Genomic DNA, 115,343 nt, shown 5'->3' with positions numbered 1-115,343 from the left:
GCTGCCAGCAACGCTGACAGAATATCGCCCGCTCCGTCAAACAGTTCCTGATCAATGTGCGGTACAGCGATGGCTGTATGCAGCTCGCCTTTATGGGCGCACTCATACGCAAGATACTCATACATGACATTGTTGCGGAATCCTTCCCGTAATAACCAATCACGTATTTCCTGTCGCGCAGGCTCCAGCCGTTCCACGACGTGAATCCGTCCCCAACCGTGTACCTGTGAGGCTAACTTATATAACTGCTCATTGGCCTGCTCCGAAATATTACGGATAGCTACAGCCGCATATAGCGTGAATTCATCATGTTTTGCTAGCGTTAAAATAAGCTCGTGGTGCTGCTCTGTCTCCAGCAATCCCAGCAATGCAATGCCGAACTTCACTACATTGCGATGTGCTCCGTGTTCAGCCAGCCAACGCGCCTCCTCATACAATCGATCCGGCTGAATTGCTGGATGCTCACGCACCGCATCTAGCAGCGGATCTATCAGGCTGAGCGCATTTTCCTCCATCAAGCGTATATACGTCTCACGTCTTGTCTTCATCCCTGGCTTACGGCATTGTCTGGACAACAACTGCGCCAAATCCTTAACTTTTTCAGCCTCTCCATCTCCGCCAGCGCCATGATGCCCAAACGCTCCATCCAGCCCTCCTGCCACCCAACGCATCGTGTGACCTGCCCAGTATTCTTCATCATCTGGCAATTGATCATCCACAAGCCTGCCCTGAGAGTCCAATCCCTGCTTAATCGTTTCATAAATCGATAGCTTACCTACCCATGGATATAACACTTCATTTTTGAATCGTCCAAACATGTTGCATCACCCTTCTGTTATGTATTGCTCTTTACTTAACGTGCTACCTTATATCCTTATAATCCTTTATTTTGGAAGTCATGAACATGGCGAAAGTATTACAAAGATGAATAAATTACCTTTTTCCTGCCTTCCTTCCCTGTTAGAATAAAGGGATACTTATTTTCGGAGAACGGCTACAGAAACGGGGAATGCATCATGGCGAGAGAGAGTTTTGATAAAGAAATTCAATTCCTGCGTATGCTCACACTAACAAGCGGCGCTTATAATCGACAGCAATTTGCAGACAGACTTGGCATTTCGGTACATACCTTTGATAAAACGATCCGGCGCCTCAAGGAAATCGTCCAATCCGTACAACAGCAGCTGCCTGCGGAACAGGGACATGATTTTAATGAGATGCTGCGCTTTAATTATTACGAATCCGCTGATCCATTGCTGTTATTCCTGTTTCGGGCCAAATCGCTCAAGGAATCAGAAAGTGTCCGCTTATCCCTTCTGCTGACAGCGCTACAGTCACAGTCTATGACTACCATGGAACTGTTGGATGCTTGCTGCAATGGTCTGCCTTCCGACAGTTCACTGCCAGATGAGAAAACAATTCGTTCTGATCTGAAATATCTGGTCGAAGTCGGCGTGGTTCGTAAGGAGCCTGGCGGCAGGCCCTATCGCTATGCTGTCCGCAACGATCTGGTGACAGAACTGACGGACGAGGAATTACTGGATCTATATGATTTTGTGGACATTATGGCCAACACCCAGCTCCCCTCTGTGCAGGGATATCTGTTACGAGATCATCTTAAAAAAGCCATGCGCCGTCAGCTCGGAGATCGGGAGATAGCAGAGCCTTTTTTATATAAATACCATTATTATTCGCGCATTCTGGACGAAGCCCATATTCATCCACTGCTGCATGCCATTCGGCAACGCCGCTGTGTAACTTTTTTATATTTTTCGGCATCCAAACGAAGCATGTACGGGTCACAGAACACAAACCCACTCTTTGAAAAAGAGACTGAAGGCTGTGAACATACCATTCTGCCCCTGCAAGTCATCTATGATCATCAATATGGACGTTGGTATGTGCTTGGTCATGTGGGCGGCAAAGGAATCATGAAGTTTCGGATGGAGGGTATGACCCAATTGGTGGAGGGCAAGCCTGTTCCAGAGCAGCTTTATGCCGACCTGTTAGCCGTGTTGGAAGAAAAAATGCGGTATAGCTGGCTTGTTGATACGGGTCGTCCCGTGAAGGTGCGGGTACGTTTTTTTAATCCCGAAGGGGCGAAGCGCAACTTTATTCGGGAACGTGTGCTGTCACAGGGACAATGGGGTACGATTACGGAGGAAGAAAGTGAATCCTTTATCTATGAAATCACAGTGAATGGAATCACTGAGATTAAACCGTGGATTCGCAGCTTCGGATCAAGTTGTGAGGTATTGGAGCCCCAGCGGCTGCGTAAGGAATTCAGACAGGAATGGAAGGAGCTGCAAGCCTATTATGAGCCTGTTCGAGAAAATATTTAACTATCAGATCGTCTCACGGCTGGATGAATCGGGTGCTTTTGCTACCACCTCGCAGGAAAGAGTCTGGCTTAAGTCTATGCTTGCAGACTCGGCAGCAACAGAGGCTTTTACCCCGTCTACACTTGATAAGCTTCGGCAATTACTTGCAGACGACGAACCTCTGGAGGCCGATGGCAGCCTACGCGAAAAGGCAGGGGTTCCTACTGCTTCGGTTTATCATCCACTCCTGCGTGAATTGCGTTCCATTCTGCGAACCCGTTCTGGCATTTGTATGACCTATAAACTGCGCAACGGTCGCCTGCATGAGCGAATGTGCGGATTCCCCTATAAGCTGGAGTTTTCCATGGTCAAAAAAGAATGGAGTCTACTCTGGTATAATCGCCGACACCGCGCATTTATGTCCACAAAACTGTCCAATATCGTAACCGTTACGGAGGAAGAGATTCTACCTGAAGAAGCCGAGAAGTTTACCCAACGTATACTCGGTATACTGGAGTCGCGCAAAGAACAGGGCATCATCGAAATTATTCCTGTATACAACGGTGAAATGTCTCGTATTTTATATGCTTTTTCCTGTTTTGAAAAGGAGGTTGAATATGATCAGGAAGCAGATACCTATCGTATTACGCTCACTTTCCAGGCAGACGAATGTGAATATGTGTTATCCAAAATCCGCTTCCTTGGCAAACGTGTCAAGGTCGTTCAAGGCTCTCGCTTAATTTCGCGAATGAAGGAAACAACAGCCAAGGCCCTCGCCCGGTATGAAGAGGAATAACTGCCGAAGAAATATAAGATGTATCCACATAAAGGCCCTCCCGCCGTCTGCTAATGAGACGAAAGAAGGGCCTATTAGAATACAGTTCGTATAAAACGAGGTCATACCCTTACACCCGCATACGTCTGCTGTAACTAGCTAGTCCGTAATACCGGTTATGGCAAGGCTTGTCCGCGTGCACTGACATACAATTGGTACCATTCTTCACGAGTCATCAGCTCGCTTTGGCGTTCTGCATCCTGACATGCTTGGATTCGTTCAGGATTGGCGCTGCCAATGACAGGCTGAATCCGTGCCGGATGCTTCATCAGCCAGCCCAAAACGATCGCTTCGCGTGTCGTTCCTTTTTTAGAAGCCAGCTTCTGTACTAGTTCTGCCGTCTTACGAATATGCTCAGGCTTCCCATCCAGCGAACCTCCGCTAAAACGCCCCTGCGCCAGCGGTCCCCAAGCCTGGAGCTGAATATCCTCGGTTTGGCAATATTCCAGCAATCCTTCGCCAAAATGAACATTCGTCCCCGCCTGCTGGTTCACATGTACGGTCTGATCTACAAAATGCAGATGTGCCAGGCTCATCTCCAGCTGATTAACAATCAGCGGCTCCGTGAGGCTCCGCTCCAGAAAACGAATTTGGCTTACATTCATATTGGAAACGCCAAAATGTCGTACTTTGCCGGCTGCCTTAAGCTCGCTGAACGCCTTCGCTACTTCCTCCGGCTCTACCAGCGGATCGGGACGGTGCAGCAGCAGGATGTCCAAATATTCTGTACCTAGACGCTTCAGAATTCCATCCACGGACTCCATGATATGAGCGTATGAGAAATCAAAACGGCCAGGGAGCGTACCATCCGGCAGAAAAATGCCGCATTTGGACTGAATTACGATTTGTTCACGCAAACCCGGCTGTCCCTTTAGAATCCGGCCGAAAATTTCCTCCGCTTTCCCCATACGATAGATATCCGCATGATCAAACATCGTAATCCCGATGGATTGTGCAGCTTCTACAGCTCTCTCCGCTTCAAGGACATGCTCCTGCGTAAACGGTGCATGGCTCCATTCTCCACCAAAAGGCATGCAACCGAGTACCAGCCGACTATCGGAGATTCCGCGTTTCTGTAAAGGCATAATCTTCATGCTGCTCCTCCTTCAACCCTCAACGTTTTCCTTGCTTTATCAACATTTTGAATAGTTTGTGAAATCGCTATCACACACCTATTTTACCACTTACTTACGTTCGTGTATCCCTTTGGCCCCATTCCGCGTCTTTTTATCCGAAAATCCCCATGCTCAGATAACGTTCTCCGGTATCCGGGGCAATACAGAGTACCCGTTTGCCTGCTCCCAAACGCCGGGCTTCCTGAATGGCCGTCCATATTGTAGCCCCGCTGGAGGGCCCGACGAGAATCCCCTCCTGAGCAGCAATCGCCCGTGTCATCGCAATCGCATCCTCATCGGAAACCTGTATGATTTCATCATAAACCTCCGTATTCAGCACGGTGGGTACAAAACCCGGACTCGTTCCCACCAGCTTATGCGGACCGGGTTTGCCCCCGGACAGTACGGACGAGCCCTTAGGCTCGACCACAACAATCCGCAAATCCGGCAAGTGCTGGCGCAGTACTTCACCTGTTCCCGTGATGGTCCCGCCCGTTCCCGAAGAAGCGACGAATACATCCAGCTTCCCTTCCGTCTGCTCCAAAATTTCAAGCGCCGTGGTTGTACGGTGGATATCGGGATTGGCTTCATTTTCAAATTGATGCGGGATAAAGCTCCCTTCAATTTCTGCCCCCAGTTCGAGAGCTTTACGAATCGCACCTGGCATCCGTTCTTCGGCTGGTGTCAGTACGACCTCAGCCCCATAGGCTTTTAAAATATTGATCCGTTCCTTCGTCATATTCGAAGGCATGACCAAAATCGCACGGTAACCTCGGGCTGCCGCATTCATCGCAAGACCAATCCCTGTGTTCCCACTGGTCGGCTCAATAATGGTGCCTCCCGACTTGAGATGTCCCGCCTTTTCCGCCTCGGCAATCAAATTGCCCGCTGCCCGATCTTTGACACTGCCGCTTGGATTAAAATACTCCAGCTTCACATAGACTTCCGCATCCTGCGGTCCTGTGAGCCGTTGCAGCCGCACACAAGGCGTATCTCCAATTAAATCCGTAATACTATGTACCACTTTAAGTGTCATCGTTATATCCTCCCTGGTTCATTCCTTACAACATCATTTCCTGTCTCCATATCATACTACCAAAATAACAGAATGGGCTCCTTTCAGCCTGCCTCTATTGTAAATTATACAAACCTTATCAGCTTAGTATGTAAAATTCTTGCAAAATGGGTCGCCAGATATCGTCTGGAATGATATACTCGCATTACTATTTTTTCAGGAGGATACAAGAAACTTATGAGTACTCAAGAAAATATGACAGCTGATCGCTTTCCCCCCTCCTTGCTATGGTTGACCCTTGGTGCCTTCGCCATCGGCATGACTGAATTCGTTATCATGGGACTTCTGCCTAATGTAGCCCATGATCTTCATGTTACGATTCCGCAAGCCGGACAGTTAATCACCAGTTATGCGCTTGGTGTGGCTATTGGCGCCCCGGTGCTTACCGTATTAACCCATAAGGTTCCGCAAAAAAAGCTGCTATGTCTGCTGATGTCCATATTCATTTTAGGGAATCTTTTTTCCGTCATTGCTCCTAACTACGAGCTGCTGATTGCGGCCCGTATGGCTACCGCGTTATCGCACGGAACCTTCCTCGGAGCCGGTTCCCTGATTGCGGCCCGGCTGGTTCGTCCTGATAAGCGGGCAGGGGCCATCTCGATGGTGCTGACCGGTTTGACCGTGGCGAACATTATTGGCGTGCCCTTTGGCACCTTTATCGGACAGCAGCTTGGCTGGCGCGCTTCCTTTGGAGCCATCGTGGTCATCGGCTTGATTTCTCTTTTCGGTATCATTCGATATATTCCAGTGATTCATCAAGACAAGCCTTCCAGTCTCAAACAAGAAGTCAAAAGCCTGTTTAATCCAAAAGTGCTGCTGATGCTGCTGACAGGTGCAGTCGGTTGTGGTAGCCTGTTTACTGTCTTTACGTACATTACGCCCATGCTTACCGATATTAGCGGCTTTGCCGAGCATAGCATTACCTGGATTCTCGTACTGTTCGGCCTAGGGGTCACAATTGGCAACATCGTTGGCGGCAAGCTCGCAGATTGGAAGCTACTGCCCTCCTTGATCGCAAACTATGCTGTACTGGCTGTTATTCTGGCCATTCTGACGTTTACACTTCAAAACAAGGTACTGGCCGTTATCACCGTATTTATTTGGGGGATTGCGGCATTCGGCATCATGCCAGGTATTCAGGTTCGCATCATGAACCTGGCCTATGAGGCTCCTTTGCTGGCCTCTACCTCCAGCCATTCCGCATTGAATCTGGGTAACGCAGGCGGCGCTTTTGTTGGGGGAATCGTTATTAATCACATGGGACTGCCCGCCATTCCATGGGTTGCATCACTCATTACTGTCGGCGGTCTGCTACTGATGGTGGTCAGCTACATGATGGATCGCAAGACGGCTCATACTGAAGCAATAGCAAAGATACAATCATAAGAAAAGGGACTTTCGTTCTTTAGAGCGAGAGTCCCTTTTTATGGTCTTATTCCATGTGCCTTGCCTAGGCGTTCAGCTTAACCAGCCATCAAAGAAGTCGCGGTATCCCTGCTTCATCACCTGACTTGAAAACTGTTCCATGGCATATGCCTGGTTCTCCAGAGAAACCCGGCGTGGCGAGGCAGCAGCCATATTAACCAGCTCGAACCAGTTTTTCTCATTACCTGAAAAAGAATGCGTAGAGCTGATATGTCCATAGCAAGGATGCTCAGGCTTGACGACGATTTTCCCCATCGCAAGCGCTTCGGTCAGCGGCATAGCAAATGTATCGAATTTGGAGCAGCTCCAATACACCTTCGCCGTGTTCATCAGTGCGAATACCTCGTCTTGCGTCAATGCAAATTGAAGTTTTACATTGTCCGGGATGTCGTACTTCTTCATGCTTTCCTTATAGCGTTCACCGCCGAACACCATATAGACATCCTTGTCAGGATTAAGCTGCGCATACTCCAGCACCAGATCTGGACGCCGATTCTCTTCGTCTCTACCAATCCACATCACCCGGTTCTCCATCACTTGTGAGGGATCAAAATGCTTTTCCACCAGCCGCTCATTAAATCCGATCGGGATCACGGTCACATCGGTTACGCCAAACTTCGAGGCCATCTCCTGCTTGAGAAAGGCAGTCTGTACGATAGCCTTGTCCACAATCTGATAAAAAGGCTTCATCATCTCATAGCCTGTCAGGGCCGGATCTGGAAAACTATGCGGAAAGAGCACGCTGTTTTTAAAAAACATGTTCAAATAGGTAAAGCCAGATACCGTATAAATTACATGCTCAATCTGCTGCTCATGCAGTTGGTCTAGTACAATGTCGTAATTGACCAGATCACCCTTTTCGTGCTCATAGCCTGGAAGCCAGTCATGGCTGCTCACATGGCGTTCCGGTGATACAAATACGATATCTATCCCCAGTTCCAATCCGATCTGCTTCAGACGTTCTGCAAAAATACGAGGACCTTGCGCTTCAGCAAATTGTATTTTTCTCATGACTAAACCGACTTTTTTCATAGACTATTTCCCTACCTTCTTTGGCTAACTATATAGAATCTAGGTCTTAAACTGACTACTTACATGTTTGGACTTGTCCCCAATCCATCATCACTGTACATTGGTTTAAACAAGCTAGCGTTTCAGCCAACTGTGACTCTAACTGCTCTTTTGACCATTTGCCGCTATTTCTATGCACCTCTGTACCCATCCTTTGCAAATCACTTGTGATTAGCAGTAGCATCCACAGTGAAAATATCACAGCAAACCTGCCATATTCGTGCACAAATGTCGTTCGATCCACCCTTATCCCCAACAGCTCCAACTGCTCCAGATAGGTATCCAGCAGACGAATGCGCAGTTCAGACGTCATGTGTCGGGGGAAACACGGATGGGACATGTCGATCAGGTGGTATACATCCCACAGCGGTGTGTTTAGATGAGCATGCTCCCAATCCATTACCATTAACCGCTCTCCACTCAGCGCATAGTTTCCCGGATGAAGATCACCATGAGACAGTACAAGCTGGTGTGAAAAAGAAAAATGCTCTAGCTGTGCATAGATACGCTGCATCTGTTGCTTGGAAAAACCGAGCGAGCTGCTAAGCTCTAATAGATCAGTCTTACGGTTGTGCAGCTCTGAAACCATCTCCTGAATGAGCGGCTTCGGTCCCCGTAATGGTATTCCAGCAAAATGCTCCGGCGGCAAAGCATGCCACCGTGCAACAAGTCCAGCAGCTTGCACTAGGGTTTCGTCTGTATGGAGGTGATGTAATGGGCCAAGGTCCTCAAACACCATCCATTCTTCTCCGCCATTTACGTCTGTATCGGAACAAGCTAACAATTGGGGATAAATTGGTGGTAATGCGGGAAGCACATGCTCATACACCCATTTCTCGCACCCCTTCTGATCGTCATTGGTTAGTGGTTTAAATATATAACTTTCAGAAGATGACACGTAAAAACGTTCCACATGCCGGCCATTCGTGCCTGTATATAAAATTTCACGATCCCGCACTAGCGTATCCATTAAAGTACCGTCAAGATTCACATATTGATGAAATAGATTCATAACCACCCAACTTTTTTGTATAAAATGTAATAGCACGATCATATCATAGTCCTCGTTCCGAACGAAGTCCAGATCGTTTGGGGGTAACCCGATGCACCCAAAAAGGGGCTTGTCCAAGCAGATCACGTGACCTGTCAGACAGCCCCCTATCACATCCGTACCCCTATCCTTACTCTATTCTCTACCGATTAATATTGAGTATTGCCGGACTCGCTCGTATTGCCGGACTTAAAACCTTTGAACAATTGCTTTACATTATGATAACGAGTATTCGTAATTTTAGCTTTGCTGTTAGGACCGTCCGATCTCAAGATCGAATCCTTCACGTTGGAAATATCCGAGTTATCCAAAGTCATATTCACTCTAAAAGTAGAGCCTCCAAGTTGGCGAACCAGCTTTCCGATATCATCGGCTCTAAAGTTTTTAATGTTAATTGTGCCTTCGGCATTGATTTGGAACACTTTATCATATGCATGGTATGCTCCGCCGCCTGTAATATTCACCGTGCCTGGTTCTTTAAGCGTTAATGCATCTTCACCGACATCCTCCCACGTTACATTGGAAATAGTGCCATTTCCATATACATGCACACCATCCGCGGCAGGTGCGGCGATAATCACATTTTTTAGCGTTGCATTATTTTCAAGTTTGAAAATAGGCTTTTGCGCCTCTTTCTGGCTTCCATCTCCCAAAGTATCGGGGTCAGCCACTACGGTCTTTCCTTTACCATCGTATACTTCTCCAGCTTTCACAAGTATGGTCTTATGAACGACTTCCGGGGCTGCATGGGCAGAATAATTGCCAACAAATAATGCGATCAACATACCGGATAACGCGATACTCATTCCCTTTTTCCATATTTTAGCTGTGTTTTTTTTCATTTCAATTCATCCCTCTCATAGATATTTTTTTGTTCTTGTCTCCAACTCTTCGTTGACTAGAGCGCAAGCGAGTAATCCATATCACCACCTTTGTACAATGAACCTATTGACCGATACATGTCCCTAAAGTAATATTTGTCTTTTTGTATATGTATACTAGGTTTTTGGTTCAAAGGTACTTCATTATTATAAATTAAACCAAACACAAACTGTAAATATAGCACTTACATTTACAATTCGTATAATTCTATTATAGCCATACTTCCAGTAATTTCAATATATTTCCGGCCAAATATATCCTTTTTTCAATAGAACACACAATATTGTCTCTTTTATACTTGTACAAATTTTTTTTCTTCGATTTACGCATTACATAACACTTCATTCTCCAACCTCGCTTGTCTGCTGTTTATTACTCCATTGGTAATCAAAGCCTCTTTTTATCGTATACCTCATTGTTGATGTGTTCTATACTATTGAATGACACGTTTGATGAACGTATAATGTATTTAGTGCTTTGAAGCGTTACATCTCAACATTACTGGTGAGAAAAGAGTGGTTATCGTGCAAAACAATAGTGAGATTCCATTAAAAGAACAAAATATTGTGCTGATCGGCTTTATGGGCGTAGGCAAAACAACGATCGGTTCCCATCTAGCACGCAAGCTGTATCGCGATTTCGTGGATATTGATCAGGAGATTGAACAAGAGTACAACATGCCAACAACAGAAATTTTCAAAACTTACGGAGAGAAGCGTTTCCGTGAGATTGAAAAAGAGCATATTTTGAAGCTGTGCAGCAATACGCGTCTTAAAATCATTTCTGTTGGCGGTGGTGCGTTCCTACAAGAAGAGGTGAAGCAGGCTTGTTTGGCTTCCTCGATTGTTTTCTTCTTGGATTTAAATTGGGATTCCTGGAAAGATCGGCTCAAAATGCTGATTGACACTCGTCCCAATCTGCAAAATAAGACACTAGAGGAAATCGAAGAACTTTTCCGTTCCAGACAGGACATTTACGCGTTGAATCACTCCAAAATCGATACCGATCAGTTGGATGCTGAGGAAGTCGCAGACTATATTATTCAAACGCTGAAACTGGGTTGGGAATTGTATGAACCTACTCGTGGATTGAATTAAGGGTTACAAAAAGGAGGGCCCTGGCATGCTTATCGCTGTGGTCCTCCTTTTTGTGTTCAAAGCGAATACCTTACTCGCTAGTGAGTAATACCTGCATCTTTTAAGAATGGCTATGCAGCACCTGCAATATTTCTCTCAGTTCAGTGACAGGAATCTGCCCCGGCGCGGAAGCTTTCTTGGCAGCACCAAAAGTCAGCGCTGAACCAAACAGTTCTCCAGTCAAACGGCTCACGATACCTTTTCCCGCCATCGACATTGTAATAATCGGCCGATCCGCATATTCTTCTGCCATCGTACGCGTGGCGTCCAGCAAGGTCAGCACATCAGCTGTGTTGGTGGGCATCACCGCTATTTTAGGCAGATCGCCGCCCAATTCCTGTGCCTTACACAACCGGGACACAATCTCTTCCTTCGGCGGCGTCTTTTGAAAATCGTGGTTAGAAATAATCACATACACGTTATGCTTATGTGCTGCTTCCACCAGTATTTTCACATCGTCTTCTTCATTAAAAAGCTCTACATCAATCATATCTACTTGTCCCGTTTCGGCTATTGTACGATTCAACTCCACATAACTTGCCGTACTGATTTCCTTTTCTCCACCTTCCCGGGCGCTGCGAAACGTAAATACGAGTGGAATATTTGCTAAAATAGACCGAATTTCATGTAAGGCAGCCTTTACCTTTTCCAGGTCCTCCACATGCTCAAAAAAATCGACTCTCCACTCTACGATATCCAGATCGAGTGTGCGTAAATGGTCAGCCTCTTCCTTTAACTGCTCCAACGTTTCTCCCACCATGGGAACACATATTTTGGGCGCTCCTTCACCGATCCGTACATCTTTTACCTTTATGATTTTTGCCAAATCTATCTCACTCCCCAATTACAGTTTCCAGTCGAACAAGTACAATAATTCATAGTATAACGCATTCTGAATAAGCATGCAGATGATTAGGTTCAGTTATTAGTATTGGGTATCCAGACAACTAAGGCTCATTAATCCTTATAGGGGTCAAACTCATTGGCCCCAGCCATGCATACCCCAATCGGCTTCAGGACATGCATAACCTCTACCGTCTCGGAATGAGCGTCCAGCACCTCACGCAGTTTACGATAGACGAACGGACTTTCATCTGTACCCGCTCCGCGCAGCTCAACACCATAGTTTCGAACGGCCTCCTTCATCTGTAGGTCCGTAATCTGCCCCCCGCTACGCGTACGGGTTTTCCAATTCATTTTACCTGCTGCCTGGGTACGACTCATAATACGACCTGCGCCATGGACGGTACTATAGTAGGAATCCCGATTTTCTACCGAATCTTTCCCACGTACAATCACCGAGATATCGCCCATGCTTCCTCCAATAAAGCCCATTTGGCCAGGGGCCGAAGGGGTAGCGCCTTTGCGGACCACAATGGTATCACGTCCATCATGCTGTTCCTTCCATGCATAATTATGGTGGTTATGCACCGTAAAGTCCGCTTCCGTCCCGATAATACCAAGCACCTGTTCTATCACATAGTCGCGCCCTGCATAAGCATAACGTCCGGCAAGGCGCATCGCACGATAGTACATGTCTCCCAGCTCACTGTTCATATCCAGCAGTACAGGCGGCTGATCCATATGTTCTCCCGGTGCCTTTCCGAGAAACTCCCGCCCTGCAGCCAGATTTAGAAACCCGCTTGCTGTTTTATGTCCAAAGCCCCGGCTGCCGAAATGATTGGCAATCCAGACCTGTTCCGTCGCTTCCTCCACAAATATATCAACAAAGTGATTGCCACTCCCTACGGTACCGAGCTGTTCTCTCGCCAAGGACTTTAGCTTGTCATGCTCTTGTTTCCCAACCGCTACATATACCGACCAATCCGGGTCATCGAACAACTCATGGTCTACCTGAACCTCATTCACACGACCTACGCCAAACGAAATCTGACGTGCAATCTCATCCATCACGGCTGAAATACGCGGCATAATATCTGCTGCCGACAGTTTGGTTCTTACCGCTTTATTTCCACAACCGATATCATACCCCACACCTGAGGGTGAAATTTGTCCATCATACACCACCACACCGCCAATCGGCTGACTGTAGCCTTTATGATGATCTGCCATCAACAGCGCTTGAATCACATGACCGTTTTCGGCACATGTGCGGGCTTGAGATAGTGCCCCCGGATCAGGTGCTCCCCATACGCGTACTCCATTGATTTCTTGATAAGCCATCGTTTCATCCTCCCATGTTTTGCAAGAAATTTATATGTAAAATTAAGCACTCTATTTTTTAACGTTGGTCTGTTAATAGCATTATGTATGATTTACCCGCTTCCGAACAGGGCGTAAGTATTACAAGTCCATTATCAGACATCTCTATACGAAAGTTTTTATTAGAAAATGAAAAAGGATATCCTCTCAGCCAAACAGACTGTAGGATATCCTTTTATGATCATTTAGAAACCATTAATCAATTTTACTGATATTTTTTGATGATTCCGAATTGATCCACAATAAACGGCTTGGCATCATTTTTGTTTTGATCAATTTCATACGTTACGGCTGTAAGTTTATTTTCGTCTACAGTGATGCCAACAAAATTCTGTACCTGTCCTCGTACAGGTCTACGATTATCACTCGGATCTGGGCCATAGACTGCCGCATGATTTTCTTCGGCTAGTTCAAAGAGGTTATAGTACTTATCTCCAAGTTTTTCACTCGGGTTTTTGTAGTAGACTTTAGGGCCAGCGGTTGCTGGGATCACATAAATACTTCCATCCGGATTCACACTATATTCAATCGTCTTTTCATTTAGTCTATCTTTTAATTTGGTAGGCGTTGTTGCTTTACCCTCTTGGTTGATTGGTTTCGTACGAGCGTAAATATGATCATGCCCTTGTACGACCAAGTCGATATCAAGTTTGTCCATTAATGGAGCTATTTAGTTACGGACTCCATTGCTATCCATGATGTCAGCATCTGTTGCATGGTTGGAAGTAGTGTAGGGACCTTTATGAATGTTAACAATGACCCACTTTGCACCTGCTTTTTTGGCTGCCGCAGCATCTTTCTTTAACCATTCAACTTGATCTTCAGAAAAATTTGCATATTTCTCTGAGTCCTCGTTAGAGTTCAGTACGATAAAGTGAGCATTGCTGTAATCAAAGGAGTAGTACGCTCCTGTTTTAGTAGCAGAACCCGCTGGCTCATTAATATTAAAGTGATCATAAAAAGCGTAGTTCTCATCCTCATGATTACCTGCTGAAGGAACAATAGTTGTATTTAAAAGACTTTTTTGTGAATGCCCCAACAACCAGTTCCACTGCTCTTCTTTGGTACCGGTATCTACGATATCTCCGTTGTGAACTACAAACTGAGCATTCCCTACGGTTTGTAGTGCTTTTTCAAGCGTTTGTGAAGACAATATGGCTTCATCTTCGCTTTTGGCTTGTGTATCAGCTAGATCAATGAAGGTAAATTCACCGCTCTTAGGGGCCGTTTGAAATGTTCCTGTTTCGCTCCATATCCCGCGCGCTCCATCACCCACACGATAATAATAAGCTGTGTCCGCTTGAAGACCTGTAGCTACAGCTTTATGGACAAGCTCTTCTGCAGAATTGGTTGATGGAGAGGAAGTGCCTTCAAATGTAAGAGCCTTCGTAAAATCAGCTTCAGAACCTGTTTTCTTGGTTACTTGAACAGTGCTCTTCGTGATCAGTTTTGAAGTATACCAGGTAAATCCTTTGGAGCCCTTGGTGTCTCCATAAAATGTAGCTGTAACTTTACTAATACCTTGATTTGTGTTCCCTGATGACTCAGCATCGACTGGTAAGGCTGACATGCCCGTAATCAAACCTAGTGCAAGGGCAACAGACATAGATGTTGCTGACCACTTTTGAAACCTTTTAAACATGTGTACACTCCTCTGTGCAGTTATTATGTAAAAGTTATAATTACGATCATAACAATTAATTGTTTATACGTTATTTGCTGAAATGTAGCACTTTGTAAAAATGAGGTTAGGTATATAAACCAAAAAAAGCCTACCGGATGTTTGCAAAATCTGCAAAACCGGCAGGCCTTATTCATTTTCTAGGTACTCTTGATACATAAAACTAGACTGCCCCATATAAGAAGCAGTCGCGGAATCCTGGAAAGCTATTAAGGTTTTTGTTAAATCACTAGCCACCTAATGTGCAGAAGAATTTTTCAAATCTGCTTCATAACGAAGACCAAATTGTTGTCTTGCTTCTTCCATCACTTCAGCGACTGTCAGCGAACACTCCAAAGAATTAATGGAACTGTTGCGTTCCCCACTCTTGATCAGATCCATAAACTCCTGAATTTCATAATACATGGGCTCACGCGTCTGTGCCTTGGTCAAATCCTCAATCGTGCCGTCCCGATAATGAATTTTCACCTCATAGGGCTGGCTGATTTTATCAATCACCATTGTTCCATTCTCACCCTGAATTTCAGTAGGCAGATAGGAATCTGTAATTTTGGAATGCATGACGATAGCATCCATATCTGGATACTTCATGACGATACTACCCTCGCCGTCGACACCAGAGGATAAAAGTACCCCCACCGCCCGGATCTCATCCGGTTTGCCGAACAATGTCACCATTGGATACAGACAATATACGCCCAGATCCATCAAGGAACCATTGGAAAAAGCCGGATTAAAGGCATTCAGCACCTTGCCCTGCTTAAAAGCATCAAAGCGTGAAGAGTATTGACAGTAGCTTGCAAAATAACGCCGAACCCGGCCTATTTTGTACATATGATCCTGTATAATTTTAAAGTTGGGCATAAGCGTGGATTTAACGGCTTCCATTAACAGAACATCGTTCTTGCGCGCGGCTTCGATCATGCTCTGCACCTCAGCCGAATTAGAGGCTAAAGGTTTCTCACACAACACATGCTTTCCATGGTTCATACATAAAATCGCTTGCTCCGCATGTAAAGAATTGGGGCTGGCAATATATACGGCATCCACCTGATCACTTGCAGCCATTTGCGCCAGATCTGTAAAAACCTCCGGCTGGCTGCTATATTTCTCAGCAAAGGCTTTGCCTTTCTCCTCTGTTCGTGAGTACACTGCGGTCAGGGAAAATTCATCCGTCTCTATCGCAGCTTGAATAAATCTTTCCGTTATCCAGTTCGTTCCAACGATCCCAAAACGCATCACAGTATCCCGTCCTTTCCCGTGAGTCATTACATTAATATATGTACTATTCTCGCATTCCAGCCAAGACTTGTCCACTATACCACTTGTCCTATTCCAAGCTTTCACATATAAAAAAAGACTGCGGTCGCTCAGCATAAATTACACTGATTGTACCACAGTCCTCGTATGCTTTTTGGGAGTTGAATCTCTACTTTTTGGAGATCACTTTGCCCACTTCTGTCAAAATGGCATCCATGGAAGCAGGGTCGTGCACATCGTACTCATCAATGTTGAGACGCAGTACAGGACAGGCATCAAATTCGTTGATCCAATCGGAGTATCTGCGGTGCATTTGCTCCCAATAGGCTCGCTCGGTCTGGATCTCCATTTCGCGACCGCGTTCTTCAATCCGTCTCAGTATGGAGGGCAGGCTGCCTTCCAGATAGATCAGTACATCGGGGTGCGGAAAGAACGGGGTCATGACCATGGCCTCAAACAGGCTAGTATATGTTTCATAATCGGTAGGGTTCATTGTTCCCTGATCAGCATGCATTTTCGCAAAAATGCCTGTGTCCTCATAGATGGAACGATCCTGTACATAACCTCCACCCGACAAGAATATGTTCTTTTGCTCCTTGAAGCGTTCTGCGAGAAAATAAATTTGCAGATGAAAGCTCCATCTTTCGAAATCGTGATAAAATTTTTCCAGATACGGATTATGATCGACTTGCTCTAACGAGGTTTTAAAACCAAGACGACTGGCCAAAGCGCCCGTTAACGTGGATTTACCTACACCCACCGTACCTGCTACCGTAATCAGGGCATTTGCAGGAATGTTGTAATTATTCACTCTATAAGCTCCTTTACATCGGAAACAATTTGTTCAAATTGTGCCTGGTTTTCTACAAAATCTATTTCATTCCCGTTCACGGTCAAAATACGTGGGGCAGGTGACTGTTCGGCGAGAAACTGAATGCCTTTATCATAATCCGCAATCAATTGCTCCAGATAGGCAGGGTCCATCTCCTGCTCAAAAGAGCGTCCGCGCTTACGGATTCTGCCTAGCAAGGTATCCAAATCTGCTCTAATATAAATGATAATGTCAGGCTTAGGCATGTCATCTGTGAGCAAATGATAGATTTGGCGATATTTTTCGAGCTTCACACCCTTGAGCGTACGTTCTGCAAAAATCAGATTTTTATAGATATGGTAATCTGAAATTACAGGCTGTGCTTTCTCAATGTATTGCAGGCCAGTATCCTCTAGCTGCTTATACCGATTGCAGAGAAAGAACATCTCTAGTTGAAAGCTCCACTCATCTATATTTTGATAGAATTTATCGAGAAACGGGTTTTCCTCGACAATCTCTTTGATCATCGGCAAATGCAGCTCGGTTGAAAGCATCGAAGCCAACGTCGTTTTGCCTGCTCCAATCGGCCCTTCAACGGCTATAAATGGGGCTTGTTTCATGCGGTTCTGCTCCTCCTTGTACTCCAGTCCATCCTGTGGACAACTATCCTATTGTATCACAAGGAAGTACACTAGAGGCATAGCAAATCTATGGATAAAACAAAAAAACAGAGCAGCTACGTGTGGCTTTATAGCGTCCCTGTTCTGCTTCTTTTTTTGGCCTGTCTCTCATTTGAACCAGCCTTTTTCATTAAAACGTGTAATCGCCTCAATCCGGTTGCTGACACCCAGCTTATCGAGAATGACTGAAATATAATTTCGCACCGTCCCTGTTGTTAAATACAGTTCACCGGCAATTTCTTTGGTATTCTTTCCGTCAGCAATAAGCGCCAACACGGTCTTTTCACGCTCCGTTAGCGGGTTAACTTCAGCATAAGCATCATCGACCAGTTCTGGAGCGTAAATACGTCGACCTGCCATAATGCTGCGAATGGAAGAGGCCAGTTCTTCACTGGGACTGTCCTTGAGTAAATAGCCGTGTGTGCCTGCCTTGATTGCTCGTTCAAAGTACCCGGGGCGAGCAAACGTTGTTAAAATAAGCACCTTGCAATTCAAGCCTTTGAGTTCCTCTGCCGCATCCAATCCGCTCTTGATCGGCATTTCGATGTCCATAATGCATATGTCTGGCTGATGTTGCTTCACCAGTTCTATAGCTTCTTCCCCGTTGCTTGCTTTTCCAACTACCTTCATGTCTTCTTCCAAGTCCAACAGGGAGGCTAGAGCACCCAGCAGCATACGCTGGTCTTCTGCGATGACGATTCGAATCATGACTCCACCTCCTCATTCGGTTTTTCAGTGATGTTGGGCACTTTAATGACCAGGGTCGTTCCCTGATCTGAACGCAGCTCCATACATCCGTTCACGAATTCGAGCCTTTCCTTCATGCCTTGCAGACCATTTCCCCGAAAAGTTCCATATTCTCCAGTAATGCCAACTCCATTATCCTGAATCCGCAGGGTCAATTCCTTACGAGACGGCTCAATAGTGATGGAGCAAGCGGTAGCTCCACTGTGTTTCACTACATTGGTTACAGCTTCTTTCATACACATACTCAGCACATTTTCGTTCATTAATGACGTATGCTCCAGCTTGGGGTCGCCCTCCAAGGTCAGTTCGATGTGAGCAGCCTTTAAAATTTGCCGAACACGTAGCAGTTCATCCTCCAACCTCATGCCGCGCATTTGAGTAACCATTTCCCGTACTTCTTTTAACGCACTTCTCGCGGTAAGACGAACATCGTTAATTTCGGCATGAGCCCGTTCCGGGTACTGGTCCAGCAGCTTGCCCGCCAAATCACTCTTCAGCCCAATGAGTGACAGCTTCTGACCCAAGGTATCGTGCAGGTCACGGGCGATTCTTTGCCGTTCCTCCAGCTTGATCAATTCCGATATTTTTTTATTGGCATCCTCTAATTGAACTTGAAGCCGATCACTTTTGTTGCGATTAAAATTCGTAATCGGAAGGAGAATTACACCGATCAGATTGAGCAGAATAAAAGGAATCTGCTTAATAAAAACGGGATTCTGAGAAACAAAGCCGTAATTAATTAATCCAATCGTAATAACCATTAAAGTAATATACAGTGTCGTAAAAGCGGACTTACTTTTAATATTACCAATTAGATAAGCGATAAATATAGAAAAATACATATAGCTGAACAGCAGCGTCATCGTAATCGATATCGCGATCTGTACACTGGTCCAAAAGTATATGAGCCAACCTTGAGAGACAAAAGCCAGTACATAACAAGCAAAAAACACCAAAATAATCGCGGTACCCAGAATGATATGACTTGTAGATGAGGAGCTAAAATAGTAAAAGGGCAGGATATAAAAGACGACCCATACATAAGGGCTGAGCCCCGTATTTCTTTGGAAAATCTGATACCACTTTTGCATCCTGCCACCCTTTTCTACTTTAGATATCCCTTATCTTATCATACCAATTTCCGTACAATGTTATTTTCTTTCCGTACCTACAACAGGTGTAGGCATGGGGTTTGAAGTGCGCACATGTTTGCTAAGCAGCGGCTTCACTTGTTTAAAGGTCAGAAAGGTTTTTGTGCTTTCATCCCACAAGCGGAACTTCAAAGATTGCAAACTGCTACTCATCGTGATCGTGGTCGCCTTTTGAAGCAACGGTGTCGCTTCATGCGCCTTTTCCAAATTGTAATTTGGCACTTTTGGGCTCAAGTGGTGAACGTGATGAAAACCAATATTACCCGTAATCCATTGTAATACTTTAGGAAGCTTGTAGTAAGAACTGCCTTCTACGGCCGCATTAATATAACTCCACTCTTCATCATGCTCAAAATACGAATCCTCAAACTGATGTTGCACGTAGAACAGCCAGATTCCTAACATACCAGAAACAAAAAAGATAGGCACCTGGACCAGAAGAAAAGCCTGCCAGCCAATAGCCCAGCACAACAGTGCATACAAGGCGATAATGGATATATTTGTAACATAGGTATTTATTTTTTCCTTACGTTTGGCTGTCTTGACATTAAACCGATAGGAAATCAAAAAAGTATAAATCGGACCTAGTCCGAACATCACCCAAGGGTTTCGATATATACGATAGGCCAGCCGTGTCCATGTGGATGCTGCTGTGTACTCTTCTACCGTAAGCACCCACATATCCCCTGTGCCTCTTTTATCCAGATTACTGCTGGTTGCATGGTGGATCGCGTGACTATTTTTCCATTGGTGATAAGGGCAGAGCGTAATAATCCCTGTAATCGTTCCCACCATATCGTTCAGCTTGCGACTTTTGAAAAAAGATTGATGACCACAATCGTGAAAAATAATAAACGTCCGTACCACAAATCCAGCCGCAATCATAGTAATTGGAAGCGTCAGCCAGTAAGAAACCGCCAGGCTAAGATAAGCGGCATACCACAATAGGATCAGCGGTCCCAAGGTATTGATGAGTTGCAGAACGCTGGATTTCGTGTTTATTTTTTCGTAGGGAGCCATATTTTTTTTCAATTGAGCTAACGGGAGTTGTGTCATACCCATTATGATCCTCCTTTAAAATGCAGCCCATACCTTCATCTTTGTCAGGCATACATGTTGATCTAAGCTCAGTATAAGGAGACCGGTAAATTCGCTGTAGTCATAAACGTCAGTTCGAGTATATGACATTTGTCATATAGGCAAGCTGTATCCTCTGTTTTCCAAATGTTCGCGGGTTTCTTTTCTAATGATTATTTGCTAAAATGTAAGATATATAACGCTGTATGTGACTGGCGAAGTCAGTGGAATCAACCACGAGGGAGCATACAAACAAAGCGTACCGTTCGCCTGGGAGAAGTATTTGCAGAGGATTCGTCTGTCTTGACGACCTTGTGCAAATACTTTTTTTTCGTTTTATAAGACCATGACACCCTGTTGATTCTATTATGCGATAAATTCAGAGGAGGCTCGGACTATGGCTATTATTATGAAATCCAAAGAAGCAGCTGAGCAAGTGTATGCAACGATCCGTTCCCAAGTAGAGCAAATGAAACAGCAAGGACACCGTCCCCATCTGGCGACCCTGTTGGTAGAGGGTGATCCGGCATCTGCATACTATGCACGTACCAAGCAAAAAATAGCAGAGAAGCTGGGCATCTCATTTCATCTCCATACGTTTGATCGTCATGTTAGCGAAGCAGAACTTCTGCATCTGATCGGCACCCTAAATGATGCATCCCATGTACATGGCATTATGCTGGAGCTTCCGCTTCCTCAACATCTTTCCGCCTCCGTTATTAAACAGTCCATCGCCCCCTACAAGGATATTGATGGAATTACACCTGACAACAAGCTGGCTACCGTAACTGGTGACGCAGGGCTATACCCCGCTACACCTCAAGCTTGTATCGAGTTGCTCAAGCATTACGGTCACTCCTTGGCAGGCAAAAATGTTACGCTCGTGGGCATCGGGCAGACAGTGGGACTTCCCCTTTTCCACATGCTGCAAAGAGAAAATGCCACCGTCACCGCCTGTCATGCAGGTACGCGTGATATTGCAGAGCATCTGAGCCATGCAGACATCGCCTTCGTCGCAGTCGGATGTCCTGATGTGATAACACGGGATATGGTTCACCCCGGTTTGATTTTGGTAGACGCAGGAATAAATGAGACGCTGGAGGGAAAAATCGTGGGTGACGCTGCACCGGACGTTGTAGAAAAGGTACATGCCATTTCTCCCGTACCCGGCGGTGTGGGTACCTTAACGACTGCAATTTTGTATAAAAATTTGCTCAAAGCGATACGTCTGCAACACTACTCCAGAGAGGTGGTTTATTCATGAGTGAACTGTCGTGGAATCAGTCCATCGGACATTTTCTAAAAGAAGCTGCAAGTGCAGCGCCTACCCCCGGTGGAGGAAGTGTATCCGCGCTGGCTGCGGCACTAGGCGCAGCTATGACCTCCATGACCGCTAACCTTTCGCAAGGAGAAAAATTCGCGCAATTCCGTGAACAAATGACGCAAGTCATTAGCAATATGGAAAGATTGTCTACACATTGCGAGGAACTAATGGCCGCAGACATCCAATCCTTTGAACAGTACATGACCGCGCTGCGTTTGCCCAAAGAAACAGACGAAGAAAAGCGCTATCGGACCCATTCCTTACAAACAGCGGTGATTGCTGCCATTGAGGTGCCTATGCGCCTGCTGGAAGTATGCCGGGACGGATTATCACAAGCCTACAACATTGTGGAAATAGCCAATAAAAATGTGATCTCTGATCTGGGCATCGGTGCGATTCTGTTCGAAGCAGCTGCTCAATCTGCCCTGCTTACCATTGACATTAACCTTGCCTCGCTCAAGGACCTGGATGTCAAACAAGCCTACGAAGCCAAAACAGCCGCACTCCTCCGTGAAATCGCACAAATCAAAGAGCAAACCTTATTGACCGTGCGCAGTCGAATCGCGAGTAGTTAGCTCATAGAGCGCACTAGCTGTACTAACCCGTATTTCTGCTACTTGCTAATTAGAAATAACCTCCAAACCATCTTTAATCGTTGGGTTTGGAGGTTATTTTATTGCAATTCATTAATTTTGGAAAACTTTTCTAAGCTTTCTTCGTCTATGGATAAGGGATATTCTTTAAGATCATTTTTTTCTCGTATATACATGGATCAAGAAATGAGGAAAATCGTATGAAAAGACGTGCTCTATTACTGAGTATCATCACGTTATTGCTGCTCAGTCCCAGCGTGTGGGCGGCCGGAGATAATTCCACATCCCATATTCGCTCCTTTGATTCCGGGAGTCTGATTCAATCCGATGGAAGCTTATGGCTGTGGGGCTATAATCAATCCGTACCAACTCGTGTAGAGGGTAAGCCGAACGTTGTAAAAACATTCTCTAATATCATTAACGAAGGCGATCTGGTATTTACCTTGCAAGACCACTCTGCCTGGTATGTGCCTAGAAACAACATTGCCGAATCCGTGAAATTTGTTTCCCTGGAAGGACTACAGAATCTCATAGCTGTAAGCAGTTTAAATGACCATGTACTCGCTCTGAACAACGAGGGGAATATATTTTTAGCTGATCGACTCGAAGATAAAAATACTTTTGGTCCTTTTCAAACCCTGTCTGGCATCGACGAGGTTGCTGATATCGATAGTTACTATGAAGAAAGACCCAATTATGAGGAACGCTGGATATTCCTAAAAAGTGACGGCAGTGTATGGAAAAACACAAAAGCCTTGCAGGGCTTCGAACCTATTCCATCATTAAAGGATATTACGGCAATTGCTAAAAATATAGCCCTAAAAAAAGACGGCACCGTATGGACATGGCCCAAAGAATTTGATAAAAATGCAGCCCCATCCGAAACGCTAGCCGTATCACAAATTCATACCTTATCGGGCATCAAGACGATCAAGGCTAATAGGTATTCCAATCTCGCGATTGATCAGCAAGGTCGGCTATGGTTCTGGGGGGCTACCGTTACAGGTGCCTTAGACAATACAACCTATCATAACGATAATACACCTGTATTATTAAAAGGGGTGCAGAATGTTAAAGACGCCTTTTTCGTTGAACGCTCCATTCTTGCTCTCACCACTGCTGGTAATGTATATATTGCATCTCTAGATGGCGAAAAGTTATCATCCCAGGTCCCTTTTACATTACTTGCTCAAAATACTCAAAGCATCAAAGCAGGTCCACGGCACATCATCATGCAAAAAGCCGACGGCGCTTTGTGGGGCTGGGGGGTTAACAAACATGCGCAACTCGGTATAGGCGATTATGAGTTTCTTTATAGTACGCCAGTTCCTGTGCAAAAGCCGATTCTCGTCCGTCTCAACAATACACCTGTCCCCCTAAGTAACGGTGTAATCACGCGCAACGGGCAGGCGTTTATTCCTCTTCGCTCCGTATTTGACAAACTAGGGGCTGAGGTCACATATGATTACAACAGCAAAATAGCAAAAATAGATCATTCCAAGGTAGGCGAACATTCCATCTCTATAGAAATAAATTTTAAAACCAGCCAAACAAAAGTGAACAGTAAATCTGTAGAACTCACCAATCCGCCCTTCATGGTGAACGGTATTGGTTATCTTCCACTGAGGCTCATCAGCGAGACACTCGGAGCCAAGGTAGATTGGATACAAAAAGAAGATACTATCGTAATTACGACGAAATAAAAGAATTGATTAGTGAATATGCTGCAGTCCAACTCTATGCCTTTGCCTCTGCTCTGTTCATTCTTGGTAATCTGCTCAATAAAAAAGCACCTCACTCCGGCTCGTTGTCCGTGTAGTGAAGTGCTTATACCCTGTGAATCTCACACCTATTTTTTAGCTTTATTCTCTTTCTCTCTTTCAATCAACATATCCACAATCATATCAATCTGTCCGGTAATAGCGATCGGATCGTAGCGATAGTACGTATCAAAATCATTAAAGAATACTCTATTCTTCTTCACCGCTGGCAGATTCCCCCACACAGCAGACGATTTCAGTTGCTTAAGCGCGGCACCCTTTTTGTCTGGATCATAGGTTGTCAGGAACATGTAATCTGCGTCATACTGCGGCAGTACCTCCATTGAAAGCTGCACCGTTTGTTCCTTGGAATTAGCTGTCTTTTTCGGCATATTCAGTTTGAGCGCATTGTATACGGCTTGTCCGCCTCGACCCGCATTGTCGCCAAAGATCCAAAGCGCGTTCTTGTCCGTCAACTCATACAAACCGAAGGTTGCCTTTTCGTCAATAACACCTTTCAGACGAGCGCGACCTTCAGCAGCCTTTTTATCAAAGGTGGCAATAAATTGCCCAGCCTTGCCCTTTTCCCCAGTGATATCCCCGAACAGCTTGACTGTATCATAGATATTAGTTGTGGTTCCGTACGGAATGTACAGGGTCGGGGCAATTTTAGACAAAGCTTCATAATTCGTATCCTTCATAACCACAATCAGATCGGGTTTGAGTTCCAGCGTCTTTTCCAAATTGGTTGGGTCCCCTACCTCCTTGGTTCCTTTTTCCTTCAGCAAATCGGTTAGAAAAGGGTTTTGAAACGCAGTCGGCTCCACACCCACCACGTTAGCACCTACGGATAGCAGTTCTCCGCCGTAAAAATCCGTAACAATACGCTGTGGCTTAGCGGGAATCTGAATATCCCCTTTCACCGTTTTAAAGCTTCTTGTCTCTCCAGTAGCAGTGGATTCTTGCTTATCTCCTGAAGTTGAAGCAGGATTACCTCCAGTGTTATTTCCGCCGCATGCGCTCACAAATACAGACAATACAAGCATCAAAGCAGCCAGCATAAAAATCGATTTTTTTCTCAACACTAATAGCCCCCTATGTAATATGGAAATAGCCTTGTATCTACATGATAATGATTATCAATATCGTAAGCAATATATCAAGCGCCCTCCCTGTTGTCAACTGAAAAGTGAAGGTTGTATTCTTTCACTTATAAAATGAAAAGACCTGCCAAAATGATGGCCAGGTCTTTTTTCATAAATCCGTCTTAGAAGCCTACATGGTGGGGGTAGGTTGCTGGAGGCTGCTTTCTGGTGATCGCTGTTTAGTTTTATATTGTTCTCCCCAATCCTTCATCAAGTTAATAATCGGGATCAGTGTTTCTCCAAATTCGGTAAGAGAGTATTCAACCTTAGGTGGAACCTGTTGGTAGACTTCACGGTGTACGACTCCGTCCTCTTCAAGCTCGCGCAATTGGAGTGTCAGCATACGCTGGGTAATTCCCGGACAGATCCGCCGAAAATCACTAAATCGCTTAGTCCCATACATGAGATGGTATAAAATAATCCCTTTCCACTTGCCCCCAATCACATCTAACGTGTACTCAACAGGACATGCCTGATCATTCCCAGCGGTACATTCACCAAAGCCGCCTTTCCGATTGCGCATTGGCTTTTCTCCTCCTTAGTATCATTTTATATACTACAGCACATTAATGTGCGTACTTCAAAAACAGTCATATATAATTTAATATTAGTCATGCAATTGATAAGCGTCAATTTCAATCACATCCATAAGGAGTGGAATTACCATGGAAACCTTAACAACCACTAAAGATCAAATCTTAGCTGCATACAAGTTCAGACATGCTACAAAAGAATTTAATAGTCATAAGAAAATTAGCGATGCCGATTTTGAGTTTATTCTTGAAACCGGTCGTTTATCCCCAAGCTCGTTTGGCTTTGAACCCTGGAAGTTTGTTGTCGTCCAAAGTAAAGAAATGCGTGAGAAGCTGCTGCCCTATTCCTGGGGGGCCACAAAACAGCTGCCAACAGCAAGCCATTTTGTGCTTATTCTCTCCAGATTGCCTAAAGATATGGTAGCTTCATCCGATTATATCAAAAATATGATGGAAAACGTGCAGCAATTACCTGCTGAAGTGATGCAAGGCAAAGAGAAGGTATATGATGCCTTCCTGAAATCAGATTTTGCGCTCGAGGAAAATGAAAGAGCTATGTTCGAGTGGGCCTGCCGACAAACCTATATCGCACTGGGAAATATGATGACTGCCGCAGCTCAAATCGGCATTGATTCCTGCCCGATCGAAGGTTTTAATAAGCAAGAAATCGAACGCATCCTCTCCGAAGAAGGCATTATGGATGCCGAGCATTTCGGTATTTCTTGCATGGTGGCTTTTGGATACCGTCTGAACGAGCCGCGCGACAAAACTCGTCGACCTGTAGATCAGATTGTAGAGTGGGTATAAAACCTTTTCTCTAAAACAAAGAGGGCGCCCAAGCCATTTCCATGGCCGTGGGGCGCCCTCTTTGTATAAAACTCAGGTCCTACAATTTTTGTCACTTCATACGCTTACTGAAAGTTCACTTTTTCCACGAAATAGATGTCCTTCAAACGAGATTTTACGCGCTCAATTTCATCTGCTGTTAAAGGAGCCGTTGGACATAGCTTGAAGTTTCTTCCGGTAACATAACTTACGTCCGTGTGACCATCCAGGTTGTAGGCCAGCCTCGGAACCGGTTTTCGGGTATAGTCGGTAAAGTCAATAATAGACCATGCCGCATCTCCATCCTCTTTGGATAAAATAATGCGCTGTGAGGCGTTTTCGGTCCACAAATAGCGCAGATTCGCTGGTGAATTATTGGAATCCATAGCCGTCTTAATGCCTGAGCCTCTAAACATGAGCGTAAACTCCGTATGATCATTATTTGATCCCGCTACCGATTCATAAATCTGTTTCAGCCCGTCCACACCTACAATCTCGACCTTACGATCAAGCGGGAAATGATTCACAAAGTTCTCCCATATTGGACCCATGTTATGGGTGTTGGCAAGTGCGTTAATGTCCAAAATAATGGACAAGTAGTTTACCGTATTTATACGTTGATAAGGGTTATCCAAATATTGCTGTACTATATACAGTTGTGGTGCCGCATCTGTCTCTGTCACATAGGGGTCACCCGGATGAAGAGTCCAACGTGAGGAATCTTTCGTATAGCGTGATCCAATCGGATCAATCGTAACCGAGTTCATGAATACGGTACCGCTATTATCGGCAATTCCTTGTGCGGGAACAATTGGATTGTCCTTATGGGACCAGTAAGGCATCAAAGGTGAGCCCTCACCATACATGCCGTTGACATTATATTGTGTAGCCGACCATCCCATCGCGGATGTAATTCGATAGTGATCTTTTAACCATTGAGTCTGTTCAGGATTCACCGTAAAGCTGGTCAATGATTTCGGGAGGTACTTCCGATATGGGTCTGTATCCATGCTTTCAAACACGGATGGTGATCCCATTGAACCCGATTGGTGTAGCTCATTGAATGCATTGTAACGGTACATATACAGCCACTCATCCATTTTTGCTTTCCAAACTGGAAGCTCGGGCGCGTCCAGGTTCGGAGACCCCGCCAGTATCCCGACTTCATCTCCATACTGATCGACGTAATCCAGAACCTGTTTAAGCTGAGGTCGGTTCGATTCCACAAAAACAAATCCGTTTTCCATCGCCCACGTCACTTTGATGTTGGGACCAAAGTGATCCATCAGCAATTGACGAGATTGCTTGATTTGGTCTACGGTAGTCACGCTTCCCTGCAGCATGATGGAGACAGCAAAGTATTGCTTTTTGCGTTCTCCGGGTTCCACCCTTAATTCCGCATCGGATGTGAAGTGAATCCCCTGGGATGGTGACTCAACCACAATTTTTAATGGAATGACCGAGTTCACTGCTGGAATCAAATGCAGATTGGCAATCTTTCCATCCTCGTCAAATATTCCACTGGAATCCTCTACCCGAAGTATCAAGTCGGACGGCAGCATATCAGGAGCTATAACCTCTCCTTTAGCATTATGAAATACGTAAGACATTTTCCAAGCAGCAGGATCTAAAGTAGCCGCCTCTGAAATAGTATACGTAGCCAAGTATACAGACCTGATTACGTTCGGTGGCTCTGCCGGCGGAGTCTTCCCTTTTACGATCAGCTTGGTCTGAGCTGTAAGGACCTGATAAGGTTTGGCAATAGTGACCTTCATCTCGACCGGAATGAAGCTGTCCACAGCCGGAATATTTTCAGGATGTGCGATTTTCCCTTGTGTATCAAACACACCTAACTCATCACTAAATGTGTATGTGACACTCGTGACGCTGGCAGCAGGAATGCTTACTGGTCGCCCTTCATGATAGAGCTGAAAGGATAGCTGATACGAAGGGTACGTTTCCGGCTGATTTGCCAGCTCTTGTGCCTTGATTACCACCTCATCTACCAGAAAATCCGAAGAATGATCCGGTGGATTTACTGGAATTACGGGTGGTTTGGGATTAGGCTCCGGCGGTGTGACTGGCGGGTCCGGTCTCGGCTTCGGTGGTATCACCGACGGTTCGGGTTTCGGCTCTATTGGTGTCACCGGGGAGACTGGTGAATCAGGGTTTGAGCGATGCCTTTTAGGCTCCTCAATGTCCGAATTTACAGGTTGTTGCTTGATCTCCGGTGTCAAGTCGACCGCATTCTTCTTCGATTCTTGTTGACTGGTCGTCTGAGGCATGGTTGCAGATCCAGTTCCTGATGACTCCAGTAAGCGCTTGGCACGTTCTCTCAGTCCGTCACCGCCTAACCATATCCGATAGGCAACCAGCGTGGCGTCCTGCCGACTCACAGGCTCTTTAGGATGGAAATAATGATTTGTATCCCCCTGGATCAGTTCCAACCGTTCCATCAGCCATACACTCGTTTGTGCATAATCTGATATATCAGATTGATCCACAAAACTGGATATACCAGCATGTAGGGGATCTTCATCAGTTACACCAAAATACCGGGCATACCATACAGCCATATCCTGACGAGTCATATTGTGCTTGGCACCGAATAAATGATCACTAATTCCTTTCGTAATCTTCTCTTCCTGTAGGGCCTGTACATAAGGCAAAGCCCAGGGTGACACATCACGAAAAGAAGTTGCGCCGCTGTTATTCGATGTTCGCTTTAAGGTTTTAGCAAAAATGCTTGCCCATTCCTGCCGGGAGATCAATTGTAAAGGTCGAAAGCTCCCATCCTGATAACCCGTAACATAACCTTGAGCAGCCATGGTCTCAATCGCATCAGTTGCATAGGAATGTTCGATATCGTTAAAGGCTCTGTCCGCAAAAACAGGCGCACTATGTATACAGAACAACCAGACAGCCAGTAAACCAGCCATGTAATGCCTAATTTGTTTCAACCTTTTTTCACAGTTCATTATTTGAGATTATTACACCTCCTTTACGAGATGACACTGGGCCACTTTCACCTGTACCTTCATATCAACTTTGAAAATAAATCTCTTTTGTTTTCAAACGATTTTTCATTACTGTTAACACCAAACTGTATATACTTGGTTTATCGGAATAATTCCCCTAGGATTGAATAAAGCCAGCAAAAAAAGTGACTTTAGTAATATGTTGCCCTGCTCATTCATTCTGTTTTTTTAAGCCGTAATTCCTATCACTAAATAATGGTTTTCATTGGCAATTAAATACTTATATCTTTTGGGGTTATCATTTTTTTCATGTGTACAAACAAAAAAAGAGATGACACCTGTATCGGCATTTGCCTGAGTACAAAATGTTATCTCTTTTTTAGTGTAAGATGCACTTATTACATTCGATCTGCTCGTTAATCCTTTTTAAGCTCAGAGCCCTTATAAATATAAAAGTAGCCCTTTAGCGTTCCATTTTGCGGATAAGCGGCCGGATCTTTGTCTTTTATTTGGGCTACCCACACTCGGTTTATAAGTGTAGAGGGGCCTTCCTCAACGAGTGCTTCAGCAGACATGCCAGTGATTGGTTGTGCTGCGCTGGACCAGAATGTTACTAAGTAGACATCGTCAGCCTTAAAATGATAGCGTCCTTCACTTGGAGTTCCCTCATAAAATAACTCAGCCAAAGATGCTGCCTCAGATCCTCTCATAAAAACTCGAATCTCATCAGTTCCGTTCCATGTATGAGAAATTCCGTCTTTTGGATTAACGTATTCTACAGTTTCTGGCTCCTTGTTGCTATTAAAATCAACAACTGCATATTTATAAACCTCATCTGTTACACTCTTGGTTGCAAATTCGGTTGTTTTCTCTGTTCGGTAGCCACTGAACTTTCCATACACATTCGGGGTTTTGCTAACTGCAGCGAAGGCCTTTTCCTGATCCATAAATCCAGCTCTTCCTGCTACTGGGGTCAGCCTGTAGGTCTTGATTTCAGTCCCCTTGTACTGATCCCAAGAGTATTCGTAATAATATTTTGCATAAGATATTCCACTGTTCCAGCCTACAGATACCAGCATGATAATACCTAGCATGAATACTGCTGGCCATTTTTTCAACATCATACCCACAACCTCTTTTCTCCAAATACACTTAAATTATCATTAGAATTATAGCTTTTCAATAATTCTATTAACAGTAAAATATTAGAAGGAAGTGTGGATAAATTATGTCTTTTCGGTTAGTTAGTCATGTGACTGCTTATATTATTGTCTTTATGGATATTTTCCGTTCCGGCATCCAATGCCGTTTTGTAATATAAGCATTTATGTTCAATAACTTCCATTGTTTTCTTTAGTTCTTCCATTTGTGCTTCTACAGTAGCCTTTCGTTCCAAAAACATGTCATATCTTTGTTGTAGTGTGGCATCCCCATCAGAGCACCAATCAATGAAATTTTTAATTTCTTTGATCGGCATTCCGGTCGATTTTAGACATTCAATTATTTTTAGAGCGTCAATATCGGATTCTTTAAATAATCTTGTTCCGCTAGATGTTCGTTCTACAAAAGGCATTAGTCCCTCCTTGTCGTAGTAACGCAAGGTATATGCTGTAAGATTCAATTCTTTAGCAACTTCGCTGATCGAATATGTCTTCATCATGCATCTCCTATTCTTAATTACATAGACTTCGAGTTAACTCTAAGATATAAAAGGGATTTTATCAAGTTATTTGCTAAGTGTCACAGTCCCCTAGCAGGAATTTTCAAAAGGAGTATAAACTAGTCGCTTGACTTAGAGTTAACTATAAGGATTAACATGGATTTACAAGAGAAAAAAACATGATGGAGAACCACTGCATTCTCTTGAAAAATATAATAAATAGGAGGCTATTTATGATAACTGCTAAAGCACGAGCTGTTGACGGCCCAGATCAGCCATTTCGAGCGGCTGAAATTACACGACGGGATCTTGATTCGCATGATATTCTGATTGAAATTAAATATGCTGGCATATGCCATTCTGACATCCATACGGCTCACGGCGAATGGGGGCCAGTGAACTACCCTCTCGTACCCGGACATGAAATTGCAGGGATTGTTACGGATGTAGGATCTAAAGTTACAAAGTACAGCGTTGGTGATCGGGTAGGAGTCGGCTGTATGGTCGATTCCTGTGGCGAATGTGAGAACTGTCGTAAAGGAGAGGAACAATACTGCCTTAAAGGCAATGTCCCTACCTACGCTGGTGTTGATAAATACGGCGAGCCTACACAGGGCGGATACTCTACCCACATTGTTGTAACTGAGGATTTTGTAGTCAGAATTCCAGATAACATAGGGCTTGACGTGGCTGCTCCATTACTTTGCGCAGGTATTACGACGTATTCGCCGTTAAACCACTGGGGAGCTGGTCCAGATAAGAAAGTGGCCGTTGTGGGCATGGGAGGCCTTGGCCATATGGCTATCAAGATTGCACATGCTATGGGTGCTGAGGTAACCGTTTTATCACAAACATTAAAGAAAAAAGAGGACGGCTTGCAATTTGGCGCGGATCACTATTATGCCACAAGCGAACCAGAAACATTTGAAAAACTGGCTGGGCACTTTGATTTGATTATTAACACGGTTAGTGCCAACATCAATCTGGACGCTTATTTTGCACTGCTTAATCTTGATGGAACATTGGTGAACGTCGGTGCCCCTGGGGAGCCGATGTCACTAAATGTGATGTCCCTTATCGGACATCGGCGTTCATTTGCAGGCTCAATGATTGGAGGCATTCGTGAGACACAGGAAATGTTGGATTTCTGTGCAAAACACAATATTGTTCCTAATATTGAAGTGATATCGGCCGACCAGATTGACGAAGCCTACAAACGCGTATTAGCTTCTGATGTGAAGTATAGATTTGTGATCGATATTAGCACCATGTGAGATATGTAATCAATAAGTTGTAAAAGTGATTATTTTTAAAGATGTCCCAAGCATGGCTTGGGGCATCTTCGCATTCCTTTTGTAAAACAAAAAGGTGCCAGATTCCACTTCCTCTTTATGTATTTATTTGAAATCTAAAGATTTCACCCTTACAATATAATACAATAGGTATATAAAGGAAGGGGACTTATCTATGTTCAAGAAAATGGATATCTACCGCATACTTACAAGCATGCATACACCATCGCACAATTATTTTTAGGACTAGTGTTTTTAATGTCGGGCATCTCAGAATTTAAAGCTAATCGCAAGAGTATGGCCATAATGAACTTCTCCGTTTCCCTTCTTACTTTTTTTGTATTTATATTTGCACTTATAGTGCGAACAGATTAACTACACACTTTCTTCCCCCACGCATAGCCTTTCCATAGCTCATTCCTCTTCATATACAAAGAAAAGCCGAGCGCTACTCAGATAATCTGAATTACGCTCGGCAAATACTACATTATTAGCAGCCTATTCGTTTTTCTCTAATTCTTCAATTCTCTGCCGCTTTCCTATACCAAAGATAAAGTATCCGACAATAACGATCGCCATGAATATTGCCCCAACAATCAATGGCAAGCGTGTATCCGGGTTAAACCACATTCCAACAATCACCAGCAACAAAAAGATAATAGTAATGTAATTACTGATCGGGAAAAAACGAGATTTAAAGTTGTGGCCTTCCATTTCGTTCTTCCACTTTTTCCGGAATTTAAATTGACTGATGGCTAATGCAAACCACGGTACCATACCCGGGAGAACACTGGCGCTGTAAATGTACAGAAACAGTTTGGAATCAGGCATTAAGTAGTTAAATAATACTCCTACCAGCAGCAAGGAAATCGTTGTTATTATACTATTTCTAGGGACACCGCTTGCGGAGACTTTCCCTAAGAACTTAGGAGCTTGTCCGTTCTTGGCCAATGTATATAACATTCTGCCCGCACTATAAATACCACTGTTGCAACCTGACATTGCAGCTGTAAGTACAACAAAGTTGATAATACCCGCAGCAGCCACAATGCCTACCTTGGCAAAAGTCAGTACAAACGGGCTGCCGATCTCGCCAATTTGGTTCCAAGGATAAAGCGTAACAATGACGAAGATCGCACCAACGTAAAAAATCAGAATACGCCAGATGATGTTTTTAATGGCTTTTCGCAGGGTCATTTTCGGATTCTCAGCTTCACCCGCCGTAATACCTATCATCTCGATCCCCTGGTAAGCCGCCGTTACAATACATAGTGCAAATAGGAACCCTTTTAGCCCGCCTGCAAAAAAACCACCATGGCTGACTAGATTGGATAGTCCTATCGGTTGTCCGCCGTTGCCGAGGCCAAAGAAGATCATCCCCGTACCTACCACTAGCATGAAGATAATAGCGATAATCTTAATCATCGCAAACCAAAACTCAAATTCTCCATAAAATTTCACAGCCGCCAAATTAGCCAGCGCAATAATAATTACACCTGCCAAAGCTGGTAGCCATTGCGGGATATCTGGGAACCAGTAGGCCACATATACCCCAATCGCAGTGACTTCCGCCATTCCTACCGTAACCCATAAGAACCAATAGCACCAAGTGGTCAAGAAACCGGCCAAAGGGCTGATGTATTTATGAGCAAAGGTTGCAAATGAGCCCGTCACCGGTTCAAGAATCAACATTTCCCCCATGATCCGCATGACAAAAAACATAATAATCCCGGCTAAGAGATAAGCCAACAGCACCGAAGGTCCTGCCCATTTTATCGTACTTGCCGATCCCATAAACAAACCGACGCCAATCGTGCCTCCAAGCGCAATCAACTCAACGTGCCGTGGCTTCAGCCCTCTCGTTAATTGTTTCGATTCCAAAAGAACGCTCCCCTTCGTATATGTTCGTCATCAAATGCTAATGATCCGGAAAACTGTCTCCAAACATTATTAATTTTCAGACTGACGTGGTTGATCGAACGACTACACAGTAGTTCCACGATTCATAAATATACAAAGTAAACCACGTCCTATTTACCGTCCAAACCTTACTGTTTCTAAGACCGAGTCCGTAGCATTAGATGCATTGTATGACAAAAAACGCCTAAATACAACTGCTAATTCGCAGACATTTTTATACATGAAATGGAAAGGAAGGAGTTTCATTTTTCTGAACATTGGTCAATTTAATGTAATGCATTAGAGTGTTGAAGATGCATGTTTTTTTCAATGATAAATATCACGATATTTTATTTAAAACTTGTATTCCTATGGTGGAAACCATGAACTCCGAATGAAAGAGCAACATTTCAAACATACCCTTGTGCTATAACTAGTCATGAATTCCAAACAAGGAGATGAAGACATGAGTATGTTAAAAGGTAAAATCGCTTTAGTAACTGGTGCAAGTCGGGGAATCGGTCGCGGAATTGCATTACGTTTGGCTCGGGAGGGTGCCATTGTCGCAGTACATTACGGAAAAAGGCACCATGAAGCAGATGAGGTGGTGCATAAAATTGAACAGATTGGAGGGGCTGCATTTACGATCGGTGCTGACTTCAGTGACCTGAACGGCATTCAAGATTTATATGCGAAATTGGATGAAGCGCTTCGAGAACGTACAGGCGATAATCGGTTTGATATTCTCGTCAATAACGCTGGAATCGGTCAAATTGTCTCTCTAGAAGAGACAACAGAAGAATCTTTTGACGAAGTCATGAACATGAATGTCAAAGCACCTCTTTTTGTTACCCAGCAAGCTTTGCCGCGTCTAAACGATGGAGGCCGCATTATCAATCTCTCCTCATTTGTTACACGTGTGGCTTCCCCTAGCGTTTTTGCATATAGCATGTCAAAGGGGGCAATCGACACACTTACGCGCGTGTTGGCTCATCAACTTGGAAGCCGTAACATTACAGTCAACGCCATCCAACCTGGCATTATCAACACAGAAATGAATAGCGGGACACTACAAGATCCCAACGGGCAGAAATTTGCCACTGGCCTTTCAATCTTCAAACGCTGGGGCGAGCCTGAGGATATTGCAGATATAGCTGCCTTTCTTGCCTCATCGGACAGTCGTTGGGTCACTGGTCAATTGATTGATGCAAGTGGCGGATCCCATCTGTAAATAACAAGTTCAAAATAAAAACAAATTGCGTTGGTGAGACAAAGGCAATCTTCTCCACCAACGCATGTAATAAGCAATCATCAAGTTGTTCAACACAACTACTACAGATCAGGTACCACAAAAAGTTCGGTAAGGACAGCTGGATATCTCGGGCAATGTAGAGTAAATTTCCTGCTCGGTAGAATAAACATACGGATCCGAAAGAACTTCAAGAAGCTGCTCCATCACACGGTAATCTTCCCGTTCCACCGCAGCTTCCAGCGCTTCTTCTACCCGATGATTGCGCGGGATGATTGCAGGATTGCTGCTGCGCATCAGCTGCTGCGAGGAAGCCTCGGATTCCTGCTGTCTCTCGAGCCTCGCTTGCCACTGCTCGTGCCACTGGGTAAAATCTGCAGTGCTGAACAAAGCCGCATCCTCCAGCTTGTTTAAAGTTAGGGCACGGAAGGTATTGGTGTAGTCTGCACGATACTTCTGCATGATTACAAGAAGGTCCTCAATCAGGGATTCATCCTGTGGCTCTTCGTTAAAGATCCCCAATTTGGCCCGCATTCCCGCAAGCCAATGATGGCGAAACATGTTTGCGAAATCTGCAATTGCATCCTCGGCCAGTTTGACAGCCTGCTCTCTGTCGTCATGCAGCAGTGGCAATAGCGTCTCTGCCAATCTCGCGAGATTCCATGCAGCGATATGCGGCTGATTAACATAAGCATAGCGACCCTGTATGTCGATGGAGCTGAACACCGTCTCAGGATTATAGGTATCCATAAAGGCGCAAGGACCATAATCAATGGTTTCTCCGCTAAGGGTCATATTGTCGGTGTTCATCACTCCGTGAATAAAACCTACCAGCTGCCACTGGGCGATCAGCTTCGCCTGACGTTTAATCACTTCTTGAAGCAAACGAAGGTAGCGGTTTTCCTCGGCTTTAACTTCTGGGTAATGTCGTTCCAATGTGTAATCAGCCAGAGTACGGAGATCTTGCGACGTGCCCCATGCTGAGACATATTGAAAGGTGCCGACGCGAAGATGACTGGCAGCGACACGAGTCAGAATGGCGCCGGGCTGCTCAGTTTCGCGGATGATCGCCTCACCCGTAGTTACCACCGCCAGGCTGCGGGTAGTAGCTATACCTAACGCATGCATCGCTTCACTGATGATGTATTCGCGCAGCATCGGCCCCAGTGCTGCTCGGCCATCACCACGACGAGAGTACGGCGTTCTGCCTGAGCCCTTGAGCTGGATATCTACCCGTTGACCCGAGGGAGTCATCTGCTCGCCGAGCAGCAGAGCACGGCCATCTCCTAGCATGTTAAAGTGTCCGAATTGATGTCCTGCGTAAGCTTGAGCAAGAGGCGTAGCACCGTCGGGAACTTGATTGCCGGCCAACATCGCTACGGCATCCTCTTTTTGCAGCGCCGTATCGTTCAATCCCAGTGAGACTGCCAACGGATGATTTAAAATGATCAGCTTTGGTGAGCGGACAGGATTTGGATTGAGCTTAGTAAACATAGATTCCGGCAGACGAGAATAACTGTTGTCGAAGTTCCACCCTATTTTATCTGCTATTTCTTTTTTCTCCGTCATAGTGTCTCCTTTTCTACTGTGGTATCTTGGATCTTCCCATTTTAGTTTTTACTTCTATCCATTTATTATCCACTTTTCACCATGCTGTTGTACCTTTCAGCCTGCTTTTTTTATCGTAATCGATGATCAAACATAAATTGTATTTGGATACCGAACGGGTCTTCTATAATACCATAGGCTTGGCTAAACACATTGCTAGATAAAGGTACAATGATTTTCACTCGCTCATCTGTTATGAGACTATGATAAAATTGTTCAATTTCTCCTCTGTCAGCACTTTGAATACATAATGAAGTGTTATTCCCTACGGTATATTCCTCATTAGGATTCATTGTTTCTTCTGCTATCATAACCTTTGTTCTTCCGATGGATAAGACTGAATGAGAAATATAATCTTTATTTTCAGCAGTAAGCTGTATTGAACTGTCACGTTTAGCCATGTCTTGATAAGTCACGAGGAATCGTTCCTCTGCGTTAAAATGTTTTTTGTAAAAAGCTATAGCTTCCTTTGCTTTTCCGTTCATGGACAAGAAAATAGCTACTTCCAGTGTTGTACTCATGAGATCAATCTCCTTTTTATCATGTTTTTAGGTAGATATCTTATAGACTTGATCTATTACCTTGAACTTATTATCATTTATAAAGGTATCAAAACATGACACCTTTTATGAGGAGATTTATGTATGAAGAAATCCGAGAGATTAAATGACATGATCAGATACTTAAATAGTCGAGAGTACTTTAATTTAAATGATCTCATGGATAAATACCATATTTCAAAAAGTACAGCCTTACGCGATATTAGTTCATTAGAACAGTTAGGCATGCCTATTTATTCGGAACATGGCCGACATGGGCGATATGGTATCTTAAAAAAAAGATTGCTATCCCCTATTATTTTTACGCTGGATGAAGTGTATGCTCTGTACTTTGCCATGTTGACCTTAGAAGCTTATCAATCCACACCCTTTCATTTGAGTGCTAATACACTTCATGAGAAGTTTAAACACTGTCTTTCTGAACTACAAATAAACCAGATTCATAAAATGAAAAAGGTTCTTCAATTTGAAATATATCAACATCATCATGTTAGTCGCTATTTAGACAAAATCTTAACCAGTATTCTTAATGAAACATACTGTAAGATTCAATATTCAAAAAATAACCGAAACAAAAGTTACCATGTTCAATTTTTCAAGATTTCCGCTAAGTTTGGTCAATGGTACGCTACGGGAATAGAGTTAAAAACGAACAAATATAGGGTTTTCAGATGTGATCGAATCACCTTGGTAGAAGAAGAGGACATCAGTTCTCATTTTTCCATAGACGAACTCCTTAGCCGTTCCTTAAAGATGTATCAAACGGAGAAGAGCATTGACTTTGAAGTAGAGATTGTAGAACAAGCCAAGGATATTTTTTATAAAGAACATTATCCCTCTATGAAAATAGAACAGGGTCATAAAACAGTCATTAAGGGATTCTATAATCCTGGAGAAGAGGAATTCATTGCTCAATATTTTATGAAATATGGTCATTATGTACGATCAGTGAAGCCTAAATCTTTAAAACAAATGATTAAAGATAAAGTAGCGCACCTCTTAGCCTACTACCAAAAATTATGAGACCATCGAAGGTTTGTTCAAGATGTTCTTTACATTTAAGCAGGGAAAAGAAGGCTTGAGCTCCTTTTCCCTGCTAACGATGACATTGGAATTATGGCTTCTGTTTGGCGATAACAGCATAGGATACCGTTCTTGTGGTTCCAGTTGGGTTCCATGCAGTAAAGAACCATCTGTCTTCAGCTGCTGAATAGTTATCGAGAAGAAACCCTTGGTCATTTCCTGAGAAAATCCATGAACCGCTAATCAGATTGTAGCCGTTACCGTTAATCGTAGTGCTTCTAAAGCTATTTGGAGGAAGAGTGACTGGGGAGAAAGTGAAACGTGCAAACCCATCTCCAAGTTGAGTTACACGAATGGCTTTTCTAGTGCTCTTAACCACGTGACTTCTTTTTTTCAGTTTTTTTCCCAACTTTGCTTCCGCATTTTTAATTTTCAATAAGGTTGCCTTTCGCAAAGAAATCATCTCCTTCATTATTGTACTTATAGTTAATGAAGGATTAGATACTTTGGAATGGACAAAATCCTTAGTAATTTGGCTGAATTTTTTCTCATTTTTTCATTTCTACACCGATTTTGTTAGGCCGATATGGGTGATCATGGTGTCATACGGCTCTAACTCCATGGTTTGTTTGCCATATTCCGTTTCAATCGTCGTTTTTTGAAGTTGATCGCTATTGTTAATAACAACTAATGTTTTACTTTCAGGATAGTAAGCACACTCTGTATATAAGTTATCCGTAATGTACTTCGTTTCATTGAGCTCATTGCCCGCAAAGCGAATTATATTTAGCAGCAATCTTGTGTTTTCCCAACTGAATTCGAAAGAAGGAAGGTAAATCCCCTTGCCTTTACCGAAGGCATGAGTGGATAGTGTTATCATACCACTTGTTTCATCCACTACTGCTGCTGACCCATCAGTAAGATAAATGCCATGCTTTGGCGTTATACTTGCCCCTTCAGGCACCAAACCATGCTCATCTCTAACCTTATATGTCCATCTTCCATGAGCTACTCTGGAGCCTGTATCCTCGTCCAGACCGAGGACATGTGCCATTCTGAACAAGCTGTCATGACCTTCAACCGCCGAAGGCTGGTTAATGCCAATAAAGGTGCCACCCTCATAAACCCATTGGGTCAGTAAGTCCACACACTTGATGTCATTCCAGTGCTTCCCACCACTCCATGCTGAACCAGCAGAGCCGGCATTGATCACTACATCACAATCCTGTAGAATTCCCTGACGGATATCCTCAAAATCAATGAACTGCACTTCAATCGGCAAACCAGATAAAGCTTCATTGATATGAATTAAATCATGCATATACGTTTCGTGGAAATGACCGGACAAGGTCCACGATCTTAATTTTCCCCAGCTGTGCAGAATAGCTACCTTCGTCTTTATGTGATAGGGCTTGCCTTCATGATGCAGTTCTTTGATTTCTCTAAATTCATTGGCAATCTTTTCGATGTAATCACAAAAATCCGGGTAAGGCTCGACAAGATGCAAGTATCCACCCAGTCCAATTCGGTCAATAGGCTCCCTCAACAGGGCGCGCCGGATATTAATCCAATACTTTTTGGCATCCAGCGTGGGGTCGCCCCCCTCCATAAAGGTAGGAAGCCCGCCTAAGCCAACCGGAAATAAGTATGGATGCAGCCGAATCTCATGCGTATTCACTTTTACACCTGAACACAGCCTCGCCTCATAACCTGAGAACACACATTTAATCAACCCGTCAAATCCAAACTCTTGAAAACGGTCATTATAAGGCTCCATCCCAACCCAACTGTCATCATAAAACACGTAGGCCAGCTTATCGTGCTTATGCACAATATCAATTAATTTTTTGCCAAATTCAATTACAAAATCATTGATAAATGCCATCCAGTCCAGCTTGCGCTGCTCAGCCGGGATATGTGTGACTCGATATTTCCCGCCATTCACAAAATCCTCGGCAGTCATCGAATACCCATATCTCTTGGCAAACAGATCCAGTGCTCTTGAACTTACCGTAAAATCGTATGATCCCCAATCTGAGAAGAGATGGCGATTGCGCTCATTACTGCCCCATATCCAGGCGAAGTTATAAAATAAGGAGGTAAACCGGACAACCGTGGTTTCCTTATGATGAAGACACCAATCTTCCATCCAATCCAGCAGATACTGTTGCGTTTCTGTATACATAGGATCAATCTGCATTAAATGCTCTTTGTCCCAATGATTCGTGGTGTGATTGTACATGGAAATCTCTTCCCAGATCCGATAGACCATAAAGCTTACCGTGTATTTATGCCAAGGGGCAATCCCGGTAATGACCACATTTCCAGATTCCCTTTCATAATTCCACTGTTCCTTTGGAACTTCTTCCCCGGTCGTTCTGTCAAAAACCTGCCAGTAGTTCAACGCCTCTTTGGAATCATTTACTTTGAATTGTTCTGTAAAAAAATCCTCCATCAGATAGATGGATACATAATCCTGTACAGCTACCTTCGGATTCGTAATTAAAAAACACTGTTGCAGCTTTTCCAGATTACGGGACGCCCACTTGTTATGATCTCTGATGATACAGATTGTGGAATAAATGCCGTACCCAGCGTTTATAATCTCATCGGACAACTGCGTGCCGTCACTGTCACGGATGACATCAGCGCCCCATCGTTCAGCTAATTTCAGGGTCAGCGCCTCATAACCGGATTCTCCTGGTAGCGTAAAGGACCCCGTTGTTTGTTTAGACAACTTCGATCCCTCCTAATTCAACATGTCGGATAGAAAAGCCAATGCCAAGCCTTGTCCCCAGCCCTGAATCCAGTCTTTTGGAATATTGCGATACCCTTCCCGATCTTTCATAACCGCTGTGCCGCCCGACACACCTAGTACCCGTCCGTCCTCGCTAATATGGTTCAAGATGCCCTCCAATGCCTTTTGCACGTATTTGGTATGCAGCGGATTGCCATTATTGATCATGGCCGCCGCGATACCGCAAGATGCAGACACTTCTTCATAGGACTCCTCGTCATCCAGTACCGTCCGCCACAGGCCATTCTCTGTTTGCACACCCTTCAATGCCGCCAGTTGATCCCGAAGGGAACACTCCACGTCCATGCACTTCGGATACAAGTACCAGTCTTTCAAATGAATTTTGACTTGTGACATGGTATATGCTCCCCAAGCATTCGCTCTCCCCCAGAAAAATCCGGACATGTGATCCTGCTTGACATTATTGTAGCCATGGTACCAGAAGCCGCTACTAGGGTCTTGCAGGTATTTAATATGCCAGTAATATTGGTTTAAGGCATCCTGGATCATTTCCTCATCCTTTAATTTGGTTCCTACACGCAGCAGAAAAAATGCAGCCATAAACAACGTGTCCGCCCATGCCTGTTCCGGAAAATCATTAGCAGTGGATACCGTATGCTGTAGAACACGGTCTCCGAACCTAAGGGCATTGTTTTGGATGTAATCCACCTTGCTCATCACAATATCCCAATATTTCTGGTCCCCTGTTTCTTCATACAACGTGATCAGAATATGGCCCATAGCACATGTGTTTACCGTCCAATGCGGCAGACCCAGCTCGATGTATTCATCTGCCCACTGGACAAGCATATTCAAGTAATCTTTATTTCCTGTTTTCGTATAGGCTCTGGATACACCATAATAAGCCACACCGCAAGGCCAATCCCACGTTAAATCCATCGCCATCGTTTTTCTGACGACTTTGTCGATCACTCTTAATATCTCTTCCTTGTCATAAGTTAATTGAAGCATCGTTATTCCCCTCTTCTAGTGCACACGCCCCCAAAGGCGTTTGAGAGCAGTTTGTCACTGTTTTGGAAACGCTTTACTTATTCCATTGTACGCAGTAAAATAGTCTCAATCTAAGCACATTTGCAACAAAACTGCGCAATTCCAATCATTTATGTGAGGATTTTGCAAAATCCTGTTATGTATATCTGCTGGCTAAGCTTGATGTAACGTTGACCTATAATCAACTCAAATCCAAGTTGTGGGAGTATCGAATATGCCTAGAAAAAAGAAGCCCGTTATAGAATATCGACACTATAGCTTGCCCATCAGCTTTCCTGTCTTGCTATTAAGCGGCGAACGCTGGAAGATTTCAGATATTAAAAGTGAGCATCTCCATTTCCATAACCATTTGGAGATTGGTATTTGCTATTCGGATGGTGGCATCATGGAGATCAAAGGAGAAGCAGTCCCCTTCAAAGCCGGGGATGTGACTTTTATCCCTAGGTATCTTCCTCACACCACGTACAGCTCGCCAAATACAGCCAGCCTTTGGTCTTATATCTTTTTTTCGCCAGAGGACCTTTTCCAACACTCTCTTAAAAGCGCTTACAGCAACTTTGAGCCAAACTTGTGGGTGATGAAGGGAACGAACTGTATATTAAACAAGGAGCAGCATCCCAAGGTGTATACACTTGCGACTTCGATCGTAGAGGAATTACAACAACAGAATCCTTACTATCAGGAAAGCGCCTACGGCTTATTGCTATCCCTTTATATAGAACTTCTCAGAATTCACTCCAGGAATGAATCATTGAAAGATGCAGAAACAGTACATAGCCGGAAAAGCGATTTTGCCATTTCTCCAGCTTTGGAGTACATCACGAAAAATTATATGACACCTGTTAACATTGATTTTTTGGCTGACCTGTGCCATTTAAGTACAACTCATTTTCGCAGAAAATTTCATGAGATTATGGGAACGTCCCCTCTCGATTTCCTAAACAGCACCCGAATCGAAGAAGCCTGCAAGCAGCTAAAAAGCACAAATGACTCCATTCTTTCGATCTCCGAGCAAGTCGGCTATCGCTCCATTTCCAGCTTTAATCGATGCTTCTCCAAGCTTATGGGAGAGCCGCCAAAAGAATGGCGTAAAGGAGCGCAATCCGAAGCACAATCGGCGAAAGCGTCTATACTAGAGTTTACGGGGTGGGTTTAATTTTACCAAACTGAATCAAGCAGCTCGTCCACTTCCTGAATTCGGGTCACCGATGGTGTCTGTATAAGATTGCCTCTCACCATAACCATGGCTACATTCAACAAAGCCTTTATATTGTCCAAAGGGTTGTCCTCCAGCACGATTAAATCTGCCTGTTTTCCGGTATCAATGCTACCTGTAAGATGATCAATGCCTAAGATTTCCGCATTAGATTGGGTTACCCGTTCGATGACCTGACCCGCATTCAGTTTCGTTTGTCTCATATAGTGGTCTAGTTCCCGCCACATATCATAGTGAGTGACGTAAGACATGGCGGCATCCGTTCCAATTCCAATTTTGATCTCATGTTCTACAGCCTGACGCAGCCCCTTCAGCATGGAGTCGTACACAAACCGCGAATTTTCCTTAACCGTTTGATTCACCTTCGTTAGGCTTGTGTCCAATTTCGCAACGGGATACCCAGCCTGCAAAGTAGGAATCAATGCAGTATAGCCCCATATAAAAAACAGGGAAAAGACATGATAATGGAAGCCAGTTTGCCCTGTTTTCCACTCCACTTTTCCCCAATTTCTTTCAAGTCTTCATTCATGTTTTCAGTGAGAACAACCCTGACATGAAGTGTCCCCATTATTGAAAGTTATTTTTTTCATAACGTACTGCGCCGTAACTCATAAAAATACTGCACAATCGGATGCTTTAACTTCATCTTCTCGGTCATGTTTAATATTCGCTTTTTTCCTACTCGTCTGTCCACTAAAGCTAGAATATTCAATAAGATATCATTACTCTCTAAGCTGTCCTCTATAGAAGTAGTTAAAAACTGATTAGCTAAAACATTAAAATTAGACTTGCTTAATGAGGCCTGTGCTGACAAAAGCTCCTTTGCATGTTCTGATATTTTTCTACCTCTTGCTATTACTTGTAGACGATCTTCCGGAACGTTAACATTAGTATCTTTTCTGATCGCTTCAATTTCTTCATTGCTGATAGGAACTTGGATCTCTGGATCATTCTTAATTTCCAACTCCGTCTGATACCATTTGATTGGACTAGTGATATCATTCATATTGAGTATGTTCTTCTTATCTACAGTTATATAACAAATTCCAGATTTATCAGGTAAGTAACGATAACTGGTAGCTCGGTACTCGACCCTTCCGTCTAACGCAGGACAGCGGAAGCTCTCCAGTTGTTGCTTCAATTTACTCCAGGACATATATCCTCCTATGTTTTCAATGCCTACTAACAGCCCATCCCCAACTTGGCAATTTAATTCCCACGTTCCTCCACCTCATCATGATCCTTGCTTCCAAACTCATCAAGCAATGTACGCACTTCACTTGTTGATTTGGCGTTCATTAAGCTGTTTCTGAGTTCACTTGCCCCTCGGAATCCACGGACATATATTTTGAAGAAGCGGGCGAGAGGGCTGAACGAACGTGGCCCCTGCGCTGAGTAATGATCATGGAGATCTAGATGAAGCCGCAGCAGATCAAGCAATTCCTCACTGCTGTGTTCCTTCGGCTCCTTCTCAAATGCAAATGGATTCTGGAAAATACCACGCCCAATCATAATGCCATCTACTCCATATTGCTCAGCGAGCTTCAAGCCGGTCTGACGGTCCGGAATATCTCCGTTAATGGTCAGCAATGTATCTGGTGCCACCTCATCACGAAGTTTCTTAATCTCCGGAATCAGTTCCCAGTGAGCGTCTACTTTGCTCATTTCCTCTCTTGTCCGCAGATGAATGGACAAATTCACAATGTCTTGTTTCAAAATATGGGTTAACCAGTCGCGCCATTCATCTACGACAGTGAAACCGAGCCTTGTTTTTACACTAACGGGCAGTCCCCCGGCTTTGGCGGCCTGAATGATATCCGCTGCGATTTCGGGACGGCAAATCAGACCGCTTCCCTTCCCATTCTCCGCTACATTCGCTACAGGACAACCCATATTAATATCGATGCCTTTGAAGCCTTCTTTCGCCATACCGGTGCTCATTTCACGGAAATATTCCGGCTTATCTCCCCAGATATGGGCCACCATGGGCTGTTCATCCTCTGTAAAAGTCAAACGCCCGCGTACACTTTTGTTCCCCTCCGGGTGACAATAACTCTCTGTATTCGCAAACTCCGTAAAAAACACATCCGGTCTGGCTGCTTCACTTACGACATGGCGAAACACAACATCCGTCACATCTTCCATCGGTGCCAGTATAAAAAAAGGTCGTGGCAAATCACGCCAAAAATTATTCGTCATATCAAAAACTCCTCTGTAAATACCAGGACAAATCTTTGGTCCCAAAATGGTAAAGTTAACCTGTTCATGTCCTTGCTTCTTCTTCACATATAACATGTTTAAGCAACGTAGTTCAAACGGCAGTATATGTTAAGCATAGACATCTAAATGAGTATATCATACTCAATAGAGGAGCATACTCCCCAAAAGACTCGCAAAAAAAGGAAGAGCGCCGCCCCTCCTTGCCATCTTCTATAACGTCCTGCGCCGCAGTTCATAGAAATACTGCACGGCATAACTTTCCCCAGCCTACGCCGTTCCCAAGCGAATGGCTTAAAAAAAGAGCCGAGGAATAATATCCTTGACCCTTTTCGTCAATTTCTACACATGAATACCTAAAATTTTCAGCTGTTCATTGATTTTGGCTTCAAGTTCAGCGATTTCTTTTTTATCTTGCTCTAAAAGCTTACTCACTTCGGCAAGATCAATGACTTGTTCTTCTTCAAACGTATCCACGTAGCGAGGAATATTTAAGTTAAACTCGTTTTCTTTGATTTCTTCAAGTGATGCCACATGAGCATATTTATCAACATCTACACGATTTCGGTACGTTTCGATAATCTTATTGATGTTTTTATCAGTAAGTTTGTTTTGATTTTTACCTTTTTCAAACTCATTGCTTGCATCGATAAACAAGATGTCTTTTGTTTTACGATTTTTCTTGAATACTAAAATCGTAGTTGGGATGGATACGCCGTAAAACAAGTTGGCAGGTAAGCCTATAACGGTATCAAGATAGTTTTTCTCAATGATCGTTTGGCGAATCGCACCTTCCGCTGCACCACGGAACAAGACACCATGCGGTAATACAATCGCCATTGTTCCAGTATCATTCAGATGATACAAGCTGTGTAAAATGAATGCATAATCTGCCTTAGTACGAGGGGCGAGTTTACCATATTCCCTAAAACGTGGATCTTTGAGTTTCGTTTCGCTATTGTCCCAATGAGCGGAATAAGGAGGATTCGCAACTACAGCGTCAAATGAGCGTGGGTGGTCAGTTCCTTGGGCATCTGGTCCATCAGGCCAATCGCTTTCAAGTGTGTCAGCATTAGACAGAGTCATGTTATTAAATGAAACACCATGCATCATCAGATTCATACGAGCCAAGTTGTATGTTGTCGTATTCTTTTCTTGACCAAAAAATTTAATCGCCCCGGGTTTATCTCCACCAGGCAGCTCACCTTGAACCGTTAATAACAATGATCCCGAACCGCAAGTCGGGTCATATACTGAAAAGGTATGTTCGGATTCTTCTACATCGTCCGTTACAATTTTAGCCAATACTTTAGAAACTTCATGAGGTGTGTAGAACTCTCCACCTTTTTTACCTGCACTTGCTGCAAATTGACCGATGAGGTATTCATAGATTGCACCAAGAATATCCTGGTTATCTTCACCCTTGTATTCAATGCCATGAACAAGCTTTACAATTCGGTTAAGTGATTTTGCACGTTCATTGGTAGAAGAGCCTAGACGCGAGTCTCCAAGATTAATGTCGTTAAATACGCCACGAAAATCTTTCGCGGCTTCTTTATTTAATTCAGCGTTTCGATTGAAGTTATCAAAAATAGTTTGATAATCACTTGGAATCACCATGCTATTATCAATCTTATGCACTAAAGATTCCCAAGTATCAAGCGGTGCAATGGCATAGCCTAAACTTGCAGAAATATCTTCTAAGTAGTCATTCAAATCGTCACCATTCGCTTGTTCTAAGTAAGCACTATTGATCGATTCACCAGCGGCAACATCAATAACATTATTTTCAACTAAATACTGTTCTTGGTGTTCTGACAGATAACGATAAAACATAAAGGCTAAAATGTAGTTCTTATATTCTGCAGCATCCATGCTTCCACGAAGCTCATTTGCCATCGCCCACAATTTTGTTGTAATACTTTGTAGATTATTGCTCATACTTCTATTTTCCCCCTAAATAAACATTTGTTGTAATAGTGCTTTCTTCTGTTCTTGCAAGTGTTCCAGCTTACGCTGATGAAGGGTGATAAGGTTGTCTAAACTTCGAAATAATGATCCAATTTTCACTTGTTCATCATTATCAAGGGGTACTTTAATTTCAATTTCTGCTAAATCATTTGAGTTGATTGCAGGATAACTTGTACCCGTACTTCTATCTAGAACAGTCTTAACGAATAACTCTTCTTGCACACGGCTAAGCAAGAAATAACTATCAATACTTGGTCGCATTTGTGCATAACCAGTTGAGAAAACATAGTTATCATAGGGCAAGTCATACAAATAATTGTTCTTTTGATAAGGACGAACTGTTTGATAAAAGACATCTCCAAGTTGTGCTAACCGTTGAGCTCGAGATGGTGCAGATTCTTTTGATTCAGTACGATGACCAATCAAATTAGTACCTACAACAGATTCCAAATCAACGTATTCAAATTCGTCTGGCAACATTGATTTAGGATTAAATTCAGCAATCTCACACAACCTACGCTGTTCCCAAGCGTCAGTGAATCCAGGAAAACGAACTTCAGGAAAATCTCCGCCATTTTTCGGAAACATTCTTTGGAGCAACCCAGCCTTCAAATTTTTTGCGTTATTTAACTTACGCTGATGAAGGGTGATGAGGTAGTCTAACTGTTCAAAAAAGTTTCCTATTTTAGTTTGTTCTTCTTTATTTGGTGGAAAATATAATTTCAAATTTCCAAACTCAGAAAAACTAATTGATTTTCCATCCCTAATCCCAAAAGTTACAGTTTTAAGCAATTCAATAAATTTAAATGTTTTAAATTGAGTTTTCCAAAATAAATTATCCTGTTCTTTAGTTTCTTTAGGTACAAAAATAGTATAGGCAGGACTAGCAATACCTAATTTATCAGATAATTCAAATCCTCCTTGAAACGAACGTAAACTAATTACAAAATTACCAGGTTGTATAACCTTATAATTTTTTAATGTCAAAGGATCGTATTTAATATCAATTCCAACTTCTGCTCTGTAAACTACGCCTGACTCTTGAGTCACAGACAAAACTGGTAATTTCTCATGTCCTTTCTCAACTATCGGATTAAATATATCTTTAGCCTCACGCTGTTCCCAAGCATCAGTGAATCCAGGAAACCTTAATTTAGGTACATTTTCTTTCTTTTCACTCATTGCTGTTCTCCTTGGATGTTCTTAATTTAAAACCTTTTTGAATGCATTTATCTGTGGTATGTGCAATTTCTGCACTAACCAATTTTTCAATAGTTGAAGTGGTATTTTCCAAATTGGAAACAACCATATTCCTACTATAATCTATTGATGCATTCTTACACTAATCGGTTTCGATTAGTTTACCTCTCTGCCAATTCATCCGCCAGTTCGTAAATTGCGTCGCGCAAACCGTTGCGATATTTAATTTTAGATAATGACTGCACTTCTTCATCATGAGCAAGTGTCTTATAGTCAGAACTGGCTTGAGCGATTATATCACGGATTTGACCCGTATCATCCAAGTCTTGTAAGCCATAGCGATGGCGACTAAACAACTCTCGCATTTGAGCACTTGTGATAATATCTGTGATCCCCCACTTCACTCGGAAGTCAAGAAACCTTCGATCCAGGCTGACGTTGTTCGCTTGCTGGATGATATGTTCACTGTCACTCAGCTTCACAGGATACTTGAAGTCAGAGCCTGCAGGTGGGAAGTGACCTTTGATGATTGCAGTAGCTGCATTCATAATTTTAGTCGCATAGTTACGATCATCCAACCCATTGGCAAATTGATTAATTTTTTCTTGCGTCTCTTTGGCTTCTTCATCTTTGCCTTCGTGGACTTCGTTCAATAATCGTTCCACGAGTTCAGTAAGATAATCATAGTCAACTCTAATATCCTTCACATGTGTCATCCGCAGTTCGATTTGATACATAGGAATTTTCTTCTCTTTAGCAATATGCGACTTAAGTTCATTGGTTAAGACTGTTGTTAACATAACTTCTTGCTCCGAGGTCATTCCTAACTTCTCTACTAGTTCATCTGGATTATCGTAGTTAAATCCGACTTTTTCACCATCAACTTCATCTGGATCATATTGCTTTAATTTTGCCATTCCTCTGTTATATTCACGGAGCAAATCGAGCATCTCGTCCTTTTTCTTTTCAGATGGAGGCAACTGTTGAAAATCAGATGTTAAGCTACCTAGCTTCCCCACCACTTCTTTCACACCATTAAATACATCTTCAAATGGTTTGGCAATGATACCGTCTTTCTGATTAGACTGACGTTGTTCTTCTTCAGACAAAATGGCTGAGTTCTTATTGGCATAAACAGCAAGTGCTTTATTCATTAACTTCTCATTTTGAGCAGGCCATCGGTAATTTACCACACGTCCCCATGGCTTCTCTTGCATATCTGCAATACGATTCGTTCTTGAATAGGCTTGAATTAACCCAGCACCTTTCAAGGTTCGATCCACATAAAGTGTGTTAAGTTCAGGTGCATCAAAACCAGTCAATAACTGGTCAACCACAATAACCAAATCGAGGAAATTTTGATCGGTGACCGATTTATTTAATCGCGAAGTCACGTCTTGGGTATAGCCAGAAACATCATCCATTCCAAAAGATGTGCCAAATTCAGCATTATAAGCTGTCATGGCATGGTGCAAACCTTGATTTGTGGCAAGCATACTATCATTGTTTGACGTGTTTTGACTAAATGTCACCGCAACTTTTAATGTTTGTCCGCCATTCTTCTTATTTTCTTCGTTGACACGTTGAAACTCCTTAAAATACATCATTGCCATTGGCGTACTTGCTTTACCACCACCCACATGAGTTGTGAACAAAGCATTATACTTGCCTTCATTAGAACGATTACGCCAATTTTTGAAAATGTCTTGCACTACTAATTTAATATGATCCGAATTTTCATCGTAGAAACTGGGTTCAACAGCATCATCCATATCTTCTTGGGAAAGATTGTTGATTTTCTCTTGAATTCGTTCTTCATTCCAGTTGGGATAGCGTTCACGGTAGAACGCAGGAAGATATTGTTCTTTCATTTGTTTTTCGTTAATTGTTGTCTCAAAATCCACCTTGAATCCTAACACATTACGGTCAGCAATCGCTTCACGAATGGTATATGCATGTAATAGTGGACCAAAAATATCTTCTGTTCGAAGACCAGTGGTAGTTTCATCAAACATCGGTGTTCCCGTATAGCCTACCCAAGCAGATTTCTTAAAAGCTTTTTGGATATTCTTGAATGAGTCACCGCCAGTTGAACGATGGGCTTCGTCCACGATAAATACGATATTCTTATCTGGAGCTTGAAAGGTTTTGCGTTTCACCAAAGTATCTAGTTTTTGAACCGAAGTAACAATAATGCTATTGTCTTTACTTTTAAGCTTGCGACTCAAATCAGTCGTATTGTCTGTGTTTTGAACGCTACCAAATGTGTCTTCTGTCGCATCAGGATCATAGGCTTTGTAATTTTCATTGGTTTGCTTGGTTAAAGCAATTCTATCCACAACAAAGACAACCTTGTCCACCTTCGGCATACGACTTGCCAGCCATGCCGTTTTGAAGCTTGTGATCGTTTTACCAGATCCCGTTGTGTGCCAGATATAACCGATTTTATTGGTACCAAGTTCAAAATCTGAACGTTTCAAGCCCTCGATCACATTTTGTGTCGCATACACTTGATACGGACGCATCACTTTCAACGTTTGTTTGTTCTTTGTTCCGTCCAAAATCATGTAGTTAGTAGCCATTTGATGCGCCATTGGAATCGAAAGCATAGAATCAGCAAATTCTTTCCAGTTACGCACGATGGTATTGTCACTCTTGCGTTGCCAGTTAAAAGCAAAATCCTTATTAAATTTATCTGCCGTCGTATTCGCCATATACTTCACATTATTTGGTGTCATTGCCACCAAAATTTGCAAGGTTGAGAAAATATCACGATACTGATGATCTGCAGCATATTGCTGCATCTGATTGAGCGCTTCATCGACATTACGCGTATCACGCTTTTCTTCAATTTGAATGATTGGTAGACCATTAATCAAGAGAGTTGTGTCAAAACGACATTCTCCTTTTCCTGTGATCACTGATGGTCGTTTGATTTGATTGACCACTTGATAAACGGTATCTCCAGCCCCTATTTGTTTTTGATCAAATACAGTAAGAAACACATGACGTCCATCATCTAAATCTATTTCGATTTGCGACACTCCATTTAAACCATATAAGAACTGCCCTGCTTCGTAAGGTGTCTGAATATCAGAGATAATTTTCTTAACTTGATTAAATTCCACCACACTTAACGGATGGTCAAGCGTATTCTGATTGTGTTGTTCCAGGATCGCCTTGAAATTATTCCAGAGTTGTTCTGTAGATTTAATATGCGGTTCGTATTTCCAGAATTTCGTTTTCACTATGTAGCCAGCACTTGATTCTTTGATATCAAAGTTATCCGTTCCTTCAGAATGTTCTTGTTCTGCAATTGTGCCACTCGTCAGGTATTGAATTAATTCTGTTTCAAATTGATTCTCGGTCATTTATTGATTGCCCCCCTAAGCTTTTCTAATACTATGGTAGTTTCCAAATTTGCCACTCTAATTTTCAATGCTTCTAGTCGCAATTGGTTGAAATAGAGTTCACCGATTATGCGCTGTTTTTCTATTGTTGGCAGATCTGGTAGCTCAAGCTCTTTCACTTGTTTCAGTGTGTATTTTAGAACTTGAGACCCCTGTAGCCCCATTTGAAACTGTTTCTTAATGAATTTATCTTCATTAAGTAAGTAAACAAGATATTTTGAGTCAACCTTTTCATCAGTTACTAATTTAACGTAGTTTTGCGTGTATAGATAACCCTGATGCTGCACACCAACTATAGTAGATTTTCCCGATATCAAACTAAAAACAATATCCCCTTGACATAGCGTACTGACCATATCCAAGGTTCGTACTTGTTTGCTGTCACTACCATTAGAATCAATACCAACCAAATCATCTTCAATATCTTGTTGTCCATAATAGGTATAAAGTGGTGCTTTATCATCAAACACTTCTATAATTCTAAATTGAGGTGAACCACTCACGAACTCTACTATACTATCTAATCTCTTCATATAAATTTGTGCCTTTCTTAAATTAACTTTTATTGTTGATACTTGTATCTTATAAGATTGTTTCTGAAAATGCAAGCGATAGTTCTTTTAATTTTAAAAAATTACGTTTTTGTATGTAGAAATCATAGTGATAGTAAATTTTATATAGAAAAAGTTGCCTGCCCCGTTAAAGAGCAAACAACTTTTTGTTTTTGTAGCCAGTATTAAATTATTTAAAAATGCTTTAAGGCATTCTTAATCATATCTACCTTATTGGTATCATGTGTTTTGCGGGAGAGCGATACAATCGCCTCCACAAGTCTCTACCTGTAATGACAATTCTTGCTCCGTTGCTGTATACGCCAATACACCTTAACTATTAGTCTTTTCTGACCAACAGCGCAACACTTTCCACATGAACCGTATGCGGAAACATATCTACAGGCTGTACTTCCACTGTACTGTACCCGCCATCCTCCAGTATCCTTAAATCCCGCGCCAGTGTGCTTGGATTGCAGGATACATACACCACGCGCCCTGGCTTCATCTCCAGAATAGTGTCGAGCAGGCGTGGATCGCAGCCCTTGCGGGGTGGATCGACGACGATAACGTCGGCAGTGATCCCTTGCTCTTTCCATGCAGGAATGACGTCCTCGGACGCGCCTACCTCAAACTTCACATTGCGCATTTCGTTCAATAGCGCATTACTCCGTGCATCGTCAATGGCTTCTTTGACGATCTCCACCCCATACACCTGGTCCGCATGCTGAGCGAGGAACAAAGAGATCGTGCCGATGCCGCAATATGCATCAATTACCGTTTCCTTGCCCGTGAGACCGGCATATTCGACGGTTTTGTTATACAGCACTTCCGTTTGCACGGGATTCACTTGATAAAAGGATCGCGCGGAAATCGCAAACTGGACGTTTCCAATGTAGTCGTAGATCACGTGACGACCCCACAGTACACGAGTCTCGTCGCCAAAAATAACGTTCGTTCGCTTCGTGTTCACGTTCTGGCATATGCTTGCCACGTGTGGGATATGCTCACGAATACTGCCGATCCACGCATCTGCGTGCGGAATATCTCGTCCATTCGTGACGAGCACCAACATCATTTCACCTGTGCGAAACGCAGTTTTCACCACGACATGACGCAACAGCCCGCGTCCGGTTTCTTCATTATATGCACTGATGCCCAGCATTCGGCCAATCTCTTTGACCCGTGCGACAACTTCGTCATTGCGCTCGTCCTGAATGAGACAGGTGTTCATATCCACGATACGATGGCTGCCACGTGCGTAGAAGCCACCGACAAGCCCGCCCTCGGTGACACCAATCGGCACCTGGGCTTTGTTGCGGTACCGCCACGGCTCACTCATACCAAGTGTAGGATGCACGAGTACGCCTTGTACACGCGACATGCTGTCGGCATTTCCATCCGCATTCATGGCCGAATCAGAAGTCGTGACTGTATCGGCCTCACCATCTGTATCCGCAGATGCAGCCAAAATCTCTGCAGTATGCTCACTGGACTCCGTAGCCACACTCAGCTTCCCAATACGCTCCAGCACATCCACCACATGCTGCCGCTTCCAGCCCAGCTGCGCTTCGTAGCTCATATGCTGAAGCTGACAACCACCGCACTGATCGTAGATGGCGCACGGAGCTGCAATTCGATCCGGGCTAGCCTGCGCAATATCCAGCAGCTTGGCATAGCCATACTGCTTTTTCGTTTTCAGCACCTTGACCCGTACTTTTTCACCCGGTAACGCACCCGGAACGAACAGCGTAAACCCCTCGACACGCCCCACACCCTCGCCATCGTGGTTCATGCCGATGATGTCTATTACGACCTCATCGTTCTTTTGCACAGGCAGATCCAGATACTGTGCACTAGAACGGTTGCGATTGAAGGCTTCCTGACTTCGCCCACCGTTGGAAGAACGATGAGAATCTTGCCCTATTCCCCTCTTTTTCCGATCCGAATCATTCACATTTCCATCCGTATTTCCATTGCTATTCCCATTTCTTCTTTCGACTTGAAGCATCTTATTCCCAGTCCCAACACGTGACTTTTCCAGTTCTCTCTCTTTTTTCACCTGCATGATCTTGTTGTGCTGCTTTCCTGGAACTGGAGTTGCTGTTGCTGTATTCCGGCGGCTTTTTCCACGTCCGCTACGGTTATTCGTCATGATGGTCACTTCTTTCTGTTCTTCTTTTCTCACTTATCTTCAATCAGCCATATCATTCAAATCGTCATGTAGACGACGTTTAAACATCAACTCGAAAATGCCGTTACTCCTCACGGAGAACGGCAAGGACCGATATATTTCCTACAAAAAAACAACTATCTTCTCTACGCTCTGTATATCGAACTGCTCAAATCAACAAAAACAGAACTATTTCCGTTGATTTCCTTACCGAAACACATTCAAATGATGTGGAAGATTTCGGAAGGTCGCTGGCAGTGTGCCTCCTAATTCGCCATCCAGGTTAAGCTGAACATAACCAGGTGAGGTCACTTCCATGTAATCTGTTCTGAAATAAACGATTTTCTTGTCCTGCAAATGCTCTCCGCGCAGGGCAAGTGTAACCAAGCGGATCATTTCCGCCAGATTGCATTTGCGCACAGCGATGACATCGAGCAGTCCATCATCTATTGTCGCCCCGGGAGCAAGCTTTTCAAACCCGCCGACCGAATTCGTATTGGCGATCAGGAAAAGCATAAACTCATCGTGGATCACTTCCTGACCCGATGCCTTGATGATCAGCTCCTGTGGTGCAAGGCTGACCATCTTCTCCATACCTTTGAAATAGTAGGCCAATTGGCCAATCATCGTTTTGAGCTTGCTTGGAACTTCATACGTAAGCTCGGTTAAAGTACCGCCGCCTGCGATGTTGATAAAATAGCGGTCATTGGCTTTTCCGATATCCAGCGGCTTCGGATTTTGACGAATTACGAGGTCACAATAATCCTCCCAATGCCTGGGAATGCCCAGTGCTCTGGCAAAATCATTCGTTGTCCCTAGTGGAAACACACCTAGAGGTGGGCGGTTTTCCCTTTCAGCCATCCCGTTAATAACCTCATACAATGTACCATCGCCACCTGCGGCAATGATCATATCATACCCACGCTCAATGGCCTCTGTTGCAGCACGCGTTGCGTCCCCTTCCCCTGTAGTTGCATGGCAAGAAGCCTCAATTCCACCTTCATCCAGGCGCTGCAGGACATCCGCAAGGCGACGCTTCATTTCCTCACGCCCAGAGGTCGGGTTGTAGATTAATCTAGCTCTTTTCATTCAGTTACGCCACCCGTATATTTAATGATATTTATATTCACATAGCAATTCATCAAATTCAGTCTGTACAAAATATCATCATACTGGAAAAAGGCCTCTTTTACAATAAAAGAAGCCATTCACTATCCAAATAAGGGAATTTCAGGTTGGGAACACCATCGCCAAATTCAGATTATTTATTATCGGTCCACGCTTGCTTCTCCATGCTCTGTAACAGTTCACGAATTTGTCTGTCCATCCAGCTTGTAAGCAAAGGATGCGGCAATAAAGGATCTCCTGAATAACGGTAATCCAGCCCCTGTAAGCGTTTAGGAATCATATGACTTGTAAAATAACCAGAACTCAAAAACAGCGGTGCCACAATAACATTATGACCCCGCTCCTGATTCCAATACGCTGCCTTATCATGCACACGCTCGGGATTTAGCAAAGCGTGGTCTGTGATGATCCCACTCACGTCCTGCACCGTACGGGCCAACGAGGAAATCCCCCGCTCCCAGCGCTGAAGAAAGCCATTGTGCACGCTCCCGTGTCCTACGAGTAAAATAACCTCTCTCGCAGGATCAACCGACAACGGGCGAACCTTGTCCCACACCATGCGGGCAACATCTTCACCGTCATCCAATGGACTGCCAAAATATACACGTGCCTTTATTCGAAAGGGTTCCAGATCTGTTTCTTTGTCTGGTGCAGCCTTGACTCCCAGCGCATAGCTTATTTCATCTACATGCGTACTGCCTGACGACACAAACAAAGGAATAACCAGTATATCTGTTACCCCCAAGGATTCCAGACGATCAATGCCATTTTGAATCAATCTTCCTTTAACCGTTTCCAAAAAAGAAACCTCTACCGGCATTTCTTCCAGCAATTGAAGCTTTGCAACTGCCTGATCCACCTGTTCCACCCAATATGGCTCCCTAGAGCCATGGCTGATGACCAGTATCCCAGGGTTCCGCATTAGCGACCCAAACGTTCCAGAGTCATTTTATACCCGTCATTCCCATAGTTCAGGCAACGCTTCACACGTGAAATGGTGGCTGTGCTGGCGCCTGTCTCAGCTTCAATCTGATTATATGTGCTGCCTTTGCCAAGCATACGGGCAACCTCCAGACGTTGGGAGAGGGATTGGATTTCATTAATCGTGCACAGATCATCAAAAAATACATAGCACTCTTCCAAATTTTTAAGAGTTAAGATAGCTTCGAATAATTGATCAATACTTTTATCATTAAGCTTTTTGAGCTGCATAGATTATCATCTCCCAAAGGTTACAATCTCTCCTCATTGTACCTGAGAAATAGTTAGTTTTTCAAGCATTAACGGTTTCACGCATCACAGAACAACATTACATGACCACAGAAGCATACCGTACGAATGCCCAAATCCGCTTTTATACCTGATTTCAGGACACGTGCCTAAACCCACTGTGCGTTTGTTACATACAGTAGAGTATCAATCTGCAAAGGAATGTGATCTCATGCCTGGACATTACTACCATCGGAGAGCGCAAACGCGTTCCATCTCCGATCCGTATAATTCAACTTCTTATCCTGGACTCGATCCCTACAGCGAGGTTCCGCAAGCCGATTCCTCCGCAGTGGTACCTTATGAGGCACCAGCGAGTGTAACAGATTCCACCGTGATCACGCCAGACCCCGCCCCGGCCAAAGGAGGACTGCTTGGCGGTCTTGGCGGTCTTGGCAGTCTTGGTAATCTCAACGATATTAAGGGTTTAATTGACCGTATGGGCGGTATTGACGGGATTGTTGCTACTGTCGGCAAGGTACAAAAAATCATGTCTAGCGTGCAGCAATTTGCTCCGATGGCAAAACTGATTATGGGCGCGCTCCCCGCATTCAACAAAAACGCAAGCAAAAATTCCAAAACAGAGTTTACTGAGGAACTGGATGAATATACACCACCACGCCGACGCCGGAAAAAGACAAAGCGCAAAAGCACCACTACACCGCGCAGACGTCCGCGCAAGCGCACAAGAAAGTAGGCTGTTTTATTTAAACCAGCCTCGGCGAATAAACCACACCACCATCGCAACACTCAATAAGAACATAAAGAACATTACGCTAAAATATCCATATTTCCAGCCCAACTCGGGCATATTGGAAAAATTCATACCATAGATTCCTGCAATCAACGTTAAAGGCATAAAAATAGTCGTAATTACAGTTAGCGTCTTCATAATTGAATTCATTCGATTGGAATTAAGCGATATGTAACTGTCTCTCAGGTCGGCTGTCATCTCGCGGTCGGCCTCCAGCATGTCTGTCAGCTTCAATAAATGATCATAGATATCCGTAAAATAAGCCATATGTTCCCCCTGACCCTGCACATGCTGCGAATTTAAAACACGGTACATCAGATCACGCATCGGGACGATTGTACGGCGCAGCTTGAGCAACCTGCCACGCAGGTCAAACACCTGCTTCATTAATTCCTCTACCGATTCATGTGCGCCCAAACCTTCCAGCTCGGCTAGTTCATCCTCAATGATAAAAAGGCTCGGAAAATAGTTGTCTACCAGCTTGTCCATCACCGTATAAGCTGCAGCCAGCGGTCCGCGAGACCATATTTTGCGTTCATGCGCATGCTCGACAATCCGTTCCCAGGCCTGATCCAATTCCTCTTGTTCACGATGGTGATAGGTAACCAAAAAACGGCTGCCAATAAACATATCTACCTCTTCCGCCTCTAATGTATCCGCATCAAGCGCATGCACTACCAGAAACTGTACATCCTCGTAATAATCCAGTTTGGGACGTTGTAGAACATGCATACAATCCTCCACAGCCAGCGGATGAAAATGAAAATAACTCGTTAGCAGCTCTGACTCGCTCTCTGTAGGCTCGTTAAAGTCGGCCCAAATCCATATGTAATCTTCCATGACAATCTGCTCTAACGGTTGTCCCACCGTCATCTGATGATCATGATCTATAGTCAATGTACGTATCACCGTATGTCCCCCTAGCTTCAATACTGCCGTCTTATATGTCATTTATATTTTATATAAGCCATTCCACATTATACAAATCTCAAGTTCTATATTTCTATACACTAAATAAGAAAAGGACATGTCAGGTTCAATCCCCCTAACATATCCTTAAAATAATTGGTCGTTATCACTTAAATCCTTTTTCATTTCTTATACAGTTGTGGGATGCCCAGGTTCCACCATTCAAATCAAATGATGCTTACTCGCTATACCCCCTCGGCGCAGCAAGCAAAGCGCTGCGCCGATTGCCTCTGTCTATCCCCACTCATAAAAGTGGGGCAGCTTTTGCAAAGAAAGGAGCAGATTCAGTGGGCAGTAGCGGAGCGGTACATTTGAATCTGGAGAAGCGAAGCGCTCGCCTTTGCCCCTGAATTCTAACCTTTTCATGTGTTATACAATCCAAAAAAATTCAGGGGAAACAGCGATCGGAAGATCAAATGGAACGCAGAGCGTCTCACAACGAGATCCCGCCTACATCCACAAACCCTGCCCCATTTTCAATTCTCTTACAATACCTTCTCCAAGAAACTAATGGTCCGCTCGTTTTTCGGATTTCCAAATACCTCTTGTGGCGTTCCTTCTTCTACAATATAGCCACCGTCCATAAACACGACACGGTCGCTTACTTCCCGTGCAAAGCCCATCTCATGCGTTACGATCATCATTGTCATACCTTCGCGAGCCAGATCTTTCATTACGCCGAGCACTTCGCCGACCATTTCAGGATCAAGCGCCGAGGTTGGCTCGTCGAACAGCATAATGTCAGGATTCATTGCCAGCGCTCTTGCAATCGCCACACGCTGCTTCTGACCGCCGGAAAGCTTCCCTGGCAATACATCTGCCTTATCGGCCAAACCTACCCGATCCAGCAGCTTCATCGCCGTCTCACGGGCTTGTGCCTTCGTCTGTTTGCCCAGCTCAGTCGGTGCGAACATAATGTTCTTGAGCACCGTCATATGCGGGAACAGATTAAAGTGCTGAAACACCATCCCTATATTTTCACGGACCTTGTTAATGTCCACGTTTTTGTCACCCAATTTGTAGTCATCGACGATGACTTCGCCAGCCGTAATTTCCTCCAGCATGTTCATACAGCGTAAAAAGGTACTTTTCCCTGAACCTGAAGGACCAATGACACATACAACCTCGCCTTCACGTACTTGCATGTCGATGCCTTTCAGCACCTGATTACTGCCATAGCTTTTTTTCAGGTTTTTAACGATAATTTTACCCACGGCGAACTCTCCCTTCAAGACGGTTGGAAATTTTGGTCAGGACTGTAATGACGATGAGATACATCACCGCAACGACCAGCCAAATATCAAAGGATTGGAACGTCCGCGCAATAATGATTTTACCCGATTGGGTCAATTCGACCAGACCGATAACCGACAGAATGGACGTATCCTTCAACGTAATAACCAACTGATTGATAAACGAAGGGATCATGATTTTCACAGCTTGTGGCAAAATGATCTTCAGCATGGCTGTCCGATACGGCAAACCAAGCGAACGAGCTGCTTCCATTTGTCCTGGATCAATGGACTGAATACCCCCGCGGATAATTTCGGTCACATAAGCACCAGCGTTCAGGGATAACGTCAATACCGCAGCGACAAAAAGCGGCATTTTAAAGTCGAGTGCCTGTGGAATACCGAAGTAAATAAAGAATGCAAGTACGATCAGTGGAATACCACGGAATACATCAACGAAAACCGTTGCAATCCCGCGGAACACTTTGTTATGGCTAACCTTCATAAAGCCAAACACCAATCCCAGCAAAAAGGCTACGAGCAAGGATACCAGGGTGTACAACAGCGTATTTCCCATCCCTTTGATCAACGCGGGCAGCGAAGCTGAAATAAGCTCCCAGCGGCTGCGTTCTACAGGAGCCACGCCTTTGCCGGATTCACCAAGGTATTTGGACATGATTTTGTCGTATTCCCCGCTGTTGCGGAGATTCACAAGCCCTGCATTAAATTTCTCCAGCAGCTCGGCATTTCTGCCTTTGTTGACAGCGAAGCCGTAAGAACCGCCTTTTTCCTTATCGGTCACCAGCTTAAGACCATTATTCTGAGTCACACCGTAGGCCAGTACCGGAAAGTCATCAAAGCAGGCAACCGAATTACCTGTTTTAACTTCATCATACATTTGAGATGAATCGTCAAACGGAACTGTAGTAAAGCCATATTTAGCCTTAATGGATTCCGCGAACGTATAGCCTTCTGTTCCTGTTTTGACAGCGACACGCTGTCCCTTCAAGTCCTCATAGCGTTTAATCGTATCATTATCCTTGCGGACCGCCATGACAACACCCGAGTCAAAATAGGGCTCGGAAAAATCAAATTTTTGCTTGCGTTCATCAGTAATACTCATCCCGGCAATGACACCATCCACTTGATTCGTTTCAAGGGCCTGCACTGCCGCGTTAAAGCCAAGTGGCTTAATGGTATACTCAAAATTCTGATCCTTAGCAATAGCTGCCAGTAAATCCATGTCAATTCCGACAAATTTACCATTAACATCTTCAAACTCAAAAGGCGCGAACGTTGTATCCGTGCCGATATCATATTTTGTTTTATTTTCTGCGTGGGCCACTACACCGAAATTACCGGCCAGGGCAACCACAGAAAACAAACAAATCATGAGTGCTATTAGTTTTCTTGGTTTTTGCATAAGATCCTCCAGTCAGTTGAACGGTTCAAAGTTTTCTGTTTATTCTACAGGAGTTATTAAAAATTGACTACTTTGATGTCAGGTATTTTTTTAAAACATCTCATGGAACTATCTGGATGTGTGAACTTTGGAGATGTATTTTTGCCCTAGAATGCCAATAAGCCCCTGCCGCAAAAAGCGGACGGAAGCTTATTGTGTATCTTATATTGTATGTTAATTTTCAAGAAAACATGTTGCAGAAAAACTAGAAAAGAATTTTGAAAATTAAACCTGACAACACCGCTGCAATCGGAATCGTTATTACCCAGGTTATGACAATACGACCAGCTAATGACCAACGAACCGCGCTAAAACGCTTGGCAGAGCCTACACCCAAAATTGCCGAAGTTATGGCATGGGTGGTACTTACTGGTAAATGAAGCAAAGTAGCTGTGAAAATAACAGAAGCCCCCGAAACGTCGGCTGCGAATCCATTGATGGGTTCAATTTTGAAAATCTTGGTTCCCATCGTCTTGATGATCTTCCAGCCTCCAATGGACGTACCAAGCGCCATGGCGGTTGCCGCTGAAATTTTCACCCACATAGGTACTTCCAAATGGTCTTGATACCCAGCCGAGACAAGTGCAAATGTAATGATCCCCATTGCCTTCTGAGCATCATTCGTACCATGCGTGAACGACTGAATAGCTGCCGTAATCACCTGCATGGTGCGGAAACCTTTGTTCACCGTATGCGGACTGCGATAAGCAAAGATGTATTTCAAGATCATCATCACGATGTAACCGACAACAAAAGCAATCAACGGGGAGAAAATTAACCCCTCAACAATCCCGATGAAGCCGCTCCAATTTAATTTATCCTCTCCCGCACCTACATACACCGCTCCAGCCAACGCACCAATCAGTGCATGGGAAGAAGAGGAAGGAATACCGAACCACCAGGTTAGAAGATTCCAGATAATCGCAGCGATCAGCGTCGCAATGACGATATCAGTACCGTTGGTCAGTTTGGTAGGGTCAGCAACACTTCCACCAATGGTTTTGGCAACTCCAGTGAATATGATAGCCCCAAGAAAGTTCATAACCGCCGCCATAATAATCGCACGTCGCGGCGTCAATGCACGGGTCGAGACCGAAGTCGCAATCGCGTTCGCCGTATCATGAAACCCATTGATAAAATCAAATGCCAGAGCAAGAAAAATAACAATACCTAATACCAGTAAACTTGTATCCATGTAAAAGGACTCCCTTACGAGTTACGCATAATGATGGATTCCAGCATATTTGCAACATCCTCGCATGAATCCGTTGTCGTTTCAAGGCGTTCGTACAATTCTTTACGTTTAATCAGCTCAATAGGATCAGTTACAGTTGCAAACAGGTTTTTGATGCAAATACGCAGTAATTCATCCCCCTGATTTTCCAGATCATTCAGGCGAATGGTGTATTCGCGGATAGCCAACAATTTTTTCTGTGAAAGCAAATGTACAGCCTTCTGAATTTCATAAGCTGATTGACGCAAAATATCAGCAAACTGCACAATATACTCGTCCGGCTCTGTAATGTTGTACATATAAAAACGAGAGGCTGTCGCTTCAAGACCGTCCAGCACATCATCCATGGTCGTTGTCAGTTCCATGATGTCGTCGCGTTCCAGCGGCGTAATGAAGGTCTTGTTCAACTCAGTAATAATCGTGTGTGTGTAATCATCACACTTATTTTCATACTTCTTCATCTCATTGGTAAACAAAGTCACATCTTGAAAATTTGAAGTATGTTGGGCAAAATAATCGGCTGCTTGCACGATCGTATCTGCCATATTTTCCAACGTCTCGAAGAATATATCCTTTTTCTTCAATCTCATAACGATTACCCCTTTACGAAAATATCCGCAACCTGTTTCGACTGCAATAGACAACCTTTGCTATCTTATCACACTCATCAATGTTTTTGTAATGTTTGTAAAAGCAAATTTCAAGATATACGTATACAATGCCCGACATGGAGAGTCATTATCCGACATTTTTTTCCTAAAAAGGTGTATTACGTTTTCTAATTCGCTTCAAACGTTACATGTTCCGCTAGTGGAGTATCTGCAGGTACCACATGTATATAGGATGTACCCGGTGTTAGCGGGATTTCAACCCCATTTTTCATAAAACGTATCGCATCGCCAGATGTATGCTGCCACTCAGCACGGATTAACTTTCCTTGTTGAAACACCATCGCTTCTCCACCACTATCCAGTTCAACACTTAGTCTGCCTACATCATCCAGCGTTTGATGCCTCGTGCTCATCACAATAACATTCGCCGCTGAGAGCTGTTGGTTATTATTTTGATCTAAATGTGACTTTTCGTTCACAAAACGCTTATATCGTTGATTCACTGGATCGTAGGTATAAGATACGCGGTAGCTTTTCAGCAAAAATCGGATATGCACAGATGCGGCACTCTCGTCCACCTTAACTGGAGTTTCTCCGGTTTTAAGATAAGGATATACGGGAACTTCCGTCTGTCTAATATACCCTTTGCTTTCGCTTCCTTGGCGGAGCCTGCTTACATCTGTGTATAAATTATGTGGAGGTCGACGATCTTTACTTCGCCAAAAGTAAGCTCCTCCATTTGAAATCTCATCCAGATGTTCCTTCCGCTGCTGCTGTAAAATCGCATAGGCATCTGTACTTCCCCCTGCATGTATCGGCAACGCGCCATAGGTTTCGCCCAGTTCAATCAAATACGGCCGAATGCTCCGGACTGGACCAATCTTCACATCACCCCCATGACTTTGGAAAAAAGCTACCAAACGGGTAATTCCGCCTTCTGCAAGAACTTCATATACCATATCTGCCTGGCTAAGCCCTGCCTGCGGACGCGCAGCCGGTGCATTGTTGATCATAATAGCTAGCGGCCGCTCCACAACTGGCTTCTCCACCGGAAGCCCGGTAAGCGGAGCTGTAAATGCCGGAACAGCAGGCTCCTTAGGCTGTTCAAGCGCCTTCTTCTCTGTTTCTTGCTGGGTCGGTTGGGGAACGGATTCAGACTCCCCCGTCCTAGACATAGCAGAACAAGACACCATTGTCATGCATAACAGAGCTGAGGCCATCACACGCAACCAATGATTTCGTTGGGGAATGGGCCTGGACAAGTTCATCCCTCCACTTTATTTATTTTTCTCATTATAAGCTTTTCTTCCTGTTTTTGTCTTGAGTGAAGCATGGCCTCTCTATAGAATACTTATCTAAAGACATTAAAATTTAAAAAATATTCGAACTTTGTGATTTTTATCACAAATAACTGTAACTGAACCTAATACAATAAAGGTGTAGCAAAGATGATCATCCCAAACAAACTGAAATACAGCCCATCATTATAGATTAAGAAAGAGGAGTGGTTTGAATGTTTAACAATTGGTTACGTGAGAACAAAGTTGCAATGTGGTTGCTAACTGTAGTACGGGTTTACCTAGGTTATGAATGGATGACCCACGGGCTTGAGAAGCTGACTGGCGGATTCGACGCAGGCGGATTTATCTCGGGGGCTATTGCCAAAACAGGTGGAGAACATCCCGCTGTACAAGGCTGGTGGGGATCGTTCCTTGAAGCCTTTGCCCTGCCGAATGTAGGTTTGTTCAACGTTCTGATTCCACTGGGTGAGTTCTTGGTTGGGGTTGGCCTGCTGCTTGGTACTTTGACTACACTGGCTACTTTGATGGCTATGGTCATGAACTTCTCGTTCCTGTTCTCGGGTACAGTAAGCACCAATGCCATCTACCTGCTGGTTGAAATCTTCCTAATCGTTGCTGGTGCAAATGCCGGAAGAATCGGCTTTGACCGTTGGGTACTGCCCTTCCTGCGTGGACTGTTTGGTAAAAATAAAGATACCTTCGCTGACCCCACTCGAAAAATAGCTTAACTATCCATAAAACAACCGTTATCCTCCGGCTAATGGTTGTTTTTTTGTGCAGCTATGTTGCTTCTCTCTAAGGTGTTGCCATGTTGCACCCTCCTCTATTTAAAATAACAAAGGAGTACTCAAGTCCATCCTGACTTGGGGACTCCTTTTTCGGATTCATCTTCTCCTCAAACTTTTACAAGTTGGATACAACATGGAATGGATCTACGGCAGGCATTTATGACATTACTGAACCAAAATGAAGATAAGCGTATTACGCAAGTATCCGCCTGGCTAAAAAAGAACGTGCCTGCTAATTAATCAAGAAGCATACAGCAAAAGAACTTCCAACCCCACACACCATGTGGTTTCGGAAGTTCTTTTTTACATTTACAAACCACTTTCTTGACCAAAAGCCCAACAATTGAGACTTAATGAGCCCAGGACATACGACTGAAAAAGCTTACGCGCAGAGCGATCATGATCCGCAGCCCCCATTACGTAAAACAAAGGGGAAAAATGCTCTATTCCATACGAAGGAACCGCCTGCTTGGCATATGGAGCCTTCTTGTCATATTGGAATAGATGACGCAAATTCCAGTCTTGAAGCTGCTCTGCGATCCAGTCATCATATTGAACTGCCCAATCGGCTGGCTCACTCGTCTGCTTGAGTGTCCGCAAGTTGTGGACCAAGCCTCCACTACCGAGAATCAAGATCCCTTGTTCACGCAGTGGCGCTAGCATTCGCCCAATCTCGTATTGCTCCTGAGGATCGCGCCGTGAATCAATAGACAAGGGTACGACCGGTATGTCCGCATCAGGATATATATGCCGCAAAACCACCCATGCTCCATGATCCAGTCCCCGGTTCCGAACCGGCTGGTGGAACAGGTTATGCTGACTGAACAGATGCCCTATCTCCTCATACAGCTTTGGATCGCCTGGTGCAGGGTAATCAAGAGTGTACATTTCTTCGGGAAAGCCGTAGAAATCGTGCAACGCTGCATGCTGATCATCCGCGCCAATACATTGATCGGGGCTATCCCAATGCGCGGAAAAAATAACAATTCCTTTGGGTCGGGGCAGGCTCGCGCCCAGCTTTGCAAGAAAGCTGGTATATGCGTTATTTTCTACAGCCAGTGTCGGTGAACCATGCGCAACAAAAATTGAGGGTAATGTCATCGCTGCCAACCTCCACACGCCAGTATAGTGTTACTCTTTTATTTTACTCCGGCGGAGGCGCAATTTCCAATACAATGCGTTACACCCTGAAATCAGATCATCCAGTGCTGCCAATCCCGTTGAATATGTTCCTGTTCATCCAGCCATTCCAGTGTGCGGTCAATCAGCTGTTGCCGCTCTTTACCCGATGAAAACGTGTGATCTCCCTGGAAAATAATTTCCTTATCACAGCGTCCCTCTGGACGCATCCAGAATACCTTTTGAAACAGAAATGCATAATCCACAGGAATGATATCATCCGAGGTGCCATGAATAACAAGTACATCACCGTTAAATTTAACGGCCTCCTGGAACGGTTGGAATTGGGCTAACGACTCAAAATAAGTAGGTGTGAATTTATATCCCAAATAGTCTGCATGGCCGGTTTTAACAGACTCATCATACACGCTTCGCTCCGTTATTTTGACGATATCGTTGAACGGATAGCCAACGGCTGACCAAAGGACCAGGTTTTGTACTCTTTTATCCCGAACGGCTGTGAGAAGGGCAACCGCGCCCCCCAAACTGTGACCGATCAGCGTTACCTTAGTCGGGTCAATGTCCGCGCAATTCACAGCGTAATCCAACACGGTACGTGTCTGATTGATCATGGACTCTAGCCCCTGCTTGCCATATTCACCCGTGCTTTCTCCACAACCGGCAAAGTCAAAGCGCAGTACAAAATATCCCCCTTCGGCCAATTCACGCGCCGTCTTGACGAACAATCGATCTACTCCGATACGATTGCCCACAAAACCGTGACAAATGACAACGAGCGGAACTCGTCTCTGACGCTCTCCCTCATTCGTACGGTTTGGATAATGAATTGTTGCGGCCAGTTCCTCATTTTCATAACGAATTCCAATTTGCCGTTCCATCCTGATTCCCCCTGTTCCAAGCTTCACTTCAGCATTTAATTGTTTAAACTCCTATAGTAACGTGGAATATCCATACAGGATATTTATTCACTTTAATTCCAATAAGTTTAATAAGTTTTATAGTAAAATCAGTCTATCATCGCCCTACTTCCTTGTCAACCTGTCAGTTCATACAGATACGGAAGTAAACAAATGGCGCTCCCCAATATGATACCGGAGAACGCCATACTACTCGCTTATTAGATTGTATCCTCTACATTAAAGTAGACGACTTGCTACTCGTAGCTGTGCCTAAACATTTGGTGGGTTTCGATTCGTCCCTCCCACTCCAGTTTACAAGAGGCGCCGCTATTTTGATCCTCATGCCACAGACTGCGGAAGCTTTGTTCACCCAGTTCACCTGCAAATTCTGTATCGCCAGCCATCTCAGTGTCGTCCAATATACGGTACGTTGGGGATGTCCCTTGAACGCTCCGGTGACTCACGATTGCAGGCAAGGCTCCCCCGTTGTTCCCGTTCGTAGCACCTGTCAGTCGTTTTTGGACTGAATAATCTGCCTGTTTCTCCAGTTCCATGATGCCACATCCTCTCAACGTTTTATATTCAGGTTGCTCCATATGCTCACCCTTTATCCAGTTTGAGGAGAATGCAGCGGTAATATACATAAAGGATAAAGCCTTTTGCCATCCGGCGTTTCCTCACGTATACTGTCTTTGTTACAAAATGGCGATTTTATCAGCCCGGAATACGATCATAAAGCAGGAGGAAGCAATGAATAAAGCAAAACATTATACGCTTATTGCATGGGTTGCCTTGTCCATGTTTTTCTTGACACAGGCGATTATCGGTTGGTTTATCACCTTTACAGGCGGGGATATCCACCCTTTTGAAAAAATTAGCTTCTCCACCCTCATCATCATCGCCGCAGGTGCTATTTTGCTGATTGAAGCATTGATGAATTTCATGAATCGCCCGGAAGAAGGCGAGGAGAACCAGCAGCCAGACCATGCTCCCGTGAAGCCCCAGATAAATTTCAAATCCATCTTGATGTATGTCATACTGGTTGTTATCATTCTTGTCGCCGGACTGGCGCTACGCAGTGTGTTGCCGGTATTCAGGATCTCACCTTGGATGAATTTAGTGCTCGCAGCCATTGGCTTTATTGGACTCAAACCGATTTTTCTGCGTAAAAAACGTTCTTAACCAGCATACCTTATCGCACTGGAGTTGCCCCTCATTACGGATCGTTGCAACTCCTTTTTATTTTTCAATCAACCATCCGATTCGAAGCTTGGGTGACCGTCAGAAAAGCCGTACCCCTCACTGCAAGAAGATGCATAGGGAATACGGCTTAATTTACTTTAGTACTTATTTGGAAAATAGTTGTTCTGCATTATCCAGAGCAATTTTGTGCCCCATCGCGGAATAGTCCAGCCAAGGCTGTCCGTCCAGCATATAGACATGCCCCTGCTTCACGGCCTTCAGTCCTTGCCATACTGTATTTCCCTCCAGCTGCTTGTATACCTTTTGGGCATCCGCACCTTTACTGATAATAACTAGGATGGCATCGGCATCATAATCCGGTAAAACCTCTTGGGATACAACCTGATAGGCCTTATTGATCTTTTCCACACCTTTGGCTGGCTTCAAGCCCAAATCCTGATACAGCAGCGGTCCTACGGGACGCTTCATCCCCATGACACGAACTTCTTTCGCTGTAACACGTACAGCCATGACCGTCCCGTCTCCGATTTTGGAATGAATGAGCTTTCTAACCCGTTCCCTCTGTGCGTCATAATCTTTTAGAAAAGCATCTGCCTGTGCTTCATGTTTGACCAAAATAGCTATTTTTTTCAATTGATCCTTCCAGGTGCCTTCATCTAGATCAAAAACCTCGGTCGGTGCAATTTTTTCAAACTTGGCTACATCGGTTCCCGAATATTTTTTGTCGAGGAAGATATGATCAGGTTGAAGCTCCAGTACTGCTTCCATATCAGGATCTGTGACAACCCCCAGCTTACGGGTATTTTGAAGACGATCTTTTACATGGGGCAGAAAATCCTTCACATCTCCACCAATAACTGAGCCCGCCGGGGTAATGCCTAGTGCTAGCAAGTTGTTCGTCAAATGAATAGACATCGAAGCGATACGCGAATCCGCACTTATGGTGGTTTGCACACTATCGGCCGCTTTCGTATCGCTAGCTTGTTTGTCTGCTGTTTGTCCACAAGCGGACAGTAGGATCATACATGCAACAAGAGACAGGGCTGCCCATGAACGTATAAACCTCGAACCCTCAAATCTATTTTTTCTCATAAATATCTCCCTCCCATACTTATAGAAGCTCTATTTTTTATGTTCAATCTTTAAAGCTTCTACTTCGTTGTTATTCCGCATGCTGCATCAGATGCAGCATTGGACTTTATATGTAACCTATTCCTCTTGTCACTTGGTTCGGGACAACAAGAATAAAAAATACGGAGCGCCTACCACAGCAACCACTACCCCTGCTGGAATCGCATTCGGCTGAAATACCGAACGACCAATTGTATCTGCAATGACCAGAATAACGACCCCGACCAAAGCGGCTACTGGCAGCAAATGTTGATACATCGGACCTACCAGACGGCGAGCCAGATGAGGCGCAATCAGCCCAATAAAGCCAATCCCTCCGGCCATGGATACGCTGGCGCTCGATAGAGCCACCGCCGCACCCAGCAGTATCAGACGCTGGCGCTTTACGCTTGTGCCGATTCCAGCTGCGGTGTCATCACCTAGCGACAGATTATTCAGGCTGCGTGTCTGTGATAAAACGTACGGCAGGACAATGACAATCCACGGCAGTAAAGCCGCTGCATGTATCCAGTCCCGTCCCCATACGCTGCCAGCCAGCCAACGTGCGGTAAATGCGTATGTATCCTCATCCAGCCGCAACGACCAATACAGCGTTATGGCGCTGAGCCCTGAGGCTACACCGATACCGGACAGGATCAGGCGCACAGGCACGATTCCTCTGCTGCCATGATAGGACAGCATAACTATCAGCACCGCTGCAACGACACCTCCTGCAAAGGTAAACAAGGGAATGAGCAAAGCTGCTGATCCTTCCAGATCGCGAAAAAAACTGACAAACATTACGAGTCCCAAAGCAGCCCCCGCATGCAGCCCAAGTACCCCCGGATCTGCGAGTGCGTTTCGCGATAAGCCTTGCATGACCGCCCCGGCTGCACCTAGTCCCGCTCCAGCCAGCACCGTTACAACAATCCGCGGCAGGCGGTATTCAAACAGGACCATATGATCACGACCGCTGCCCCCGCCAAACAGTGTATCCAGCACGCGCAGCGGTGGAATTCGAATCGTTCCAGTATTCAAACCGAGAACAAGGACAGCAAAGCTAATTCCAGCCAATACTAAGCAAACGAGCCAAGCCTTGGTCGTTCTTGTATCCCCTGTCCCTAGAGAGCGTCTCACTATAATTCCCTCCTTTCCTTACGGGCGAGAAAGAGGAAAAAAGGTACTCCGATAAAAGACACCATAATTCCAATAGCTAGCTCCTCTGGCGGATTCGCCATTCTCGCTCCCAAATCAGCCAGCACCAGCAGTATGGCTCCCAATAATGCAGACAATGGTACGATCTGGCGATAATCCACACCGATCAGCTTGCGAGCAATATGTGGGACGACCAGGCCTACAAAGCCGATGGCTCCGGCAGCTGATACGGACAGTCCAGCCAGAACCACCACAGTCAGCAGCCCCAGCAGCCGGATACGCCTGAGATTTAACCCCAGATTCAGTGCCACCTCATCGCCCATTGAAATCAATGAAATGGAGCGTGCAAGCCCCATAGACCAAGCGATCACAATAAGCAAAATCGGGGCAAGTATCTCAAGCTGCGACCATTTTATTCCAGCTACACCTCCTGCATACCAGAAGGCTAAATCCTGACTTAGATCAAAGTAAATCGCAATTCCCGAAGTCATGGAACCTAACAAGGCTGCTGTCACAGCCCCAGACACCGTGAGTCTCATGGGTGTCAATCCTCCTGGCGCGGAAGCTCCCAGTCGGAATACCAGCAAGGTACTCATCAGTGCCCCTAGGAACGACAAAACAATTAACGTCCCATAAGGCAGATCAGGGAAAAAGGCAAAACTCACTGCAACTACAAACATCGCTCCTGCGTTAATGCCCAGCACACCTGTATCCCCCAGCGGGTTGCGCGTGATGCCTTGAATCAGAGAGCCTGCGACCGCCAGCGCAGCCCCAATGATAGCTGCACCAAGCACACGTGGCAATCGCAGCTCATGAATAATCTGATGGGTCGTCAGCGAACGATCATAGTGAAACACTGCCGACCATACCGTGCTTAGGGTCAGATCCTTGGCTCCAAATGAAATGGCAGCAAACATGGCCAAGGCCAGCAATACAGCCGAGGCTGTGAACAACAACGCCTGCCGAATCCTCCCCGCTCGGAGCACTGTGCGGGCTATAAGGGCTACTTCCGGAGCAGTCCTCTCTGTCGAAGCTGTATGTTTGTCCATGCTGTCTTTAGACTGCATTTTTGGTGAGGTCACTCCCTCCATACCTGAAAGCCATTACGACCCTCATTACAATAAACGCAAATGATAATGATTATCAACTTGATTCATAATAGCATGTTTCTACAACATTGCAAGCCAAAAACTGTTCCCCTGTAGGAGGAACAGTTTTTAGATATATCTATGTGAGATGACTACACGGATGATTTCAAGCAACCTCTATTTAGTAGGTAGGCCAGCCTGCCGAATCCCATTTCAAATCGCTAATCAGAAGCTTTGGATTTCCGCCATCGGTTGCGTCATAGGCATGACGTGCGATCACGCTGTTGTTATAGACAGATTGCCCACCTGGTCCCCTCCAGCGGTCATTCCCCGCATCCAGTATTGTTCCACCACCGTCCATCAGACTTTTTCCGCTCTTGTCCACATACGGTCCGGTAATACTGGTGGAGCGACCATATATGATTTTGTAATTACTGTTTACGCCTTTGCAGCAGTTATCGATGGAAGCAAACAGATAATAATAGCCATTGCGGTAAGTAACATGCGGTGCTTCCAAACCACCAGCCGTACGTTTAGCAATAGAGTAAATCTGGCCCGTAGGCTTCATCGTATTTTTATCCAGGCGAGTCACTTTCAATCCCGAATTCCATGAACCGAAGGAAAGCCATGGGTTGCCAGAAGCATCAATAACCAGATTCGGGTCAATCGCATTGTAATCGTCAGAATCCGTCGTCCGCAGCACTAATCCATCATCTCTCCAGCTTCCCGCACCAATGCTCGTTGCTGAAGTTAAACCAATGGCCGAAGTGCGCGATCCGAATGTAGAAATGGAATAGTAAACCCAGACACGTCCATTGTACTTTTGAGCATCCGGTGCCCACACATCATTTGGGGTTTGTTTAGGAACATACGATTTCCACCATGGTAGTGGCGATAAGAAAATTTGCGGCAATCTGTAAAAATTGCGTCCGTCATCCGATCTTTGGACCTGTATCCCCTGCCCTGTGGAGAAAATATACCATGCATTGCCTTCCTTGGTGATGGACGGATCATGTACTGCCACATCGCCAGTTAACGCCCAATGCTCGGCTGATGTGGACGGCACCACGGACAGCAACAAAGCAGCCGAAGTTACGGCAGCAAACGCTGTTCGGGCGAATCTACCCCGTACTGATTTTTTCCATGCTTTCAACATTCTTTCGCACCTCCGAATTAATATCTTTATGATGAAAATCAGGTGATACGCTTATTGCATTAGTGTTTATGCTTATGAAGTTACACATATATTAACCTATAAACTTCAATTTTGTAAACGCTTTATTTCAAATAAAAAGAAGTTTATAAACTACGCATAACATTGCACATACAAAAAAAAGAGCCCGTAGGCTCCTTGGTCAAGACCCCATTTTGTAGACATTGAAAAAAGCCCCTAGGCGGCAAACTGGCGTCGGTACTCTATCGGCGTCAGTTTTTTTAGTTTTCGTTGTGGCCGTTTTCGGTTATAAAAACGAATATATTTCTCGATTTTGCTTTGTGCTTCGGTAACTGTTCGGATATGATAAGGGTAGAGCCCTTCCGTTTTGAGATGCGAGAAGAAACTCTCCATCGAGGCATTGTCATAACAATTTCCTCGACGAGACATGCTGATTTGGGCGCCAACCATGGGTAGCATGTCTTGGTAAGCGTGAGACGTGTACTGGAATCCCTGATCGCTGTGAACGATCAGTCCGGTCACGTCTTTCTGCTTAGCAAACGCTTTGCTGAATGTGCGGAGCACGAGTTCATTGTCGTTGCGTTCGCCGATTTCGTAAGCCACGATCTCGTTATTAAACAGATCCTTAATTGCCGATAGATATACCCAGCGCTCTCCAACACGATACTGGGTAATGTCAGTTACCCATTTCTGATTAGGCTTTTCCGCAGTGAAATTCCGTTTCAGCCGGTTCTCTGCTACACGCGGAGCAGGGGCATACGAGCTTATGAAGCGTCGTTTGCGACGAATTCGGGATTGAATACCGAGCGTTTGCATTAGACGAAGCACCTTCTTGTGGTTCATCCAAATCCCATGATCTTGCCAAAGGAACAACTGAAGCTGCCGATAGCCATATTTCCCTTCATATCGCTGATAAATTTGAAGCACCTGTTTCTTCGCCTTTGCATCGCGATCTTTTCGTTTACGTTTTAAATAGGCGTAATACCCACTTCGGGACACACCAAACACGTGGGAGAGTTTCTGAATATCTCCGTATATGGCTACCTTTTCCATGATCTGATATCTCTCTTGTTTGCTTCCTCCTTCCAGGCTACTAAGCACTTTTTTAGCAACTCATTCTCCCGTTTCAGGTTTTGCACATACCGATCCTGACTCACATATTGCTTCCGACGTCCCCGTCCATCTAGTAGTCCATACTCTCCCTGCTCTCTATATTTCCTCATCCACTTTTTCACACGATCTGCATCCTGAATCTCCAAGGCTCCGTGATTCGGCGATATGTCCATTTCTCTTCGACGTGAAGGCGAATCGCCTCTTTTTTCAGCGCAATTGAATAGGTCTTAAACTTTTGTCCCATAAAAATACACCCCCTAGAATTTCATCGGCTAAACCCGGGGGTTTTTCCAATGTCTATTCTAAGGGGTGCACTTCACCTTGCTAGATTAGCATATTAAACAGATTCTCATTTTTGTTCAATTCCGTATAGTTAATCCCTTTGCGATTCATTCGTTCAATTAAAGGAAAATAGTCTTCCTTGTGGAACAACTCTATGCCGACAAGTGCTGGTCCGTTTTCCTTATCATTCTTTTTCGTATACTCAAACCTAGTAATGTCATCGTTCGGTCCAAGCACTTCCTGAAGAAACTCACGTAGTGCCCCTGCTCTTTGCGGGAAATTCACCATAAAATAATGCTTTAGCCCTTCGTAAATCAGGGAGCGCTCCTTAATCTCCTGCATCCGATCAATGTCGTTATTACCACCACTGACGATGCAGACCACTGTTTTGCCCTGAATCTGCTCACGATACAGATCAAGTGCTGCTACAGGCAGCGAGCCCGCAGGCTCTACAACAATCGCATTTTCATTATACAGCTCCAGAATCGCTGTACATGCCTTGCCTTCCGGTACCTTCACAATATCATCCAAGGTATGTTTACAAATGTCATACGTTAACTGCCCCACACGCTTCACCGCAGCTCCGTCAACGAACTTGTCGATTTGTTCCAGTGTAACAACCTTGTCCAAACGCATTGCTTCTGTCATTGATGCTGCGCCCAGGGGTTCTACGCCGATAACTTTGGTGGTCGGACTCACCGTTTTAACATACGTACCTACGCCTGCCGCCAAACCGCCGCCGCCAATCGTTACGAATACATAGTCCATAGGTGTATCCAGGCTTTCCATCACTTCCATGGCAATCGTACCATTGCCTGCAATAATTTTCGGCTGATCGAATGGATGGATGAAGGTCATTTCCTGCTCACTGCATACCTTCATGGCCTCGTCATAAGCATCGTCAAACGTATCCCCAGTCAAAATGACCTCTACACTGTCTCCGCCAAAGCGACGTACCTGCTTCACCTTCTGATTGGGCGTTGTGCTCGGCATAAAAATTTTACCGTGGATGCCAAGCGCGTTACATGAAAAAGCCACGCCTTGTGCATGATTACCCGCACTCGCACACACAATCCCTTTTTTCATTTGCTCAGGAGTCAAGCTGCGAATCATGTTGTAAGCTCCACGGATTTTAAAGGACCGCACAACCTGGAGATCCTCTCGCTTCAGATACACATTACAGTTATATTTAGCCGATAGGACGGCATCCCTCTGTAAAGGTGTACGAACAATCACCTCACGCAGCATATGATGCGCCCGTACAATATCCTCCATGCCAACGGTTGATGCCGTGGCCGGTTCGGTTTTCTGGGTTTTTGTTGGTTCCATAGCTTCTCCACGCTCCGCCTATATTTCTGTATTTGAAATCTTTCAAACATCATACCACGTTTACCTATAGCTTGTGCAGTTGATAGCCATGAAAATGAGAATGAAAATCACTGAATCCATAAAAAAACAGGCCGAGACAATGCCCGGCCCGTCTTCACTGACTTTACACATTTTTTTGTATTCAATCGACTCATTCAGCACCGTAATGGTTACCCTTTTACCCCGCCTGCCGTCATCCCTTCAATAAAGTAACGCTGGAAGAACAGAAACACGACGAGAATCGGCAAGATAGCCAGAACCGAACCGGCAATCAAGACATCATAGTTGTTGCCATATGGCGTCAGCAGACTGGACAGACCGATCGGCAGTGTCAGCATGTCGTTGGTACGCAGTACAATCATCGGCCACAGGAAGTTATTCCAGCTATTCATAGCCTGTAAAATGGCCATTGCCGCAAAAGCAGGCGCCATCAGAGGCATCATAATCCGCACAAAAATACCATACTCCGAACAGCCGTCAACCCGTGCCGCATCCATAAAGTCCTTAGGTACTCCGCTCAAATATTGACGGAAGAAAAAGATCGGAATCGGTGCGACGACAAACGGCAAAATCACACCCCATACCGTATTGATCAGCTTCATGCCGATCATGAGTTTGTAGAGCGGCAGCATGATAATTTCTACCGGAATCATCATCACGACCAGTACCAGTGTAAAAATCACATTTTTTAGTCTAAAACGATACATCTCCAGACCGTACCCGACCATCGCGGACAATATCAGACATAACACTGTAAACAAGACGGTAATGACAAGGCTATTCCAATACCATTGAAAATAATCCGTCGTCCCCTGAAAGATGAACGCATAGTTTTTCAAGGACATGATGGCCCACTCCAGCTTGAGATTCAAGCCGTAGCGCAGCAGCTCCGTTGATGGCTTGAACGAGGCCAGCGTCACGGCAAATAGCGGAAACAGGGCGAACCCGGCAAACAGAATGAACAAGACAACGAGAAATGCAGACAACGGGCGTTTTTGTTTCTGAGCCATCGCTTAATCCTCCTTCCGAAACATGCCAAAAAATTTGAGCTGGATCAGGTTCAGTACCAATGTAAATACGAGCAATACAATGCCCACCGCCGCTCCAAAGCCCATGCTGTTCTGTTCCAGACCCTGACGATAGAGATAGCCAACAATCGTTAACCCAATATCGTTCGGGGAGTTATTTCCGTTCCACAGCATATAGCTCTCGGTGAACATGGACAATCCGGCATAAATACTAATCGTAAATACGTAAATCGTCACTGGTTTCAGCATAGGAATCGTAATCCGCCAAAATGATTCGAAGCGACTGGCTCCATCAATCTGCGCTGCTTCATATAACTCGGGAGGAATATTCTGTAGCCCTGACATGTAGTACAGCATATTCACACCCAGCCATCTCCACAGGGCCAGCACGATCAACGCTAAAAATCCGGTGTTCGCATTCATCAGCCATTTGTAAGGCTCAAGGCCGAATAGTCCTAACAGGGAGTTCATCAGCGAGCCATCCAATTCCCCGAACATGAGTCGGAAGATTGTTCCTGCCACCACTACTGAGGTCAGTGCGGGTATAAACATCACGGAGCGAAACAGCCCTCTGCCTGGCATTTTAGGTGAATTCAGCAATACCGCCAGTACCAGTGGCAGAGGAATCAGCACAACCAGTGTGAGCAGCGTATACAGGACGCTGTTCAATATCGCTTTTCCAAAGGTAGGATTCATTAAATCCTTATAATTTTCTAGGCCAACGTAAGTTGTGATCCCTGGTAGGACTTCCTGAAAGCTCATAATGACCGTCGAGATGACCGGATACGCAAAAAACAGTGCAAAGGACAGTAAAAATGGAAGGACAAATACATACGGTGCCGTACGACTGGAATGAATAAATCGGCTCCATTGACTTCTGGTCGGACGCTGAGGTTGTGGCGGCTGACCTGTCGTTACATTAGCGTTCGTATGAACGGGCGTTGCCATGAATCTCACTCCCTTTCCTGTTGGGGTCTATCTCAGTTCATCTGCCAGCTCATGCAGCACCGTAGCTGGATCTTCGCCACTCTGTAGTGTCCGGTAAAGTATTTTATTACGTACAGCACTGGCGATGTCAGGCGTTTTCGGTCCGATATGCACCGCATTGATCTCATCTTTGACTTCGATCAGCGTGTCAAAGATATTCGTTCCGAAATAATCCGTAAATTTATTTTTGGCTTTCGCTTCCGGCATGGTCCACACTTCACTGCGGATGGGATCAAAACCTAGCTGCTTCCAGATTTCCACATTCCCTTGCTTGGACAGCTTGGCAAAGGCTAGAAAACGCATCGCCAAATCCTGGTGTTTGGATTGGTTCGTGACTACCGTTCCGGTGCCGCCCATACCTGCTGAGCGATAGCCGCCTTTTTCCCACGCCGGCATCGGTCTAATGATGATCTTCCCTTTCAGGTCAGGCATGTAATCCGTAAAACGTCCCATGTACCACATCGGCATCCACACCGAAGCGGCCCCGCCCTTATTCATAAACCCGTAGTATTCCTCCATATGATGTCCGCCGCCTGGTGCGGGAATAGCGATTTTGTCTTTTATCATCTGTTGGAGAAACTCAAGTGTTTTAATATTGGTTTCATTATCCAGCGTCAACTCGCCATTCTCATCCAGAAAGTCCGAATTTTGCTGGGAGATCATCGGCCAGTAGCTCCACAGGTCATTCGTTTCCAAGGTTGCCATCGGCTTGCCCGTTTTTGCCAGCACTTGCTTGCCAGCAGCAGCATAGTCTGCCCAGGTAACGATGGAATCCGGGTTTACACCCGCCTGATCCATAATCTCTTTGTTGTAATACATCACTTCGGCTCCAACGTGAAAGTCAATGCCGTAATACTTACCGTCTTTGCCGTAAATCTGCACTCTGGAAGGCACAATGTTCTTGAGCTCAGGGTCTATCACCGAATTGAGTGGGACCAATTGCGGTATTCCTTTGAGGAAATTACCAATCTTGTTCACCTCGATATCCGCGATATCCGGCGCTCCAACCCCTGATTGCAACGCAATCGAAAGCTTGCTGTGGTGGTTGTCATAAGGAAATGTATTCGCTTTCAAATTAATCAATTCATCAGGGTGCTGTTGGTTCCATTGGTCAGCCATTTGCAGAAAAAACTTCTCATGTAGTTCATTGAATGTCCACAATACAAGTTCTGTTCCCGGCCCATCTTTTTCATCGTTCTTGAAAGAACAGCCTTGCAGCAGTCCAGCCATCAAAACCAGCACCATAAGCATCACAGCCATGCTTTTTCTTCGCAGCAGCATATCCTTCCCCCTTCGCATGATGAAATCCTAATTCGTAAATGATTGCGCTTTCTTTTATTATTTAACATCAATACAAATTAGTTTACAACAACATTATTCAAAAAAAATTCGATTTTGTGTAAAACAGACCTTAATGCATTATAGGGGGAAAATAAATTGAGTGGGGTTATGATCATTTCTGTATAAAAAAACGACCCGACTCCCATGAAACTCGGAGTCGGGCCGCGCTGCTTTTAACTATTCTTGCGAATGTGCTGCTTCGTCTTTCACTTCTTCGCGAAATGATCTAATACTTTGTTTACGACGATTATTTTTTTCTTCGATTTGCTTACGCTCCTCATTGCTGATTTCAGAGGAGAATTCATTTAGGTATCCTTCGGCCTCATGAAGATTCTGCAATGTATTCTGAATATTTTGTTGCAAATGCTCTACATTATCTGCTCGATTATCCGGTTTTGCCATCGGTTTGACGCCTCCTAATCTTAGAATCGCTCACTAGAGCGCTAAACCGTAGCTTGATCGTTATCGAGTTGTTTTATACATTAAAATGCTTTCTAAACCACTGGCCGGCTGCTTCGGCTTCCGTACGGGTCAATTGATGACCATTGCGTTCCCAATAGGCTTCCACCTGCGCCCCGGCCCCTTCCAGCAAAGCTTGCAGCTCCCGCGATTCCGCAGCTGGAACAATCGGGTCATTTTCACCTGAAGACAAAAATACAGGGACACCGTTCAAGTTCGGCAGTTGCAGCCCTCGCAATGGCACCATGGCATGATGGAGAATGGCTCCACGCAGCGCTTTCGCATCATGAAAGAGCATACTAGCCGCTATGTTCGCTCCATTGGAATAACCCAGAGCCACCACATTGTTACGGTCAAACTCGTATTGCTCTGCTGCTGAATCCACAAATTCGCTTAGTTCTTTGGTACGAAATACGAGATCCTCAATGTCGAACACCCCCTCTGCCAAACGGCGAAAGAAGCGCGGCATCCCATTTTCCAATACATTCCCTCTCACGCCGAGCACAGACGCTCCCGGTGCTACCATATCAGCCAAGGGTAGCAAATCTTGTTCATTCCCGCCGGTACCATGCAACAGCAAAATAACCGGGGCTTGCGGATCATTTCCTTTCCGAAAGACGTGTTTCATATCTATTCCCTCCTCCAATTAACTTTAAATTAAGAATCTTATTTTTTGTATAATTTGATTATAGCCCATTTCATTGCTTTATACAAACATAATTGACCTCGTTCATTTTTTCTAAAATGATGTCTTGATCCATTGACATGTAGTATAGCTCTATTTTACTATGGTGTTAGATATTTAGAATATTATCTAAATATCTAAAGGAGGAAATGTATTTTGAATGATGCCTTTAAAGCTTTGGCTGATCCGACCCGGCGTACAATCTTGCAGCTTTTAAAGGAAAAAAGCATGAGCGCGGGCGAAGTAGCTGAACATTTTCAAATTAGCAAACCCAGCATCTCCCACCATCTCAATATCTTGAAGCAGGCAGGGCTGGTGCTGGATGAACGACAGGGGCAAAACATTATCTACACCCTGCATACAACGGTTGTAGCGGATGTGATCGGTTGGATGTTTAGTATCGCCCAACCCGATCCCCCTGCGAAGAAAAGTGGGAAACCTATTAAGGATGCGGAGGAATCTGAATGAAATTGCGAACACCTTGGAGCTTGATGGATCTTTTGACAACTTTGATTGCCTTATCACCCGCCATAGGCGCTATACTGCTGTACGACCGTCTTCCCGATGTTCTTGCCTCGCATTTTAGCTTTAACAATACAGCAGACAGGTACATGAGCAAAAGTGGTGCTATGATCATGCTCGTGCTATTGGGTCTGGTCCCGCTGGTCATTCGATTGGCACGCCACATGGACCCCAACAGAGCTAATTATGAGAAATTTTCAAAAGCCTATGAAGTTACGCGCGCAGGTGTTTCTGTGGTTCTCGCTGTAGCTGGATGGGGAATGCTGCTGTACAACCTGAATATACAACTGAAAATGAATGCTATAATTTTAGGGTTAATCGGCCTGATGCTAATGGTGATGGGGAATTATATGACTCAGGTACAGCCGAACTATACCTTCGGTATCCGCACGCCGTGGACTCTGTCTAATCCTGAGGTATGGCGTAAAACGCACCGTTTCGGTGGTCCTATGATGATGCTTGGCGGTGCTTCAGCATTGGTGGCGGCATGGGTCGGTGGAATGGCGGGAGTAGTCATTTTCCTAACCGTACTGATCATATCCGTTGCCTCTCCTGTGCTCTATTCTTTCTTGTTGTATCGTAAGCTAAACAAATAATTAGACAAAGCTATATCTGAACCTAAAGAAGGAACCTCCCAAACCGCAGTAAACGCAGGATGGGAGGTTCTTTGTACAAGTGAATATTTATTTAAAACAACAGTTTATCGGGATGGGTGCCTACACGTTCATCCAGATGAAGACCATTGATTCGGTCAATATCCTCAGCCGTCAGTTCAAAATCGAACAAATCGGCATTTTCGCGGATACGATGCGCGGTTACCGATTTGGGAATCGTTACAATCCCCCGATCCAGATGCCAACGCAAAATAACCTGAGAAGTCGTTTTGCCGTATTTGGCAGCAATCTCAACGATATCTGCCTGCTCGGTTAATTTCCCCTTCATCAATGGACTCCACGACTCAAGTTGAATCTGGTGCTCCCGGCAGTATTGATGCAACTCTTGCTGTGTCAGACGCGGGTGAAGCTCTACCTGATTGATGACAGGCACAGTGTTGCTGTCTTTAAGGAGGTCTTCGAGATGGTGGATTTGGAAGTTGCTTACTCCAATTGCGCGTACGCTTCCTTCTTCATACAGCCGCTCGAATGCCTTCCAAGTTTCCTTGTACTTGTCCTTGCCAGGCCAATGAATGAGATACAGATCAATAATGTCCAGACCCAGCCGTTTGCGGCTTTCTTCGAAGGCACGCAGTGTTGAATCGTAGCCCTGATCTTGATTCCAAAGCTTAGTGGTCACAAACAGATTTTCTCTGGCCGCTCCACTATCACGAATGGCTTGTCCGACCAGTTCCTCATTGCCGTAGATCGCCGCCGTATCAATGTGACGGTAACCGACCTCAATGGCTGTTTTGACTGCTTCGTAGACCTCATTACCTTCCGCCTTGTACGTACCAAAACCAAGCCAAGGCATCTGAACTCCGTTATTTAGTAAAGCTGTATCCGCAATGTTCCCCATGTCTATCTCCTCCTATTCCTAGTTATAAATGATCCAACAGGATGATTACAGTTTAGTCGCATCCTGAAAAGCATTCACTTCAAGCGGAGCAGCCAACAGTTCTTTCGCTGCAGCAACAAATGCCTGGAAATGGGCAGAATTGTTATGGAAATCTACAGCAGCAGCATCCTTCCACTCTTCCACCATCGTAAATGCATTGGGATCATTCAGATCCTGCATTAACGTATAGCGTACATTGCCCTCTTCAGCTTGTGATGCGCTGATCAATCCTTGGGTTTGTTGTAGAAAAGCCTCTCTTTTTTCAGGTAAAACCTTCATATCAGCATGAATAATAATCACAATATTTTCCTCCTCACATTATGTAACTATTCTATTATAGACCATTCTTTCGATAGATTAAAAGTGCGGCTGTTTCTGGAATACAGTAAAATGAATGGTATTGGGGAGTTGATCGGCTGATCCGCTGCTCCTATATTTTGTTTAATGGCGGTGAAGGCATGTGCGTTTTCAGACAAAATTAATGGTTTTCATATCCCTTTTAGTGCTGGTCGTCACCGGACTGTTGGGATTATCCTTGCGCTATATGATTACCTCCGCCTTGTACGAAGAGATTGGGAAAAGGGCGCTAACCGTGGCCAATACGCTTGCGGTAGATGCACAGGTCAGGGAAGCTCTAGAACAGACGGACACAACGCAATTACGTGCGCGGATCAACGAGGTAGTGAAGCCCGTCCAAGCCAGTAGCGGTTCTGATTTTATTACGATTGCAGATCGTCATCTTATTCGTCAATGGCATGTTAACCCGGAAAGAATCGGACAGCCTATGATGGACCCGCTAAATAATAAGGTGCTGCAAGGGCAGCCCTCTATAACACAGTCTACCGGCTCTCTCGGACCGTCACTGCGAGCTAAAACCGCAGTCTATGATAAACAAGGCCGAGCCATCGGGCTTGTTTCTGTAGGTTTCTTGATGACAGATGTCGTGCAAAATATTCGTACATACACATATACATGGTTATGGTTCATGGTAGGTGCATTGATGATCGGCATCGTAGGAAGTCTGGTCATAGCACGACGGGTACGGCACGAACTGCATGGGCTGGAACCGGTGGAGATTGGACGTTTGTATCAGGAAAAGCAAGCCATTCTCGAATCCATAGGCGAAGGGATTATCGCGGTTAATAGCAATGGGCAAGTCACACTTGCCAATCCACAAGCCGTCCGTTTGCTGGGCCTCCCCCCGGAAACCAGCCTCTATGGATACGAGCTTCGTCACTTGGCGGATACCGCAGATCAACTGGCAGATATACTTATTGCAGATATTATCGAGGAAAATCCAAGCAAGAAGCCTGATCAGGAACAGAACGTACTCAATGAGGAAATTGAGATCCAACAACGAGTCGTAGTCGTCAGCCGTGTACCGATCAAGGATCGATTCGGACGAAGGTTGGGCACCGTTGCCAGTCTGCGCGACAAAACAGAGCTGCTTCGCATGACACGGCAGTTGACGGAGGTCAAGGATTATGCGGATGTGCTGCGATCACAAACACACGAATATACCAATCGGCTGTATCTCATATCCGGGCTGATTCAGTTGGAGTGTTATGACGAAGCCGTGGACTTTATTACTCAAGAGTCGGAGGATTATCGTATGCATCGTTCCGTTTCCTCTTCTCTTTCAGCCGATTCCATCATCGCCAGCCTGCTGATCAGCAAGAAAAAACAGGCGTTGGAACAAGGGGTTGTACTCCATTCATATATTAAGGGAGCATTTTCAACTCCGTCTGCTACGTTGGAGTGGTCGCTCCTTGCTACCATCGCCGGAAACCTGCTGGATAATGCCATGGAAGCTGTTATAACAGGCTCCAAATCTGACGGACAAGTCTGGTTCCGGCTTGAAGAAATGACTGAAGCCATCATCGTCCAAGTTGCGGATAATGGTGCGGGTATTTCGGAAGATATCCAGGAAAAACTGTTCGTTAAGGGCGCATCAACCAAAGCAGAGGCAGGACACGGATATGGCCTTGCTCTCGTGCAGGAGTACACCGAACGAATGAGTGGCTCCATAAAAATACAGGAACGGCCTGGTGGGGGTAGCATTTTTGAAGTACACATTCCTTTAAATAGGACAGACACGAGAAGCAATAATGCAACAGGAGGTTACGTCCATGAATGAGCAGGTATTATCGGACATTGAGGTTCTTATTATTGAAGATGATCCGCGAATTGCGGAGATAAACCGACGATTTATTGAAAAGGTGGACGGGTTCACCGTATGTGCAATAGCAACGAACGAATTTGAGGCAAAGCTTCAACTGGATGTATTACGACCGTCTTTAGCTGTGCTGGACGTTTATTTTCCCGATACGAATGGTCTAACCCTGCTTTCGTTCATCAAACATCACTATCCGGGGACAGATGTCATTATGCTGACCGCCGCCAAGGAGGCTGAAACGGTGGTACAAGCGGTACGCGCAGGCGTATTTGATTTTATCGTAAAGCCGCTCGTATTCGAGAGATTGCGTGCGACTTTAGAGGAATATGCCCGTTTTCGACGCCAAGTCACAACATGGCAAGCGGAACAATCCATGGTGGAGCAAGCGGAAATTGACCGTCTGCTTCAAAGCGCAGGCACTGGTCGGTTAGCAGGTAACGGGGCCGGAGAACTATGGGCCAAAGGGATTGATAAAGTAACCTGCGAAAAGGTGCTTGAGCTTCTGAATCGACGAGGTGAGGTAACTACAGGGACTGTGGGAATTGAGCTAGGTATGAGCCGATCTACAGCCAGAAGGTATCTGGAGTATTTAGTGGAAAGTGGCGACGCTCATCACGATCAGATGTACGGAACCGTCGGCAGACCGGAACGTATCTATCGCAGACGGCAGGAAAATGCATAATCCCCCCCAATTCTGCTGCCAGGCGTGTCCCTTTCTCTCTCCTCGTTGCTTGTGACTTTTATGAACTTAATTCACTTAATAGACTAAAATGGTTTAAATGATCACATTATTTACGTCCCTCTTCCCGGTTGCTAGAATGGTCAACAGTTAGTTAATTGATAATGATTATCAGTTTCTCTGGTAAGCATATTTGGAACGGGGGACAACATATGGCAACACCGAAACAGACATTACGCACAGGCATGCTGCTTGCGGTGATCCTGGTACTTCTGACCGTCATAACGGCGGGATGTGGGGGCCAGTCACAAAATAATAACGCAGCAGCCCCTCAAGCCACAGGCGACACTCGAATCATTAAACATGAGATGGGAGAAACCCAAGTTACAGGTAAACCCAAAAGAATCGTAACGCTGGAGTTCTCTTTTGTCGATGCCACTACTCAACTGGGCATCACACCTGTCGGCATTGCTCAGGAAAATGATGATGATATCGATGGACTGCTTGGCAAAAAAATCGACTTCACACCTGTGGGTACACGCAAACAGCCGAACCTGGAAACGATCAGCTCCCTGAAGCCTGATTTGATTATTGCTGATCTGAACCGTCATAAAAGCATATATAAAGAACTAAGCGAAATTGCTCCGACCATTGTTCTAAAGAGCCGCAATTCCTCTTATGAGCAAAACCTGGCATCCTTCAGTGTTATCGCTGATGCGTTGGGTGAGAAGGAAAAAGGCGAGCAAATTCTAGCTGCACATAAAGCTACCATGGCCAAGCTGAAAAAAGGCGTTCAAGCTGGTGAGTCCCGCAGCGTATTGCTCGGGGTGTTCCGTTCTGATTCACTATCGGCTCACGGTGCATCATCTTTTGATGGACAACTGCTGGAGCAAGCAGGTATCCACAACGCCCTTCAAAATACAAGCGAACCCACAGTCAAGCTGACACTGGAGCAAATTGCACAAGCTGATCCCGATGTGATCTTCTTGGTGGAAGCCGATGAGAAGCTGCTTGCGGAATGGAAGCAAAATCCGTTATGGCAAAACATTACGGCCGTGAAAAAAGGGGAAATTTACGAAGTAAACCGGGCACTGTGGACCCGGTACCGTGGACTCGGCTCTGCCGAGAAAATACTGGAGCAAGCGATTTCGCTTCTGTATCCCGCGCACAATAAAGGAGACGGCTCCCGTTGATCGGACAAGCCTTACGCGACCGGCTAAATAAGCCGGTCTTCTTTGCACTTCTATCCGCTCTGCTTGCTGGACTGCTGCTGAGCATAGCAATTGGTCCAGTCAGGATGGACATCCCCACCATGCTGACTGCACTGTTCACCGAGCATCCGTCCAAGGATCAGCTCATTATCTTGACGATACGCCTGCCACGTGCCGTCATTGGCCTGATCGTCGGCGCCGGGCTTGCCGTGGCCGGAGCGCTGATGCAGGCCATCACACGCAACCCGCTGGCTTCGCCGCAGGTGTTTGGGGTCAGCTCAGGCGCCTCGCTGGCTGTCGTCCTGTCGGTCGTGCTGCTGCCGAATATCGGGTCGTCCGGCAGCATTTATTTTGCTTTTGCCGGAGCGATCGCAGGCGGTTCCTTCGTATACGCATTGGCCGGAACGGCAGGCATGACGCCAGTCAAGCTAGCCCTTGCAGGGATGGCTGTACACCTGCTGCTGGCTTCTGTCACTCAGGGACTGCTCGTGTTCAATGAGCAAATATCCGATGTATTGTATTGGCTCGCCGGAGCCATCGACGGGTCCACCTGGGCCGATACGCGGCTGGTGCTGCCATGGTTCGCCGTGGGTATGATCCTTGCACTGGCGCTGGCCCCCTCGCTATCTGTGCTTAGCCTCGGTACAGAAGTGGCACAGGGACTGGGGCAAAACGTACGTCTTGTCCGCTTATTGGCCTCAGCCTCAGTTATTATGCTGGCAGGCTGTGCTGTAGCGGTAGCCGGGTCCATCGGCTTCGTGGGCTTAATGGTGCCGAATATCATCAAGGTGTTCACAGGCGATAATTACAAACGGGTCATCCCCTTGTCTGCAATCTGCGGAGCTCTGCTGCTGACATATGCAGACGTGCTTGGGCGGTTTATTGCCTTCCCTTATGAATCGCCTGTCGGTATTGTAACTGCGCTGGTGGGCGCGCCCTTCTTTTTATATCTGGCTCACAAGAACGGGAGGGCTTCACGATGAAAAAGCTATGGATTTTACTCGTGCTTATGTTGGGTGTTTCTTTTATTGCTATTGGCGTGGGTAGCACCTACATTACACCCTCGGAGCTGATCACGGCGCTGACTGACCGAAATGCCTCTTCCTGGTTCATCGTTCACCATTATCGAGTGCCTCGTGGCCTGCTGGCCGTCATGGCTGGTGCTGGTCTCGCAGTAGCTGGTGTGCTGCTGCAAGGTATGATCCGCAACCCTCTGGCTTCGCCGGACGTGGTGGGTGTGTCCAAGGGAGCCGGCTTTGCGGCGGTTCTCGTCATCGTGCTGCTCCCCTCATCTCCCGTGGCGCTGCTACCGATCGCTGCCTTTATTGGTGCCGGAGTAGCTGCACTACTGCTTGTACAGCTTTCGATGAGGGGAGGCATGCGTCCTAACATGCTGGCCTTAACCGGGCTGGCGGTGGGTGCTATTTTTCAGGCTGCAACCGATTATATTCTGGTCAAATATCCACTCGAAGCCAGCGATACGCTGACTTGGCTAGCTGGAAGTCTATGGGGCAAAGGCTGGGATGAAGTATATGGACTTTTGCCATGGTTAGTTGTATTGCTGCCGCTCGCCTATACGCTGCAGCGCAAGCTGGATATTATGAGTCTGGACGAGGAAAGCTCTGCTGGCTTAGGCCTTAGCGTGAAGCGTATGCGTACAGGATTGCTGGCCGTATCCGTAGCCTTAGCTGCTGCCTGTGTCGCTGCCATCGGGTCCATCGGCTTTATAGGACTGCTGGCTCCACATCTCGCTCGGCGGTTGTTCGGCAATCGCCATCGCTATTTACTGCCTGGCGCGGCCATGATCGGTGCCTTGATTCTCGTCCTTGCCGATGCGCTCGGACGAGGACTGAAGCCGCCGCTCGAAATTCCCGCTGGCATCGTGACAGCCGTGATTGGCGCGCCCTATTTCCTGTATCTCTTGCTGCGGGAGCGCAAGCAAAAAGGCAGCGCATAAAGGACAAATTCTCCAATCCAGCTAAACGCCGCTGTACTATACTGTAGCTTTTAGCTGGATTACCTCCCATCTGTACACCGAACCGCTGATTCATTTCTTTTCAAACGACTCATCCTACAGTAACTTCTATATGCCACACTTCACACACAAGTTTATTTTCCCGTTTTATATCGGAGTTTTGTTTTAACGAAGCTAAAGTAGAGAAGATTCATTATGTACCATATTCTCATATATCATAAAAAAGAGAGCCAACCTGTACACTTAGTACAGGCTGACTCTCCTTACCCATCAACACTTACGCTGGATAGGGTACTTCTGTTCCATTCAAAATGAGGTGCATCCGAATTTCCGCTTTTAAGGAGTCGGATACTGCACAATATTTTTCCTTACCCATCTGAATCGCTTTCCATACACGGTAATCCGGAATATCTCCATCTACGTGGAACGTCAGATCAATCGCTGTAAAACCCGTTGGCATCTGTTCCTTGCGTGTACCTTCGGCATCAATATCAATCCGCTGAATGTCTGATAAAAAACGATCCAAAATCATCGTAATATCGATACCGATACATCCCGCCAGACCCGCCAGCAGCAGTTCCATCGGTGTCATTCCTTTACCATCACCGCCATAAGCTGCCGTAGCATCCATCCCTACGGAATAACCGGAGGGTCCTTCCGAAGTAAATGCGCGTTTGCCGTGCCAAGTTGTAGATACTTTCATGTTCAATTGCCTTCTTTCCATCTTCGTAATCTATAATTTATTCCTGATCTAACTTAAAACTCGCTAATTTGACGCAGAAATTTTTGTGTCCTCTCATGCTGGGGAGCATCAAAAAACGCCTGTGGCGCAGCTTCCTCCACAATGATTCCGTCTGCCATAAATACAACCTTGTCCGCCACCTCGCGGGCAAATTTCATTTCATGAGTCACGACGACCATCGTCATTCCGTCTTGAGCCAGCTCCCGCATAACCCCCAGCACTTCACCCACAAGTTCGGGATCAAGTGCTGATGTCGGCTCATCGAACAGCATAATCGCTGGGTCCATCGCCAGTGCGCGTGCAATAGCTACCCGTTGCTGCTGTCCACCGGACAGACGAGTTGGATGTACATCCTGCTTATCCAATAATCCCACCCGCTTCAGTAGCTGTTGTCCGATAGACATCGCCTTGTCACGCGGCATTTTCTTTACTGTCAGCAGTCCTTCAATGACATTGCCGATTGCTGTTTTGTGCGGATACAGATTGAATTGCTGGAACACCATTCCCGTCTGCTTGCGAATATCACGAATGGCTGCTTGACGGACACGTGGGGAAGCCGTAGCATCAACCTCAATCCCGTTCACCTCAAACTTACCGGAAGACAGCTCTTCCAGACCATTCAGGCAACGCAGCAGGGTACTTTTACCAGATCCGCTGGGACCGAGCAATACGACGATTTCACGAGCGGCAACCTGAAAATCTATGCTTTTCAGAACCTCTACCTGTCCGAATCGTTTACCTAATCCGTTTGTTGTTATCATCATCTATCATCTCCACCTTAATAAGCTCGAGCCAGACGCTTTTCCACCCGCTCCAGTATAGCGGAGAATCCAATGCTCATAATCCAGTACATCAAGGCAATTTCGAGCAAAAACGGCATGTAGCGCAAATACTGCGCCTGTAAAAGCTGTGCCTGTCGCATCAATTCACTGACCCCGATAAACGACACAAGCGACGTTTCTTTAAGCATACCCACGAACGTATTTCCCATCGGTGCAATTGCAATGCGTAATGCCTGCGGAAGAATAATACGCCACATCGTTTGACCAGGCGACATTCCCGTAGCATAAGCGGCCTCAGTCTGTCCCTGCGGTACGGCTAAAATAGCTCCACGGAACGTCTCTGATAAGTACGCCCCTGTATTAATACTCAGTGCAAGACAAGCAGCCGTCAGCGACCCGAATGATATTCCGTAATCATCCAATCCATAATAAATGACTGCAATCTGCACCAACACCGGCGTTCCCCGGATGAGCGATACATACATACGGGCCAGCCAACGAATCGGTCGATTACCTTTCAGTCGGGCTACAGCAACAATCAGACCAATAATTAGACCAAAAAGCATAGAAACAATCGTTATATACAGCGTATAATAAGCACCCTTCAATAAAAAAGGGACGTTCTCCCACATTAATTCAAGCATCGGTTATATTCCCTTCTTTCAGACGAGTGGCCCCATGTCAGCATAAAAGCCAAGACTGGAGCCAGACGCCTGTAACAAGCTTACGTTATTCTTTTGGTTCCTCGCCAAACCATTTTTTGAAAATGGTTTTGTAAGTGCCGTCTTCCTTCATTTCCTTCAGAGCCTTGTTCAAGGCTTCCTTGAGCTCAGGAGTATTCTGGTTAATAGCTACAGCCGCTTGATCCGATTTAACCGGCTCACCTACGGCTTTAATTTGGAACCCGTTTTTATCGATGATGGGCTTGAGAGCATACAGATTGTTAATGGTTGCATCAATACGACCAGAGTTCAGATCTTTCAATGAAGTAATGACATCATCATAGGTTTTGATCTCAAAATCGCCTACCTTCGGCAACACCTCGTTGCGCAGGTAAGATTCATCATTCGTCCCTAGGCCAACACCAATCGTTTTGCCTTTAAAATCTTCCAGCTTCGTAATGTCATTTGTTTTGCTGTTCACGATAATATTCACATGATTGGTGATATAGGGGTCTGTGAAGTCAATGGCCTTCTTACGATCCTCTGTAATCGCCACCTGGCTAACCACTGCATCGAATTTTTTCTTTTGCAAACTTGGAATCAGTCCTGAAAATTCTTGCGCCGTGAACTCCACTTTTACTCCAATTCGTTTCGCCAATTCTTTAGCAATATCTACATCAAACCCGTCCAATTCCTTGTTGTCGTTCAAAAAATTGTACGGCGGATAAGTCCCCATCATGCCAACCTTCATTACACCGGCCTTCTTGATGGCCTCTAGCTGATTGGCGGCTGCCTCATTACTGCTGCCTGCTCCATTGCTCGTATTAGAAGCTTCTGGCTTTGTCCCACAAGCGCTCAGCACAAGGCTGAACAAAGCCAGAGCCATGAGTGTGGTCACCAAGAACCCTTTTTTACGTGTTTTCATATGTCGTTCGCTCCTGTCTAGATGTAAATGTTTAAGTGTATATGTGTAATTTGGCTATATTATTTGTTACCGACTACTCATTCATGCGATGTTGACCGTCTACTAGCCTTGGCCTAGTAGTCCATAAAATTCAAAATTAGCAGCCTCTTCTGCCAATCTTGTAGCCGATACCTGCTTGATGTGGTCATGTGTTCCCTCTGAACCGAATAGCCAGCGTATAATGACCCCTTCAATCATGCTCATAAGCAGGGCTGCCCTTAGTTCGACATCTAATTCGGCAGGCAGCATGTTCAGCTCGATCGCTCGCTCCATATTGCGCCGGAATGCAAGCTCCATCGCAGTTCTGGTCTCACGGATGCTCTGCCGCACGGGTTCATCGACACCACTGCCGATTAGCAGCAAACCCATTAGATAACGGTTCTCCAAGGCAAAATGAAATAGCCGAACAAACAGTGCTTCTGATGCCTTAACCATATCAGCCAGCGTTCCCGCATCACGGCGATACCCCTGCCCGATCGCTAACAGCAGTTGTTCACGGCCTGTAGCGATAATCTCCAGCGCCAAGGCTTCTTTACTTTTAAAATGCCAGTAAAATGTGCCTTGAGCTACTCCTGCCTCCACCACGATATCTGAAATCTTCGTTTGGTGGTAACCCTGCTCGGCGAACCGCTTTAACGCAATATGAAGTAGCTGTGTTCTGCGGTCTGTTTCTTCTCCCCCGTGATCAATAGGTGGTTCCTTCGAAGGGGTTTTGGGTTGCTTCGCCTTGCGTGGCTGCATCGGTTTTCTCCTCCCGATTGATCAGTCAGTCAGTTTTTTTATTTTTAATCCTATAGGATAAGTATACTTTTGTCAAACGAAAAAAGAGAACCTCCGCAGAGGTCCTCTTTATCCTATATATTGCTGTTATAGCAATGCTTTGGCCGCAATATCTGTACGGTTTTGCTTGCCTTCAAAGGTAATGCGGGCCGCTTGTTCGTAAGCTTTGTCTCGTGCCTCGGCAATGTCACGTCCCAAGCCCACCACGCCTAACACGCGTCCGCCGTTCGTGACCCACTCACCCTGTTCGTTGATACCTGTTCCAGCATGGAACACGATGGCTTCGTCTGCCTGATCCAGTCCATGGATAGGTATCCCTTTGGCGTAAGCTGCAGGATAACCTCCGGATGCCAGCACCACACACACCGCGGCCTCATCCTTCCACTCGATCTCCACCTGATCCAGCGTGCCGTTCACGGCAGCGAGAAAAATATCAAGTAAGTCGGATTTTAGTCGAGGCAACACGACTTGTGTTTCTGGATCACCAAAACGTGCATTAAATTCAATCGTCTTCGGCTTGCCGTCCGGCGAAATCATCAGCCCGGCGAATAAGACACCCCGGAACGGACGCCCTTCAGCAACCATCGCCTTGGCCGTCGGCTTAATAATCGTCTCAATGGCTTCCTCCATAATAGAATCGGCTATGTGGGGCAACGGGGAATACGTGCCCATGCCACCTGTGTTCGGTCCCTTGTCACCATCAAAAACCGGCTTGTGATCTTGAGCCGCTGCCATTGGACGAACCGTTTCCCCATCCACAAAGGAGAGAATCGACATTTCCTGTCCAGCGAGGAACTCCTCGATCACGACCTGTGCACCCGCTTCACCAAAAACCTTCGCTACCATAATATCGGACAGCGCCTTTTCCGCTTCCTCCATTGAGTAAGCAACTGTCACGCCTTTGCCTGCTGCCAATCCGTCCGCCTTAATGACCACCGGAATAGACTGTTCCTTCAAATAGGCATGTGCTTCCTCATAGGTATAAAATTTGCGATAAGCTGCTGTTGGAATGTGATATTTGTGCAGTAAATCTTTCATGAAGATTTTGCTGCCTTCGATTTCCGCCGCATTTTTACGCGGTCCGAATACCGGAATGCCTTTGGCTTCAAAGGCATCCACAATGCCGTCTGCCAGCGGATCATCGGGACCCACCACGACAAGTCCGACCTTTTTGGATTCAGCCAGTTCTGTCAATGCGTCAAACTCACTCACCGGAATCGGCACACACTCCGCTAATTGTCCGATACCAGCATTGCCTGGCGCACAATAGATTCGTCCGGCCTTTGGGCTTTTCTTCAGCGCCCACACAATTGCATGTTCGCGGCCGCCCCCGCCGATAACCAAAATATCCATTCAGGTGATTCCTCCCGCTTCCAGTATGATCGTTCAGGTGTGCTGCATTCACAACTCACGCAACTTAGTGTTTGAAATGACGTACGCCTGTAAAGACCATAGCAATGCCATATTCGTTAGCAACCTTGATGGATTCTTCATCTTTGATAGAGCCGCCCGGCTGAATGACTGCCGTAATGCCTGCTTTAGCTGCCAACTCCAACGTATCGCCCATCGGGAAAAAGGCATCCGATGCCAGTACAGCACCTTTTGCTTTGTCACCAGCCTGTTCAATCGCAATCTTGGCCGCTCCGACACGGTTCATTTGTCCTGCGCCTACGCCAATGGTCATATTATCTGCCGCCAGTACGATGGCGTTGGATTTCACATGCTTAACCACTTTCCAGCTAAACAAAAGTTGTTTCAGTTCCTCCTCGGATGGCGCACGCTCAGTTACAACCGTAAGTGCATCCGGGTCTACAGCGTGAACGTCATTTTGCTGGACAACCATGCCACCTTCAATAGAAGTCACGACGTAACGGCTCTTTGCCTGTTCAGCCGGGGAAAGCTCACCCAGATCAAGCAAACGAATATTTTTCTTTTTCGTTAAAATCTCCAATGCTTCTTTCGTGAAGCCCGGTGCCAGTATAATCTCCAAAAAGATTTCACTCAGCTTGTTCGCTGTATCGCCATCAATAATCCGGTTAGCCGCGACGATGCCGCCAAAAATCGAGGTCGGATCTGCTGCGTAAGCTTTGTTGTACGCTTCATAAATACTGCCGCCAATCCCTACACCGCAAGGATTCATATGCTTAACTGCGACTACTGTCGGCTCGCTGAATTCTTTGACAATTTGCAGGGCTGCATTAGCGTCATTGATATTATTGTAAGACAACTCTTTGCCGTGAAGTTGCTTCGCAGTTGTCAGTGTACCCTTGGCCGCCAATGGCTCACGGTAAAATGCCGCCTGTTGATGAGGATTTTCCCCATAACGCAAATCCTGAATTTTTTCATAGGTTACAGTGTAACGCTCAGGCAGCGGATCACCTGTCACATTCGACAAATAATCGGAAATCAATGCGTCGTATGCCGCCGTATGACGGAACACTTTTGCAGCCAAACGTTTACGGGTATTCAGCTCTGTGTCGCCATCCTTACGTATTTCCTCCAGTACAGTGCTATAGTCATCCGCGTCGACCACTACACTGACAAAAGCATGATTTTTTGCCGCTGAACGGAGCATCGTTGGACCGCCGATGTCGATATTTTCAATCGCATCCTCATAGGTTACACCGGGTTTGGCGATCGTTTCCGCAAAAGGATACAGGTTCACAACGACCAGATCTATATAATCCAATCCAAGTTCCTTCATTTGACGCTGATGTTCTTCATTATCCCGAACAGCTAGCAAACCGCTGTGTACCACAGGGTGGAGTGTTTTAACACGTCCATCCATAATTTCTGGAAATCCTGTTACCTCTGAAATGCCGATGACAGGAATGCCCTCCTTCGACAGCAAGCTGCTCGTTCCCCCTGTCGAAACGATCTCCACACCCAATTTGGACAACTCACGGCAAAACTCTACGATTCCCCGTTTATCTGATACGCTGACGAGCGCTCTTTTAATACTCACCCTGTCTCCTCCTTTAGCTCTTTCAGAATTTCGCAAATTTCTCTTCTATCAATTTATTTCCCGAGAAATATCGGAAAATGCCTGTACAGTATCCTTGTTAGGACAATGATATGACAAATTACAGTTATCTTTAGAGAAGTGAGCTCACCTTGCGGCCATTCAATTGTATTTTCCCTTGGGCCAGTCTGCCAACTACCTCTGGATATAGCTGGCGCTCAACGGATTGAATGGCTGCGGATAAGGATTCCGCTGTATCATGATCGTAAACCTCCACGACACGTTGGGCGATAATCGCACCAGTATCCATCCCCCCGTCCACAAAATGGACGGTGACTCCACTTACCTTCACCCCATAGGCCAATGCCTGTCCAACAGCATCCTTCCCTGGAAATGCCGGAAGCAGGGACGGATGAATATTAATGATTTTCCCAGCGTACGCATCAACCATAACACTGGATAACAAACGCATGTAGCCTGCCAGCACAACGAGATCAATCGATTTCTGCTCCAGCAAAGCCACTAATTCACGCTCATAGTCTTCTCGGGTAGGGTATTCCTTAGGGCGAAAAGTATGACAGACAATTCCAGCTTTTTGTGCTCTAGCTACAGCAGGAGCCGCAGGCTTGTCACAGATGAGCAGTTCTATCGAGGCCCCGCCCAGTTCACCCCGCGCAGCCGCATCCACCAAAGCCTGAAAGTTCGTCCCTTCGCCTGATGCAAAAACAGCAATTCGGTAATTGCTCATTATACCTCGGCTCCCGTAAAGGTCACGATCGAGCTGCCTTCCGTTACTTTTCCGATCACATACGCAGCTTCACCCTGTTCTTTCAGAACTTCCAGTGCGGTCTGTGCATGCTCTGCACCGACAACAATCACCATTCCAATCCCCATATTGAAGGTGGTGAACATGTCTTTGTTGGAGATTTCGCCTTTTTCCTGCATGAGCTGGAAGATTGGCAGAATCGGCCAAGCGCCGTACTGTATATCCACATTAACGTGATCCGGTAACACTCTAGGGATATTTTCAATAAAACCGCCACCAGTGATATGCGCCATGCCTTTTACTTTTACTTTATCCAGCAATGCCAACACAGATTTCACATAAATTTTCGTCGGCTCCAGCAATACATCGCCCAGTCTGCCGTTCAAGCCCTCGATTTCATCATGCAAATCATAGCCTTCCTGTTCCAATAACAGCTTGCGAACCAGGGAAAAGCCATTACTGTGAACTCCACTGGAAGCCAGTCCGATTACAGTATCTCCAGGAGCAATGGAACTGCCGTTAATGATTTTGCTCTTATCTACAATGCCGACAGTGAATCCGGCAATATCATATTCACCCTCGCTGTACATTCCCGGCATTTCTGCAGTTTCACCACCGACCAATGCACACCCCGATTGATGGCAGCCCTCTGCAATACCCGCGACAATCGCTTCGATTTTCTCAGGTATGACCTTGTCACAGGCGAGATAATCGAGAAAAAAGAGCGGCTCCGCGCCCCCGACGACAATGTCGTTTACGCACATCGCAACTGCATCAATACCGATGGTGTCATGGCGATCCATTGCGAAGGCAAGCTTCAGCTTCGTGCCGACACCGTCAGTACCGGAAACGAGTACAGGCTCCGCGTACTTATCTTTATTCAAACCGAACAACGCACCGAATCCGCCCAAGTCCGTGAGCACTTCCGGACGGAAGGTACGTTTGACGTGCTTTTTCATCCGTTCTACTGCTTCATTACCGGCAGCGATATCTACCCCTGCGTTTTTGTATGCTTCGGACATTCATGAACACTCCTTCAAATGATTGACCCTCCTAAGTCCTCCCTAGCAGGGAGGATTCCATGGGGCTGCTCCCCCTGGACCCCTCAAGAGTCGGTCAGATGCGTAGGATTGGGTGCTGCTTGGTGGTGGTTCGTGCTGTGAGTCGCGTGTTTTCCATTGTCATTCGCGGGCCAGCCCGCAAATGACAATGACACGCTTTGGTGCGTGGCCGCCTTTGATAATGGCGGCGAGGGCACGTCCCGGGCTATTTGCTTCACAAAGGCGGGGACGTGCCAGGCAAAGAAGTGAGCAGCGCCAACGGGCGGCTTACTTCTTTGCCCCTTGAGGCAGGCAGCTTCGCCCAGCCTGCTGCCTGAGCCTCGCTTCGCTGGCTCAAGGGCGGCTTTACAGCCGCCCGTTAAAAACTCATGGCATGAAATAGTTATGCCATGAGTTTTTAACGGCCTTACCTCTTCTCTTCCTCGTGGGAACAGAAGAGGTACAGGCACTGCTGTAAAGTAATGCACACCTGAGGAACGCAGCGGGTGGAAGGATTCTGGAGAAGCGCAGCGATCATAAGAACCTTCCACACGCGGAGTGGCTCCCTCAGAACCACCTTCACCTACAACATGCACCGACTGTACCTCTTTTGTTCCCTATTCTCAACAACTACACCCGAACTTTTCTTCACCTTTGAAATCTACCTGAGTCGGATAATCGTTATCGAAACAAGCCAGGCACAAACCGCCCTTGTAATCCTGCTCGTTATTTCCGCCTACCGCGGCAATCAACCCCTCAGCGCTCATAAAGTAAAGCGAGTCAGCGTTAATCTCTTGGCGAATTTCCTCAACGGTTTTGGACGAAGCGATCAGTTCCCGACGATCCGGTGTGTCGATACCGTAGAAGCACGGGTTTTTGAAAGGCGGCGAGGTAATACGTACATGTACTTCTAACGCGCCCGCATCCCGCAGCATATTTACGATTCGACGAGACGTGGTGCCTCGAACGATAGAGTCGTCGATCATAATGACCCGTTTACCCTCAACCACACGGCGTACAGCGCTCAGCTTCATTTTTACACCTTGCTCGCGCAGTTCCTGACTCGGTTGAATGAAGGTACGACCAGTATATTTATTTTTAATCATGCCCAGCTCATAAGGAATACCTGTTTGCTCTGCATAACCAATTGCAGCCGAAATACTGGAATCCGGTACACCGGTAACCAAATCAGCATCGACAAAAGCCTCCAACGCCAGTTGGCTACCCATCCGTTTGCGTGCAGCATGAAGATTAGCCCCGTTCAAATCACTGTCAGGACGAGCAAAATAAATATACTCCATCGCACACAGCGCTTTACGCTGCTTCTCTTCGGTATAACGATCTTCGTGCAATCCATTTTTATCCAGGACGAGCAACTCACCTGGCTCGATATCGCGCAACAGCTCTGCACCAATCGTTTCCAAAGCGCAGGATTCGGATGCAAACAGATATGCATCTCCCAATTTGCCCATCGTTAATGGACGCAAGCCGTTGGGATCAGAAGCCACAAGCAGCTTGTCATTGGTCATAATAAGGAATGCAAACCCACCGACAATACGTTTTAATGCATCTTTGGCAGCCTCTACTAAATCCTTGGACGACCGTGCGATCAAATGAGCTACTACTTCGGTATCGCTGGTCGTTTGAAAAATAGACCCACCCTGCTCCAGCTCATGCCGGATTTGCAAAGCATTCACGATATTTCCGTTTGTCGCTACCGCCAGATCACCATCACGATACTTGAACACCAAAGGTTGTGCATTCGTCAGCTTACTGTCTCCACTTGTCGAGTAGCGCACATGCCCTATGGCAATATCGCCTGTCAACGAAGCCAGCAAATCTTTATTAAATACTTCTTTGACAAGTCCCATCCCACGATGATAATGGAATTCGTCGCCACTGCTCACACAGATCCCTGCGCTTTCCTCACCACGATGCTGAAGCGCATGTAAGCCGTAGTAGGCTAAGGAAGCGGCATCGGAGTGTCTGTACACTCCGAACACGCCGCATTCCTCTTTTAATTTATCAAACAGCCCCTCTTTACCAGAGCCCTCATTATAATAATCTCCAGTCCACAACGTCCGTGCTGTTATTTCATCAGACATGGAATGACATCCTCCCAGATTTGCTTCAAACTAGCAACTGCCTCGTTCAAAGCGGGTTGTCCGTTCACCTCAACTGTCAATTGTGATCCTTCAACTTTTCCCAATACGGTAACTGGCACTTCCAATCCACGCAGATGTGCCTCCAGCGCAGACGCTTTATCCGGCGATGCGGATAACAAAATGCGGGATTGACTTTCGCTGAACAACGCATGGTCAGGACGCAAAGACGTTTCTACGTTGACCTGTGCTCCCAATCCGCCGCTAATTCCAGATTCGGCAAGCGCTACAGCCAATCCGCCCTCTGCGAGGTCATGTGCGGATTGTACCAATCCTGCCTGAATCGCTCCCAGTACTGCGGTCAGCAGTTTTTTCTCTACATTCAAATCCAGCTCAGGCGGACGTCCTTCGGATACACCGTGCACGACAGCCTGGAACTCACTGCCTCCCAGCTCAGCCTTCGTCTCCCCCACTAGGAAAATGACGTCGCCTTCGGCCTTGAAGCCTTGCGTCGTAATATGGTCAGTATCATGTACGAGACCGACCATGCCGACTACAGGCGTTGGATAAATTGCACCTTTGGCGTTCTCGTTGTACAAGCTGACATTTCCTCCGATGACAGGAGTATCCAGCACACGGCAAGCTTCTGCCATACCGTCAACAGCCTTTTCCATTTGCCAGAAAATATCCGGCTTTTCAGGGTTACCGAAGTTGAGATTGTCTGTAATCGCCAACGGTTCGCCGCCAGAGCATACAATGTTACGTGCGGCTTCGCTGACTGCAATCCGTCCGCCTACCTCAGGATCCAGATATACATAACGTCCGTTACAATCCGTGGTCATCGCAAGTCCCTTACGGGTGCCGTGTACAGTCACTACAGCCGCATCTGAGCCCGGACGAACAGCCGTACTGGTGCGAACCATGTAATCATACTGCTCGTATACCCATTTCTTGCTGGCTACACTTGGCGATGAAAGCACCTTTTTCAGCGCACCGTTCAAATCGGTCACTTCTGGGTAACGCAATGTGTCAACAGCAGCATTTTGCTCATAATAAGCTGGAACTTCGGAAGGCTTGTCATAGATCGGGCACTCGTCTACCAGCGCCGTCACTGGCATATCACCCACCACTTCACCGTGATGGAACAAACGCAAACGTCCATCATCCGTTACTTTGCCGACCTTGGCACAAATAACGCCCCAACGTTCGAAAATTTCAAGCGCCTGTGCTTCATCCTTAGGCTCCACTACGAACAGCATCCGTTCTTGTGATTCGGACAGCATCATTTCATAAGGGGTCATACCCTCTTCACGTTGTGGTACCTGATCCAGATACAGCTCAAGACCGTTGCCCGCCTTGCTTGCCATTTCGGCACTGGAGCAGGTAAGTCCCGCTGCGCCCATATCCTGAATACCCAGTACAATACCGCTGTCGATCAGTTCGAGACATGATTCCATAACCAGCTTCTCCATAAATGGATCGCCTACTTGAACCGCAGTCCGATTCGCTTCGGATTCCTCGGTCAGCTCAACAGAGGCGAAGGTTGCTCCGTGAATCCCGTCACGACCTGTCGGCGGGCCCACATAAAACACCGGATTGCCGACCCCTTTTGCCACACCGCGCTGGATTTTATCATGGTCAATCAGTCCGACACACATGGCATTAACGAGTGGATTACCCTCATAGCTTTCATCAAATACAACCTCGCCGCCTACGGTCGGAATACCGATACAGTTTCCATAGCCTGCAATACCGGATACCACATGCTCAAACAGATATTTCACACGGTCGCTCTCCAGCTTGCCAAAACGCAAAGAGTTCAGCACCGCGACAGGTCTTGCACCCATGGAGAAAATATCACGGATAATGCCGCCTACCCCAGTCGCTGCCCCTTGAAAAGGCTCCACAGCGGATGGATGGTTATGACTTTCGATTTTAAATACAACCGCTTGGTTGTCTCCAATATCTACAATCCCTGCTCCTTCACCGGGTCCCATCAGAACTCGCGGACCGCTCGTCGGGAAACGTCTCAGCAACGGCTTGGAGTTTTTGTAAGCACAATGCTCTGACCACATCACACTGAACACGCCGATCTCCGTATAATTCGGCTGACGCCCCATGAATTCACAGATCAGCGCATATTCACTGTCCGACACACCCATCTGCTGATACAGTTTATGTTCGGCAACCTGCTCTGCCGTCGGTTCCTTAGCGGACACTTGCTGCGCCATGACGATCCCTCCAAGCATTCAAAATAGATGTAAACATACGTTTGCCGTCATCCGTGCCAAGCAATGCGTTCACCGCACGTTCCGGGTGGGGCATCATGCCCAGCACGTTACCTTGTTCATTACAAATCCCTGCAATATCGGTCACGGAACCGTTGGGATTATCTTTATACGTAAATACGATCTGATTGTTCGCCTGCAAACGAGCCAGCGTCTCATCATCACAGTAATAGTTGCCTTCACCATGTGCGATCGGAATAATGATCTCTTCACCAGCAGCATAGTCTCTTGTAAAAGGCGTTTGGTTATTCGCAACCTGCAACACCGTATCCCGGCATAGGAATTTCATCGACATATTACGGCGCAAAGCTCCTGGCAATAGCCCGGCTTCGGTCAAAATTTGAAAACCGTTGCAAATCCCCAAAATATATTTGCCTTCGGCAGCCGCTTTGGCTACTTCCTTCATTACCGGGGCAAACCGGGAAATCGCACCGCAGCGCAGATAATCCCCGTAGGAGAAGCCTCCCGGAACAAGAATACAATCGTAAGGTGACAGATCCGTTGCAGTATGCCACACATAATCGACAGGTTCACCGACCGTGTCCTCTATCGCCTTATAGCAGTCAATATCACAGTTGGAGCCCGGAAAAACCAGAACTGCAAATTTCATGGAATCAGCCCTCCAGTTCGTAGCGGTAGTCTTCAATGACCGTGTTGGCCAGCAGCTTTTCACACATCTCGATGATGCGTTTCTCTGCACTCTCGCGGTCTGTTGTATCCAGATTCAGTTCCATATACTTACCAATTCTGACGCTTTCCACTTCTCCGAAACCCATAGAATGCAGTGCGCCCTGCACCGCAACCCCTTGCGGGTCCAAAACGCTTTGCTTAATCGTGACATAGACCGTTGCTTTCATCATGTTCCTTCAGTTCCTCCTCCGAATGAGTGAATCCTATTGGTTGAATTATGATTACTATTTACTGTGCCGTCAGACGCCGCCAAATATCCGTATATCTTGCAGTTGTTTCTTCTACGACCTCAGCAGGCAATGGATCGGGCTTGCTATTCTTGTCCCAACCGGAAGATGCCAAATAGCTTCGCACCGGCTCCTTGTCCATGCTGTCAATCTCCACATCCAGCTCATACTTCTCCTGTGCCCAGAAACGAGATGAATCCGGAGTGAAAATTTCGTCAATCAAAATCACCTTGCCGTCAACAAGACCAAACTCAAACTTGCAATCCGCTAAAATGATTCCCCGCTTATCGCAGAAAGCACGCGCAAATTCGTACAATGCCAAGCTTTTTTCCTCAAGCTCACCGGTTAGCTGGGCCCCGACCAGCTCTTTCATTTGGTGAAGGGAAATGTCCTCATCGTGACCGACATCGTTTTTGGCAGCCGGTGTAAATAAAGGCTTGGGAAAACGTTCATTCTTACGTAGCCCCTTGGGCAATGGAATACCGTTCACCTCACCGGTCTGCTCATACTGACGCCAGCCGCCTCCGGTAATATATCCGCGCACCACACACTCGATGTCGATGCGTTCAGCCTTTAGCGTGACCATGATCCGGTCCTTTAGCAGCTCTTTATGCTGTTCGTCGATGACATGTCCGAGCTTATCTACATCGGTATGCACGACATGGTTCTCCAGCAGGTCTTTCGTCTGTTCAAACCAGAAAGCACTAAGCCTGTTCAATACATTTCCTTTTTCCGGCACGGGCGGTTCCAACACATAATCAAAAGCCGAAATCCGGTCCGTCACGACAATCAGAAAATGTTCTCCGAGATCATACAACTCACGCACTTTACCTTTGTACAAGAGCGGTGCATGAATCAGACCTTCGGCGGTAGACAATGACATTTACAACTTCCTCCTCTTGAAAGAGTTTGCTCTTTGAACCTTTGCCCCTCCCAAATCAACCTTACCCCTCCTAAATCCTCCCCTCGGGGAGGCCCCCAGGACTGCTGCCCTCGGGACTCCCGCAAGGGTTGGCTGGTGAGCAAGGGATGACGAGTTGTTGGAGCTGTAGTGCTGGCAAGCGCGTTCCGCTGGATGAGGCTTGTTTGGCACAAGCTTCATCCAGCAACGCTTTTACGTCGGTGCGGACGGGTGGCTCAAGGCTCCGCTCCTTGAGCCTTGCGCGTTCCTGGAAGGACTGCGGGCTGTTTGCTGCGCAAATTCGGCAGTCCTTCCAGGAACGGTTGCTTGCTGCGATAGAAAAGCAGTGAGACACGGCTTTTCTATCGGTCTTAGAGAGGTGCGGCATCTTATGTGCCGCACCTTCCCTAGCTCTGCTCCCGCATGAGAGTTGGTGCTGGAAGCAGCGGAGCGGACGGAATCGTTCTGGAGAAGCGTTAGCGCTTGCCTTTGCCCCTGGATTCCAACCTTTGCAGGTTGTCCAATTAGGAATCCAGGGGCAACAGCAATCGGAAGAATGATCCGTACGCGCAGCAGTCTCATCACGCTCCTGATCCGCTCCAAGCCCCAACCTTCCCTCTTACTCCCCTAATCCCAGCTTTTTAAAGATCGTATCCACGTTCTTCAAATGCCAAGCCGGGTTGAACGCATCCTCGATTTCATCTGGACTGAGCACGGCGGTAATTTCCGGAGTCGCCTCGACAATTTCGCGGAACTGGCGTTGCTCTTCCCATGCCTGCATAGCACGCGGCTGCACAGTATCGTACGCTTTTTCACGGCTGAAGCCCTTATCGATCAGCTTCGTCATAATACGGCCAGAGAATGGCACACCATACGTACGCGCCATATTGCGCTTCATATTTTCAGGGAAGACCGTCAGATTTTTCACGATATTGCCAAAACGGTTCAGCATGTAGTTCAACAGCATCGTTGCATCAGGCAGAATGATACGTTCTACAGAAGAATGCGAAATGTCGCGCTCATGCCACAGCGTTACATTCTCATACGCCGATACCATATGCCCGCGAATCACACGTGCCAGACCGGAGATGTTTTCACTTCCGATCGGATTGCGTTTATGCGGCATTGCAGAAGATCCTTTTTGACCTTTGGCGAAGGCTTCTTCCACCTCACGGAATTCACTCTTTTGCAGGGCACGGACTTCTGTAGCAAACTTGTCCAACGATGTGGCGATCAATGCCAACGTGGCCATATATTCAGCATGACGATCACGCTGGAGCGTTTGTGTAGAAATCGGAGCAGGCTTGGTGCCGAGCTTGCGGCATACGAATTCTTCCACAGCAGGATCGATGTTGGCGTATGTTCCGACTGCACCAGACATTTTGCCGTATTGTACCTGATCGGCAGCATGGCGGAAACGTTCCAGATTCCGCTTCATTTCTTCGTACCACAGGGCCATTTTCAGTCCGAATGTGGTTGGCTCAGCATGCACTCCATGTGTACGTCCCATCATCGGTGTGTGCTTGTAAGCCAATGCCTTTTCCTTCAAAATTTCAATAAAATTCAGAATATCCCGTTCCAGAATTTCATTCGCCTGCTTTAACAGATAGCCCAAGGCCGTATCAACCACGTCTGTGGAGGTTAGACCGTAATGTACCCATTTGCGCTCGTCGCCAAGACTTTCGGACACCGTGCGGGTAAAAGCAATAACATCATGTCTTGTCTCCTGCTCAATTTCATAGATCCGTTCAATGTCAAAACTTGCATTTTTGCGTAGAGCCACGGTATCTTCTTTCGGGATAACCCCTAATTCTGCCCATGCTTCACAGGCACACAGTTCTACTTCCAGCCAAGCCTTAAATTTATTTTCTTCCGTCCAAATCGCTCTCATTTCCGGTCTGCTATAGCGTTCGATCATAACTATTTATTCCCCCAAATATTGGTTTGATCAATCCATTCCAGCGCTTGTTCCGTATCCTGGCACAATAGATTAATATGTCCCATCTTTCGGCCTGGCTTGGCTTCACTTTTTCCATACAAATGCAGCTTCGGAACAACATTCAATCTTTCAGCTTCAGCGTCTGATTGTCCGAAACGCCGAATCACGTCCTCCAAATGCTCACCCAGTACATTGACCATCACAACCGGAGTTAGCAGCTTCGTGTTGCCCAGTGGCAAACCGCAAATCGCACGTATATGCTGCTCAAATTGCGATGTCGCGCATCCCTCCATCGTGTAGTGACCGGAGTTATGGGGTCGTGGTGCCAACTCATTAACGTATAATTGTCCTTCTTCGGTGACAAACATCTCCACAGCGAGCAGTCCTACCGCACCCAATGACTCCGCCACAGCTAGCGCCAATTTGCGTGCTTCCTCCTGGACAGGTTCAGGTACACGCGCGGGTACAATCGACGTGTGCAAAATGTTGTTTACGTGAATGTTCTCTGCAGGTGGAAAGGCTTTGGCTTCACCGTTCGTACTGCGAGCTACAATCACTGAGATCTCACAGCGAAAACGGATGAACTGTTCCAACACCAGTTCCGCACCGCCTCCAGCCAGTTGTTCGTAGGCATCCTTGGCCTGCTCTGTTTGGCGAATGACCACTTGGCCCTTGCCATCATAACCGCCGACTGCTGTTTTGAGCACACACGGAACACCCAGTTCAGCTACCGCTCGAACCATATCAGCAGAACTGCTGATTTCGCGATATGGAGCGACAGGAACACCAGCTGCTTCAATAGAACGTTTTTCCCGCAAACGATGTTGTGTCGTGTACAAAAGGCTGCTGCCCTGCGGTACACTCGATTCCTGTTCCAAAAGCTCGGCTACACCCGCATCCACATTTTCAAACTCATACGTGATCACATCACAGCGTCCAGCCAACTCTCTGGCCGCGCGCTCATCATCGTAGGCAGCACGGATTTGTTCGGATACCTGTCCACACGGACTATCTGGTGTAGGGTCCAGCGTTACGAAGCGATAGCCTAGGTTTGTTCCTGCCAGTACAAGCATTCTTCCTAATTGCCCGCCTCCCAAAATCCCAACTACTGTGCCAGGAGGGCGGATACGGCCTGCGAGTTCACTTGCTTCATTCATAGCGAGTCACTGCCTTCCAGTACCTCGTCACGGATACGATCGCGTCTTGCCACAACCCGCTGACTTATCTTTTCGTCAAAAGCACCTAAGATTTGTGCGGCCAGCAGCCCTGCGTTGGTAGAGCCTGCCTTACCGATTGCCACAGTGGCAACTGGAATACCACCCGGCATCTGCACAATGGAGAGCAGGGAGTCCAGCCCATTCAGAGCCTTCGACTGGACAGGCACACCAATCACTGGCAAGGATGTCTTTGCAGCCACCATACCCGGCAGATGCGCAGCCCCACCCGCTCCAGCGATAATGACCTTTAGTCCGCGTCCAGCGGCCTCCTCTGCAAAACGAAACATTAAATCCGGTGTACGATGGGCTGAAACTACTTTTTTCTCATATCCGATTTCAAGCTCGTCCAGCACAGCACATGCATGTTGCATGGTGTCCCAGTCTGATGTGCTGCCCATAATGACAGCGACCTGCACTGACATGTCCTTCACTCCCTGTTTATCAATAAGCGCCAAAAATCCGGCACTCGAAAATAACGTTATTTTCAAGACACCGGACTACGAAAAAACAAACGACAGAGCCTCTTAAAGGCATGCCAAAAGCAAGCCTGTTCCACCGCATCCAATGCGGCTTCAGCCGTATGTCTCCCGTAGTCCGGAAATTTAAGGTTTCCAGGTAGAAACTTCCGGGCCATATCCCCGGCATTATACGAGTTAGGATTGTGCTTACTCCATACCAAACGATATACTTTTCCAGCATCATCGTGATGGGTTTCTGCTCCAACATGTGTACCTAATTAAATTGTACCTAAAGTTCATTTTTTATCGACAATACACTTCATAGTTTAACAATTCCCTACACCCTATGTCAACTTGAAAACGAACATTGTTATAATGATGCAATTAAATGTTCGTGTTTAACAAAAACATGACCCTTAATATGCACACCTCAGGACTATTGTATTACATTTAGCTATCTCTCTGCCTACACTGATAACAGCCTGTAATACATCTGACTCACAAAAATAAAAAGCCGGCACTTCCTGTACAGGTAGTGATCCGACTTTTACTTTTTTACTCCGTTATTTTACGACCAGCACAGGGATGCGCGCATGCTGCACCACGTTGTGACTTACGCTACCCAATACAAATTCACGAATACCGCCTAAACCGCGACTGCCGATCACAATCACATCGAAGCCATTCTCATTGGCATAATCCAAAATGACTTCGGCTGGCGAACCTTGAATCAGCTCCACCTTGGCATCTACACCTTGCTCAGCAAGCCGCTTTTTAACCTCATCCGTAGTTTGCTCAGCCAAATCATAATATTCTTTATTCACCGAAGCTGGAATTGGAGCCAAACCTTCGCCCATAAAAATCCGTGGGAAATCGAATGCTGTTACGACCTCAAGCTGCGAGGAGGGTGATGCCTTTACCAATTCAGCCGCCTTCAATAAGGCTTTGTTGGATGCATCCGAACCGTCATAAGCAAGCAACACTTTTGAAAATAGCATAATACGCACCTCTTCCGAATTCAGTTTGTTAAAGCAAAAAACGAGAATTATGTATTCCTGTGGTTGTTCACTTCATTACACCCTGTGATAGCCGAGAGAAAATAGTCTTCTCAATCCTCATTAAACTTACCTGTGAGAAGCTAAACTCCAGCCTTACCGTAAAAAATATCCATAGAGCAATGCGTTAATGAATAGCAACGCAGGAATACCTAATTTAAAGCTCATATGACGTGTTTTATGGCGTTTACGGTACATCGCAATGAGTACACCCAATGCCCCGCCGATCAGGGCCAGCAAAAATAATGTCCGTTCAGGTACACGATCACGGTGTTTACGTGCTCTCTTTTTATCCTCCGACATTACCAGATAGCCTACTGCATTGATGAACAGCAGCCATACCAACAAGCCTGTCTGCAATGTCTCTCCTCCTTTTGCACACCGTACCCGTTTCAGGTATTAGGACTGATATAGGACTCTCTCCTTCATTATAACCTTACCCCTTTTATAGAAACAACGCCTTCTCTGATTGGGAAAACGTTTTTGCGGAAATAGTAACGGGGTATGAGGGAATTCCCAAGTGCATCTATTTTCATTAAAGGAGGAACTGTAATGGAAAGTACCCATGAATACGTTGAGAAACTGCGAGAAAATGCAAAAAAGGCAGAACATAACCGTAAACGAGGAAAAGGAACTCCCAGCGCCAGCTTGCCAACAAAACAGCATAGCAAAAACCCCTGATCATGGATCTATATTTCAACTATAAAACCATGTAATACCGTAAAACATCAACTACACCCTTGTCACTCTCATTAAATGAGATTAAAGGTACACTCCGTCGTTGTTCACCTTTTACCACAAACAACAAGCAGACTCTTTTTGAGATTTCTGCTTGTTGTTTTGTTTTCAAATCTCTTCCATTCAGGTATAATTAAAGCGATTACATATATAAAAACAAATTTCCGTGTCATATTTCATAACATAGTTATTGACTAAAGATATTCTCACACTCTATAATGCGTGATATTAACGTAATTCGACAAAATTTTTGTCAGTTAATCTATCATTAATATTTCAAGGTTTAAGATTGGAGAGGAGCTTTATATGACTAACATGAAAAAAATGACAATGATTCCCCTGTTGGCCAGCTTTATTCTCGGAAGTACCTTATGGAGTGGTGGATTTACTGCTAACGCTGCGACCGCAGCTACAACCAGCACAACGGTATCTACTGTTACTCCCACTACTACTCCCGACAAACAAACCAATCATTTACCCAATATTAAAATATTGGCCACAGGAGGGACCATTGCAGGGTCATCCTCCGTCAACACAGATACAACCGGCTATAAAGCTGGTGCATTAGGTGTTGAAACCTTGATCAATGCTGTTCCTGAGATGAAAAGTATTGCAAATGTCAGTGGTGAGCAAGTAGTTAACGTAGGTAGCCCTGATGTTAATAATGAAATCCTCTTAAAACTTGCCAAACGCACCAACGAACTGCTCGCCAGAGACGATGTAGATGGTATTGTTATCACCCATGGTACAGACACGTTAGAAGAAACCGCTTATTTCCTCAACCTTGTCGTTAAGAGCGATAAGCCTGTGGTTGTCGTTGGCTCTATGCGCCCAGCTACTGCCATCAGTGCCGATGGTCCATTCAATCTTTATAATGCTGTAAAAGTTGCCGGAGCTCCGACCTCCAAAGGTCAAGGCGTACTCGTATTGCTGAACGATCGCATCGGTGCAGCAAGATACATCACAAAAACGAACACAACAGCAGTCGATACGTTCAAGTCTGTAGAGCAGGGATACCTTGGAGCTGTTGTAGGCGATCAGGTCTACTACTACAACAAATCCACTCATAAGCATACGACTTCTTCTGTATTCGACATCTCCAATCTGACTCAGCTGCCACAAGTAGATATTTTATACGAGTATCAAAACAATGGTCGCTACCTGTATGATGCAGCCGTAGCAGCTGGTGCCAAGGGCATAGTGGTTGCCGGTTCCGGTAATGGCTCCTTGTCCAAAACCTCCTCAGAAGGCGCAGAGGCCGCAGGTAAAAAAGGAGTGATTATCGCCCGCTCCACTCGCGTAGGAAGTGGAGTTGTATCCCCATCGACAACAGACGCAGCATCGAACTTTGTGTCCACCGATTCGCTCAATCCACAAAAAGCACGGATTTTGCTCATGCTCGCTTTGACCCAGACGCACGATGTGAACCAAATTCAAACTTTCTTTAATGAATACTAAGGGCAATCATCCCAAATCCAATAAATACAACATCCTTATTATGAAAAAGAAGCAGCAGTTACGGTTCACCACCGTACTGCTGCTTCTTTTATGCAATATAATTTTTGTCACCAATCACTATTTCATCTGGTATTTAATCGTCTTGATGCTTTACAAGCCATTCGTTTTCCCTTATATGCAGCATCAAGAATGCTGTTTGGGAATTCCGTTCAAGCTTGGAGGATATTTAGCTTGCTTCTCTGGACGAGCAGCGATTTCTTCCTCCAGTATACTTGATTTATTTTGCTGATTATTAATTTTAAGCGGCTTATGTTTGGGCATAAATACTCACCTCCTCGGATTACCATGCCAAGGAGTGAGCTTTTTTATACCGACTTATGCCTGCTGATTGTGTTGCTTGTATATGTTGGGCTATTCTTTACTCGCCCTGCTTTTGCTCCATTGCCGCTTTTAGCAAATCACCCAAACTGGAACCAAAAGATTCTTTCTTTTCAAATTGTTTTACCAACTTTTGCTGTTCCCGTTTGTTTACCCGTTGTTTGTCCTTATCCAGCGTCTCCGTAATACCGCAAGGTAAGCATCTTACATACAAACCTGCTTTGCCCTCTTTCATTTCCATCTTTTTATGACACTGCGGGCAACGTCGATTGGACAAGCGTTTTTCCCCCGAACGACGGTAACCGCAATCCGCACTTGGGCATACGAGAAACTTACCTTTCTTACCTTTCTTCTCCAGCAATTTTGTACCACAATCCGGGCAATGGCTATTCGTCACGTTATGAGGCTTGTACTCCGCACTGCTATTTTTCACAGTAGCAACCAGTTCTTTCGCCATCGCACGGATAGAATTCAAAAATGGCTCAGGTTGTCCTTGACCACGAGCTATACGTTCCAACTCTGCTTCCCAACGTGCCGTCAATTCAGGCGTTCTCAGCTGCGGAGCCGCCAGTTCGATCAGTTGCTTGCCTTTGCCGGTTGGATGCATCACATTCCCCTGGCGTTCTATCGTATCGGAACTGACGAGTTTCTCAATCAGATCTGCGCGCGTAGCTGGAGTACCCAAACCATGCTTTTCCATCTGAGCCAGCAAGGCCGCTTCTGTATACCGCTTCGGCGGCATCGTTCGTCCAGCTCGTACAATGCAACGCTGCAATTGGACGGAGTCTCCTTTTTTCAGCTCAGGCAAAATAACGTCCCGTCCATTATTTTCACGCTCATCTGCTTCTTCCTCGTCCAATTCATAATGACTTTCGTCATATACAGCACGCCAACCGCTATTTTTTATAGTTGTACCTTTGACCTGAAACGTTTCCTGCTCCACCATGACCGATACAGCTACAGCATCATAACGTGCAGATGGGTAGAACAGACTGATAAAACGGCGCGCAATCAGATCATACAGTTTACGTTCCTCTGGGCTCAGCTGATTAAGCAATAATGTCTGCTCAGTAGGAATAATCGCATGGTGATCTGTAACTTTACTGTCATCCACAACTCGTTTTGTGATTGGCAAGTTGTTACGCAATAGCGGACGTGCTAAAGAAGCATACGGACCTACTGCTACGCTACTGAGTCTTTCCTTAAGTGAATCCACCATATCCGATGTAAGATAACGGCTGTCTGTGCGTGGATAGGTCACCAGCTTATGCTGCTCATACAGCCGCTGAAGAACATTGGACGTCTGCTTGGCCGAGAAGCCGTAGCGCTGGTTAGCATCTCTTTGCAGCTCAGTTAAATCATACGCCAGCGGATGAGGCTCGTTCTTTTCACTCTTTTTCACACTCACCACTGTACCTTTGGCCCCTTCGAGCCTGCGGCGCAAAGTCTCTGCATGAGTACGGTCAAACATGCGTGAATCCCCGTTTTCTGCCCGCCAAGTTGCTTGAAAATAGCCAAAATCCGCCGTCAAAGTATCATATTCCTGAGAACGAAACTGGGTGATCTCCTTCTCACGTTCCATGATCATTCCCAGTGTTGGTGTCTGTACCCTTCCAGCCGAAAGCTGGGCGTTGTAACGAACCGTCAACGCACGAGTTACATTGAGACCAATCATCCAATCTGCTTCAGCCCTACAGCGAGCCGATTCATATAGACGGTCAAACTGCTGACCAGGCAATAATTTTGCAAAACCTGCCTTGATGGCCTTATCCGTCTGCGAGGAAATCCATAAGCGTCGGAAAGGCTTTCTCCAGTTTGCCATTTGTATAATCCAACGCGCCAACAGTTCGCCTTCACGAGCAGCATCTGTTGCCACGATAAGTTCCCCAATATCCTGTCGTTTCATCAGCTGTTGTACAGCTTTGAACTGATGATTGCTCTCCCGTAATACCTTTAACTTGGCGTTCTTCGGAAGAATGGGCAAGTCCTCCAAGTTCCAATTCGCATACTTAGAATCGTAATCCTCAGGCTCTGCTAAGCCGACCAAATGACCCAGTGCCCATGTCACTACATACTTTGGGCCTTCTATATAACTTTTATGTTTCTCACGGCTGCCCATCACTCGTGCAATCTCTCTGGCCACGGATGGTTTTTCTGCCAATACCAATACCTTCATGTTACGCTCCTTTCTCTCTTAATGTTAATTATACCATCCTGCCATCTTACGATAAATCTAATGCGAACGTCTATTTACATGATCTTTCATTACTATTACTATTGCTTATGCATTAATTAGACCAACTTACAAATCGGACACACTCCATTTTAATAGCAGACCTGCATACGTCAGGCCTCCCCCAAATCCATATAACACCACACGTTGTCCATATCTTAAACGTCCATCATCCAATCCACACTGTAAAGCCAACGGAATGGACGCCGCAGAGGTATTTCCATACAACTCTACACTCGTCAGCGTCTTTTCCAAAGGTACTGCACTTTTTTCACATATCGACTCAATCATTCTCATATTAGCGCTATGAGGTACAAACCAGTCAAGATCCTCCTTCTTCATATTTGCCTTATTCATTAATCGTTCGATTCCAGTTGGAACAGAGCGTACAGCCCATTTATAAACCTCACGTCCATTTTGAGCGATAAATCCATTATCTTGCAGCTTCTCTCCGTCCAAATAGTTGGACAATCCTGCGCGGTAAAGATGTGCTCCACCTTGCCCAAAGGTTCCTATGTCTGAGGTCAAAAATGACCCTTCATCCTCGTCATATTCAACTAGTGCAACTCCTGCCCCATCTCCAAAAAGAACACATGTCGTGCGGTCTGTATAATCTGTAATTTTGGATAATGTTTCGGCTCCGATCACTAGAACCTTATGATGTAGCCCACCCGTAATAAGGCCATTTGCCAAATGAAGCCCATAGGCAAAACCTGCACACGCAGCACTAACATCCATTGACCCTGTATTCGGAATATTAAAATAGGCCTGAATACGAGAAGCCGTACTAGGAAAATAGTAATCAGGGGTGCTCGTCGCTACAATGATCATGTCAACGTCGTCTACATTTACGTTATAAAGGTTAACCATACGTTTAATAGCTTGTATACACAAATCAGATACGTATTGATCTTCAGCCGCAATACGTCGCTCCCGCATCCCCGTTCTTTGTACAATCCACTCGTCACTAGTGTCCACAAGCTTCTCCAAGTCGGCGTTCGTTAAAATCCGTTCAGGTACATAAGTGCCAAGGGCCGTTAACTTTGCTTTTGAATTCAACATTCTGATCACTCTCCTTTAAAGTCCTTATTCATATTATAACACCAGATACTAATACCTGGTACTAATTTTCTTCAAAAAATATCTATCTATGTAATAGCTAATATCCACAGATTTAGCTGAACTTATAACCAACTTACTCTAATTAAAATTCAACTGTTATTTAACACAAAAAAGACCATGATCTCAATAGGATCATGGTCTTTTTTACTTGTTGCTTGGCAACGTCCTACTCTCCCAGGACCCTGCGGTCCAAGTACCATCGGCGCTGGAGGGCTTAACGGTCGTGTTCGAGATGGGTACGTGTGGAACCCCTCCGCTATCGCCACCAAACATGAATTTGCTCTGCAAATTCTTTCGTAGGGTTATTCGGTTCATCACAGATTGTGTGAATGAATAGCCTTACGCTTGTCGTATGTACTTCTACATACCTTCAAGGTTACACCCTGAAAACTGGATCCGAAACTTCCTT

At 45.6% G+C, this 115,343-nt stretch carries 109 protein-coding genes, 1 rRNA gene, 1 pseudogene and 2 riboswitches (1 of these 113 running past the window's edge); of the genes and pseudogenes, 25 read left to right on the top strand and 86 right to left on the bottom strand.

Annotated elements, in window-relative coordinates; all coding sequences use genetic code 11:
- Positions 1-818, bottom strand: partial view of a limonene hydroxylase gene (locus FKV70_RS00540; protein WP_142611483.1) — the 5' portion only. 751 nt of this gene lie to the left of the window's left edge; only the first 818 of its 1,569 coding nucleotides appear in the window; its start codon is at positions 816-818; its stop codon lies beyond the left edge, outside the window.
- A gap of 198 nt (positions 819-1,016) precedes the next feature.
- On the opposite strand from FKV70_RS00540, the gene FKV70_RS00535 reads away from it, so the two are divergent.
- Both FKV70_RS00535 and FKV70_RS00530 read left to right on the top strand, forming a co-directional pair.
- Complete coding sequence (locus tag FKV70_RS00535) at positions 1,017-2,342, top strand: helix-turn-helix transcriptional regulator (protein WP_142611482.1); 1,326 nt, start codon at positions 1,017-1,019, stop codon at positions 2,340-2,342.
- Positions 2,317-3,117 carry a WYL domain-containing protein gene (locus FKV70_RS00530; protein WP_063210937.1) on the top strand — a complete coding sequence of 267 codons (801 nt, stop codon included), beginning with the start codon at positions 2,317-2,319 and terminating at the stop codon, positions 3,115-3,117. Before FKV70_RS00535 ends, FKV70_RS00530 begins: the two co-directional genes overlap by 26 nt.
- Positions 3,118-3,272: 155 nt before the next feature.
- On the opposite strand, the gene FKV70_RS00525 is transcribed toward FKV70_RS00530, so the two are convergent.
- Positions 3,273-4,250 carry an aldo/keto reductase gene (locus FKV70_RS00525; RefSeq protein WP_142611481.1) on the bottom strand — a complete coding sequence of 326 codons (978 nt, stop codon included), beginning with the start codon at positions 4,248-4,250 and terminating at the stop codon, positions 3,273-3,275.
- Positions 4,251-4,383: 133 nt separating this feature from the next.
- A complete protein-coding gene (cysK, locus tag FKV70_RS00520; protein ID WP_142611480.1) occupies positions 4,384-5,307 on the bottom strand; it encodes a cysteine synthase A in 924 nt (307 codons plus the stop codon).
- 216 nt (positions 5,308-5,523) lie between these two features.
- On the opposite strand from cysK, the gene FKV70_RS00515 reads away from it, so the two are divergent.
- On the top strand, positions 5,524-6,732 hold the full coding sequence (locus tag FKV70_RS00515) for an MFS transporter (RefSeq protein ID WP_142611479.1): 1,209 nt from the start codon (positions 5,524-5,526) through the stop codon (positions 6,730-6,732).
- Between the two features lie 72 nt (positions 6,733-6,804).
- On the opposite strand, the gene FKV70_RS00510 is transcribed toward FKV70_RS00515, so the two are convergent.
- From FKV70_RS00510 to FKV70_RS00500, 3 genes are all read right to left on the bottom strand, one after another.
- Positions 6,805-7,803, bottom strand: coding sequence for a glycosyltransferase (locus tag FKV70_RS00510; RefSeq protein ID WP_142611478.1), 999 nt, complete (start codon positions 7,801-7,803; stop codon positions 6,805-6,807).
- Between the two features lie 55 nt (positions 7,804-7,858).
- Positions 7,859-8,896, bottom strand: a complete 1,038-nt coding sequence (locus FKV70_RS00505; protein WP_208738383.1) for an aminoglycoside phosphotransferase family protein — start codon at positions 8,894-8,896, stop codon at positions 7,859-7,861.
- A 146-nt stretch (positions 8,897-9,042) separates the two neighbouring features.
- Positions 9,043-9,735 carry a pectate lyase gene (locus FKV70_RS00500; protein WP_142611477.1) on the bottom strand — a complete coding sequence of 231 codons (693 nt, stop codon included), beginning with the start codon at positions 9,733-9,735 and terminating at the stop codon, positions 9,043-9,045.
- Between the two features lie 564 nt (positions 9,736-10,299).
- On the opposite strand from FKV70_RS00500, the gene FKV70_RS00495 reads away from it, so the two are divergent.
- A complete protein-coding gene (locus tag FKV70_RS00495; RefSeq protein WP_063210948.1) occupies positions 10,300-10,872 on the top strand; it encodes a shikimate kinase in 573 nt (190 codons plus the stop codon).
- A gap of 100 nt (positions 10,873-10,972) precedes the next feature.
- On the opposite strand, the gene aroD is transcribed toward FKV70_RS00495, so the two are convergent.
- The 9 genes and pseudogenes from aroD to desA form a co-directional block, all read right to left on the bottom strand.
- Positions 10,973-11,737: a type I 3-dehydroquinate dehydratase gene (aroD, locus tag FKV70_RS00490; protein ID WP_142611476.1), complete on the bottom strand. Its 765-nt coding sequence runs from the start codon at positions 11,735-11,737 to the stop codon at positions 10,973-10,975.
- 131 nt (positions 11,738-11,868) lie between these two features.
- Complete coding sequence (locus FKV70_RS00485; protein ID WP_142611475.1) at positions 11,869-13,095, bottom strand: RtcB family protein; 1,227 nt, start codon at positions 13,093-13,095, stop codon at positions 11,869-11,871.
- Between the two features lie 244 nt (positions 13,096-13,339).
- A pseudogene (locus tag FKV70_RS00480) lies at positions 13,340-14,776 on the bottom strand (purple acid phosphatase family protein).
- Between the two features lie 276 nt (positions 14,777-15,052).
- Complete coding sequence (locus FKV70_RS00475) at positions 15,053-16,054, bottom strand: Gfo/Idh/MocA family protein (RefSeq protein WP_142611872.1); 1,002 nt, start codon at positions 16,052-16,054, stop codon at positions 15,053-15,055.
- A 190-nt stretch (positions 16,055-16,244) separates the two neighbouring features.
- Positions 16,245-16,886 carry a deoxynucleoside kinase gene (locus FKV70_RS00470; protein WP_064795850.1) on the bottom strand — a complete coding sequence of 214 codons (642 nt, stop codon included), beginning with the start codon at positions 16,884-16,886 and terminating at the stop codon, positions 16,245-16,247.
- Positions 16,883-17,506 (bottom strand): deoxynucleoside kinase, encoded by a 624-nt coding sequence (locus FKV70_RS00465; protein ID WP_142611474.1) that lies wholly within the window; start codon positions 17,504-17,506, stop codon positions 16,883-16,885. The genes FKV70_RS00470 and FKV70_RS00465 overlap by 4 nt, the downstream gene beginning before the upstream one ends.
- A gap of 168 nt (positions 17,507-17,674) precedes the next feature.
- Positions 17,675-18,274, bottom strand: a complete 600-nt coding sequence (locus tag FKV70_RS00460; RefSeq protein WP_064795848.1) for a response regulator transcription factor — start codon at positions 18,272-18,274, stop codon at positions 17,675-17,677.
- Complete coding sequence (locus FKV70_RS00455; protein WP_142611473.1) at positions 18,271-19,404, bottom strand: sensor histidine kinase; 1,134 nt, start codon at positions 19,402-19,404, stop codon at positions 18,271-18,273. Before FKV70_RS00455 ends, FKV70_RS00460 begins: the two co-directional genes overlap by 4 nt.
- Before the next feature lie 60 nt (positions 19,405-19,464).
- Complete coding sequence (gene desA, locus FKV70_RS00450; protein ID WP_142611472.1) at positions 19,465-20,526, bottom strand: Delta(5) desaturase DesA; 1,062 nt, start codon at positions 20,524-20,526, stop codon at positions 19,465-19,467.
- Between the two features lie 213 nt (positions 20,527-20,739).
- A riboswitch (ZMP/ZTP riboswitch) is annotated at positions 20,740-20,824 on the top strand.
- A 114-nt stretch (positions 20,825-20,938) separates the two neighbouring features.
- On the opposite strand from desA, the gene FKV70_RS00445 reads away from it, so the two are divergent.
- The 3 genes from FKV70_RS00445 to FKV70_RS00435 all read left to right on the top strand — a co-directional run bounded on the left by FKV70_RS00445 (position 20,939) and on the right by FKV70_RS00435 (position 24,161).
- Positions 20,939-21,805 carry a bifunctional 5,10-methylenetetrahydrofolate dehydrogenase/5,10-methenyltetrahydrofolate cyclohydrolase gene (locus FKV70_RS00445; protein ID WP_063210968.1) on the top strand — a complete coding sequence of 289 codons (867 nt, stop codon included), beginning with the start codon at positions 20,939-20,941 and terminating at the stop codon, positions 21,803-21,805.
- The gene (locus FKV70_RS00440) at positions 21,802-22,440 is read left to right on the top strand and encodes a cyclodeaminase/cyclohydrolase family protein (RefSeq protein WP_142611471.1); all 639 of its coding nucleotides are present in this window, start codon (positions 21,802-21,804) and stop codon (positions 22,438-22,440) included. Before FKV70_RS00445 ends, FKV70_RS00440 begins: the two co-directional genes overlap by 4 nt.
- 218 nt (positions 22,441-22,658) lie before the next feature.
- Entirely contained in the window at positions 22,659-24,161 is a 1,503-nt protein-coding gene (locus FKV70_RS00435; RefSeq protein WP_142611470.1) for a stalk domain-containing protein, read from the top strand.
- A gap of 146 nt (positions 24,162-24,307) precedes the next feature.
- Here the strand turns inward: FKV70_RS00435 and FKV70_RS00430 are convergent, their stop codons facing one another.
- The gene (locus FKV70_RS00430; protein ID WP_142611469.1) at positions 24,308-25,300 is read right to left on the bottom strand and encodes an ABC transporter substrate-binding protein; all 993 of its coding nucleotides are present in this window, start codon (positions 25,298-25,300) and stop codon (positions 24,308-24,310) included.
- Positions 25,301-25,493: 193 nt separating this feature from the next.
- Positions 25,494-25,886 (bottom strand): winged helix-turn-helix transcriptional regulator, encoded by a 393-nt coding sequence (locus tag FKV70_RS00425; protein ID WP_063212910.1) that lies wholly within the window; start codon positions 25,884-25,886, stop codon positions 25,494-25,496.
- 142 nt (positions 25,887-26,028) lie between these two features.
- Between FKV70_RS00425 and FKV70_RS00420 the strand changes: the two genes are divergently transcribed.
- The gene (locus FKV70_RS00420; RefSeq protein WP_142611468.1) at positions 26,029-26,703 is read left to right on the top strand and encodes an NAD(P)H-dependent oxidoreductase; all 675 of its coding nucleotides are present in this window, start codon (positions 26,029-26,031) and stop codon (positions 26,701-26,703) included.
- Between the two features lie 104 nt (positions 26,704-26,807).
- Here FKV70_RS00420 and FKV70_RS00415 read toward each other — a convergent pair whose 3' ends face one another.
- The 3 genes from FKV70_RS00415 to FKV70_RS00405 all read right to left on the bottom strand — a co-directional run bounded on the left by FKV70_RS00415 (position 26,808) and on the right by FKV70_RS00405 (position 31,356).
- Positions 26,808-29,699: an S-layer homology domain-containing protein gene (locus FKV70_RS00415; protein ID WP_142611467.1), complete on the bottom strand. Its 2,892-nt coding sequence runs from the start codon at positions 29,697-29,699 to the stop codon at positions 26,808-26,810.
- A 416-nt stretch (positions 29,700-30,115) separates the two neighbouring features.
- Positions 30,116-30,823, bottom strand: coding sequence for a hypothetical protein (locus FKV70_RS00410; RefSeq protein ID WP_063212913.1), 708 nt, complete (start codon positions 30,821-30,823; stop codon positions 30,116-30,118).
- A 116-nt stretch (positions 30,824-30,939) separates the two neighbouring features.
- Positions 30,940-31,356: a MerR family transcriptional regulator gene (locus FKV70_RS00405; protein ID WP_063212914.1), complete on the bottom strand. Its 417-nt coding sequence runs from the start codon at positions 31,354-31,356 to the stop codon at positions 30,940-30,942.
- A gap of 236 nt (positions 31,357-31,592) precedes the next feature.
- Between FKV70_RS00405 and FKV70_RS00400 the strand changes: the two genes are divergently transcribed.
- A complete protein-coding gene (locus tag FKV70_RS00400) occupies positions 31,593-32,633 on the top strand; it encodes an NAD(P)-dependent alcohol dehydrogenase (protein WP_142611466.1) in 1,041 nt (346 codons plus the stop codon).
- A gap of 276 nt (positions 32,634-32,909) precedes the next feature.
- Positions 32,910-33,026 carry a hypothetical protein gene (locus tag FKV70_RS27040; RefSeq protein ID WP_425280345.1) on the top strand — a complete coding sequence of 39 codons (117 nt, stop codon included), beginning with the start codon at positions 32,910-32,912 and terminating at the stop codon, positions 33,024-33,026.
- A 123-nt stretch (positions 33,027-33,149) separates the two neighbouring features.
- Here the strand turns inward: FKV70_RS27040 and FKV70_RS00390 are convergent, their stop codons facing one another.
- Positions 33,150-34,532 carry an amino acid permease gene (locus tag FKV70_RS00390; protein WP_063212916.1) on the bottom strand — a complete coding sequence of 461 codons (1,383 nt, stop codon included), beginning with the start codon at positions 34,530-34,532 and terminating at the stop codon, positions 33,150-33,152.
- A gap of 484 nt (positions 34,533-35,016) precedes the next feature.
- Between FKV70_RS00390 and FKV70_RS00385 the strand changes: the two genes are divergently transcribed.
- Positions 35,017-35,781 (top strand): SDR family oxidoreductase, encoded by a 765-nt coding sequence (locus tag FKV70_RS00385; protein WP_142611465.1) that lies wholly within the window; start codon positions 35,017-35,019, stop codon positions 35,779-35,781.
- A 108-nt stretch (positions 35,782-35,889) separates the two neighbouring features.
- Here FKV70_RS00385 and FKV70_RS00380 read toward each other — a convergent pair whose 3' ends face one another.
- Both FKV70_RS00380 and FKV70_RS00375 read right to left on the bottom strand, forming a co-directional pair.
- Positions 35,890-37,368, bottom strand: coding sequence for a protein adenylyltransferase SelO (locus tag FKV70_RS00380; protein WP_142611464.1), 1,479 nt, complete (start codon positions 37,366-37,368; stop codon positions 35,890-35,892).
- Positions 37,369-37,478: 110 nt separating this feature from the next.
- Complete coding sequence (locus FKV70_RS00375) at positions 37,479-37,928, bottom strand: VOC family protein (RefSeq protein ID WP_063212919.1); 450 nt, start codon at positions 37,926-37,928, stop codon at positions 37,479-37,481.
- A 123-nt stretch (positions 37,929-38,051) separates the two neighbouring features.
- Here FKV70_RS00375 and FKV70_RS00370 point away from each other — a divergent pair, with 123 nt between their 5' ends.
- Positions 38,052-38,990, top strand: a complete 939-nt coding sequence (locus FKV70_RS00370; RefSeq protein WP_142611463.1) for a helix-turn-helix transcriptional regulator — start codon at positions 38,052-38,054, stop codon at positions 38,988-38,990.
- A gap of 91 nt (positions 38,991-39,081) precedes the next feature.
- Here FKV70_RS00370 and FKV70_RS00365 read toward each other — a convergent pair whose 3' ends face one another.
- From FKV70_RS00365 to FKV70_RS00355, 3 genes are all read right to left on the bottom strand, one after another.
- A complete protein-coding gene (locus FKV70_RS00365) occupies positions 39,082-39,453 on the bottom strand; it encodes a hypothetical protein (RefSeq protein ID WP_231116762.1) in 372 nt (123 codons plus the stop codon).
- 99 nt (positions 39,454-39,552) lie between these two features.
- The gene (gene gnpA / locus FKV70_RS00360; protein WP_142611462.1) at positions 39,553-41,727 is read right to left on the bottom strand and encodes a 1,3-beta-galactosyl-N-acetylhexosamine phosphorylase; all 2,175 of its coding nucleotides are present in this window, start codon (positions 41,725-41,727) and stop codon (positions 39,553-39,555) included.
- Positions 41,728-41,739: 12 nt separating this feature from the next.
- On the bottom strand, positions 41,740-42,759 hold the full coding sequence (locus FKV70_RS00355) for a glycoside hydrolase family 88/105 protein (protein ID WP_142611461.1): 1,020 nt from the start codon (positions 42,757-42,759) through the stop codon (positions 41,740-41,742).
- Positions 42,760-43,012: 253 nt separating this feature from the next.
- On the opposite strand from FKV70_RS00355, the gene FKV70_RS00350 reads away from it, so the two are divergent.
- A complete protein-coding gene (locus FKV70_RS00350) occupies positions 43,013-43,954 on the top strand; it encodes an AraC family transcriptional regulator (RefSeq protein ID WP_064795835.1) in 942 nt (313 codons plus the stop codon).
- 2 nt (positions 43,955-43,956) lie between these two features.
- On the opposite strand, the gene FKV70_RS00345 is transcribed toward FKV70_RS00350, so the two are convergent.
- From FKV70_RS00345 to FKV70_RS00295, 11 genes are all read right to left on the bottom strand, one after another.
- Positions 43,957-44,511, bottom strand: coding sequence for an amidohydrolase family protein (locus FKV70_RS00345; protein WP_142611460.1), 555 nt, complete (start codon positions 44,509-44,511; stop codon positions 43,957-43,959).
- An 89-nt stretch (positions 44,512-44,600) separates the two neighbouring features.
- Complete coding sequence (locus FKV70_RS00340; protein WP_142611459.1) at positions 44,601-45,170, bottom strand: SF0329 family protein; 570 nt, start codon at positions 45,168-45,170, stop codon at positions 44,601-44,603.
- A 53-nt stretch (positions 45,171-45,223) separates the two neighbouring features.
- Positions 45,224-46,213, bottom strand: coding sequence for a tRNA dihydrouridine synthase (locus FKV70_RS00335; RefSeq protein WP_142611458.1), 990 nt, complete (start codon positions 46,211-46,213; stop codon positions 45,224-45,226).
- Positions 46,214-46,573: 360 nt separating this feature from the next.
- Positions 46,574-48,172 (bottom strand): type I restriction-modification system subunit M, encoded by a 1,599-nt coding sequence (locus FKV70_RS00330; RefSeq protein WP_142611457.1) that lies wholly within the window; start codon positions 48,170-48,172, stop codon positions 46,574-46,576.
- 15 nt (positions 48,173-48,187) lie between these two features.
- Positions 48,188-49,384 carry a restriction endonuclease subunit S gene (locus FKV70_RS00325; protein ID WP_142611456.1) on the bottom strand — a complete coding sequence of 399 codons (1,197 nt, stop codon included), beginning with the start codon at positions 49,382-49,384 and terminating at the stop codon, positions 48,188-48,190.
- Between the two features lie 179 nt (positions 49,385-49,563).
- Positions 49,564-52,773 (bottom strand): type I restriction endonuclease subunit R, encoded by a 3,210-nt coding sequence (locus FKV70_RS00320; RefSeq protein WP_142611455.1) that lies wholly within the window; start codon positions 52,771-52,773, stop codon positions 49,564-49,566.
- The gene (locus tag FKV70_RS00315; protein ID WP_142611454.1) at positions 52,770-53,345 is read right to left on the bottom strand and encodes a restriction endonuclease subunit S; all 576 of its coding nucleotides are present in this window, start codon (positions 53,343-53,345) and stop codon (positions 52,770-52,772) included. The genes FKV70_RS00320 and FKV70_RS00315 overlap by 4 nt, the downstream gene beginning before the upstream one ends.
- Positions 53,346-53,703: 358 nt before the next feature.
- Positions 53,704-55,518 carry a 23S rRNA (uracil(1939)-C(5))-methyltransferase RlmD gene (gene rlmD / locus FKV70_RS00310; protein ID WP_142611453.1) on the bottom strand — a complete coding sequence of 605 codons (1,815 nt, stop codon included), beginning with the start codon at positions 55,516-55,518 and terminating at the stop codon, positions 53,704-53,706.
- A gap of 225 nt (positions 55,519-55,743) precedes the next feature.
- Complete coding sequence (locus FKV70_RS00305) at positions 55,744-56,625, bottom strand: diacylglycerol kinase (RefSeq protein ID WP_063209803.1); 882 nt, start codon at positions 56,623-56,625, stop codon at positions 55,744-55,746.
- A gap of 172 nt (positions 56,626-56,797) precedes the next feature.
- The gene (locus FKV70_RS00300; RefSeq protein ID WP_142611452.1) at positions 56,798-57,586 is read right to left on the bottom strand and encodes a sirohydrochlorin chelatase; all 789 of its coding nucleotides are present in this window, start codon (positions 57,584-57,586) and stop codon (positions 56,798-56,800) included.
- A complete protein-coding gene (locus FKV70_RS00295; RefSeq protein WP_007428885.1) occupies positions 57,586-57,876 on the bottom strand; it encodes a YerC/YecD family TrpR-related protein in 291 nt (96 codons plus the stop codon). Before FKV70_RS00295 ends, FKV70_RS00300 begins: the two co-directional genes overlap by 1 nt.
- A gap of 229 nt (positions 57,877-58,105) precedes the next feature.
- Here FKV70_RS00295 and FKV70_RS00290 point away from each other — a divergent pair, with 229 nt between their 5' ends.
- Positions 58,106-58,630, top strand: a complete 525-nt coding sequence (locus tag FKV70_RS00290; RefSeq protein ID WP_142611451.1) for a tyrosine protein kinase — start codon at positions 58,106-58,108, stop codon at positions 58,628-58,630.
- Positions 58,631-58,636: 6 nt separating this feature from the next.
- Here FKV70_RS00290 and corA read toward each other — a convergent pair whose 3' ends face one another.
- The 6 genes from corA to FKV70_RS00260 all read right to left on the bottom strand — a co-directional run bounded on the left by corA (position 58,637) and on the right by FKV70_RS00260 (position 65,457).
- On the bottom strand, positions 58,637-59,596 hold the full coding sequence (gene corA, locus FKV70_RS00285) for a magnesium/cobalt transporter CorA (RefSeq protein WP_142611450.1): 960 nt from the start codon (positions 59,594-59,596) through the stop codon (positions 58,637-58,639).
- Between the two features lie 545 nt (positions 59,597-60,141).
- Positions 60,142-60,870, bottom strand: a complete 729-nt coding sequence (locus FKV70_RS00280; RefSeq protein WP_063209795.1) for an amino acid ABC transporter ATP-binding protein — start codon at positions 60,868-60,870, stop codon at positions 60,142-60,144.
- The gene (locus tag FKV70_RS00275) at positions 60,863-62,311 is read right to left on the bottom strand and encodes an amino acid ABC transporter substrate-binding protein/permease (RefSeq protein WP_064795828.1); all 1,449 of its coding nucleotides are present in this window, start codon (positions 62,309-62,311) and stop codon (positions 60,863-60,865) included. Before FKV70_RS00275 ends, FKV70_RS00280 begins: the two co-directional genes overlap by 8 nt.
- Before the next feature lie 244 nt (positions 62,312-62,555).
- Positions 62,556-63,545, bottom strand: a complete 990-nt coding sequence (locus FKV70_RS00270; protein WP_063209791.1) for an inorganic phosphate transporter — start codon at positions 63,543-63,545, stop codon at positions 62,556-62,558.
- Positions 63,546-63,559: 14 nt separating this feature from the next.
- Positions 63,560-64,174, bottom strand: a complete 615-nt coding sequence (locus FKV70_RS00265) for a DUF47 domain-containing protein (protein WP_013369515.1) — start codon at positions 64,172-64,174, stop codon at positions 63,560-63,562.
- Between the two features lie 188 nt (positions 64,175-64,362).
- A complete protein-coding gene (locus tag FKV70_RS00260; RefSeq protein ID WP_142611449.1) occupies positions 64,363-65,457 on the bottom strand; it encodes a DUF3048 domain-containing protein in 1,095 nt (364 codons plus the stop codon).
- A gap of 251 nt (positions 65,458-65,708) precedes the next feature.
- Between FKV70_RS00260 and FKV70_RS00255 the strand changes: the two genes are divergently transcribed.
- A complete protein-coding gene (locus FKV70_RS00255; protein ID WP_063209786.1) occupies positions 65,709-66,224 on the top strand; it encodes a DoxX family membrane protein in 516 nt (171 codons plus the stop codon).
- Between the two features lie 369 nt (positions 66,225-66,593).
- On the opposite strand, the gene FKV70_RS00250 is transcribed toward FKV70_RS00255, so the two are convergent.
- From FKV70_RS00250 to FKV70_RS00240, 3 genes are all read right to left on the bottom strand, one after another.
- Positions 66,594-67,385: a dioxygenase family protein gene (locus FKV70_RS00250; protein ID WP_064795826.1), complete on the bottom strand. Its 792-nt coding sequence runs from the start codon at positions 67,383-67,385 to the stop codon at positions 66,594-66,596.
- A 92-nt stretch (positions 67,386-67,477) separates the two neighbouring features.
- Positions 67,478-68,302: an alpha/beta hydrolase gene (locus tag FKV70_RS00245; protein WP_142611448.1), complete on the bottom strand. Its 825-nt coding sequence runs from the start codon at positions 68,300-68,302 to the stop codon at positions 67,478-67,480.
- A gap of 275 nt (positions 68,303-68,577) precedes the next feature.
- A complete protein-coding gene (locus FKV70_RS00240; RefSeq protein WP_142611447.1) occupies positions 68,578-68,877 on the bottom strand; it encodes a hypothetical protein in 300 nt (99 codons plus the stop codon).
- Positions 68,878-69,073: 196 nt separating this feature from the next.
- Between FKV70_RS00240 and FKV70_RS00235 the strand changes: the two genes are divergently transcribed.
- Positions 69,074-69,505: a hypothetical protein gene (locus FKV70_RS00235; protein WP_208738382.1), complete on the top strand. Its 432-nt coding sequence runs from the start codon at positions 69,074-69,076 to the stop codon at positions 69,503-69,505.
- A 165-nt stretch (positions 69,506-69,670) separates the two neighbouring features.
- On the opposite strand, the gene FKV70_RS00230 is transcribed toward FKV70_RS00235, so the two are convergent.
- The 13 genes from FKV70_RS00230 to FKV70_RS00175 form a co-directional block, all read right to left on the bottom strand.
- Positions 69,671-70,618, bottom strand: coding sequence for an ABC transporter substrate-binding protein (locus FKV70_RS00230; RefSeq protein WP_064795823.1), 948 nt, complete (start codon positions 70,616-70,618; stop codon positions 69,671-69,673).
- A gap of 129 nt (positions 70,619-70,747) precedes the next feature.
- Positions 70,748-71,773, bottom strand: a complete 1,026-nt coding sequence (locus FKV70_RS00225) for a FecCD family ABC transporter permease (protein WP_142611446.1) — start codon at positions 71,771-71,773, stop codon at positions 70,748-70,750.
- The gene (locus FKV70_RS00220) at positions 71,773-72,858 is read right to left on the bottom strand and encodes a FecCD family ABC transporter permease (protein ID WP_142611445.1); all 1,086 of its coding nucleotides are present in this window, start codon (positions 72,856-72,858) and stop codon (positions 71,773-71,775) included. The genes FKV70_RS00225 and FKV70_RS00220 overlap by 1 nt, the downstream gene beginning before the upstream one ends.
- A gap of 202 nt (positions 72,859-73,060) precedes the next feature.
- Complete coding sequence (gene abnA / locus FKV70_RS00215) at positions 73,061-74,035, bottom strand: arabinan endo-1,5-alpha-L-arabinosidase AbnA (RefSeq protein WP_142611444.1); 975 nt, start codon at positions 74,033-74,035, stop codon at positions 73,061-73,063.
- Between the two features lie 234 nt (positions 74,036-74,269).
- Positions 74,270-75,106: an IS3 family transposase gene (locus FKV70_RS00210; protein WP_142611443.1), complete on the bottom strand. Its 837-nt coding sequence runs from the start codon at positions 75,104-75,106 to the stop codon at positions 74,270-74,272.
- Positions 75,094-75,288, bottom strand: coding sequence for a hypothetical protein (locus FKV70_RS00205; protein ID WP_142611442.1), 195 nt, complete (start codon positions 75,286-75,288; stop codon positions 75,094-75,096). The genes FKV70_RS00210 and FKV70_RS00205 overlap by 13 nt, the downstream gene beginning before the upstream one ends.
- Entirely contained in the window at positions 75,285-75,410 is a 126-nt protein-coding gene (locus FKV70_RS26840; protein ID WP_280115049.1) for a hypothetical protein, read from the bottom strand. The genes FKV70_RS00205 and FKV70_RS26840 overlap by 4 nt, the downstream gene beginning before the upstream one ends.
- 80 nt (positions 75,411-75,490) lie before the next feature.
- Positions 75,491-76,777 carry a threonine ammonia-lyase IlvA gene (gene ilvA / locus FKV70_RS00200; protein ID WP_142611441.1) on the bottom strand — a complete coding sequence of 429 codons (1,287 nt, stop codon included), beginning with the start codon at positions 76,775-76,777 and terminating at the stop codon, positions 75,491-75,493.
- Positions 76,778-76,986: 209 nt separating this feature from the next.
- The gene (locus FKV70_RS00195) at positions 76,987-77,826 is read right to left on the bottom strand and encodes a carbohydrate ABC transporter permease (protein WP_142611440.1); all 840 of its coding nucleotides are present in this window, start codon (positions 77,824-77,826) and stop codon (positions 76,987-76,989) included.
- Positions 77,827-77,829: 3 nt separating this feature from the next.
- Positions 77,830-78,792 (bottom strand): carbohydrate ABC transporter permease, encoded by a 963-nt coding sequence (locus FKV70_RS00190; protein WP_081276732.1) that lies wholly within the window; start codon positions 78,790-78,792, stop codon positions 77,830-77,832.
- A 27-nt stretch (positions 78,793-78,819) separates the two neighbouring features.
- Complete coding sequence (locus FKV70_RS00185; RefSeq protein WP_142611439.1) at positions 78,820-80,112, bottom strand: ABC transporter substrate-binding protein; 1,293 nt, start codon at positions 80,110-80,112, stop codon at positions 78,820-78,822.
- A 237-nt stretch (positions 80,113-80,349) separates the two neighbouring features.
- Positions 80,350-80,574, bottom strand: coding sequence for a small acid-soluble spore protein Tlp (gene tlp / locus FKV70_RS00180; protein WP_013369497.1), 225 nt, complete (start codon positions 80,572-80,574; stop codon positions 80,350-80,352).
- 73 nt (positions 80,575-80,647) lie between these two features.
- The gene (locus tag FKV70_RS00175) at positions 80,648-81,259 is read right to left on the bottom strand and encodes an alpha/beta hydrolase (RefSeq protein WP_064795819.1); all 612 of its coding nucleotides are present in this window, start codon (positions 81,257-81,259) and stop codon (positions 80,648-80,650) included.
- A gap of 213 nt (positions 81,260-81,472) precedes the next feature.
- Here FKV70_RS00175 and FKV70_RS00170 point away from each other — a divergent pair, with 213 nt between their 5' ends.
- Together FKV70_RS00170 and FKV70_RS00165 are read left to right on the top strand one after the other, a co-directional pair.
- The gene (locus FKV70_RS00170) at positions 81,473-81,784 is read left to right on the top strand and encodes an autorepressor SdpR family transcription factor (RefSeq protein ID WP_142611438.1); all 312 of its coding nucleotides are present in this window, start codon (positions 81,473-81,475) and stop codon (positions 81,782-81,784) included.
- Positions 81,781-82,434, top strand: a complete 654-nt coding sequence (locus tag FKV70_RS00165; protein ID WP_142611437.1) for an SdpI family protein — start codon at positions 81,781-81,783, stop codon at positions 82,432-82,434. The genes FKV70_RS00170 and FKV70_RS00165 overlap by 4 nt, the downstream gene beginning before the upstream one ends.
- A 91-nt stretch (positions 82,435-82,525) precedes the next feature.
- Here FKV70_RS00165 and FKV70_RS00160 read toward each other — a convergent pair whose 3' ends face one another.
- Entirely contained in the window at positions 82,526-83,350 is an 825-nt protein-coding gene (locus tag FKV70_RS00160; RefSeq protein WP_142611436.1) for an aldo/keto reductase, read from the bottom strand.
- Between the two features lie 45 nt (positions 83,351-83,395).
- Positions 83,396-83,689, bottom strand: coding sequence for a putative quinol monooxygenase (locus FKV70_RS00155; RefSeq protein WP_025676829.1), 294 nt, complete (start codon positions 83,687-83,689; stop codon positions 83,396-83,398).
- A 160-nt stretch (positions 83,690-83,849) separates the two neighbouring features.
- On the opposite strand from FKV70_RS00155, the gene FKV70_RS00150 reads away from it, so the two are divergent.
- The 5 genes from FKV70_RS00150 (at position 83,850) to FKV70_RS00130 (ending at position 89,412) form a co-directional block, all read left to right on the top strand.
- Positions 83,850-85,526: an ATP-binding protein gene (locus FKV70_RS00150; protein ID WP_142611435.1), complete on the top strand. Its 1,677-nt coding sequence runs from the start codon at positions 83,850-83,852 to the stop codon at positions 85,524-85,526.
- Entirely contained in the window at positions 85,519-86,247 is a 729-nt protein-coding gene (locus FKV70_RS00145) for a response regulator (RefSeq protein ID WP_142611434.1), read from the top strand. Before FKV70_RS00150 ends, FKV70_RS00145 begins: the two co-directional genes overlap by 8 nt.
- 209 nt (positions 86,248-86,456) lie before the next feature.
- The gene (locus tag FKV70_RS00140) at positions 86,457-87,437 is read left to right on the top strand and encodes an ABC transporter substrate-binding protein (RefSeq protein WP_142611433.1); all 981 of its coding nucleotides are present in this window, start codon (positions 86,457-86,459) and stop codon (positions 87,435-87,437) included.
- On the top strand, positions 87,434-88,438 hold the full coding sequence (locus FKV70_RS00135; protein WP_142611432.1) for a FecCD family ABC transporter permease: 1,005 nt from the start codon (positions 87,434-87,436) through the stop codon (positions 88,436-88,438). The genes FKV70_RS00140 and FKV70_RS00135 overlap by 4 nt, the downstream gene beginning before the upstream one ends.
- On the top strand, positions 88,435-89,412 hold the full coding sequence (locus FKV70_RS00130; RefSeq protein ID WP_142611431.1) for a FecCD family ABC transporter permease: 978 nt from the start codon (positions 88,435-88,437) through the stop codon (positions 89,410-89,412). The genes FKV70_RS00135 and FKV70_RS00130 overlap by 4 nt, the downstream gene beginning before the upstream one ends.
- Before the next feature lie 295 nt (positions 89,413-89,707).
- Here the strand turns inward: FKV70_RS00130 and FKV70_RS00125 are convergent, their stop codons facing one another.
- The 21 genes from FKV70_RS00125 to FKV70_RS00030 form a co-directional block, all read right to left on the bottom strand.
- Positions 89,708-90,133 (bottom strand): OsmC family protein, encoded by a 426-nt coding sequence (locus tag FKV70_RS00125; RefSeq protein WP_013369486.1) that lies wholly within the window; start codon positions 90,131-90,133, stop codon positions 89,708-89,710.
- Between the two features lie 53 nt (positions 90,134-90,186).
- Positions 90,187-90,936 carry an amino acid ABC transporter ATP-binding protein gene (locus FKV70_RS00120; RefSeq protein WP_081276731.1) on the bottom strand — a complete coding sequence of 250 codons (750 nt, stop codon included), beginning with the start codon at positions 90,934-90,936 and terminating at the stop codon, positions 90,187-90,189.
- A gap of 14 nt (positions 90,937-90,950) precedes the next feature.
- Positions 90,951-91,598: an amino acid ABC transporter permease gene (locus FKV70_RS00115; protein ID WP_064795810.1), complete on the bottom strand. Its 648-nt coding sequence runs from the start codon at positions 91,596-91,598 to the stop codon at positions 90,951-90,953.
- 85 nt (positions 91,599-91,683) lie between these two features.
- A complete protein-coding gene (locus FKV70_RS00110; protein WP_142611430.1) occupies positions 91,684-92,541 on the bottom strand; it encodes a transporter substrate-binding domain-containing protein in 858 nt (285 codons plus the stop codon).
- Positions 92,542-92,643: 102 nt separating this feature from the next.
- Positions 92,644-93,321 (bottom strand): TetR/AcrR family transcriptional regulator, encoded by a 678-nt coding sequence (locus FKV70_RS00105; protein WP_142611429.1) that lies wholly within the window; start codon positions 93,319-93,321, stop codon positions 92,644-92,646.
- 126 nt (positions 93,322-93,447) lie between these two features.
- Entirely contained in the window at positions 93,448-94,713 is a 1,266-nt protein-coding gene (gene purD / locus FKV70_RS00100) for a phosphoribosylamine--glycine ligase (RefSeq protein WP_142611428.1), read from the bottom strand.
- Between the two features lie 64 nt (positions 94,714-94,777).
- Positions 94,778-96,325 carry a bifunctional phosphoribosylaminoimidazolecarboxamide formyltransferase/IMP cyclohydrolase gene (gene purH, locus FKV70_RS00095; RefSeq protein ID WP_142611427.1) on the bottom strand — a complete coding sequence of 516 codons (1,548 nt, stop codon included), beginning with the start codon at positions 96,323-96,325 and terminating at the stop codon, positions 94,778-94,780.
- Between the two features lie 130 nt (positions 96,326-96,455).
- Positions 96,456-97,070 (bottom strand): phosphoribosylglycinamide formyltransferase, encoded by a 615-nt coding sequence (gene purN, locus FKV70_RS00090; protein ID WP_142611426.1) that lies wholly within the window; start codon positions 97,068-97,070, stop codon positions 96,456-96,458.
- A complete protein-coding gene (gene purM / locus FKV70_RS00085) occupies positions 97,070-98,110 on the bottom strand; it encodes a phosphoribosylformylglycinamidine cyclo-ligase (protein ID WP_142611425.1) in 1,041 nt (346 codons plus the stop codon). Before purM ends, purN begins: the two co-directional genes overlap by 1 nt.
- Positions 98,111-98,363: 253 nt before the next feature.
- Positions 98,364-98,486, bottom strand: a complete 123-nt coding sequence (locus tag FKV70_RS26835; RefSeq protein WP_280115048.1) for a hypothetical protein — start codon at positions 98,484-98,486, stop codon at positions 98,364-98,366.
- Positions 98,487-98,751: 265 nt separating this feature from the next.
- Positions 98,752-100,233, bottom strand: a complete 1,482-nt coding sequence (gene purF / locus FKV70_RS00080) for an amidophosphoribosyltransferase (RefSeq protein WP_063209729.1) — start codon at positions 100,231-100,233, stop codon at positions 98,752-98,754.
- The gene (gene purL, locus FKV70_RS00075; protein ID WP_063209727.1) at positions 100,218-102,461 is read right to left on the bottom strand and encodes a phosphoribosylformylglycinamidine synthase subunit PurL; all 2,244 of its coding nucleotides are present in this window, start codon (positions 102,459-102,461) and stop codon (positions 100,218-100,220) included. Before purL ends, purF begins: the two co-directional genes overlap by 16 nt.
- On the bottom strand, positions 102,439-103,128 hold the full coding sequence (gene purQ, locus FKV70_RS00070) for a phosphoribosylformylglycinamidine synthase subunit PurQ (RefSeq protein ID WP_063209725.1): 690 nt from the start codon (positions 103,126-103,128) through the stop codon (positions 102,439-102,441). The genes purL and purQ overlap by 23 nt, the downstream gene beginning before the upstream one ends.
- Before the next feature lie 4 nt (positions 103,129-103,132).
- On the bottom strand, positions 103,133-103,378 hold the full coding sequence (purS, locus tag FKV70_RS00065) for a phosphoribosylformylglycinamidine synthase subunit PurS (RefSeq protein ID WP_063209723.1): 246 nt from the start codon (positions 103,376-103,378) through the stop codon (positions 103,133-103,135).
- Between the two features lie 58 nt (positions 103,379-103,436).
- Positions 103,437-104,318 (bottom strand): phosphoribosylaminoimidazolesuccinocarboxamide synthase, encoded by an 882-nt coding sequence (locus FKV70_RS00060; RefSeq protein ID WP_142611424.1) that lies wholly within the window; start codon positions 104,316-104,318, stop codon positions 103,437-103,439.
- Between the two features lie 70 nt (positions 104,319-104,388).
- Positions 104,389-104,946 carry a hypothetical protein gene (locus tag FKV70_RS26310; protein ID WP_244310589.1) on the bottom strand — a complete coding sequence of 186 codons (558 nt, stop codon included), beginning with the start codon at positions 104,944-104,946 and terminating at the stop codon, positions 104,389-104,391.
- A 9-nt stretch (positions 104,947-104,955) separates the two neighbouring features.
- Entirely contained in the window at positions 104,956-106,254 is a 1,299-nt protein-coding gene (gene purB, locus FKV70_RS00050) for an adenylosuccinate lyase (protein WP_064795800.1), read from the bottom strand.
- Between the two features lie 2 nt (positions 106,255-106,256).
- Positions 106,257-107,432, bottom strand: coding sequence for a 5-(carboxyamino)imidazole ribonucleotide synthase (purK, locus tag FKV70_RS00045; RefSeq protein WP_142611423.1), 1,176 nt, complete (start codon positions 107,430-107,432; stop codon positions 106,257-106,259).
- Positions 107,429-107,914, bottom strand: coding sequence for a 5-(carboxyamino)imidazole ribonucleotide mutase (gene purE, locus FKV70_RS00040; RefSeq protein ID WP_013369467.1), 486 nt, complete (start codon positions 107,912-107,914; stop codon positions 107,429-107,431). Before purE ends, purK begins: the two co-directional genes overlap by 4 nt.
- A gap of 148 nt (positions 107,915-108,062) precedes the next feature.
- A riboswitch (purine riboswitch) is annotated at positions 108,063-108,164 on the bottom strand.
- A 349-nt stretch (positions 108,165-108,513) separates the two neighbouring features.
- A complete protein-coding gene (locus FKV70_RS00035; protein WP_063209715.1) occupies positions 108,514-108,948 on the bottom strand; it encodes a universal stress protein in 435 nt (144 codons plus the stop codon).
- 153 nt (positions 108,949-109,101) lie between these two features.
- Positions 109,102-109,365 carry a DUF1294 domain-containing protein gene (locus tag FKV70_RS00030; protein ID WP_063209713.1) on the bottom strand — a complete coding sequence of 88 codons (264 nt, stop codon included), beginning with the start codon at positions 109,363-109,365 and terminating at the stop codon, positions 109,102-109,104.
- 192 nt (positions 109,366-109,557) lie between these two features.
- On the opposite strand from FKV70_RS00030, the gene FKV70_RS00025 reads away from it, so the two are divergent.
- Both FKV70_RS00025 and FKV70_RS00020 read left to right on the top strand, forming a co-directional pair.
- Positions 109,558-109,686: a DUF4023 family protein gene (locus FKV70_RS00025; protein WP_010348779.1), complete on the top strand. Its 129-nt coding sequence runs from the start codon at positions 109,558-109,560 to the stop codon at positions 109,684-109,686.
- A 363-nt stretch (positions 109,687-110,049) separates the two neighbouring features.
- Positions 110,050-111,201 (top strand): type II asparaginase, encoded by a 1,152-nt coding sequence (locus tag FKV70_RS00020; protein ID WP_142611422.1) that lies wholly within the window; start codon positions 110,050-110,052, stop codon positions 111,199-111,201.
- Between the two features lie 183 nt (positions 111,202-111,384).
- Here FKV70_RS00020 and FKV70_RS26005 read toward each other — a convergent pair whose 3' ends face one another.
- From FKV70_RS26005 to rrf, 4 genes are all read right to left on the bottom strand, one after another.
- The gene (locus FKV70_RS26005; RefSeq protein ID WP_167669701.1) at positions 111,385-111,522 is read right to left on the bottom strand and encodes a hypothetical protein; all 138 of its coding nucleotides are present in this window, start codon (positions 111,520-111,522) and stop codon (positions 111,385-111,387) included.
- 97 nt (positions 111,523-111,619) lie between these two features.
- Positions 111,620-113,755, bottom strand: a complete 2,136-nt coding sequence (locus FKV70_RS00015; RefSeq protein WP_142611421.1) for a DNA topoisomerase III — start codon at positions 113,753-113,755, stop codon at positions 111,620-111,622.
- 126 nt (positions 113,756-113,881) lie between these two features.
- Entirely contained in the window at positions 113,882-114,874 is a 993-nt protein-coding gene (locus FKV70_RS00010) for a ketoacyl-ACP synthase III (protein WP_142611420.1), read from the bottom strand.
- 213 nt (positions 114,875-115,087) lie between these two features.
- Positions 115,088-115,204, bottom strand: a 5S ribosomal RNA gene (rrf, locus tag FKV70_RS00005).
- Positions 115,205-115,343: the final 139 nt, after the last annotated feature.

Source organism: Paenibacillus ottowii, assembly GCF_006874425.1.
In the GTDB taxonomy this organism is placed as follows: domain Bacteria; phylum Bacillota; class Bacilli; order Paenibacillales; family Paenibacillaceae; genus Paenibacillus; species Paenibacillus ottowii.
This window is presented reverse-complemented; position numbering and strand designations above follow the sequence as displayed.

Bases quoted from the DNA above. Each gene is read 5' to 3' on its own strand.
- FKV70_RS00535 (WP_142611482.1), top strand. From the start codon at position 1,017: ATGGCGAGAGAGAGTTTTGATAAAGAAATTCAATTCCTGCGTATGCTC.
- FKV70_RS00530 (WP_063210937.1), top strand. From the start codon at position 2,317: ATGAGCCTGTTCGAGAAAATATTTAACTATCAGATCGTCTCACGGCTG.
- FKV70_RS00525 (WP_142611481.1), bottom strand. From the start codon at position 4,250: ATGAAGATTATGCCTTTACAGAAACGCGGAATCTCCGATAGTCGGCTG.
- cysK (WP_142611480.1), bottom strand. From the start codon at position 5,307: ATGACACTTAAAGTGGTACATAGTATTACGGATTTAATTGGAGATACG.
- FKV70_RS00515 (WP_142611479.1), top strand. From the start codon at position 5,524: ATGAGTACTCAAGAAAATATGACAGCTGATCGCTTTCCCCCCTCCTTG.
- FKV70_RS00510 (WP_142611478.1), bottom strand. From the start codon at position 7,803: ATGAAAAAAGTCGGTTTAGTCATGAGAAAAATACAATTTGCTGAAGCG.
- FKV70_RS00505 (WP_208738383.1), bottom strand. From the start codon at position 8,896: ATGATCGTGCTATTACATTTTATACAAAAAAGTTGGGTGGTTATGAAT.
- FKV70_RS00500 (WP_142611477.1), bottom strand. From the start codon at position 9,735: ATGAAAAAAAACACAGCTAAAATATGGAAAAAGGGAATGAGTATCGCG.
- FKV70_RS00485 (WP_142611475.1), bottom strand. From the start codon at position 13,095: ATGGCTTATCAAGAAATCAATGGAGTACGCGTATGGGGAGCACCTGAT.
- FKV70_RS00475 (WP_142611872.1), bottom strand. From the start codon at position 16,054: ATGCGTTTTGGGATCGTTGGAACGAACTGGATAACGGAAAGATTTATT.
- FKV70_RS00465 (WP_142611474.1), bottom strand. From the start codon at position 17,506: ATGAAACAAGCCCCATTTATAGCCGTTGAAGGGCCGATTGGAGCAGGC.
- FKV70_RS00460 (WP_064795848.1), bottom strand. From the start codon at position 18,274: ATGATTCGAATCGTCATCGCAGAAGACCAGCGTATGCTGCTGGGTGCT.
- FKV70_RS00455 (WP_142611473.1), bottom strand. From the start codon at position 19,404: ATGCAAAAGTGGTATCAGATTTTCCAAAGAAATACGGGGCTCAGCCCT.
- desA (WP_142611472.1), bottom strand. From the start codon at position 20,526: ATGGGTATGACACAACTCCCGTTAGCTCAATTGAAAAAAAATATGGCT.
- FKV70_RS00445 (WP_063210968.1), top strand. From the start codon at position 20,939: ATGGCTATTATTATGAAATCCAAAGAAGCAGCTGAGCAAGTGTATGCA.
- FKV70_RS00440 (WP_142611471.1), top strand. From the start codon at position 21,802: ATGAGTGAACTGTCGTGGAATCAGTCCATCGGACATTTTCTAAAAGAA.
- FKV70_RS00435 (WP_142611470.1), top strand. From the start codon at position 22,659: ATGAAAAGACGTGCTCTATTACTGAGTATCATCACGTTATTGCTGCTC.
- FKV70_RS00425 (WP_063212910.1), bottom strand. From the start codon at position 25,886: ATGCGCAATCGGAAAGGCGGCTTTGGTGAATGTACCGCTGGGAATGAT.
- FKV70_RS00420 (WP_142611468.1), top strand. From the start codon at position 26,029: ATGGAAACCTTAACAACCACTAAAGATCAAATCTTAGCTGCATACAAG.
- FKV70_RS00415 (WP_142611467.1), bottom strand. From the start codon at position 29,699: ATGAACTGTGAAAAAAGGTTGAAACAAATTAGGCATTACATGGCTGGT.
- FKV70_RS00410 (WP_063212913.1), bottom strand. From the start codon at position 30,823: ATGATGTTGAAAAAATGGCCAGCAGTATTCATGCTAGGTATTATCATG.
- FKV70_RS00405 (WP_063212914.1), bottom strand. From the start codon at position 31,356: ATGAAGACATATTCGATCAGCGAAGTTGCTAAAGAATTGAATCTTACA.
- FKV70_RS00400 (WP_142611466.1), top strand. From the start codon at position 31,593: ATGATAACTGCTAAAGCACGAGCTGTTGACGGCCCAGATCAGCCATTT.
- FKV70_RS27040 (WP_425280345.1), top strand. From the start codon at position 32,910: ATGTCGGGCATCTCAGAATTTAAAGCTAATCGCAAGAGTATGGCCATA.
- FKV70_RS00385 (WP_142611465.1), top strand. From the start codon at position 35,017: ATGAGTATGTTAAAAGGTAAAATCGCTTTAGTAACTGGTGCAAGTCGG.
- FKV70_RS00380 (WP_142611464.1), bottom strand. From the start codon at position 37,368: ATGACGGAGAAAAAAGAAATAGCAGATAAAATAGGGTGGAACTTCGAC.
- FKV70_RS00375 (WP_063212919.1), bottom strand. From the start codon at position 37,928: ATGAGTACAACACTGGAAGTAGCTATTTTCTTGTCCATGAACGGAAAA.
- FKV70_RS00370 (WP_142611463.1), top strand. From the start codon at position 38,052: ATGAAGAAATCCGAGAGATTAAATGACATGATCAGATACTTAAATAGT.
- FKV70_RS00365 (WP_231116762.1), bottom strand. From the start codon at position 39,453: ATGATTTCTTTGCGAAAGGCAACCTTATTGAAAATTAAAAATGCGGAA.
- FKV70_RS00355 (WP_142611461.1), bottom strand. From the start codon at position 42,759: ATGCTTCAATTAACTTATGACAAGGAAGAGATATTAAGAGTGATCGAC.
- FKV70_RS00350 (WP_064795835.1), top strand. From the start codon at position 43,013: ATGCCTAGAAAAAAGAAGCCCGTTATAGAATATCGACACTATAGCTTG.
- FKV70_RS00340 (WP_142611459.1), bottom strand. From the start codon at position 45,170: ATGTCCTGGAGTAAATTGAAGCAACAACTGGAGAGCTTCCGCTGTCCT.
- FKV70_RS00335 (WP_142611458.1), bottom strand. From the start codon at position 46,213: ATGACGAATAATTTTTGGCGTGATTTGCCACGACCTTTTTTTATACTG.
- FKV70_RS00330 (WP_142611457.1), bottom strand. From the start codon at position 48,172: ATGAGCAATAATCTACAAAGTATTACAACAAAATTGTGGGCGATGGCA.
- FKV70_RS00325 (WP_142611456.1), bottom strand. From the start codon at position 49,384: ATGAGTGAAAAGAAAGAAAATGTACCTAAATTAAGGTTTCCTGGATTC.
- FKV70_RS00320 (WP_142611455.1), bottom strand. From the start codon at position 52,773: ATGACCGAGAATCAATTTGAAACAGAATTAATTCAATACCTGACGAGT.
- FKV70_RS00315 (WP_142611454.1), bottom strand. From the start codon at position 53,345: ATGAAGAGATTAGATAGTATAGTAGAGTTCGTGAGTGGTTCACCTCAA.
- rlmD (WP_142611453.1), bottom strand. From the start codon at position 55,518: ATGACGAATAACCGTAGCGGACGTGGAAAAAGCCGCCGGAATACAGCA.
- FKV70_RS00305 (WP_063209803.1), bottom strand. From the start codon at position 56,625: ATGAAAAGAGCTAGATTAATCTACAACCCGACCTCTGGGCGTGAGGAA.
- FKV70_RS00300 (WP_142611452.1), bottom strand. From the start codon at position 57,586: ATGCGGAACCCTGGGATACTGGTCATCAGCCATGGCTCTAGGGAGCCA.
- FKV70_RS00295 (WP_007428885.1), bottom strand. From the start codon at position 57,876: ATGCAGCTCAAAAAGCTTAATGATAAAAGTATTGATCAATTATTCGAA.
- FKV70_RS00290 (WP_142611451.1), top strand. From the start codon at position 58,106: ATGCCTGGACATTACTACCATCGGAGAGCGCAAACGCGTTCCATCTCC.
- FKV70_RS00275 (WP_064795828.1), bottom strand. From the start codon at position 62,311: ATGCAAAAACCAAGAAAACTAATAGCACTCATGATTTGTTTGTTTTCT.
- FKV70_RS00270 (WP_063209791.1), bottom strand. From the start codon at position 63,545: ATGGATACAAGTTTACTGGTATTAGGTATTGTTATTTTTCTTGCTCTG.
- FKV70_RS00265 (WP_013369515.1), bottom strand. From the start codon at position 64,174: ATGAGATTGAAGAAAAAGGATATATTCTTCGAGACGTTGGAAAATATG.
- FKV70_RS00255 (WP_063209786.1), top strand. From the start codon at position 65,709: ATGTTTAACAATTGGTTACGTGAGAACAAAGTTGCAATGTGGTTGCTA.
- FKV70_RS00250 (WP_064795826.1), bottom strand. From the start codon at position 67,385: ATGACATTACCCTCAATTTTTGTTGCGCATGGTTCACCGACACTGGCT.
- FKV70_RS00245 (WP_142611448.1), bottom strand. From the start codon at position 68,302: ATGGAACGGCAAATTGGAATTCGTTATGAAAATGAGGAACTGGCCGCA.
- FKV70_RS00240 (WP_142611447.1), bottom strand. From the start codon at position 68,877: ATGGAACTGGAGAAACAGGCAGATTATTCAGTCCAAAAACGACTGACA.
- FKV70_RS00235 (WP_208738382.1), top strand. From the start codon at position 69,074: ATGAATAAAGCAAAACATTATACGCTTATTGCATGGGTTGCCTTGTCC.
- FKV70_RS00230 (WP_064795823.1), bottom strand. From the start codon at position 70,618: ATGAGAAAAAATAGATTTGAGGGTTCGAGGTTTATACGTTCATGGGCA.
- FKV70_RS00220 (WP_142611445.1), bottom strand. From the start codon at position 72,858: ATGCAGTCTAAAGACAGCATGGACAAACATACAGCTTCGACAGAGAGG.
- abnA (WP_142611444.1), bottom strand. From the start codon at position 74,035: ATGTTGAAAGCATGGAAAAAATCAGTACGGGGTAGATTCGCCCGAACA.
- FKV70_RS00210 (WP_142611443.1), bottom strand. From the start codon at position 75,106: ATGGAAAAGGTAGCCATATACGGAGATATTCAGAAACTCTCCCACGTG.
- FKV70_RS26840 (WP_280115049.1), bottom strand. From the start codon at position 75,410: ATGGGACAAAAGTTTAAGACCTATTCAATTGCGCTGAAAAAAGAGGCG.
- ilvA (WP_142611441.1), bottom strand. From the start codon at position 76,777: ATGGAACCAACAAAAACCCAGAAAACCGAACCGGCCACGGCATCAACC.
- FKV70_RS00195 (WP_142611440.1), bottom strand. From the start codon at position 77,826: ATGGCTCAGAAACAAAAACGCCCGTTGTCTGCATTTCTCGTTGTCTTG.
- FKV70_RS00190 (WP_081276732.1), bottom strand. From the start codon at position 78,792: ATGGCAACGCCCGTTCATACGAACGCTAATGTAACGACAGGTCAGCCG.
- FKV70_RS00185 (WP_142611439.1), bottom strand. From the start codon at position 80,112: ATGCTGCTGCGAAGAAAAAGCATGGCTGTGATGCTTATGGTGCTGGTT.
- tlp (WP_013369497.1), bottom strand. From the start codon at position 80,574: ATGGCAAAACCGGATAATCGAGCAGATAATGTAGAGCATTTGCAACAA.
- FKV70_RS00175 (WP_064795819.1), bottom strand. From the start codon at position 81,259: ATGAAACACGTCTTTCGGAAAGGAAATGATCCGCAAGCCCCGGTTATT.
- FKV70_RS00165 (WP_142611437.1), top strand. From the start codon at position 81,781: ATGAAATTGCGAACACCTTGGAGCTTGATGGATCTTTTGACAACTTTG.
- FKV70_RS00160 (WP_142611436.1), bottom strand. From the start codon at position 83,350: ATGGGGAACATTGCGGATACAGCTTTACTAAATAACGGAGTTCAGATG.
- FKV70_RS00145 (WP_142611434.1), top strand. From the start codon at position 85,519: ATGAATGAGCAGGTATTATCGGACATTGAGGTTCTTATTATTGAAGAT.
- FKV70_RS00140 (WP_142611433.1), top strand. From the start codon at position 86,457: ATGGCAACACCGAAACAGACATTACGCACAGGCATGCTGCTTGCGGTG.
- FKV70_RS00130 (WP_142611431.1), top strand. From the start codon at position 88,435: ATGAAAAAGCTATGGATTTTACTCGTGCTTATGTTGGGTGTTTCTTTT.
- FKV70_RS00125 (WP_013369486.1), bottom strand. From the start codon at position 90,133: ATGAAAGTATCTACAACTTGGCACGGCAAACGCGCATTTACTTCGGAA.
- FKV70_RS00120 (WP_081276731.1), bottom strand. From the start codon at position 90,936: ATGATGATAACAACAAACGGATTAGGTAAACGATTCGGACAGGTAGAG.
- FKV70_RS00115 (WP_064795810.1), bottom strand. From the start codon at position 91,598: ATGCTTGAATTAATGTGGGAGAACGTCCCTTTTTTATTGAAGGGTGCT.
- FKV70_RS00110 (WP_142611430.1), bottom strand. From the start codon at position 92,541: ATGAAAACACGTAAAAAAGGGTTCTTGGTGACCACACTCATGGCTCTG.
- FKV70_RS00105 (WP_142611429.1), bottom strand. From the start codon at position 93,321: ATGCAGCCACGCAAGGCGAAGCAACCCAAAACCCCTTCGAAGGAACCA.
- purD (WP_142611428.1), bottom strand. From the start codon at position 94,713: ATGGATATTTTGGTTATCGGCGGGGGCGGCCGCGAACATGCAATTGTG.
- purN (WP_142611426.1), bottom strand. From the start codon at position 97,070: ATGAGCAATTACCGAATTGCTGTTTTTGCATCAGGCGAAGGGACGAAC.
- purM (WP_142611425.1), bottom strand. From the start codon at position 98,110: ATGTCCGAAGCATACAAAAACGCAGGGGTAGATATCGCTGCCGGTAAT.
- purF (WP_063209729.1), bottom strand. From the start codon at position 100,233: ATGTCTGATGAAATAACAGCACGGACGTTGTGGACTGGAGATTATTAT.
- purL (WP_063209727.1), bottom strand. From the start codon at position 102,461: ATGGCGCAGCAAGTGTCCGCTAAGGAACCGACGGCAGAGCAGGTTGCC.
- purQ (WP_063209725.1), bottom strand. From the start codon at position 103,128: ATGAAATTTGCAGTTCTGGTTTTTCCGGGCTCCAACTGTGATATTGAC.
- purS (WP_063209723.1), bottom strand. From the start codon at position 103,378: ATGATGAAAGCAACGGTCTATGTCACGATTAAGCAAAGCGTTTTGGAC.
- FKV70_RS00060 (WP_142611424.1), bottom strand. From the start codon at position 104,318: ATGTCATTGTCTACCGCCGAAGGTCTGATTCATGCACCGCTCTTGTAC.
- purB (WP_064795800.1), bottom strand. From the start codon at position 106,254: ATGATCGAACGCTATAGCAGACCGGAAATGAGAGCGATTTGGACGGAA.
- purK (WP_142611423.1), bottom strand. From the start codon at position 107,432: ATGAATGAAGCAAGTGAACTCGCAGGCCGTATCCGCCCTCCTGGCACA.
- purE (WP_013369467.1), bottom strand. From the start codon at position 107,914: ATGTCAGTGCAGGTCGCTGTCATTATGGGCAGCACATCAGACTGGGAC.
- FKV70_RS00035 (WP_063209715.1), bottom strand. From the start codon at position 108,948: ATGCTATTTTCAAAAGTGTTGCTTGCTTATGACGGTTCGGATGCATCC.
- FKV70_RS00025 (WP_010348779.1), top strand. From the start codon at position 109,558: ATGGAAAGTACCCATGAATACGTTGAGAAACTGCGAGAAAATGCAAAA.
- FKV70_RS00020 (WP_142611422.1), top strand. From the start codon at position 110,050: ATGACTAACATGAAAAAAATGACAATGATTCCCCTGTTGGCCAGCTTT.
- FKV70_RS26005 (WP_167669701.1), bottom strand. From the start codon at position 111,522: ATGCCCAAACATAAGCCGCTTAAAATTAATAATCAGCAAAATAAATCA.
- FKV70_RS00015 (WP_142611421.1), bottom strand. From the start codon at position 113,755: ATGAAGGTATTGGTATTGGCAGAAAAACCATCCGTGGCCAGAGAGATT.
- FKV70_RS00010 (WP_142611420.1), bottom strand. From the start codon at position 114,874: ATGTTGAATTCAAAAGCAAAGTTAACGGCCCTTGGCACTTATGTACCT.